This window comes from Sphingomonas sp. Leaf257 (assembly GCF_001422185.1).
Classification (GTDB): Bacteria; Pseudomonadota; Alphaproteobacteria; order Sphingomonadales; family Sphingomonadaceae; genus Sphingomonas; species Sphingomonas yabuuchiae.
Genome location: NZ_LMMH01000001.1, coordinates 504809 through 615230, shown reverse-complemented (window position 1 = coordinate 615230; position 110422 = coordinate 504809). Strand labels below are relative to the sequence as shown.

At 67.2% G+C, this 110422-nt stretch carries 115 protein-coding genes, 2 tRNA genes and 5 pseudogenes (1 of these 122 only partly in view); 79 read left to right on the top strand and 43 right to left on the bottom strand.

What is annotated here, in order from left to right:
- The 14 genes and pseudogenes from ASF14_RS21800 to ASF14_RS02990 all read left to right on the top strand — a co-directional run.
- Positions 1 to 366, top strand: a pseudogene (locus tag ASF14_RS21800) (methyl-accepting chemotaxis protein); the annotation flags it as partial.
- A gap of 129 nt (positions 367 to 495) precedes the next feature.
- Complete coding sequence (locus ASF14_RS20605) at positions 496 to 2403, top strand: methyl-accepting chemotaxis protein (protein ID WP_156361002.1); 1908 nt, start codon at positions 496 to 498, stop codon at positions 2401 to 2403.
- Entirely contained in the window at positions 2400 to 2885 is a 486-nt protein-coding gene (locus ASF14_RS03040; protein WP_056431210.1) for a chemotaxis protein CheW, read from the top strand. Before ASF14_RS20605 ends, ASF14_RS03040 begins: the two co-directional genes overlap by 4 nt.
- A 37-nt stretch (positions 2886 to 2922) precedes the next feature.
- Positions 2923 to 4900 (top strand): annotated as a pseudogene (locus ASF14_RS03035) (methyl-accepting chemotaxis protein).
- A gap of 170 nt (positions 4901 to 5070) precedes the next feature.
- A pseudogene (locus ASF14_RS22520) lies at positions 5071 to 6303 on the top strand (methyl-accepting chemotaxis protein); the annotation flags it as partial.
- 1 nt (position 6304) lies between these two features.
- Positions 6305 to 6661, top strand: a pseudogene (locus tag ASF14_RS22100) (methyl-accepting chemotaxis protein); the annotation flags it as partial.
- A 1-nt stretch (position 6662) separates the two neighbouring features.
- Positions 6663 to 7086 (top strand): annotated as a pseudogene (locus tag ASF14_RS03025) (methyl-accepting chemotaxis protein); the annotation flags it as partial.
- Positions 7083 to 7571: a chemotaxis protein CheW gene (locus ASF14_RS03020; RefSeq protein ID WP_056431199.1), complete on the top strand. Its 489-nt coding sequence runs from the start codon at positions 7083 to 7085 to the stop codon at positions 7569 to 7571. The pseudogene ASF14_RS03025 and the gene ASF14_RS03020, both read left to right, overlap by 4 nt.
- A gap of 70 nt (positions 7572 to 7641) precedes the next feature.
- Positions 7642 to 8496, top strand: coding sequence for a CheR family methyltransferase (locus tag ASF14_RS03015; protein ID WP_056431197.1), 855 nt, complete (start codon positions 7642 to 7644; stop codon positions 8494 to 8496).
- Positions 8497 to 8501: 5 nt separating this feature from the next.
- Positions 8502 to 9575, top strand: coding sequence for a protein-glutamate methylesterase/protein-glutamine glutaminase (locus ASF14_RS03010; RefSeq protein WP_056431193.1), 1074 nt, complete (start codon positions 8502 to 8504; stop codon positions 9573 to 9575).
- Between the two features lie 13 nt (positions 9576 to 9588).
- Positions 9589 to 11337 (top strand): hypothetical protein, encoded by a 1749-nt coding sequence (locus ASF14_RS03005; RefSeq protein WP_156361001.1) that lies wholly within the window; start codon positions 9589 to 9591, stop codon positions 11335 to 11337.
- A gap of 134 nt (positions 11338 to 11471) precedes the next feature.
- Positions 11472 to 13196: a ubiquinone-dependent pyruvate dehydrogenase gene (gene poxB / locus ASF14_RS03000; protein ID WP_056431189.1), complete on the top strand. Its 1725-nt coding sequence runs from the start codon at positions 11472 to 11474 to the stop codon at positions 13194 to 13196.
- Positions 13193 to 13711, top strand: a complete 519-nt coding sequence (locus ASF14_RS02995; RefSeq protein ID WP_056431185.1) for an FUSC family protein — start codon at positions 13193 to 13195, stop codon at positions 13709 to 13711. Before poxB ends, ASF14_RS02995 begins: the two co-directional genes overlap by 4 nt.
- Before the next feature lie 118 nt (positions 13712 to 13829).
- Complete coding sequence (locus tag ASF14_RS02990) at positions 13830 to 15809, top strand: glycoside hydrolase family 127 protein (protein WP_056431445.1); 1980 nt, start codon at positions 13830 to 13832, stop codon at positions 15807 to 15809.
- Positions 15810 to 16186: 377 nt separating this feature from the next.
- Here the strand turns inward: ASF14_RS02990 and ASF14_RS02985 are convergent.
- Positions 16187 to 16262: transfer RNA gene (locus ASF14_RS02985), tRNA-Val, on the bottom strand.
- A gap of 188 nt (positions 16263 to 16450) precedes the next feature.
- On the opposite strand from ASF14_RS02985, the gene ASF14_RS02980 reads away from it, so the two are divergent.
- From ASF14_RS02980 to gp17, 8 genes are all read left to right on the top strand, one after another.
- Positions 16451 to 16930, top strand: coding sequence for a hypothetical protein (locus ASF14_RS02980; protein ID WP_056431182.1), 480 nt, complete (start codon positions 16451 to 16453; stop codon positions 16928 to 16930).
- On the top strand, positions 16930 to 18240 hold the full coding sequence (locus tag ASF14_RS02975; protein WP_056431177.1) for a DNA-packaging protein: 1311 nt from the start codon (positions 16930 to 16932) through the stop codon (positions 18238 to 18240). The genes ASF14_RS02980 and ASF14_RS02975 overlap by 1 nt, the downstream gene beginning before the upstream one ends.
- A gap of 180 nt (positions 18241 to 18420) precedes the next feature.
- Positions 18421 to 19524 carry a phage portal protein gene (locus tag ASF14_RS02970; RefSeq protein WP_056431174.1) on the top strand — a complete coding sequence of 368 codons (1104 nt, stop codon included), beginning with the start codon at positions 18421 to 18423 and terminating at the stop codon, positions 19522 to 19524.
- Positions 19521 to 19826, top strand: coding sequence for a DUF6127 family protein (locus ASF14_RS02965; RefSeq protein ID WP_056431169.1), 306 nt, complete (start codon positions 19521 to 19523; stop codon positions 19824 to 19826). Before ASF14_RS02970 ends, ASF14_RS02965 begins: the two co-directional genes overlap by 4 nt.
- On the top strand, positions 19823 to 20203 hold the full coding sequence (locus ASF14_RS02960) for an HK97 family phage prohead protease (protein WP_056431167.1): 381 nt from the start codon (positions 19823 to 19825) through the stop codon (positions 20201 to 20203). The genes ASF14_RS02965 and ASF14_RS02960 overlap by 4 nt, the downstream gene beginning before the upstream one ends.
- A 1-nt stretch (position 20204) precedes the next feature.
- Positions 20205 to 21203 (top strand): phage major capsid protein, encoded by a 999-nt coding sequence (locus ASF14_RS02955; RefSeq protein ID WP_056431164.1) that lies wholly within the window; start codon positions 20205 to 20207, stop codon positions 21201 to 21203.
- Positions 21204 to 21398: 195 nt separating this feature from the next.
- Positions 21399 to 21896 carry a hypothetical protein gene (locus ASF14_RS02950; RefSeq protein ID WP_236696903.1) on the top strand — a complete coding sequence of 166 codons (498 nt, stop codon included), beginning with the start codon at positions 21399 to 21401 and terminating at the stop codon, positions 21894 to 21896.
- A complete protein-coding gene (gene gp17 / locus ASF14_RS02945; RefSeq protein ID WP_056431162.1) occupies positions 21893 to 22258 on the top strand; it encodes a tail completion protein gp17 in 366 nt (121 codons plus the stop codon). Before ASF14_RS02950 ends, gp17 begins: the two co-directional genes overlap by 4 nt.
- Before the next feature lie 200 nt (positions 22259 to 22458).
- Here gp17 and ASF14_RS02940 read toward each other — a convergent pair whose 3' ends face one another.
- The 26 genes from ASF14_RS02940 to ASF14_RS02825 all read right to left on the bottom strand — a co-directional run bounded on the left by ASF14_RS02940 (position 22459) and on the right by ASF14_RS02825 (position 39635).
- Positions 22459 to 24048, bottom strand: coding sequence for an SGNH/GDSL hydrolase family protein (locus ASF14_RS02940; RefSeq protein ID WP_056431159.1), 1590 nt, complete (start codon positions 24046 to 24048; stop codon positions 22459 to 22461).
- Positions 24048 to 24512, bottom strand: coding sequence for a hypothetical protein (locus ASF14_RS02935; RefSeq protein ID WP_156361000.1), 465 nt, complete (start codon positions 24510 to 24512; stop codon positions 24048 to 24050). Before ASF14_RS02935 ends, ASF14_RS02940 begins: the two co-directional genes overlap by 1 nt.
- Before the next feature lie 186 nt (positions 24513 to 24698).
- Positions 24699 to 26495, bottom strand: coding sequence for a phage head morphogenesis protein (locus ASF14_RS02930; protein ID WP_082442031.1), 1797 nt, complete (start codon positions 26493 to 26495; stop codon positions 24699 to 24701).
- Positions 26488 to 27228, bottom strand: coding sequence for a DNA-methyltransferase (locus tag ASF14_RS02925; RefSeq protein ID WP_201780519.1), 741 nt, complete (start codon positions 27226 to 27228; stop codon positions 26488 to 26490). Before ASF14_RS02925 ends, ASF14_RS02930 begins: the two co-directional genes overlap by 8 nt.
- Positions 27225 to 27404, bottom strand: a complete 180-nt coding sequence (locus ASF14_RS02920) for a hypothetical protein (RefSeq protein WP_056431153.1) — start codon at positions 27402 to 27404, stop codon at positions 27225 to 27227. The genes ASF14_RS02925 and ASF14_RS02920 overlap by 4 nt, the downstream gene beginning before the upstream one ends.
- Entirely contained in the window at positions 27401 to 27856 is a 456-nt protein-coding gene (locus ASF14_RS02915; RefSeq protein WP_056431149.1) for a hypothetical protein, read from the bottom strand. The genes ASF14_RS02920 and ASF14_RS02915 overlap by 4 nt, the downstream gene beginning before the upstream one ends.
- A complete protein-coding gene (locus ASF14_RS02910; RefSeq protein WP_156360999.1) occupies positions 27853 to 28266 on the bottom strand; it encodes a hypothetical protein in 414 nt (137 codons plus the stop codon). Before ASF14_RS02910 ends, ASF14_RS02915 begins: the two co-directional genes overlap by 4 nt.
- Positions 28203 to 28376 (bottom strand): conjugal transfer protein TraR, encoded by a 174-nt coding sequence (locus ASF14_RS21225; RefSeq protein WP_156360998.1) that lies wholly within the window; start codon positions 28374 to 28376, stop codon positions 28203 to 28205. The genes ASF14_RS02910 and ASF14_RS21225 overlap by 64 nt, the downstream gene beginning before the upstream one ends.
- Positions 28376 to 29941, bottom strand: coding sequence for a DUF935 domain-containing protein (locus ASF14_RS02905; RefSeq protein WP_056431143.1), 1566 nt, complete (start codon positions 29939 to 29941; stop codon positions 28376 to 28378). The genes ASF14_RS21225 and ASF14_RS02905 overlap by 1 nt, the downstream gene beginning before the upstream one ends.
- Complete coding sequence (locus ASF14_RS02900; protein ID WP_056431141.1) at positions 29941 to 31536, bottom strand: terminase large subunit domain-containing protein; 1596 nt, start codon at positions 31534 to 31536, stop codon at positions 29941 to 29943. The genes ASF14_RS02905 and ASF14_RS02900 overlap by 1 nt, the downstream gene beginning before the upstream one ends.
- Positions 31533 to 32102 carry a phage protein Gp27 family protein gene (locus tag ASF14_RS02895; protein ID WP_056431140.1) on the bottom strand — a complete coding sequence of 190 codons (570 nt, stop codon included), beginning with the start codon at positions 32100 to 32102 and terminating at the stop codon, positions 31533 to 31535. The genes ASF14_RS02900 and ASF14_RS02895 overlap by 4 nt, the downstream gene beginning before the upstream one ends.
- Positions 32102 to 32407: a hypothetical protein gene (locus tag ASF14_RS02890; protein ID WP_236696902.1), complete on the bottom strand. Its 306-nt coding sequence runs from the start codon at positions 32405 to 32407 to the stop codon at positions 32102 to 32104. The genes ASF14_RS02895 and ASF14_RS02890 overlap by 1 nt, the downstream gene beginning before the upstream one ends.
- Positions 32404 to 32763: a hypothetical protein gene (locus ASF14_RS02885; RefSeq protein ID WP_168371496.1), complete on the bottom strand. Its 360-nt coding sequence runs from the start codon at positions 32761 to 32763 to the stop codon at positions 32404 to 32406. The genes ASF14_RS02890 and ASF14_RS02885 overlap by 4 nt, the downstream gene beginning before the upstream one ends.
- A 57-nt stretch (positions 32764 to 32820) precedes the next feature.
- On the bottom strand, positions 32821 to 33330 hold the full coding sequence (locus tag ASF14_RS02880; RefSeq protein ID WP_056431133.1) for a hypothetical protein: 510 nt from the start codon (positions 33328 to 33330) through the stop codon (positions 32821 to 32823).
- Entirely contained in the window at positions 33323 to 33949 is a 627-nt protein-coding gene (locus ASF14_RS02875) for a regulatory protein GemA (protein ID WP_056431130.1), read from the bottom strand. Before ASF14_RS02875 ends, ASF14_RS02880 begins: the two co-directional genes overlap by 8 nt.
- Positions 33946 to 34380: a hypothetical protein gene (locus tag ASF14_RS02870; RefSeq protein ID WP_056431127.1), complete on the bottom strand. Its 435-nt coding sequence runs from the start codon at positions 34378 to 34380 to the stop codon at positions 33946 to 33948. Before ASF14_RS02870 ends, ASF14_RS02875 begins: the two co-directional genes overlap by 4 nt.
- Complete coding sequence (locus tag ASF14_RS02865; RefSeq protein WP_056431124.1) at positions 34373 to 34681, bottom strand: helix-turn-helix domain-containing protein; 309 nt, start codon at positions 34679 to 34681, stop codon at positions 34373 to 34375. Before ASF14_RS02865 ends, ASF14_RS02870 begins: the two co-directional genes overlap by 8 nt.
- Positions 34678 to 34950, bottom strand: a complete 273-nt coding sequence (locus tag ASF14_RS02860) for a hypothetical protein (protein ID WP_156360997.1) — start codon at positions 34948 to 34950, stop codon at positions 34678 to 34680. Before ASF14_RS02860 ends, ASF14_RS02865 begins: the two co-directional genes overlap by 4 nt.
- Complete coding sequence (locus ASF14_RS21220; protein WP_156360996.1) at positions 34943 to 35143, bottom strand: hypothetical protein; 201 nt, start codon at positions 35141 to 35143, stop codon at positions 34943 to 34945. The genes ASF14_RS02860 and ASF14_RS21220 overlap by 8 nt, the downstream gene beginning before the upstream one ends.
- Positions 35136 to 35354, bottom strand: a complete 219-nt coding sequence (locus ASF14_RS02855; protein WP_056431117.1) for a hypothetical protein — start codon at positions 35352 to 35354, stop codon at positions 35136 to 35138. Before ASF14_RS02855 ends, ASF14_RS21220 begins: the two co-directional genes overlap by 8 nt.
- Positions 35351 to 35638 carry a hypothetical protein gene (locus tag ASF14_RS02850; protein ID WP_056431114.1) on the bottom strand — a complete coding sequence of 96 codons (288 nt, stop codon included), beginning with the start codon at positions 35636 to 35638 and terminating at the stop codon, positions 35351 to 35353. The genes ASF14_RS02855 and ASF14_RS02850 overlap by 4 nt, the downstream gene beginning before the upstream one ends.
- Positions 35639 to 36019, bottom strand: coding sequence for a hypothetical protein (locus tag ASF14_RS02845; RefSeq protein ID WP_056431111.1), 381 nt, complete (start codon positions 36017 to 36019; stop codon positions 35639 to 35641). It lies immediately after the preceding gene.
- 2 nt (positions 36020 to 36021) lie between these two features.
- Entirely contained in the window at positions 36022 to 36654 is a 633-nt protein-coding gene (locus ASF14_RS02840; RefSeq protein WP_056431108.1) for a hypothetical protein, read from the bottom strand.
- Positions 36651 to 37319: an AAA family ATPase gene (locus tag ASF14_RS02835; RefSeq protein WP_443025744.1), complete on the bottom strand. Its 669-nt coding sequence runs from the start codon at positions 37317 to 37319 to the stop codon at positions 36651 to 36653. Before ASF14_RS02835 ends, ASF14_RS02840 begins: the two co-directional genes overlap by 4 nt.
- A 56-nt stretch (positions 37320 to 37375) precedes the next feature.
- A complete protein-coding gene (locus ASF14_RS02830; protein WP_056431103.1) occupies positions 37376 to 39187 on the bottom strand; it encodes a DDE-type integrase/transposase/recombinase in 1812 nt (603 codons plus the stop codon).
- Positions 39188 to 39392: 205 nt separating this feature from the next.
- Complete coding sequence (locus ASF14_RS02825; protein WP_056431101.1) at positions 39393 to 39635, bottom strand: hypothetical protein; 243 nt, start codon at positions 39633 to 39635, stop codon at positions 39393 to 39395.
- A gap of 96 nt (positions 39636 to 39731) precedes the next feature.
- Here ASF14_RS02825 and ASF14_RS02820 point away from each other — a divergent pair, with 96 nt between their 5' ends.
- From ASF14_RS02820 to ASF14_RS02800, 6 genes are all read left to right on the top strand, one after another.
- Positions 39732 to 40376: a LexA family transcriptional regulator gene (locus ASF14_RS02820; protein WP_056431095.1), complete on the top strand. Its 645-nt coding sequence runs from the start codon at positions 39732 to 39734 to the stop codon at positions 40374 to 40376.
- A 54-nt stretch (positions 40377 to 40430) separates the two neighbouring features.
- On the top strand, positions 40431 to 41747 hold the full coding sequence (locus tag ASF14_RS21215) for a DUF6161 domain-containing protein (RefSeq protein WP_156360995.1): 1317 nt from the start codon (positions 40431 to 40433) through the stop codon (positions 41745 to 41747).
- Positions 41744 to 42259, top strand: a complete 516-nt coding sequence (locus tag ASF14_RS21210; protein ID WP_156360994.1) for a hypothetical protein — start codon at positions 41744 to 41746, stop codon at positions 42257 to 42259. The genes ASF14_RS21215 and ASF14_RS21210 overlap by 4 nt, the downstream gene beginning before the upstream one ends.
- On the top strand, positions 42247 to 42618 hold the full coding sequence (locus ASF14_RS02810; protein WP_056431089.1) for a thermonuclease family protein: 372 nt from the start codon (positions 42247 to 42249) through the stop codon (positions 42616 to 42618). The genes ASF14_RS21210 and ASF14_RS02810 overlap by 13 nt, the downstream gene beginning before the upstream one ends.
- A gap of 290 nt (positions 42619 to 42908) precedes the next feature.
- Complete coding sequence (locus tag ASF14_RS02805; protein WP_056431083.1) at positions 42909 to 43115, top strand: YozE family protein; 207 nt, start codon at positions 42909 to 42911, stop codon at positions 43113 to 43115.
- On the top strand, positions 43112 to 43396 hold the full coding sequence (locus tag ASF14_RS02800) for a hypothetical protein (RefSeq protein ID WP_156360993.1): 285 nt from the start codon (positions 43112 to 43114) through the stop codon (positions 43394 to 43396). Before ASF14_RS02805 ends, ASF14_RS02800 begins: the two co-directional genes overlap by 4 nt.
- 52 nt (positions 43397 to 43448) lie before the next feature.
- On the opposite strand, the gene ASF14_RS02795 is transcribed toward ASF14_RS02800, so the two are convergent.
- Positions 43449 to 44915: an SGNH/GDSL hydrolase family protein gene (locus ASF14_RS02795; RefSeq protein WP_168371495.1), complete on the bottom strand. Its 1467-nt coding sequence runs from the start codon at positions 44913 to 44915 to the stop codon at positions 43449 to 43451.
- 262 nt (positions 44916 to 45177) lie between these two features.
- On the opposite strand from ASF14_RS02795, the gene ASF14_RS02790 reads away from it, so the two are divergent.
- The 7 genes from ASF14_RS02790 to ASF14_RS02760 all read left to right on the top strand — a co-directional run bounded on the left by ASF14_RS02790 (position 45178) and on the right by ASF14_RS02760 (position 49660).
- Positions 45178 to 46116 carry a hypothetical protein gene (locus ASF14_RS02790; RefSeq protein ID WP_056431072.1) on the top strand — a complete coding sequence of 313 codons (939 nt, stop codon included), beginning with the start codon at positions 45178 to 45180 and terminating at the stop codon, positions 46114 to 46116.
- 45 nt (positions 46117 to 46161) lie between these two features.
- Positions 46162 to 46542, top strand: a complete 381-nt coding sequence (locus ASF14_RS02785) for a hypothetical protein (RefSeq protein WP_056431070.1) — start codon at positions 46162 to 46164, stop codon at positions 46540 to 46542.
- 46 nt (positions 46543 to 46588) lie between these two features.
- Positions 46589 to 47521: a hypothetical protein gene (locus tag ASF14_RS02780; protein WP_056431066.1), complete on the top strand. Its 933-nt coding sequence runs from the start codon at positions 46589 to 46591 to the stop codon at positions 47519 to 47521.
- 66 nt (positions 47522 to 47587) lie between these two features.
- Positions 47588 to 48037: a hypothetical protein gene (locus ASF14_RS02775; protein ID WP_056431060.1), complete on the top strand. Its 450-nt coding sequence runs from the start codon at positions 47588 to 47590 to the stop codon at positions 48035 to 48037.
- Positions 48034 to 48762, top strand: coding sequence for a DUF1320 domain-containing protein (locus tag ASF14_RS02770; protein ID WP_056431058.1), 729 nt, complete (start codon positions 48034 to 48036; stop codon positions 48760 to 48762). Before ASF14_RS02775 ends, ASF14_RS02770 begins: the two co-directional genes overlap by 4 nt.
- Positions 48762 to 49250 (top strand): phage virion morphogenesis protein, encoded by a 489-nt coding sequence (locus ASF14_RS02765; RefSeq protein ID WP_056431057.1) that lies wholly within the window; start codon positions 48762 to 48764, stop codon positions 49248 to 49250. Before ASF14_RS02770 ends, ASF14_RS02765 begins: the two co-directional genes overlap by 1 nt.
- The gene (locus tag ASF14_RS02760) at positions 49250 to 49660 is read left to right on the top strand and encodes a phage tail terminator protein (RefSeq protein WP_056431053.1); all 411 of its coding nucleotides are present in this window, start codon (positions 49250 to 49252) and stop codon (positions 49658 to 49660) included. The genes ASF14_RS02765 and ASF14_RS02760 overlap by 1 nt, the downstream gene beginning before the upstream one ends.
- Before the next feature lie 16 nt (positions 49661 to 49676).
- Here the strand turns inward: ASF14_RS02760 and ASF14_RS20600 are convergent, their stop codons facing one another.
- Positions 49677 to 51074, bottom strand: coding sequence for an AlbA family DNA-binding domain-containing protein (locus tag ASF14_RS20600; RefSeq protein ID WP_082442028.1), 1398 nt, complete (start codon positions 51072 to 51074; stop codon positions 49677 to 49679).
- A gap of 170 nt (positions 51075 to 51244) precedes the next feature.
- On the opposite strand from ASF14_RS20600, the gene ASF14_RS02750 reads away from it, so the two are divergent.
- From ASF14_RS02750 to ASF14_RS02635, 25 genes are all read left to right on the top strand, one after another.
- On the top strand, positions 51245 to 51442 hold the full coding sequence (locus ASF14_RS02750; protein ID WP_056431047.1) for a hypothetical protein: 198 nt from the start codon (positions 51245 to 51247) through the stop codon (positions 51440 to 51442).
- Positions 51443 to 51445: 3 nt separating this feature from the next.
- Entirely contained in the window at positions 51446 to 52384 is a 939-nt protein-coding gene (locus ASF14_RS02745; protein WP_056431044.1) for a phage tail tube protein, read from the top strand.
- A 1-nt stretch (position 52385) separates the two neighbouring features.
- Positions 52386 to 52838 (top strand): hypothetical protein, encoded by a 453-nt coding sequence (locus tag ASF14_RS02740; protein WP_056431042.1) that lies wholly within the window; start codon positions 52386 to 52388, stop codon positions 52836 to 52838.
- Positions 52839 to 52969: 131 nt separating this feature from the next.
- A complete protein-coding gene (locus tag ASF14_RS02735) occupies positions 52970 to 53176 on the top strand; it encodes a DUF1799 domain-containing protein (protein WP_056431039.1) in 207 nt (68 codons plus the stop codon).
- A gap of 1 nt (position 53177) precedes the next feature.
- A complete protein-coding gene (locus tag ASF14_RS02730) occupies positions 53178 to 57281 on the top strand; it encodes a hypothetical protein (RefSeq protein ID WP_056431037.1) in 4104 nt (1367 codons plus the stop codon).
- Positions 57278 to 59935: a phage tail tip fiber protein gene (locus ASF14_RS02725; RefSeq protein WP_056431034.1), complete on the top strand. Its 2658-nt coding sequence runs from the start codon at positions 57278 to 57280 to the stop codon at positions 59933 to 59935. Before ASF14_RS02730 ends, ASF14_RS02725 begins: the two co-directional genes overlap by 4 nt.
- A complete protein-coding gene (locus tag ASF14_RS21205) occupies positions 59932 to 60087 on the top strand; it encodes a hypothetical protein (RefSeq protein WP_156360992.1) in 156 nt (51 codons plus the stop codon). Before ASF14_RS02725 ends, ASF14_RS21205 begins: the two co-directional genes overlap by 4 nt.
- Entirely contained in the window at positions 60087 to 60899 is an 813-nt protein-coding gene (locus tag ASF14_RS02720; protein WP_056431032.1) for a hypothetical protein, read from the top strand. The genes ASF14_RS21205 and ASF14_RS02720 overlap by 1 nt, the downstream gene beginning before the upstream one ends.
- Positions 60896 to 63493, top strand: coding sequence for a hypothetical protein (locus ASF14_RS02715; protein WP_056431028.1), 2598 nt, complete (start codon positions 60896 to 60898; stop codon positions 63491 to 63493). The genes ASF14_RS02720 and ASF14_RS02715 overlap by 4 nt, the downstream gene beginning before the upstream one ends.
- A 13-nt stretch (positions 63494 to 63506) precedes the next feature.
- On the top strand, positions 63507 to 63866 hold the full coding sequence (locus ASF14_RS02710) for a hypothetical protein (protein WP_056431025.1): 360 nt from the start codon (positions 63507 to 63509) through the stop codon (positions 63864 to 63866).
- Positions 63866 to 64594, top strand: coding sequence for a hypothetical protein (locus tag ASF14_RS02705; protein ID WP_236696900.1), 729 nt, complete (start codon positions 63866 to 63868; stop codon positions 64592 to 64594). Before ASF14_RS02710 ends, ASF14_RS02705 begins: the two co-directional genes overlap by 1 nt.
- A gap of 49 nt (positions 64595 to 64643) precedes the next feature.
- Positions 64644 to 65225 (top strand): glycoside hydrolase family 108 protein, encoded by a 582-nt coding sequence (locus ASF14_RS02700; RefSeq protein WP_056431022.1) that lies wholly within the window; start codon positions 64644 to 64646, stop codon positions 65223 to 65225.
- The gene (locus ASF14_RS02695) at positions 65222 to 65641 is read left to right on the top strand and encodes a hypothetical protein (protein WP_056431019.1); all 420 of its coding nucleotides are present in this window, start codon (positions 65222 to 65224) and stop codon (positions 65639 to 65641) included. The genes ASF14_RS02700 and ASF14_RS02695 overlap by 4 nt, the downstream gene beginning before the upstream one ends.
- Positions 65638 to 66000: a hypothetical protein gene (locus ASF14_RS02690; protein ID WP_156360991.1), complete on the top strand. Its 363-nt coding sequence runs from the start codon at positions 65638 to 65640 to the stop codon at positions 65998 to 66000. Before ASF14_RS02695 ends, ASF14_RS02690 begins: the two co-directional genes overlap by 4 nt.
- A 2-nt stretch (positions 66001 to 66002) precedes the next feature.
- Complete coding sequence (locus tag ASF14_RS02685; protein WP_156360990.1) at positions 66003 to 66191, top strand: hypothetical protein; 189 nt, start codon at positions 66003 to 66005, stop codon at positions 66189 to 66191.
- Between the two features lie 96 nt (positions 66192 to 66287).
- Entirely contained in the window at positions 66288 to 66695 is a 408-nt protein-coding gene (locus ASF14_RS02680) for a phage major tail protein, TP901-1 family (protein WP_056431010.1), read from the top strand.
- The gene (locus tag ASF14_RS02675; protein WP_056431007.1) at positions 66692 to 67000 is read left to right on the top strand and encodes a gene transfer agent family protein; all 309 of its coding nucleotides are present in this window, start codon (positions 66692 to 66694) and stop codon (positions 66998 to 67000) included. The genes ASF14_RS02680 and ASF14_RS02675 overlap by 4 nt, the downstream gene beginning before the upstream one ends.
- On the top strand, positions 66997 to 67194 hold the full coding sequence (locus tag ASF14_RS02670; RefSeq protein WP_056431004.1) for a phage tail assembly chaperone: 198 nt from the start codon (positions 66997 to 66999) through the stop codon (positions 67192 to 67194). Before ASF14_RS02675 ends, ASF14_RS02670 begins: the two co-directional genes overlap by 4 nt.
- A complete protein-coding gene (locus ASF14_RS02665) occupies positions 67187 to 67723 on the top strand; it encodes a hypothetical protein (protein ID WP_056431001.1) in 537 nt (178 codons plus the stop codon). The genes ASF14_RS02670 and ASF14_RS02665 overlap by 8 nt, the downstream gene beginning before the upstream one ends.
- Positions 67724 to 67882: 159 nt before the next feature.
- A complete protein-coding gene (locus ASF14_RS02660) occupies positions 67883 to 70156 on the top strand; it encodes a DUF2460 domain-containing protein (RefSeq protein WP_056430998.1) in 2274 nt (757 codons plus the stop codon).
- The gene (locus tag ASF14_RS02655; RefSeq protein ID WP_056430995.1) at positions 70153 to 70959 is read left to right on the top strand and encodes a DUF2163 domain-containing protein; all 807 of its coding nucleotides are present in this window, start codon (positions 70153 to 70155) and stop codon (positions 70957 to 70959) included. The genes ASF14_RS02660 and ASF14_RS02655 overlap by 4 nt, the downstream gene beginning before the upstream one ends.
- The gene (locus tag ASF14_RS02650) at positions 70956 to 71324 is read left to right on the top strand and encodes a hypothetical protein (RefSeq protein ID WP_056430992.1); all 369 of its coding nucleotides are present in this window, start codon (positions 70956 to 70958) and stop codon (positions 71322 to 71324) included. The genes ASF14_RS02655 and ASF14_RS02650 overlap by 4 nt, the downstream gene beginning before the upstream one ends.
- Entirely contained in the window at positions 71324 to 73447 is a 2124-nt protein-coding gene (locus ASF14_RS02645; protein ID WP_056430989.1) for a phage tail protein, read from the top strand. The genes ASF14_RS02650 and ASF14_RS02645 overlap by 1 nt, the downstream gene beginning before the upstream one ends.
- Positions 73444 to 73953, top strand: a complete 510-nt coding sequence (locus ASF14_RS02640) for a DUF2793 domain-containing protein (RefSeq protein ID WP_236696899.1) — start codon at positions 73444 to 73446, stop codon at positions 73951 to 73953. The genes ASF14_RS02645 and ASF14_RS02640 overlap by 4 nt, the downstream gene beginning before the upstream one ends.
- A gap of 116 nt (positions 73954 to 74069) precedes the next feature.
- Entirely contained in the window at positions 74070 to 75197 is a 1128-nt protein-coding gene (locus tag ASF14_RS02635) for an OmpA family protein (protein WP_056431426.1), read from the top strand.
- Between the two features lie 268 nt (positions 75198 to 75465).
- Here ASF14_RS02635 and pncB read toward each other — a convergent pair whose 3' ends face one another.
- Positions 75466 to 76770, bottom strand: a complete 1305-nt coding sequence (gene pncB / locus ASF14_RS02630; protein ID WP_056430985.1) for a nicotinate phosphoribosyltransferase — start codon at positions 76768 to 76770, stop codon at positions 75466 to 75468.
- Positions 76771 to 76912: 142 nt separating this feature from the next.
- Here pncB and ASF14_RS02625 point away from each other — a divergent pair, with 142 nt between their 5' ends.
- The 3 genes from ASF14_RS02625 to ASF14_RS02615 all read left to right on the top strand — a co-directional run bounded on the left by ASF14_RS02625 (position 76913) and on the right by ASF14_RS02615 (position 81447).
- Positions 76913 to 79012, top strand: coding sequence for a DUF3857 domain-containing protein (locus ASF14_RS02625; protein WP_236696898.1), 2100 nt, complete (start codon positions 76913 to 76915; stop codon positions 79010 to 79012).
- Positions 79013 to 79210: 198 nt separating this feature from the next.
- Positions 79211 to 80794 (top strand): Na+/H+ antiporter, encoded by a 1584-nt coding sequence (locus ASF14_RS02620; protein ID WP_056430982.1) that lies wholly within the window; start codon positions 79211 to 79213, stop codon positions 80792 to 80794.
- Positions 80795 to 80856: 62 nt separating this feature from the next.
- Positions 80857 to 81447, top strand: coding sequence for an NADPH-dependent FMN reductase (locus tag ASF14_RS02615; RefSeq protein ID WP_056430979.1), 591 nt, complete (start codon positions 80857 to 80859; stop codon positions 81445 to 81447).
- 46 nt (positions 81448 to 81493) lie between these two features.
- On the opposite strand, the gene ASF14_RS02610 is transcribed toward ASF14_RS02615, so the two are convergent.
- Together ASF14_RS02610 and ASF14_RS02605 are read right to left on the bottom strand one after the other, a co-directional pair.
- A complete protein-coding gene (locus ASF14_RS02610) occupies positions 81494 to 82204 on the bottom strand; it encodes a VIT1/CCC1 transporter family protein (RefSeq protein WP_056430976.1) in 711 nt (236 codons plus the stop codon).
- A 101-nt stretch (positions 82205 to 82305) separates the two neighbouring features.
- Positions 82306 to 82395 (bottom strand) — tRNA-Ser (locus tag ASF14_RS02605).
- Between the two features lie 165 nt (positions 82396 to 82560).
- Here ASF14_RS02605 and ASF14_RS02600 point away from each other — a divergent pair.
- Positions 82561 to 83325 carry a DUF1134 domain-containing protein gene (locus ASF14_RS02600; RefSeq protein WP_056430973.1) on the top strand — a complete coding sequence of 255 codons (765 nt, stop codon included), beginning with the start codon at positions 82561 to 82563 and terminating at the stop codon, positions 83323 to 83325.
- Positions 83326 to 83453: 128 nt separating this feature from the next.
- Here ASF14_RS02600 and ASF14_RS02595 read toward each other — a convergent pair whose 3' ends face one another.
- Positions 83454 to 83855: a hypothetical protein gene (locus ASF14_RS02595; protein WP_056430970.1), complete on the bottom strand. Its 402-nt coding sequence runs from the start codon at positions 83853 to 83855 to the stop codon at positions 83454 to 83456.
- Entirely contained in the window at positions 83852 to 85171 is a 1320-nt protein-coding gene (locus ASF14_RS02590; RefSeq protein WP_056430968.1) for a dihydroorotase, read from the bottom strand. The genes ASF14_RS02595 and ASF14_RS02590 overlap by 4 nt, the downstream gene beginning before the upstream one ends.
- A 47-nt stretch (positions 85172 to 85218) precedes the next feature.
- On the opposite strand from ASF14_RS02590, the gene ygfZ reads away from it, so the two are divergent.
- Positions 85219 to 85980: a CAF17-like 4Fe-4S cluster assembly/insertion protein YgfZ gene (gene ygfZ, locus ASF14_RS02585; protein ID WP_056430965.1), complete on the top strand. Its 762-nt coding sequence runs from the start codon at positions 85219 to 85221 to the stop codon at positions 85978 to 85980.
- A 13-nt stretch (positions 85981 to 85993) separates the two neighbouring features.
- Here ygfZ and ASF14_RS02580 read toward each other — a convergent pair whose 3' ends face one another.
- Positions 85994 to 86515, bottom strand: a complete 522-nt coding sequence (locus ASF14_RS02580; RefSeq protein WP_056430962.1) for a PilZ domain-containing protein — start codon at positions 86513 to 86515, stop codon at positions 85994 to 85996.
- 216 nt (positions 86516 to 86731) lie between these two features.
- Here ASF14_RS02580 and ASF14_RS02575 point away from each other — a divergent pair, with 216 nt between their 5' ends.
- The 3 genes from ASF14_RS02575 to ASF14_RS02565 all read left to right on the top strand — a co-directional run bounded on the left by ASF14_RS02575 (position 86732) and on the right by ASF14_RS02565 (position 91000).
- On the top strand, positions 86732 to 87238 hold the full coding sequence (locus tag ASF14_RS02575) for a hypothetical protein (RefSeq protein ID WP_168371493.1): 507 nt from the start codon (positions 86732 to 86734) through the stop codon (positions 87236 to 87238).
- A gap of 103 nt (positions 87239 to 87341) precedes the next feature.
- A complete protein-coding gene (locus ASF14_RS02570; protein WP_056430955.1) occupies positions 87342 to 88436 on the top strand; it encodes a Gfo/Idh/MocA family protein in 1095 nt (364 codons plus the stop codon).
- 125 nt (positions 88437 to 88561) lie between these two features.
- Positions 88562 to 91000, top strand: a complete 2439-nt coding sequence (locus ASF14_RS02565) for a PAS domain-containing protein (protein WP_056430952.1) — start codon at positions 88562 to 88564, stop codon at positions 90998 to 91000.
- Between the two features lie 6 nt (positions 91001 to 91006).
- On the opposite strand, the gene ASF14_RS02560 is transcribed toward ASF14_RS02565, so the two are convergent.
- Entirely contained in the window at positions 91007 to 91426 is a 420-nt protein-coding gene (locus ASF14_RS02560; RefSeq protein WP_056430949.1) for a DUF4383 domain-containing protein, read from the bottom strand.
- 142 nt (positions 91427 to 91568) lie between these two features.
- On the opposite strand from ASF14_RS02560, the gene ASF14_RS02555 reads away from it, so the two are divergent.
- Positions 91569 to 92423, top strand: a complete 855-nt coding sequence (locus tag ASF14_RS02555) for an MBL fold metallo-hydrolase (protein WP_056430946.1) — start codon at positions 91569 to 91571, stop codon at positions 92421 to 92423.
- 114 nt (positions 92424 to 92537) lie between these two features.
- Positions 92538 to 94301, top strand: a complete 1764-nt coding sequence (locus ASF14_RS02550) for an aspartyl protease family protein (RefSeq protein WP_236696897.1) — start codon at positions 92538 to 92540, stop codon at positions 94299 to 94301.
- Positions 94302 to 94433: 132 nt separating this feature from the next.
- Here the strand turns inward: ASF14_RS02550 and ASF14_RS02545 are convergent, their stop codons facing one another.
- Positions 94434 to 96575: a TonB-dependent receptor gene (locus ASF14_RS02545; protein WP_156360989.1), complete on the bottom strand. Its 2142-nt coding sequence runs from the start codon at positions 96573 to 96575 to the stop codon at positions 94434 to 94436.
- 156 nt (positions 96576 to 96731) lie between these two features.
- Between ASF14_RS02545 and ASF14_RS02540 the strand changes: the two genes are divergently transcribed.
- Positions 96732 to 96911: a hypothetical protein gene (locus ASF14_RS02540; protein WP_042490606.1), complete on the top strand. Its 180-nt coding sequence runs from the start codon at positions 96732 to 96734 to the stop codon at positions 96909 to 96911.
- A gap of 45 nt (positions 96912 to 96956) precedes the next feature.
- On the opposite strand, the gene ASF14_RS02535 is transcribed toward ASF14_RS02540, so the two are convergent.
- Together ASF14_RS02535 and ASF14_RS02530 are read right to left on the bottom strand one after the other, a co-directional pair.
- Positions 96957 to 97508 carry a phosphoribosyltransferase gene (locus ASF14_RS02535; protein WP_056430940.1) on the bottom strand — a complete coding sequence of 184 codons (552 nt, stop codon included), beginning with the start codon at positions 97506 to 97508 and terminating at the stop codon, positions 96957 to 96959.
- Positions 97509 to 97609: 101 nt separating this feature from the next.
- Positions 97610 to 97960, bottom strand: a complete 351-nt coding sequence (locus ASF14_RS02530; protein WP_056430937.1) for a VOC family protein — start codon at positions 97958 to 97960, stop codon at positions 97610 to 97612.
- A 266-nt stretch (positions 97961 to 98226) separates the two neighbouring features.
- On the opposite strand from ASF14_RS02530, the gene ASF14_RS02525 reads away from it, so the two are divergent.
- Genes ASF14_RS02525 through ASF14_RS02515 form a run of 3 tightly spaced genes read left to right on the top strand, consistent with a single transcriptional unit; the run spans position 98227 to position 101863 of the window.
- Positions 98227 to 99513: an MFS transporter gene (locus ASF14_RS02525; RefSeq protein WP_056430934.1), complete on the top strand. Its 1287-nt coding sequence runs from the start codon at positions 98227 to 98229 to the stop codon at positions 99511 to 99513.
- Entirely contained in the window at positions 99510 to 100616 is a 1107-nt protein-coding gene (locus tag ASF14_RS02520; RefSeq protein ID WP_082442027.1) for a metallophosphoesterase family protein, read from the top strand. The genes ASF14_RS02525 and ASF14_RS02520 overlap by 4 nt, the downstream gene beginning before the upstream one ends.
- Positions 100613 to 101863 (top strand): arsenic transporter, encoded by a 1251-nt coding sequence (locus ASF14_RS02515; RefSeq protein WP_201780529.1) that lies wholly within the window; start codon positions 100613 to 100615, stop codon positions 101861 to 101863. Before ASF14_RS02520 ends, ASF14_RS02515 begins: the two co-directional genes overlap by 4 nt.
- Before the next feature lie 89 nt (positions 101864 to 101952).
- Here the strand turns inward: ASF14_RS02515 and ASF14_RS02510 are convergent, their stop codons facing one another.
- From ASF14_RS02510 to ASF14_RS02500, 3 genes are all read right to left on the bottom strand, one after another.
- Positions 101953 to 103176: a threonine synthase gene (locus tag ASF14_RS02510; RefSeq protein ID WP_056430931.1), complete on the bottom strand. Its 1224-nt coding sequence runs from the start codon at positions 103174 to 103176 to the stop codon at positions 101953 to 101955.
- Between the two features lie 40 nt (positions 103177 to 103216).
- A complete protein-coding gene (locus tag ASF14_RS02505) occupies positions 103217 to 103996 on the bottom strand; it encodes an SDR family oxidoreductase (RefSeq protein ID WP_056430928.1) in 780 nt (259 codons plus the stop codon).
- A gap of 295 nt (positions 103997 to 104291) precedes the next feature.
- On the bottom strand, positions 104292 to 104939 hold the full coding sequence (locus tag ASF14_RS02500) for a DUF2238 domain-containing protein (RefSeq protein WP_236696896.1): 648 nt from the start codon (positions 104937 to 104939) through the stop codon (positions 104292 to 104294).
- A 33-nt stretch (positions 104940 to 104972) separates the two neighbouring features.
- Between ASF14_RS02500 and ASF14_RS02495 the strand changes: the two genes are divergently transcribed.
- The 4 genes from ASF14_RS02495 to ASF14_RS02480 all read left to right on the top strand — a co-directional run bounded on the left by ASF14_RS02495 (position 104973) and on the right by ASF14_RS02480 (position 108299).
- Positions 104973 to 105749 (top strand): dienelactone hydrolase family protein, encoded by a 777-nt coding sequence (locus ASF14_RS02495; RefSeq protein ID WP_236696895.1) that lies wholly within the window; start codon positions 104973 to 104975, stop codon positions 105747 to 105749.
- Positions 105750 to 105895: 146 nt separating this feature from the next.
- The gene (locus tag ASF14_RS02490; RefSeq protein ID WP_236696894.1) at positions 105896 to 106435 is read left to right on the top strand and encodes a TadE/TadG family type IV pilus assembly protein; all 540 of its coding nucleotides are present in this window, start codon (positions 105896 to 105898) and stop codon (positions 106433 to 106435) included.
- Positions 106432 to 106983 (top strand): TadE/TadG family type IV pilus assembly protein, encoded by a 552-nt coding sequence (locus ASF14_RS02485; protein WP_056430918.1) that lies wholly within the window; start codon positions 106432 to 106434, stop codon positions 106981 to 106983. Before ASF14_RS02490 ends, ASF14_RS02485 begins: the two co-directional genes overlap by 4 nt.
- The gene (locus ASF14_RS02480) at positions 106980 to 108299 is read left to right on the top strand and encodes a TadE/TadG family type IV pilus assembly protein (RefSeq protein WP_056430916.1); all 1320 of its coding nucleotides are present in this window, start codon (positions 106980 to 106982) and stop codon (positions 108297 to 108299) included. The genes ASF14_RS02485 and ASF14_RS02480 overlap by 4 nt, the downstream gene beginning before the upstream one ends.
- A gap of 43 nt (positions 108300 to 108342) precedes the next feature.
- Here ASF14_RS02480 and ASF14_RS02475 read toward each other — a convergent pair whose 3' ends face one another.
- The gene (locus ASF14_RS02475; RefSeq protein WP_056430913.1) at positions 108343 to 110127 is read right to left on the bottom strand and encodes an ABC-F family ATP-binding cassette domain-containing protein; all 1785 of its coding nucleotides are present in this window, start codon (positions 110125 to 110127) and stop codon (positions 108343 to 108345) included.
- A gap of 113 nt (positions 110128 to 110240) precedes the next feature.
- Between ASF14_RS02475 and ASF14_RS02470 the strand changes: the two genes are divergently transcribed.
- A protein-coding gene (locus tag ASF14_RS02470; RefSeq protein ID WP_156360988.1) for a PepSY domain-containing protein crosses the window boundary here: on the top strand, positions 110241 to 110422 show its 5' portion. The gene runs 136 nt beyond the window's last position; the window shows 182 of its 318 coding nt (coding positions 1-182); its start codon is at positions 110241 to 110243; the stop codon falls past the right edge of the window.

The window sequence follows — 110422 nt, the reverse complement described above, 5'->3', positions numbered from 1 at the left end:
TGCCGCGAACAGGATATCGGTGCGGTCCAGATCAACGAAGCGATCCAGCAGCTCGACAAGGTGACGCAGCAGAACGCCTCGGCGTCCGAGCAGATTTCGTCCACCTCCGAAGAACTCGCCAGCCAGGCCGAGGAGCTTCAGGAAAGCATCGCCTATTTCCGGGTCGAAGCCGGTGGCAATCGCAGCCGCGGCAAGGCGGCGGTCCGCAAGCCGCTCGCCCGTCCGGCGGCCAAGTCCGCCAAGTCGGGCAATGCGCCCCGCGCGGGCTCGGTCGCCGATCAGCAGGCCCGGGTGCGCGGCTTCGCGCTGGACCTGACCAATGGCGGCCCGGATGGCGAGGATGCCGAATTCGGGCGTGCCGCCTGAGCCAAGACGATCGGGGGCGGGCGCTGCTCCGCCCCCTGACAGCCGGGATATTCGCGAACATCCCGCCGCTTCGTAGGCCCCAGGCAGGCGAACCGTACGACGCGCTGGTCAACCCTTTAGGACAAGAACATGCTGGGTTCCTTCAATCACCTGTCGATGTCGAAAAAGCTCACCCTCTGCCTTGGCGCGATCATCGCGATCATGGTGGGGGTTGACGGCGTTATCCTGTCCAATGCCGGACAGGTGAAGGCGACGACCGAAATCAACGAACATACCTATCAGGTCATCGCCACCGCCGACGGCATCGTCTCCAGCATGGTCAATCAGGAAACCGGCTATCGCGGTTATCTCGTATCGGGGAACGAACAGTTCCTGGCGCCCTATCACAAGGGATGGACCGATTTCGCCCATGCGTGGGGCGACGTCCGAGACCTGACCAGCGACAATCCGGTGCAGCAAGGACGACTGGACGAGATCAAGCGGCTCGCCGAAAGCTGGCATAATGACGTGGCCGAAAAGGCCATTCGCCTGATGGCGCATCCCGAAACCCGCGAGGCCGGGCGCGCGCTGGAAAGCAGTGGTGCGGGCAAGCAGGCGATGGACCAGCTGCGCCAGCGGGTGGGCGAGCTGATCGCGACCGAAAAGGGTCTGCTGGCGCAGCGGCAGGCGGCGCAGCATCAGTCTTTCTCGTCCATCACGCTCGCCATCTGGATCGGCATGGCGGCCAGCGTGCTGGCCGCGATCGGCATCGGGGTGCTGATGACCCGCACGATCGCGCGGCCCATGTCGCGGCTGACCCAGGCGCTGGCGCGTCTGGCCGAACCGCTGGCGACCGAGCGCCGCGACGAGATCGGGCGGATGCAGGGCAGTGTCGGCGCGGTCGAAGGCGCGTTCGACCAGATTTCGACCGTGCTGACCGCCGTGTCGAAGGGCGATACCGGCGTCGGCATGAACCAGCGCTTCGGCGGCCTGACCGATCAGCTGTCCGCCAATCTGGACGCGCTGCGCACCAGCTTCGAGGGCATGGCGAAGATCGCCGAGGAGATTGCGGGCGGCAATCTGAACGTCCAGCCCCAGGCATTGTCGGACAAGAACAAGCTGGGCCAGGCGCTGGTGTCGATGGTCGATCGCCTGCGCGGCGTCGTCGGCGATGCGACCCAGGCGGCGCATAATGTGGCCAGCGGCAGCCACGAACTGTCCTCCTCGTCGGAACAGGTGAGCCAGGGCGCCACCGAACAGGCGGCAGCGGCCGAGGAAGCCTCCGCCGCGATGGAGGAGATGGCGGCAAACATCAAACAGAATGCCGACAATGCGACGCAGACCGAGAAGATCGCGCGCCAGTCCTCGCAGGACGCGGAGAATAGCGGCGTGGCGGTGCAGAAGGCGGTGATCGCGATGCGGACCATCGCCGAAAAGATCGGCATCGTGCAGGAAATCGCGCGCCAGACCGACCTGTTGGCCCTGAACGCCGCCGTCGAGGCGGCGCGGGCCGGGGAACATGGTCGCGGCTTTGCGGTGGTGGCCGCCGAGGTGCGCAAGCTGGCCGAGCGCAGCCAGACGGCGGCGGCGGAGATCAGCGGCATGTCGTCGGACACGGTCGATGCCGCGACCCAGGCGGGCGAGATGCTGACCAAGCTGGTCCCCGACATCCGCCGCACCGCCGAACTGGTCGCCGAGATCAGCGCCGCCTGCCGCGAGCAGGACATCGGCGCGGTCCAGATCAACGAGGCGATTCAACAGCTCGACAAGGTGACGCAGCAGAACGCCACCGCCTCCGAGCAGATTTCGTCCACCTCCGAAGAACTGGCCAGCCAGGCGACGGAGCTTCAGGAGAGCATCGCCTATTTCCAGATCGATGGCGTGGGACGTGCCGTCATCCGGCATACGGCCAGCCGTCCGGCCCAGGCCAGATCGAAGCAGGCTGCGCGCCGCACCGGTTCGATCGCCGACCAGCAGGCCCGCGCGCATGGCTTCGCGCTCGACCTGAGCAATGGCGGCCCGGACGGCGAAGACGCCGCGTTCGGACGCGCGGCATGAGCGGCGCGGCCGATATCCAGGTCGTGGTCTTCGGACTGGGCGATGAAGAATTCGCGCTGCCCGTCACCACGGTCCGTGAAATCCTCGACCACCGCACCGCATACCGGGTGCCGCACGCCCCCGACTGGCTCCTGGGGCTGACCGATGTGCGTGGCGATTCCGTGCCGATGGTCGACCTGCGGGTTCGTTTGGGGATGCCCCCGGTCGAACCGACGCTGACCACACGGATTCTGGTCGTCGATGTGGCGGGCGCGCAGGGCCAGCCGCTGGCGCTGGGCATGGTCGTCGACCGGGTGCTCGATGTTTCGACCTTCGCGGCCGAATCGGTCGAGGGCGCGCCCGATCTGGGCGGTCGCTGGCGATCCGAGCAGATCGAGGCAATCCTGCGGCGGGGGGCGGGCTTCGTCGCGCTGCTCGACCCGGTGCGCCTGTTCGGCGCGGCCGACCTCGACGTCACCCGTGCGGCTGCGATTGCCGCCTGATTCAGGCTCTCAGCATAGAATAGGAGAGAAGACTATCATGCGTTTCCATGCTTCGTTGAAAGACACCTCGCATGTTGACGTCGCCACGACGGAGATCGGCCGGCTCCAGCGGGCCTTTGCCCAGGGGCGGGTTGGCGAGCGGGCCGACCTGTCGGGTGCGACCGGCAAGGCGCGCGAGATGCTCGTCGCGGTCAACGAACTGCTCGAAACCGCCGCCATCCCTGCCACCGCCTTCAACCGGCGGCTGGCGCATGTCGCCGCCGAGCATGAGCGCGGTGACATCGACGTGGTGCTGCCGGTCGAGGAGTTTTCCGGCGACCTGGCCGTTGCGGCGCGGACCGTCAACGAACTGGTCGCCAGCCATATCGCGGTCAAGAAACAGGCGATGGCCTGTGTGGCCGCGCTGGCGCAGGGCGATTTCGAGGCGCCGCTGGCGCGACTGCCGGGCAAGAAGGCCTTCATCAACGACACGATCGAGCAGCTTCGCGGCAATCTGAAGGGCCTGATCGCCCAGATGAACACCATGTCGGCCGAACATGATCGCGGCGACATCGACGTGTTCGTGCCGGTCGACAAGTTCCAGGGCGATTTCGGCGTCATGGCCCGCCGCCTGAACGAGATGGTCGCCAACCACATCGCCGCCAAGAAGATGGCGATGGCCTGCATCAAGCAGTTCGGCGAGGGCGATTTCAATGCGCCGATGCAGCAGCTGCCCGGCAAGAAGGCGTTCATCAACGACACGATCGAATTGCTGCGCGCCAATTTCCAGGCGATCATCGGCGAGATCCAGCGCCTGATCGCGGCCTCGACGGCGGGCAAGCTGAGCGAGCGTGGCGACGCGACCCGCTTCCCCGGCGACTTTGCCGGGCTGGTGAGCGGGATCAACGGGATGCTCGACGCGATCCTGCTGCCGATCGGCGAGGGCAATCGCGTGCTGAACCTGGTCAGCACCGGCTCGCTGCTCGAACGCGTGGAGATCGAGTGCGAGGGCGATCATCGCCGGATGAAGGATGCGATCAACAATCTGGTCGACAACCTCACCCAGTTCGCGAGCAATGTCGCGGGGGCGGCCGATCAGGTCGCCAGCGGCAGCCAGCAACTGTCGTCCTCGTCCGAACAGGTGTCGGAAGGCGCGACCGAACAGGCCGCCGCCGCCGAGGAAGCCTCTGCCTCGATGGAGCAGATGGCCGCCAACATCAAACAGAATGCCGACAATGCGACGCAGACCGAGGGAAGCCTCTGCCTCGATGGAGCAGATGGCCGCCAACATCAAACAGAATGCCGACAATGCGACGCAGACCGAGAAGATCGCGCGCCAGTCGTCGCAGGATGCCGAACAGAGCGGTGCCGCCGTGCAGAAAGCCGTGACCGCGATGCGCACCATCGCGGAGAAGATCGGCATCGTGCAGGAAATCGCGCGCCAGACCGACCTGCTGGCGCTGAACGCCGCCGTCGAGGCGGCGCGCGCGGGCGAGCATGGTCGCGGCTTCGCGGTCGTGGCGGCCGAAGTCCGCAAGCTGGCCGAGCGCAGCCAGACGGCGGCGGCGGAGATCAGCGGCATGTCGTCGGACACCGTGTCGGCCGCCACCCAGGCGGGCGAGATGCTGACCAAGCTGGTGCCCGACATCCGCCGCACCGCCGAACTGGTCGCCGAGATCAGCGCGGCATGTCGCGAACAGGATATCGGCGCGGTCCAGATCAACGAGGCGATCCAGCAGCTCGACAAGGTGACGCAGCAGAACGCCTCGGCCTCCGAGCAGATTTCCTCGACCTCGGGGGAACTCGCCAGCCAAGCCGAGGAGCTTCAGCACAGCATCGCCTTTTTCCAGGTCGCCGAAAACGCACGACCGGCGGTGCGCAAGCCTGTCATCCGCCAGTCGGTCGCCAGGACGCGCAAGGCTGCGGTGCAGGCGGGTTCGATCGGGCATCAGCAGGCGCGGGTGCGCGGCTTCGCCCTCGACCTGAACGAGGGTGGGCCGGACGGGGAAGATGCCGAGTTCGGCCACGCGGCATGACCCGTGCGTGGTGCTTGCGAAGTGCCGGGGGGCCTTCGCCAGCGCCACGGTCATGACGCCGATATCATCGTCCTGAACCAATAATTCATCAATTTCTGCCTATGATCCGCTCAGTTTCGGCGGGTGGTTTCATAGCATCCGAAGTGTCGGGTTTCATAGCGGGGTGGCATATGCGAGTTACGATCAAGGCCAAGCTGGCAGGTACATTTGCGATTGTCTTGTTACTTCTGGCGGTTGTCGTCGGAGTCGGGGTTTCGAAGGTCAACGCGTTGAATGTGATGATCGCGCAAATCATCGACGGACCGGCCCAGCGTATCAAGCTGTCGTTGACCGCCGATGGCGATATCGGTCGCGCCATCCGCGCCGAAAAGAACATGATGCTGACGGAAGATGTTGCGCAAAAGCGCAACTTCGACGGCGGCTTCGCCCAATATGACGCCAAGGTTCTGGAAAGCCTGAACAGTGGCCTGAAGATCGCCACCGAACAGGGGCGGCCGGTCTGGACCAAAGCGCTGGAGGAATGGCGCGCGTACAAGACGATCAGCGACCGTGCGCGCTCGCTGGCGATGCAGAACCACAATGCCGAGGCATCGACCGTTTCGATGACCGAGGGTCGCGTCGTGGCCGTGCGCCTCACCGACACGCTGACCAAGCTGGCGGAGATCACGCAGGGGCAGATGGTCAAGGCCAAGGCCGACTCCGCCATCCTCTATGAGTCGGCACGAACCACGCTGATGGCGACGGCGATCGTCGCGTTCCTGATCGCGATCGGCGGCGCCCTGTGGGTCGCGTTGCTGGTGTCCAAGGGGCTGCGCAAGATCGGCGAAGCCGTGTCCGCCGTCGCCGATGGCGACCTGAGCAACGAGGTGGACGTTGCCAGCAATGACGAGATCAAGGACCTGGTCGACACCGTCAACCGGATGACCGTCCGCCTGCGCGAAACGATCGGCCAGACCACCCAGGCGGCTCACAATGTCGCGGCGGGCAGCCAGCAGCTGTCGTCCTCGTCGGAACAGGTGAGCCAGGGCGCGACCGAACAGGCCGCCGCYGCCGAGGAAGCCTCTGCCTCGATGGAGCAGATGGCCGCCAACATCAAACAGAATGCCGACAATGCGACGCAGACCGAGGGAAGCCTCTGCCTCGATGGAGCAGATGGCCGCCAACATCAAACAGAATGCCGACAATGCGACGCAGACCGAGAAGATCGCGCGCCAGTCGTCGCAGGACGCCGAACAGAGCGGTGCCGCCGTGCAGAAGGCCGTGGTCGCCATGCGCACCATCGCCGAAAAGATCGGCATCGTGCAGGAAATCGCGCGCCAGACCGACCTGCTGGCGCTGAATGCGGCGGTCGAGGCGGCCCGTGCGGGCGAACATGGGCGCGGCTTTGCGGTGGTGGCCGCCGANGGAAATCGCGCGCCAGACCGACCTGCTGGCGCTGAATGCGGCGGTCGAGGCGGCCCGTGCGGGCGAACATGGGCGCGGCTTTGCGGTGGTGGCCGCCGAGGTCCGCAAGCTGGCCGAGCGCAGCCAGTCGGCGGCGGCGGAGATCAGCGGCATGTCGTCGGATACCGTCGGTGCCGCGACCCAGGCGGGCGAGATGCTCATCAAGCTGGTGCCCGACATCCGCCGTACCGCCGAGCTGGTCGCCGAGATCAGTGCGGCCTGCCGCGAACAGGATATCGGTGCGGTCCAGATCAACGAAGCGATCCAGCAGCTCGACAAGGTGACGCAGCAGAACGCCTCGGCGTCCGAGCAGATTTCNCAAGGCGATGCTGGAAGACATCGCCATCCTGCGCCGTACCGCCGAGCTGGTCGCCGAGATCAGTGCGGCCTGCCGCGAACAGGATATCGGTGCGGTCCAGATCAACGAAGCGATCCAGCAGCTCGACAAGGTGACGCAGCAGAACGCCTCGGCGTCCGAGCAGATTTCSTCSACCTCCGAAGAACTCGCCAGCCAGGCCGAGGAGCTTCAGGAAAGCATCGCCTATTTCCGGGTCGACGGACAGGGTGCGCAGATCCGCTCGGTGCGCCGCGTCGCGCCGCGCCCCACCAAGGCCAAGCCCAAGGCCGCTCCGGCACGCAGCGGCTCGGTCGCCGATCAGCAGGCCCGGGTGCGCGGTTTCGCGCTGGACCTGACCAATGGCGGCCCCGACGGCGAAGACGCCGCGTTCGGACGCGCGGCATGAGCGGGGCATCCGACATCCAGGTCGTGGTCTTCGGGCTGGGCGACGAAGAATTCGCACTGCCGGTGACGACGGTCCGCGAAATCCTGGACCACCGTAACGCCTATCGGGTGCCCCATGCACCCGACTGGTTCCTGGGCCTGACCGATGTGCGCGGCGACTCCGTGCCGATGGTCGACCTGCGGGTTCGCCTGGGCATGCCCCCGGTCGATCCGACGCTGACCACTCGCGTTCTGGTGGTCGACGTGGCGGGGGGCGAGGGCAAGCCGCTGGCGCTGGGGATGGTCGTCGACCGGGTACTCGACGTCGCGACCTTCCCGGCCGAATCGGTCGAGAGCGCGCCAGACCTGGGCGGTCGCTGGCGATCCGAGCAGATCAAGGCGATCCTGCGGCGAGGTGCGGGCTTCGTCGCACTGCTCGACCCGGCGCGCCTGTTCGGCGCGGACGGTGCCGAGGCCGCCCTGGCCGATCTCGGCATGGCGGCGTGATCCCATTGCTTTTCGGCCGCCCGGCGCGGCGGCCGACCCCTTCCTCTCGCTTCCGACAGGAGCCGTTCCTTTGAGCAGTCTGGCCCGCGCGGCATCGGCATCGCCCGACGCGCTACAGCGTCGCGATTTCGATCGCATCTCCGCCTATGTCTACAAGGAGTGCGGGATTCGCCTGCCGCCCGCCAAGATGACGATGATCGAGGGGCGCCTGCGCCGCCGCGTGCGCGCGACGGGGCTGAGCAGCCTGGGCGATTATTGCGCCTGGGTGTTCCAGGCCGATCATCTGGAGGGCGAGCGCGAGCATCTGCTGAACGCGGTCACGACCAACAAGACCGACTTCTTCCGCGAACCCAAGCATTTCGACTATCTGATGGGCACGGTCATGCCGCGCCTGCGCGACGAGGGGCAGCGCCGGGTCCGCGTGTGGAGCTCGGCCTGCTCGACCGGTGCGGAGCCCTATACGCTGGCGATGCTGCTCGACGCCTTTGCCGCCGACAGGGGCGGCCCCGACTTCGGTATCCTGGCGACCGATCTGGACAGCGAGGTGCTGCGCACCGCGCGTCGGGGCATCTATGCGGCCGCGATGCTCGATCCGGTGCCGGCGAGCTTGCGCAAACGCTATGTCATGAGCGCCAGCGATCCCAAGCGCGACGAGATGCGCATCGTGCCCGCGCTGCGTTCGTCGATCGGCTTTGCCCAGATGAACCTGATGGACGAGCGCTATCCGGTGGGTGATCCGATGGACATCATCTTCTGTCGCAACGTCCTGATCTATTTCGACAAGCCGACCCAGGAAAAGGTCGTGCGCCGTCTGGCCGAATGCCTGCGCCCCGGCGGCTGGATGTTCCTGGGCCATTCCGAGTCGATCACGGGTTTCGACCTTCCCCTGAAGACGGTGTCCAACACCGTGTTCCAACGGATCTGACGGCCATGAGCAAAGTCCGCGTGCTGGTGATCGACGACAGCGCCAGCGTCCGTCAGGCGATGACCGCGATCCTGTCCGCCGATCCCGATATCCAGGTGATCGCCGCCGCCGCCGATCCCTTCGCCGCCGCGCGCTATATCCATGAGGAGGTGCCCGACGTCATCACGCTGGACGTCGAGATGCCGCGCATGGACGGCATCACCTTCCTGCGCAAGCTGATGGCGCAGCGCCCGCTGCCGGTGGTGATGTGCTCCTCGCTGGTCGAGGAAGGTTCGGAAACGCTGCTTCAGGCGCTGGAGGCAGGGGCGGTCGACGTCATCCTGAAGCCGCGCGTGGGGGTCGCCGATCACCTGAACGAAGCGCATATGATGATCCGCGAGACGGTGAAGGGCGCGGCCAAGGCGCGGCTCGGCGCACGGCGCTCCCAGGTCAAGCTGAACCCGGCGCAGAAACTGACGGCCGATGCCGTCCTGCCGCCGCCGACCGGCCGCGCGATGAGCCGCACGACCGAGATGGTGGTGTGCATCGGCGCCTCGACCGGCGGCACGGAGGCGCTGCGCGAGGTGCTGGAGGCGCTGCCCGCCAATTCGCCGGGCATCGTCATCGTCCAGCATATGCCGGAGAGCTTCACCCGCGCCTTTGCCAAGCGGCTCGACGGGCTGTGCCAGGTCGACGTCAAGGAGGCCGAGGACGGCGACACGGTGATGCGCGGCCGCGTGCTGATCGCCCCAGGCGGCCTGCGCCACACCATGCTGGAGCGGCAGGGCGCGCGCTATGTCGTGTCGGTGCGCGAGGGGCCGCTGGTCTCGCGCCATCGCCCCTCGGTCGATGTGCTGTTCCGTTCGGCGGCGCGCAACGCGGGCTCCAACGCGGTCGGCATCATCCTAACCGGCATGGGCGACGACGGCGCGCGCGGCCTGCTGGAGATGAAGCAGGCGGGCGCCCGCACCTTTGCGCAGGACGAGGCGACCTCGGTCGTGTTCGGCATGCCCAAGGAAGCGATCGCGCGCGGCGCCCATGACAAGATCATCCCGCTGGGCAGTGTCGCACGCGAACTGCTCCACGCCACGGCACGCTAAGAAGGAACGACACATGTTTGTGGCACGGATCGATACCGACAATGCGGCTCCGCTGGCCGGCGACCTGCCGACCTCGCCCGCCATTTCCTTCGCGACACTGGCGGAGCAGGTGCAGGACCGGATGGGCGGCCTGGAGGATGCCTTTCGCGAAACCGGCGAGACGCTGGCCACCGCGATCGGCACGATCGACGGCATGGCGGACGGGCTGACGACCATTCGCCAGGCCCTGTCGCACGACACCGCCGGAGTGGCGGTCTCCCGGCTGCGCGACGTCGCCTATCGCCTGATCACCCTGCCGATCATCCAGAAGCGGCGCGCGATCGAGGTCGAGACGCTGACCGGCCGCACCCGCGAGCTTCGCGGCCTGTTGAACGAGGTCAGCACCATCCTGAAGCTGCTCGGCATCTATGGGATGAACATCAAGATCGCCTCGTCGGGCGAGGCGGCGTTCTTCAACTTCGTCGTCGGCATGGACGAGAAGCTGACCACCGGCCGCCAGGAACTGCGCCAGATCGAGCGCCAGCTTGACCAGTTCGGCCGGGTGGTGGGCGACGTGCAGCAGGCCGACCGCCTGCTCGCCACCGAATGCGACCGCGCCGGGGCCGCCGTGCCCGCCGAACTGACCGCCAATGCCAATGCGCTGCAGGATCATATCGAATCGGTGATGCGCATGACCGACGAGGTCGGCGGCATCGTGCGCACCGTACAGGGCGAGGTCGCGCGCATCCTGGGCGCGATCCAGATCGGCGACAGCGTGCGCCAGCGCGCCGAACATGCCATCGCCATGCTGCGCCGGGTCGCGATGGACGATGCGCAGGGCGGCATGCCGGAAGGGGCCAAGGCGCATATGGCCCGGCTGATCTCCGCTCAGCTGAACGCGATGGCGGACGAGTTCGGGCGGGAGATCGCCTCGATCGTCACCTCGCTGGAACGGCTGGCGCCGCTGGCGGATCACTTGCGCGAGCTGCTGGGGTCGCAGGGCGGCGCGGACGGACAGCTGCTGTTCCGGCTGGAACATGGCATCTCCTCGCTGGGCAATGTCACCGACCAGCTGTGCGACGCCGATGGCCATCTGGCCGAGCTGACCGGCTTTGTCAGCCGCACGCTGGCCGACCTGACCGACGGACTGAGCCGCATCCGCCACATCGCCGTGAATGTGCAGGATATCTCGACCAACACCCAGCTGCTGTGCCGTCGCCACGGCACGCTGGGCCGCGCGGTGGCCGTGATCGCCAAGGAAGTCGCCCCCTGCGCCAGCCGCCTCGACCAGTTGAGCGTGGCGGTCGGTTCGCTGATCGGCGTGCTCAGCGGGATCGATCTGGTCCAGCAGGACAACACGCACAGCGAGAATGGCGACACGCGCGGCGCGCTTCAGGAAGCGCTGGCGGTCGTGCGGCGCGCCTGCGAAAGCTCGGCAGGGGCCATGGTCAAGGGTGGCGGGGATGCCGAGCGGATCGTCGCCTCGCTCCAGGCGAGCGCCGGGGATCTGGGCGAGCAGCATGATTTCGTGGGGACGCTGTGCACCGTCGCTCTGGAGCTGACCCGCTACGCCGATCGGGTCGCGCCCGAAACCCCGAACGGCACCGAAATGACGGCGGCGGACGAGGCCGTGCTGGCGGACATGCTGCCCTGGGCGGCAAGCCTCTATACGATGGCGTCCGAACGTCTGATCCATGCGGCCTATCTGCTGCCCGGCATGGAGCCGGTCGCGACGGTGACGGCGGCGGTGACGTTCGACGATGATGATGACGGGCTGTTCTGATCCCGATTGCACGGCGCTTTAGCCGCCTTGCACGAAGTTCATCCCCGGGGTGCGAAGCCATTCGCACCCCGGATCGTTTCGCTCTTGCAGCATGACGGGCACCGGCCCCGTCCACAGCAAGGGAAAGACGAACCATGGCCGAGACGATCGCCGATCTTTTGAACCGCACGCTGGTCGAGGCGGGCGTCGAGCGGATATGGGGCGTGACGGGCGACAGCCTGAACGCGTTCAACGACTCGCTCCGCAAGTCGGGCAAGATCCAATGGATGCATGTCCGCAACGAGGAAGCGGGCGCTTTTGCGGCGGGGGCGGAAGCGGCGGCGACCGACAGGCTGGCGGTCTGTGCGGGCAGCTGCGGGCCGGGCAATCTCCATCTGATCAACGGGCTGTTCGACTGCCACCGCAACCATGTGCCGGTGCTGGCGATCGCGGCGCATATCCCGTCGAGCGAGATCGGCCTGAACTATTTCCAGGAAACGCATCCCACCGAGCTGTTCCGCGAATGCAGCCATTTCTGCGAGATGGTGCAGGACCCGCGCCAGATGCCCGAACTGCTCCACCGCGCGATCCGCACCGCCATCGGCAAGAGGGGCGTGGCGGTGCTGGTCATCCCCGGCGATGTCGCGCTGAAGCCCGCGCCCGAGACGCGCAGCGTCGCCTTTCCGCCGCTGGCCACGCCGCGCCTCGTGCCGCCGCAGGCGGAACTGGGCAAGATCGCCGACCTGCTCAACGGGTCGAAGGCGGTGACGCTGCTGTGCGGCGCGGGCACGGCGGGGGCCCATGCCGAGGTCGTGGCGCTGGCCGAAGCGCTGAAGGCCCCGATCGTCCATGCATACCGGGGCAAGGAATGGATCGAATACGACAATCCCTATGATGTCGGCATGACCGGGCTGATCGGCTTTTCGTCGGGCTATCACGCGATGATGGAGTGCGACACGCTGCTGATGCTGGGCACCGACTTCCCCTATCGCAACTTCTATCCCGAAAAGGCGAAGGTGGTGCAGGTCGATCGCGACCCGGGCGCATTGGGGCGGCGGGTGCCGCTGGACCTGGGCGTGGTGGGCGACGTCGCCGAGGTGGCGCGCGGCTTGATCCCGCTGATCGCGGGCGAGCGCGACGGGCGTTTCCTGGACAAGGCACGCGCGCATTACCGCGACGCGCGCAAGGGGCTGGACGACCTCGCCACCCCGCGAGACGGCGACAAGCCGCTGCATCCGCAATTCGTCGCGCGCACCATCGACCGGCTCGCCGATGAGGATGCCGTCTTTACCGCCGATGTCGGCACGCCCGCCGTCTGGGCGGCGCGCTATCTGACGATGAACGGTCGGCGTCGGATCATCGGCTCGTTCAACCATGGCTCGATGGCCAATGCCCTGCCGCAGGCGTTGGGCGTGCAGGGGGCCTATCCGGGGCGGCAGGTCGTGTCGATGTCCGGGGACGGCGGCCTGACCATGTTGATGGGCGACATGCTGACCGCCGTGCAGATGAAGCTGCCGGTCAAGATCGTCGTCTTCAACAATTCGACGCTCGGCTTCGTCGCGCTGGAGCAGAAGGCGGCGGGCTATGTCGACGACAATGTGTCGCTCCAGAACCCGGACTTCGGCGCGATCGCGCGCGAGATGGGCTATTTCGGGGTGCGCGTCACCCGTTCTGACGCGCTGGAGGGCGCGTTGCGCGAGGCGTTCGCGCATGACGGCTCGGCACTGGTCGATGTCGTGACCGAAACGCAGGAACTGATCATGCCGCCCAAGATCCAGGCCGAGCAGATCAAGGGGTTCAGCCTCTATGCCGCGCGCGCGGTCCTGAGCGGGCGTGGCGACGAGGTGCTGGAACTGGCGCGGGCCAATCTCTTCCGGTGACTCCGCCGCCGCTCCTGCGCGACTGGGTGACGGCGCATGTCTCGCGCGAGGAGACGGTGCGCACCATCGCCTTCGTCGCGCGCTGTACCGGCGCGGCGGTGCTGGCGCTCAGCATCGCCGACCGGCTGCATCTCGACCATCCGGTCTGGGCGAGCGTCTCCGCGCTCGTCGTCTCGCAGGACCGGCTGGGCGACACGCATCGCTCGCTCACCTGGCGGATCGTCGCGACGCTGATCGGGGTGGCGGTGGCGCTGCTCGTCGCCTTTGCCATGCCCGATGCCGGGGCGGTCGCGATGCTGGCGGTGGCGGTCGGCGTCACCGCCGCCATTGCGCGGATTCGCACCGAATTGCGGGTGTGCATGTGGACCTCGGTCATCGTCCTGCTGACCGTGCCGCCGGGGGGCACGATCCTGACCGCCGCGTTGGCGCGGGCGCAGGAAGTCATGCTGGGTGTCGCGATCGGGGCGATCCTGCACTGGGGCTTCGAGCGATTGCTGTTCCGCCGAACCGGCTGAACCAGGCCTAACCTGTCGGACAAATAAACCAGATCGATCAGCCTCCAATATCGCCTTTTGCGTGCACATACGAAAACATTTGCGGATTCGCGTGGCGCAACGCACACTGGCGAAAAATATGATTAGTCGGAGAAGATCGGTGCCTACATGCTGTCCCGCCCCGTCGCGGCGTCAAGTCCTTGCCACGGCCAGCACGGCTGCGTTGGCGACAGGATGGGGGGCGGTGATGCCCGCTTCGGCGTGGGCGCAGAATGGCCTCAAGCCGATGGCATCCATGGCGGCCCCCATGCCTGCTAACTCGGTGCAGTCCTTCGACATGGCCGACGTCACGCTGGCGGACAGTCCCTTCCTCCATGCGCAGAAGATGACCGAGGCGTATCTGATGCGCCTGCAGCCCGACCGATTGCTCGCGAATTTCCGCACCAATGCCGGATTGAAGCCCAAGGCGCCGGTCTATGGCGGCTGGGAGTCGGAGGCGCAGTGGGCCGACATCAACTGCCATGGCCACACGCTGGGCCATTATCTCTCGGCCTGTGCGCTGGCGTACCGTGCGACCAAGGACAAGCGCTACCGGCAGCGCATCGACTATATCGCGAACGAACTGGCCGCGTGCCAGCAGGCGGCGGGCACCGGCCTGGTCTGTGCCTTTCCGAAGGGGCTTGCGCTGGTCGCGGCGCATCTGCGTGGCGAGCCGATCACCGGTGTGCCCTGGTACACGCTGCACAAGGTCTATGCGGGCCTGCGCGATGCGGTGCAGCTGGCGGGGAGCGAGGCGGCGCGGCCGGTGCTGATCCGGCTGGCCGATTGGGGTGTCGTCGCCACCAAGCCGCTGTCGGATGCCCAGTTCGAGACGATGCTGGAGACCGAATATGGCGGCATGAACGAGGTGTATGCCGATCTGTATTTCATGACCGGCAACGAGGACTATCGCCGCCTCGCCGAACGCTTCTCGCAAAAGGCGGTGATGAAGCCGCTGGGTCAGGGCCGCGACTATCTCGACGGGATGCACGCCAACACCCAGATCCCGAAGATCATCGGTTTCCAGCGCGTCTATGAGGCGAATGGCGATGATGCCTATCACAACGCCGCCGCCTTTTTCTGGCGGACGGTCGCACATACCCGCGCCTTTGCCACCGGCGGGCATGGCGATGGCGAGCATTTCTTCGCCATGGCGGACTTCGACAAGCATGTCTTCTCGGCCAAGGGATCGGAGACATGCTGCCAGCACAATATGCTGAAGCTGACCCGCGCGCTGTTCCTGCGCGACCCGCAGGCGGAATATGCCGATTATTACGAGCGGACGCTCTACAATGGCATCCTCGCCTCGCAGGACCCGGACTCGGGCATGGCGACCTATTTCCAGGGTGCGCGGCCGGGCTACATGAAGCTGTACCACACCCCCGAGGACAGCTTCTGGTGCTGCACCGGTACGGGCATGGAAAATCATGTGAAGTATCGCGACTCGATCTACTTCCATGACGACCGTGCGCTATACGTGAACCTGTTCATCCCCTCGACCGTGACCTGGGCCGACAAGGGGGCGTCGCTGACCCAGGCGACGAACTTCCCCGAGGCGGGCAATACCCAGTTCCGCTGGAAACTGCGCCAGCCGACCGAACTGACCCTGAAGCTGCGCCACCCGAAATGGAGCCGCACCGCGACCCTGCTGGTCAACGGCGCGGAAGCGCAGCGCTCCGACAAGCCGGGAAGCTATGCGGAACTGACCCGGACCTGGAAGACCGGCGACACGGTCGAATGGCGTATGGTCATGGAACCCGCCGTCGAGAGCGCCCCCGCCGCGCCGGAGATCGTCGCCTTCACCTATGGCCCGCTGGTGCTGGCCGGTGCGCTGGGCCGCGAGGGGCTGGCGCCGGGGGCTGACATCATCGTCAGCGAGCGGAAGTACGGCGAGTATAACGACACGCCGTTCCAGGCCCCGACGCTATCGGGTGAGCCCGATGCCCTGGCGAAGACGATCAGCGCGACCGGCAAGCCGCTGGAGTTCACCATCCCGGCGGCGGACGGCCAGAAGGTGCGGCTGGTCCCGTACCATCGCATCGCGCATGAACGGTATGCGACGTACTGGAAGCTGGCCTGATTGCGGACTAGGACCACCCCGGCGAAGGCCGGAGTGCAGTTCTCCTTTTGCCAAGGTTGATTCCGGAAGATTTGTTCGCGCGGAGGCGCGGAGGACGCAGAGAGGGTGTCCGATTGGCCGCGGCACGGCTCCATCAACATGTGATGGAGAGAGGCATGGAGCAGGATGACAACACGCTGAGCCAATATGAGCCCCTCCCCTTCAGGGGAGAGGCCATTTCAGGTCATCAGGGTCGAGAGCGGCCACGGACGAGACACCTCCGCGTTCTCCGCGCCTCCGCGCGAACAAAATCTCTCGGCGCATCGGCACGCCACCGCACGCATGGCATCTGAACCCCAGTCTTCGCTAGGGTGGGGCTATCGAGTGATGTCGGAAAATGGTGGGCGATGACGGGCTCGAACCGCCGACATTCTCGGTGTAAACGAGACGCTCTACCAACTGAGCTAATCGCCCCCTCTCGGGAAGCCCTGCCTAATGCCGATGCGCTTGGCGTCTGGCAAGCCGCTTTTGTGCGTCAAACCCATCTGGTTCGTTTGTTGGATACAAACCCGACTGCCATCGGTACATAACAGGAACATCGAGGGGCGGATGCGATCGGGGGAGCGGTCGGGTTCGCACTCGGTGTTTCGGGGGGAGTGGGGATGGCCGGAACGGGGGAGGGCGCGCGGTGGACGCTGGCGCGGCGACGGCAATTCCTGGCGGCGCTGGCGGTCAGCGCCGATGCGGGGGCGGCGGCACGCGCGGTGGGAGAGACGCTGCGGGCTGCACGCACCTTGCGGGCGCGCGACCGGGCCTTTGGCGAGGCCTGGGACGAAGCGATCGGCGCAGCGCATGCGCTGGTCGAGGAAGGGCTGCTGCGCCGGATGCTGACCCTGTTGGCGGCCGAGGACGGGGAGGAGGGCGGAGAGGCCGGTGCGGGGACCACCGGTCTCTCCATCATCCCGCCGCTCAGCGCCACCGAGGTGCAATTCTATCTGAAGCTGCTCGCCCGCCGCGATGCGCTGGCCAAGGCCGGTGACGGCGCGAGCGAAGCGGCACGGGCCGACGCGGCGGAAACCGATGCGGCGCTGGAACGCGCGCTCGATGGGCTGGCGCGGCGGCGGTTGAAGGGGATGGCGTGATGGCGGGACAGGATGCGGCGACGCGGCTCGCCACGCTGGCGATGCTGGAGCCGGGTGCGCGCGAACAGGCGCTGGCCGCGCTGAGCCCTGCGCAGAAGCGCGAACTGGTCGAGCGATGGGAATTATGGGCGCATGACGGACAGGTGGCGCCGCCGGGCGACTGGCGGGTGTGGCTGATCCGCGCCGGGCGTGGTTTCGGCAAGACGCGTGCGGGGGCGGAGTGGGTGAGTGCGCTCGCCCGCGAGCAACCGGGCGCGCGGATCGCGCTGATGGGCGCGACCTTGCGCGATGTCGAGCGCGTGATGGTGCGCGGCGAAAGCGGACTGCTGGCGGTGGCGCGCAAGGGCGAGACGCCGAAGTGGATCGGCAGTCTGGGGCAGGTGCATTTCGCATCCGGCGCGATCGGCTTCGCCTATTCGGCCGCCGCGCCCGAGGCGCTGCGCGGGCCGCAGCATCATGCCGCCTGGTGCGACGAATTGGGCAAGTGGAAGGGGGAGGCCGGATGGGACAATCTGATGATGACGCTCCGGCTGGGCGAGCGGCCGCGCGTGCTGGTCACGACCACGCCGCGCGCGACGCCCTTGATGCGCAAGGTCATGGCGCTGCCCGATTGCGTCGAGACGATCGGGCGGACCAGCGACAATGCGCATCTGCCCGACAGTTTTCAGGACGCGATGCTGGCGCAATATGGCGACACGCGGCTGGGGCGACAGGAGCTGGACGGCGAGATGGTCGACGACCGCGAGGGGGCCTTGTGGACCCGCATGCTCCTCGACCGGCAGCGGGCCAAGACGGTGCCCGCGCTCGATCGGGTCGTGGTCGGCGTCGATCCGCCCGCGACCAGCAGCGGCGATGCCTGCGGGATCGTGGCGGTCGGGCTGGGGCGCGACGGCCATGGCTATGTGCTGGAGGATGCCAGCGAGGCCGGGCTTTCGCCGGAGGGCTGGGCCGCGCGGGTGGCGGGCTGTGCCAGGCGCAACCGCGCGGACCGGGTGGTGGCCGAGCGCAACCAGGGCGGCGACATGGTGGAAAGCGTGCTGCGGCTCGCCGATCCGACCCTGCCGGTGCATCTGGTCTATGCCTCGATCGGAAAGGCGGCGCGGGCGGAGCCGGTGTCGTTCCTCTATGCGCAAGGTAGGGTGTGGCATTTGCGAGGCTTCCCGGCGCTGGAGGACGAGCTGTGCGGGCTGGGGGTGGCGGGGGCCTATGACGGGCCGGGCCGCTCGCCGGACCGGGCGGATGCGCTGGTCTGGGCACTGACCGAGCTGATGCTGTCGGGGCGGGGGGCGCCGGGGATACGGAATTTATGAGGGCATCCTTTCCTCCCCTGGAAGGGGAGGTGGCAGGCCGCAGGCCTGACGGAGGGGTGTCACTGCTCGTGGAGGCGGTGTTCCCTCGCAACCGGTGACACCCCTCCACCAGCTTCGCTGGTCCCCCTCCCCTTGCAGGGGAGGAATTTGGGATCGGCACCGGATTTGGGAGATTCGACGATGAGGATGTTCGGTCGCAAGGCCGGGCGGGGGGCCGCGCGTCCTTTGCTCGGGCTGGGTTTGGCGCGGTCGGGGGTGCCGTTGACCGGTGCCGCGCCGTCCTATGAAACGCAGGTGCGCGAGGGGTATCTGCGCAATCCGGTGGCGCAGCGGGCGGTGCGGATGGTCGCGGGCGGACTGGCCGATGCGCCGCTGACCGCTTCGCATCCCGAACTGGTTGCCTTGGTCGCGGCGCGCAGCGAGGGGCAGGCGTTGCTGGAGACGGTGGCGACGCACATGCTACTGCACGGCAATGCCTATGTGCAGATTCTGCGCGATGCCGAGGGCGAGGTGGCCGAACTGTTCGCGCTGCGCCCCGAGCGGGTCGCGATGGAGCTGGACGCCAGCGGCTGGCCCGCCGCCTATCTCTACCGCGCGGGCGGTCGCGTGACGACCTTGCCGGTCGATCCGGTGAGGCCGTCGGTGGTGCATCTGAAAAGCTGCCACCCGCTCGACGATCATTACGGGCTGGGCTGTCTGGGCGCGGCGGCGGGGGCGATCGCGATCCACAATGCGGCCGCCGTGTGGAACCGCGCGCTGCTCGACAATGCGGCGCGGCCGTCAGGGGCTTTGGTCTATGATCCGGGCGACGGTTCGACGTTGACGCCCGACCAGTTCGAGCGGTTGCGCGCCGAGATGGAGGGCTTTGCAGGCAGCGGCAATGCCGGGCGTCCGCTGCTGCTGGAGGGCGGGCTGAAGTGGCAGGCGATGAGCCTGACCCCGGCCGAGCTGGACTTCATCGCGGCCAAGTCGTCGGCGGCGCGCGAGATCGCGCTGGCCTTCGGGGTGCCGCCGATGCTGCTCGGCCTGCCCGGCGACAACACCTATGCCAATTATCGCGAGGCGAACCGTGCCTTGTGGCGACAGGCGATCCTGCCGCTGGCGGGCGGAATCCTGAGCGGCCTGTCGCAGGGACTGGCGGGCTGGTTCGAGGGCGCGAGCCTGTCGGTCGACATCAACCGCGTCACCGCGCTGGCCGAGGAACGCCAGATGCTTTGGGCCATGGCGGCAAGCGCCGACTTCCTCGATCCGGCGGAGAAGCGCCAGATGGTCGGCCTGTCATGAGCGGGGACGTTTTGGCGCGACTGCTGGCGCAGGCGGCGGATAGCGGTGCGGACCTGGTGACGCTGCGCGCGGTGGCCGAGGAAGCTGGCGAGCTGGGCGCGACGCGGGCGCTCACCCGGCTGGGCCTCGCCGATGCCGACGCCGCAGAGGATGTCGCCGAACTGCGCGAACTGCTGACCGCCTGGCGCGAAGCCAAGTCGTCGGTGTGGAAGAGCGCGGTCGGCTGGCTGACCCGACTGCTCGGCGCGCTGCTGCTGGCGGGGATCGCGATGCGGCTGGGCATGGAGGACTGGCTGAAATGAGCCTTTCCTTCACCGGCTATGCCGCGATCTGGGACCGGATGGACCGGGCGGGCGATGTCATCCGGCGCGGGGCGTTCGCGGGGGCGGGCGACGTGCCGCTGCTCTGGCAGCATCGGGGCGAGGCGATGGGGCGCATCACCGCGCTCACCGAGGACGATAGCGGCCTAGCGGTCGAGGGCGTGGTCGACGACCCGGCACTTGCGGCGCTGGTCCGTTCGGGCGCGGTGGCGGGCCTGTCGGTCGGGTACCGGCCGCGTGTCGTCCACCAGGGCGCGGCCCGCGCGATCCTGTCGGCCGAGCTCATCGAGATCAGCCTGGTGACGGTGCCGATGCAGCCGCTCGCCCGCGTAACTCACATTTTGACCAAGGGGGACTGATATGGACGTGATCGAACGACCCGTGCTGGACGGCGCGGCGGCCAAGACGAACGGCGCGTTCGACGGCTATGTGCGCAGCGGCGCCACCGTCGAGCTGAAGGCCTTTACCGGCACCACCGGCGACAGCGGCGGTTTCGCTGTGCCGCGTGAAATCGACGCGGCGATCGGATCGGTGCTGCGCAACGTCTCGCCGATCCGCAGTATCGCCAATGTCGTGACGGTCGGCTCGGCGGGCTATCGCAAGCTGGTGACCACCGGCGGCACGCCTTCGGGCTGGGCGAGCGAGACGGCGGCGCGGCCCGAAACGGCGACGCCCAGCTTCGTCGAACTCGCGCCGCCGATGGGCGAGCTCTACGCCAATCCCTCGGCCAGCCAGGCGATGCTCGACGATGCGGCCTTCGATGTCGAAGGCTGGCTGGCCAGCGAGATCGCGACCGAGTTCGGCCGCGCGGAGGGGCAGGCCTTCGTCAACGGTTCGGGCGTCAACCGGCCCAAGGGTTTCCTGACCAACCCGATCTCCACCGCCAAGGACGGGGTACGCCCCTTCGGCACGCTGCAATATATCCCGAGCGGCGCGTCGGGCGCGTTCATGGCTGGCGGGGAGGATCGGCTGATCGAGCTGGTCCAGCTGCTGCGTGCACCATACCGACAGGGGGCCTGTTTCGTGATGAATGCGGCCACTTCGGCCCGCATCCGCAAGCTGAAGACGACGGACGGCCAGTTCCTCTGGGCGCCCGGTCTGGTGGCGGGGCAGCCCGCCACGCTGCTCGGCTATCCGGTCGTGGAGGCGGAGGATATGCCCGATGTCGCACAGGATGCCTGTGCCATCGCCTTCGGCAATTTCCAGGCGGGCTATCTGATCACCGAACGCGCCGAGACCGCGATCCTGCGCGATCCGTACAGCAACAAGCCGTTCGTCACCTTCTACGCCACGCGGCGAGTCGGCGGCTGCGTCAGTGACTCGGAGGCGATCAAGCTGATGAAGTTCGCGACGGCCTAAGTTCCTGAAAAATCGGGGCAGCCGACAAAGGGCTGCCCCGTAGTTCAGGGAGGATGCCGAACCGGCCGGGGGGCGCGGGGTCGGCATGGCCGGTGCCCAAGGGGGAGGCGGGCAGCGGCTGTCGGACTCTCTGCGCGCCAACTGTGACGCCCGTGTGTCGAGCTTGTCGCAACTTGTATCGGTGAAGGAGAATTCATGATGAGCGGGACGAAGGAGGCCATGCCCCTTGCGACCGTGACGGCGGCGGCGGGCGCGGTGCGCGCATTGCTTCGGCTGGAAGAGGGCAATGAAGCGGCGCTGGTCGAGCGCGTGGCGGGCGTTGCGCTGGGACTGGCCGAATCCTTTTGCGGGCAGATGCTGATTCAGCGGTTGGTCGAGGAACCGATGCCGGGATCGGTAGCGTGGCAGGCGTTGGCGGCGACGCCGGTCGTGACGATCCTGTCCGGCGGGGAAAACGCGATCGACCGGGACGGGCGCGGCTGGGTTCGCATGCAGGAGGCCGCGACGGTGCGCTATCGTGCAGGCCTGGCCGAGGCTTGGGACAGCCTGCCGCCCGAGATCGCACATGGCGTGGCGATCATGGGGGCGCATCTGTTCGACAATCGCGATGCCGCCGCCGTGCCGCCTGCCGCCGTTGCCGCACTCTGGCGGCCCTATCGGCGGATGCGGCTCGACGGGCCGAGGCGGGCATGACCGCGCGTGAGGCACTGCGGGCCGGATTGATGACCGCGCTCCGCCCCGCGCTCGCGCCGCTGGGGGTGGCCCTGTTCGATGTGGTGCCGGTGCGGGCGAGCGTGCCGCAAGCCGTGCTGGGCGAGCCGAGCGACAGTGATTGGGGCGCGGCGGGAATCGAGGGGCGCGAGCTGCGCGTCGCGCTGACCCTGACCGATGAGGGCGAACAGCCCCGACGGCTGCGCGCCTGCGTCCAGGCGGCTGAGGCGATCGGACTGGCAGAGATTCTAGCGGACGGGTGGCGGGTGGCGGGGCTGAGCGTGACCGCGACCCGCATGGCGAAGACGGGCGCGCGCTGGACCGCGAGCGTCGAATGGCTGTAGGGGGTCATGAACTGTCACATCGTGGGGCGGTGGGATTGGCCGGGCCATTCTGGGCTATGCTGGGATGGGAATGGCTGAAAATCGGGCTTTTCGGAGGCTGACCGTCTAAGTGTCACGGGTGTGACAGTTCGAGGCTCTGAAACGGGTTTTAAACGCCAGTTCAGTCCTTGCGCAGGTCGCGATGTGACAGTTCCTGTCCATTAGTTACCCAGGCTCACCTTCTGACTCTGCGGGATAGTGGCGACCGCCACCGCGACCATAGCTGACATCAGGTGGACCCCCTCGGGTGAGGTCTGCGGCCGCATGGCCGTCCCGGCGGGGATGACCACAGTGCTGGCGCTGGTCGTCACGGTGTAAGGCCCCGTTCCCGTCACGGCCAATACTTGCAATGCCGCACCGCCTCCTACCAGAATATCGGCAAGGCGGGGCGCGGTCGCCGTCTGGAAAGAGGTGTAGGCGGTGCTACCGTCCGTGCCCGCCTGCGCAGCGAGTGTGTAAGTCTCCGGGATGGCGGGCCAGGTGCCGGGATAGGCCGCATCAAACCACGCCGCCCGAGTGTCGATATAGCCGGATGTCCGGCCACCGGCACCCGCTTGCTTGAATGCCTCCAGCTGCGATTTATTCCCGTTCCCCCAGCCATTCGTGATCGTGGCCCACTCATTGTATGTGGCCCAGGTCTGGCCTTGGCGGCTCGTGAAAAGGTCTGTCGAGGTGGTCCGGGGAAAAGTCCCGGCGGGTACGACTTTGATGCCAGGATAACGCGTTTTGAAGCGGTCCACCAATATGCCCCAGTTGTTCTGCATGGTCGCAGCCGAAGCGTTGGTGTCGTTCTGGCCAAGCTGGTCGATCGCCACGCTGAAGGGCAGAGCCGATCCGGCGTTAAATCCAGCCGCTTGGTCGACCACCTGCCATCTCAGCAGTGCGTTCGTCGTCAGTTCGCGGACCGACCCGGCACCGGGGCAGCCCATCATCATGAACGGCACGCGCCGATAGGTCTGGTCGTCCACATCCAGCCATCGCCTTAGCCACCCCAAATTGCCCCGCGCGTCGGCCTCGGCAGCAAATTCCTGTCGGGCTTCACCGATCGAGTCCACCATACAGATGGCCACCGGGCGGCCGTCCCAGCCACGCGCAACGGTCAAGTCAGGTCCATAGTATGCGGGCATCGACTGGCCGAAGCCGGTATCCAGCGAGGCCGTCGAGGCGGTCGCGGGCGCGGCGAGCATCGGCGTCAGGCTGGCGGCATCGGTTGCGCCCCACACGCGTTCGCCGCGCGCCGTCTGCACGCGATAGACCGGAATTTGCTTTTCCCCGGCCGCCGTGTGGTAAAGCGTGTAGACCGCGACGCTGGCCTCGGGCGGGACGCTGACAGTCGGCTCGTCGGTCCATGCGCCGACATTGCCGCTGGCGATCGAGACGCCCGCCTGCCCGCCGAAGGTCAGAGGGATCGCCGCCGCACCGTTCACACTGATCCAGACGCCGTCGATCAGCATCGCGTTGCCCGGCAGCACGGTTTCCTGCGGGCTGTTGCTGCCTTCGGTGCAGGCGAAGCCGGAGAAATGAAATCGGGGATTTGTGACGACATGGGTCGGCGACGCCAGCACAATCCGCGTCATCACGTATGGCGTGGCAGAAGCTGCCGTCACCAATGCCCCGGACGGAAAGCGCGACCGGGTCGACCAGAACATGAAGCGGCTGGCATCGACGACGGGCGTCGGCACCCAGGATGGCGGCACGAAGCCCGGCACCTGCCCGCCGCCCAGGCCTTCGCGGAGGATCCACCGCGACATTATGCGGGCACCCGCGACAGGCTGGCGAAACACCCCGTCGTCCCGGACAGGCTAACGCGCACCTCGGCACCCGAGCCAAAGGCGAAGCCCGACCCGGAGGTCGTATCGGCAGTGGTTCTGGTCGTCATCGCCAGCCAGGTGGTGCCGTCCGGCCCCTTCACCTCCAGCTTGACCGAGCCATAGGCCGAGCAGGTCTGGGAAAAGACATAGTCGCCGCCATACAGCTTCACCGACGCGGCGGCGGTGTTGCGATCGGCAAGCTGGAACGCCTCACGCACGCCGCCGACCGGCAGCGGCGTTGCAGGCGTAACGGGCGTCGCCTTCTCGCCGATCGCGCCGAAGGCGATGGCGGTCTGCGGTGTCAGCGCGCCGGGCGCAGCGATGGGCTTGGTCGTCTGGGCGAGAATGGCGCTGGGCGCGACCAGCATGGCGGCGACAAGGACGCCGACGCGACGGGGTGACATGAAAACGGCTCCTTTGCGAAATGCCGGGGTCGAGCATGGCGCGCAGGAGACGGCTTGTCGGGGGGCGCTGGCGCGCCTAAATAGAGACAGCGTCGCGCGTTACACGGTGAAACTGACGGCCGTAGGACCGGAGCAATCCGGGATCGCTTGCGAGGGAATGTCAGACCTCGCCGCGCGACGCACCCCCTACCATATCGGCAGTTCGAGAATGGCGGCCAGCTCCTCCGCCTGCAAAACGCGCAGGGCGATAATCTGGAGCAGGCTGACCTGCGGACGCAGGCGCAGAATGACCGTCCGCTCCCCGACGGTGCGCACCAGCAGCGCGTCGTCGCCATCGCGGAGGACACGGTCCGGCGTTGCGGTGAAAAGAGTCAGGTCCTCGATATTGCCAAGGATCGCGGGCAGGTGATCGCGGGTAACGCGGGCGATGCCCTGCGGAGCGCCCAGGAAGCGCCGCAGATCGTCGGCCAGGGCAAGGGCTGGCGCTTCCCCCATGCGTTCCACGACCGCTGCGAAGCGGTCGGACCGGACAAAAGCTTCGAGCGCGGCTTGTGTCGCGGGCAGATCCGCCTTCGCGGCTTCGACCAAGGCCTGGATCGCAGATCGGCCATCCTTGCGCGTGGCATCCGGTCCCAGCCGGCCAAGAGCTGTCGTCGCGGCAAGTTGCGGTCCGCTGGTCGTCGGCTGGGCCTCGACGATGACGGCCCCGCCAACCCGCAAGCCCTTGTTGATCTCGCGGGCGAGATGCCGCTCTTCGCCGATACGGAAGCTTTGCAGATACATTTCATCGCGCGAGGAGGTGACCTTCACGACCGCGCGCAAATAGCGATCCTCTTGCAGCTTCCACAGGACGATATGCTGATCGCGGTCGCGCATGATGTGATCCGGGGTCGCACCGACAGCAGGTAATTTGCGATAATCGAGGGTCGTCAGGTCGGGATGCCCCTCGCTGCGGTCCGTCTTGCCGAGCTGCTTGGCGTAGCTGTCGCTGGACAGCACGACGACATGATTTTTCGCCCCCAGCGCGGTGCGCGCCTCGTCGCCCAGGACCATGATTGGAAAGACGCCGTTCGGCTCGGCCAGCGTCTCCAGGAAGGCGTCCGACTTCACCAGATCGGTCAGCACCGTGCGCGCCGCCTTGGGATCGATCGGGGCCATCGCCTCCAGCGAGCGGGTCGCCTTTTCGGCTACCGCCTGCATCCCGAAGACGCCGGGATTGTACGCAAAGCCGGGCCCGATGCCGACCGGCACCGCCTCGGGCTTGTCGGCACCTTTGCGCCAGAAAGTACGCAGCCGCCCGCCGACCTGTCCGTCCGCCGTCATCCACCCGATGCGGACCAACTCGTCGTCGGTCGTGACGCGGTAGCCCAGCCGATCCAGATCGGCCTGTGACAGCTGGCGCACCGAACAGCGGCACCCCCAGTCATTGGGCGGATAGAAGATCGCCCAGGCCGGATGATCGACGGGCAGGATGATGCGAAAGGGAAAGGCCGGGTCGTTGCCGCCCCAGCGCCGATGCAGCGGGCGCGTCCGGTCGTCGCCGATCGACACGTACATCAGGTACGGCCGGACATCCTTCATCTCCTGGATGCGCTTCCACCGCCCGGCCGCGCGGCTGATGCGCAGATTGGTGTCGTAGATGGTGCGCAGTCGTCGGCCGCCGATGAAGACGGGATCGGCGGTGCCGGTCAGCGCCTCATTCTCGACCATGCCCCACCACCCGGCCTTCTTCAGCTCGGGGACAAGGCCCGCCTTCCATTGCTCCAGCGTGCCGCCTTCGCGCATCACCGTGTCGAGCGACTGGCGGATGGTGGTTAGCAGGTCGAGGTTCGCGACCTTCGCGACGGTGAAGGCGCGGGCATGGTCGGCCTGCCACATCTCCGTCCAGTGGACGGTCGGGCGGAGCTTATCCCGCGCCTCGAATGCCGCCACCGTGTCGGTGGCGGGCATGTTGATGGTGGCGCGGAGCGTCGGGTCAGGCATTGGCCGCCCGTTTCACGGCATAGAACTGGGCGATGCGATTGCAGGCGATCTCGAAGTATTCCGGGTTAACCTCGCATCCGATGAACTTCCGCCCCGTTTGCAGCGCGGCCAGTCCGGTCGAGCCGGAGCCCATGAACGGGTCGGCGATCACCTCGCCACAAATCTCCAGCATGTCGGCGAGCAGGGCGACCGGCTTGCCCGCGACGTGATGCTTGCGCTCCGAATTGACGGCGCGGCGAAATACGCCGGGCGCGCAGGTGCCCGCATCGGCCATCGGCCCGTTACTTCCCCAAACCAGATATTCAGCTTGGTTGCGGTAGCGCCCGCGCTGGGGACGTGCGCCCTCCGTCTTGTCCCACACGGCCAAACCGCGCCAGACCCAGCCGCCCGCCTGGATCGCGTCGGCCGTCGTCGGAAGCTGCCGCCAGTCGGTGAATGCTCCAAGGATCGCGCCAGGGCGGGCGATTTCCCGCGCGAGGCCTGTCCAGATCGCCGACCAATAGGCGTAGCCGCGCTGGTCGCGGTTATCGCCGCTGAACTCCGGGTAGAGGTGGCGGGACTCATGCCCCTGATATTTGATCGTCGTCCGGCTGGTACGATCGCCACGGAACAGGCCGCCCGAACTGTACGGCGGATCGGTCAAAACGCCGTCCACTGCCGGGAGCTGGGGCAGAACGGACAGGCAATCGCCCAGATAAAGGGTGGCATCGCCGATGGTTTCGACACGGATCAAGAAAGCACCTCGTAAAATTCGATGTCGTGGGGCTGGCGGGTCAGCGACCAGCGGCATCCGGTGCGGCCATCGGCGGGCCAGCCGCCGGGCACGCCGAAGCGATCACCGTTGCGCAGCGTGCCGGTGACACGCTTGCCGATGGCGTCATTCGGGATGCGGCCGGGGTTGCTCTTCACAACAGCCCCTCGGCCTGGGCTTCGCGATACTCGTCGCGAGCATCGGCGAGGCGGTCCTGGAACCAGTGCCAGGCGTAGTCGGGGCCGACATCGTCGGTCGCCAGCGAGTAGAAGCGTAGCGCCAGCGCATCCGACCGCTTGAGTGTCCCCGGCTTCCAATTCCGATCTAGAAAGGCCTTCGCCTTGTCGAGCTGGACCTTCATCTGGTCGAGCTGGTCGTCCCAACGCTGGCGCACGGCGGCGCGAAGGTCCCAGCCGGTCAGCCAGTACCGAACCATGGCGCGCGGGCATTCGGGCGGCGGCCGGTCGCGGCTGGGCGCGACCCAGCCCAGGGGGCGGCGTTCCTCGGACGGATAGGTGTCGTCTAAATCCCTCATGCCGCGCCGGACCCAGGCGGCGGCGATCTCGTCCTGGTCGGGCTTGCGGGCGCGCGGGGGCGGACGACGCTTCACGGCTGCACCGTGTCGAGCATGTCGCGCCCGGCCTGGGACAGGCGCAGGAACGGCATGGACTCGCTGTTCAGCGACCATGTCTTCAGCCCCAGTTGCTCGATCAGCGCAGGCCGGTCGCGCGCGCGTTGCAACAGCGGCGCAATGCTGCGCCAGCGCACCCCGGTGCGCAGTACGTCGGGGACATGGCGGGGCGAGGTCGGATGCACCGCCAGCATGGCGCGCCGCTGGGCCGGGGACAGCGCGGACCAGCGGGCGCGGCGCTTGGCGTCGCACGCCTCGCACGGGCAACGATCCTTGGGCGGAATATGCGGGAGCGTGTCCCGGTCCCAGCGCGGCGCGGCCATGGTCAGCGCCGATCCCGGCACGGCGCGCAGCGGCCCCCGACCAGCCGGGGCGAGTCCCAGCCGCATTCCCGACATTCGCCCGCCACGCCGACCGGCACCGGCCGACGTGCGGCATCGATCAGGCGCGACAGCTCGCGATCGGCGACCATGACGGACAGGTCCATTTCGTCGGACATCAGCGCGCCTCCGCGTCCGTCATCGCCTGCACCTGGGCGGCGAAGGTCGCGCGGGCCAGCCGTTCGGCCAGGCGTTCAGCCGCGTCATCGGCGGCGGCGGCCTCCAGCGTGGCGATGGCGTCCTCGACCGATCCGGCCGAGCGCAGTCGGTTGACCAGCGGCGCGATCATCGCGGCGGCCGACGCGGTCCATCCCTCGTCCACCATCGCCGCGTCCACCGCATCGTCGATGTCGTCGCGATTCGGGTTGGCGGCAGGTTCGGCCAGCCCAATCGCGGTATCGGCGGGGGCATCCTCGACCGGCACGTCGTCATTGGCGGGCGGCGGCGCAGGCTGGGTCGCCTGGGCATCGGCGGACGGCGGCGTGGTGGCGCGGACATAGCCGTCGCCATATCGGTCCTTGAAGCTTTCCTCGGTCCGCACCCAGCCCAGATCGGCCAGCGCCTTGTCCGTCTCGGCCGCCGTCTTGAGGTCGTCTTCCTTCTCGACGATGCGCACGACCATCGGGCTGTCGACATCCGCCCCGAAATTCAGGTCGGTCCACCACCGCGCCGGGCCAGCGTTGAAGGTGTCGGCGAGCAGATCGGCGTCGGCCTTCACCACCTCCAGCTTTACATCGGCATGGACCTGTCCCTGCGCCTTGGACGACCCGTTGTCGGTGGTCATCGTCTGGGAAAGGATGATCTTGGCGATGCAGCCGTCCATGTATCGGCACACGGCGGCGAAGTCCGCGCCCGACTGGGCGAGCGTCAGCAGCTCGACATCCATCCCCGCCGGGATGGCGAAGCCGCTGTCATTGGCGATCGCCTGGATCGCCATCAGCAGCTTGTCGATGTCCTTCTGGGATGACCCGCGCGGGTAAATGCCCTTGGCGGTCGGCACCGAGAATTTGTCGAGGAAGATATTCCAGAAGCGGACGCCGTTCCGCTTGAACTGGACGGGCCAGTACAGCCATTCGGCCAGCCCCTCGCCGTAGACCTGATCGTCGTCGGTGCCGCCTGCGCGCACGACCCAGAATTTGCGGGGCGGCAGGATCTCGCCCTGCGGCGCGGCACGGGTCAGCAGGCGCAGCCGGTCCTCCCGGTCGAACCGGAAGCGGCGGGCGTGCCGGACATGGATGGCCCGGCATTTCGTGCCCGGCACCCAGTCCAAGAGCCCGTCGAGCGAACCCCAGTTCAGCTCGCCGACCGAAATGCCGTAAAAGCTGGCCCACAGCATCTTTTCGGTGACGAGGTCCCAGCCGATCCGCTCCAGCGTCTCGGTCAGCGCCTCGGCCGCCTGGACCGAGCGGGGATCGTCCTCGTCGCCGGGCAGCACGTCCCATTCGCGGCTGACCACCGCGCGGATACGCTGTTCCATGCAGGACTTGACCTGATCGTCCTTGCGGATGCGCTCGTACACGCCCCAGTCGACGACACCCCACAGCTTGCGGTCGAGCGGCTGTTGCAGTTCCTGGACGAACGGCCGCGTGATGTCGCGGCCGTCGCCGGTCGAGGCGATTTCGGTCGCCAGCCCGGCCGGAAGGGCAACGGTCTTGCCGCCGCCCCGCTTGTTCTTTTTCGCCATCACCAATCCCCCGCGCGGCCGAAGTCATCGCGCCGCCGGACCGTGCCGAAGCCGGTTTCCGTGTTCTCGAAATCGCCGCCCATCGACCGGGGCTGGCCAGCGGCATGGGTGTCGACCGGCTGGACATCCTCGTCCGCCGCGCCGACCAGATTCATGACCGCGATCGCATAGTCGCCGTGGCGCTTGCCCTTTGCGCCGTCCTCCTTGCTGGCGACGCGGTCAACGATCTTGGGGACGCCGCGCACCAGCTTCACCTGCCGCAGGTCGTCCTTGATGCCGTCGTCGCGCGGGATCAGGATCGTCCGATCCTCGAACCGCGCCTTCATGCGGGGCATCCGGGCGAGGTAGACGGCCTCGGTCGCCATCACGGCCTCGACCCGGTCGGCCCCGTATTTTTCCTGCATGTCTTCGGCGAGCTGTTGCCCGTTGCCGCGCGCATCCATCTTGCCCGCCGCCCACAACGGCAGCGTGTCGCAGAGCCAGCACAGGATCGCGAACTGCGCCCAGAACGGCACGTTGCGCATCTCCAGCCCCAGCCGGTTGTGCAGGACGCAGGCCGCGTCTTCCTGCCCGGCCGCGATCGTCGACAGGTCGTTGGTGCGCGCGAAATCCTGCCCCCAGAAGCTGGGGCGGTGCGGATCGAAGCGGGCGACATGCGGGGCCAGCTCGCGCTCGATCCATTCGGCCAGCCAGGCCTCGCGCCAGGCGCGAACCTCGGCCCGCAAATTGTCGCCGATCGGCGTGCCTGCCGTGTCGGGCGCGACCAGCAAGCCGCCCGCCGTGTCCCACGCCTTGCCCAGGGTCAGGCGCACGACGTGATGCTCGGTCGACATGCAGGCGTCGATCGTCGCGGCGGGCAAGTAGATGCCGGAGCCCTTCGCGGGGATCACGTCCAGTTCCTCGTCCGCGCCGTCCTGGTAGGTCTTGCGCAGATCGGCCTCCCAGGCGGCCTGGGCTGCCGGGGTCCAGGTCTTGCCGGTCCGCTGGCAGATGCGCTTGAACAGTCCCTCGTCGAGTGCGCGGGTGAGCGTCACGCGCTGGACGATCCCGGCGCGCTTGCCCGCGTTGATTTGCTCGATCAGCTCGGCAAAGGGGTTGTCCGCGCCGTCATGCGTGGAGATGACGACCACCCGGCCGCCCCACATCAACAGCGCCAGCGCCGCCTTCAGCACGCCCCAGAAGTCATCGTGGAAGGCCGCTTCGTCGATGATGACGATGCCCTGCATACCGCGCAGGCTGCGCGGCTTGGACGACAGGGCGACGATGGACTTGCCGGACGGGAAGTCGACCCGAAGCGACAGGATGCCGCGCTCCGATCCGTCGTCGAACAGGAACTCGTCGGGCTGGGTCGCGGCCTGGTTGAACGCCTTCGCGAAATCGGCGCAATAGCCGATGAATTCGCGCGTCATGTCCTTGTTGTACGCCAGGTAATAGACGTTCTGGGGCCGCTCGGCCGGGGACGCGGTCAGCACAGCGTCGGCGGCGAAGCCATAGGTCAGACCGGTACGCCGCGACTTTTCCGACACGAACAGCGGATGTGCGCGGCTCAGCTCGATCGCCTCGACCTGATAGGGCAGCAGGACAGAGGTCGTCACGCCGCGAACCCGAGAATGCTGGTCCGGATCGCGGCCAGCGTCGCCTCGCTGGCGCCCGCCGCCCGGCCCGCCTCGGTCGCGTCGGCCGCCGCGCGTTCGCGGGTGCGGCGCGCCTCTTCCTCGCGAATTTTTGCCTCGCGCTCGATGTCGATCTTGGACGAGCTGGTCACGTCCTTGACCGCCTTGGCCAGCCGCGACAGCCCCAGCGTGTCGATGCCGCCGCCTTCCTCGTCGTCACCGCCCGCATCGTCGGCGGCGCTGGCGATCGGGATGATGGCGCGCGTCATGACGCTGGTCATGAGCTGGTTCATCATGCGGACCTGATTGTCGCCGGACGATCCGAACTCATTGCCGAACGCCGCCGCGATGCTCTGCACCCGCCGCTGTTGCGTCGCCAGCTCGGCAAAGCCCTTGGCATAGCGGCCCACGGCCGAGCGCGACCGCTCGGTCCCCAGGTCGCGCAGCAGGCCGCAAATGTCGTCGATCGTCTCGCCGCGCCCGATCGCGTCATGGACGGCGTCCAGGACCTGGGGCGGCAGGCTTTTCAGGGACGAACGCCCGGCCATCAGCGCGCCGTCCCGACTTTGCGGCGGGCCGCGTGGCGGTGGACGCCGTCGTAAAAGAAATGGCCGTTCGCCACGTCCTCGCCATCGGGCAGGATTTGCGCGAGCAGGAACGGCTCGACCTCTTCGACCGAAATCAGACCGGTGGCGGCCAGCCAGCGCAATTGATCGACGACCGTCCGGCGCGCGACCGGGTGGCCACGCTGTTTCAGCAAGAGGGTCAGCGTGTCATCGGATTGCTCGCCACCGATCTCGGCCATGAAGTCCAGGATGGCGCGGCGGACGACCGCGTTCAGGGCGTCGCTCACCGCCTGACCCCTTCGGTCAGGAGCGCGCGCAGATACTCGTTTTGCGTTCCGAGCTGATCGCCGACACCCTCGACGCCGCGCTCGACCTTACCCAGACGCTCGGATACCTGTGAAAGCTTGTCGTTCAGCGTGTTGCGCGTGGGCGGCGCTTCGCATTCCTTTTCCAGGAGGGTAATGCGGGTCTGGTGGCCCGCCAGTTCCTTGTCCTGGACTGCGTTCTGCCGCGCGACCTCGGCCGCCAGCGCAGCCAGCTCGGTCTTGAGCGCGAATTGATTGCGCAGCCAGAAAAGGCCGGTCGCAATCAGCAAAGGCGTCAGAGTCGACGCGATGGGCCAGATGACCCGAACATATTCCATCCACATTGCGTGTCGGGTCCCCGTTGAATTGGGACCGGCGTGACACGCGCGCTGGATTTAGTCGGGATGCACTGGCGCAGGCGGCTCCGGCGAAGCGTCCGGAAACATTTCCAATTGTCGGGTGTCGACCCGGCGCTGCGGCACGAAGACGGGAGCGTCATCGGCTTCATTCGTCTGATTTGCAAGATGCGCGACATAGCGGCGATTGCTGCCGATCATCCGCGCCGCGTCGTTCTTGTTCAGCTTGCCCGCACGCACGGCGGCGATGACCGGCGCGCGGCGTGCCCGCGCCAGGGCCTCGCGCCCGGTCGGGATTTCCAGCTTTTCGCGGCCATAGACACGCGCCAGCGTCGCCACCGTCTCGGACGGCAGCACGTCGATAAAGGGCGACCGCTCCGGCGCGATCGGCACGTACACGTCCTGCCCGCCGAAGCGGTCGACCAGCATCAGGACGTGCTTCGGGCGGATATGCGCGGCCATTTCCAGCATGAAGGGCGACCAGCCCCGGCCCGGCTTCACATCGTCCGGGATGGGCAGGTCGGCGAGGCGCGGCAGGTCGTCAGCCATGATCGGTCCCCTCGCGCAGCATCCGGCCCAGATGCCGGATCGCCTCGTCGGTCTGGCGGTCGGTCCAGCGCCGGGGCGGCAGGCCCAGCGCCTGGATCAGGAAGGCGTCGGCGGTTCGGCCGGTGACGCGGTTGCCGACCAGCAGCTTTGCCCAGATCGCGTCGACCACGGCGCGGCGATCGGCCTGGGCGCAGGGCGGCACGCTCCATTCCACGCCCTCGCGCGCGGCCCAGGCCTTCAGCGCCTCGATCACGGCAACCGCCGATTTGTGGTCGAGGAAACGCACGGCATCCATGCCCGTCTGGCGCTTCACCCAGCTATTCAGCGCGGCTTCCTCCGGCCGGTCGACCGCGCGCAGCCAGTAGAGCGACCACCAGAGCGCCCAAATCTTGCCGACATGCGCGCGGGTCGATCCGACCGGCCGATTGCGGGTGGCGGGGCCGCTGCCCCGGATCGCGACCAGCACTTTGTCCATGTCGGCCAGGGTCATGCCGGTCAGCGACGGCTTGCCGGTGACGCGGAGCTGCACCGCGCGGCGGTCTTCCTCGTCCAGGCCAGCGTCGCGGGCGGCGGCGAAGATCGCCCGGCGGCGGGCGTTCAGCGGATGGGCGGCGGTCATCCGTGCACCTGCGCGGCCTGGGGCGTCGCCAGATCGAGCGCGGTCCCGCACCCGCCGCACTGGGCAGAGCGCCGCCCGACCAGCCAGGACGCGCCGAAGCAGGTCGGGCAGATGGTGCCGGGGCCGCGATAGAGCATCACCCCGGCCCGCGCCGACCGGACCACGTCCTCCGACAGGACGATCGGCAGGACCAGCAGGGCGGCGCGGTCGCGGTGTCGGGTGGTGCCGCCCCAGAACGCCTCGCCGGTCGCGATGCAATAGGCATCGGGCCAGCGGCTGGTCGCAAATCGTGGGTCGACAGGCGAGCAATGGCAAGGCGACGATGCCTGGACCATCGCCCGGTACTCGGTCTTGAAGCCCAGTATCCCGTCGAACAGGAAAGGCCCGGGTGGGCAGTCGGCCAGCGTGACGCGGCCCAGCGGGTCAGTCATCGGTCTTGCCTCCAAAGGCGCGCAGCCGGTCGGTCAGCGCACGGAAATCGGTGTGCAGCGCGCGCCGGGCCTCGGCCCTGCGCAGGGCGGTGTGGATGGCGGGATGCCCGCGCTGCATCACGCGGCCGATCGCGGGCAGCGAGGCGTCGGTGGCCTCGCGCATCGCCAGGATGGTCGCCTGCCGGGCGATGACCAGCGGCTTTTCCCGACACTGGCGCAGCAGCGCCTCGACCGGGAAGCCGGTGGCGATCGCGGCGGCGGCGAGGATTTCGCCAAGCTGGCGGTCCAGGGCGGCGGTCATTGCACCGTGCCCCAGGCTGCGCCATCGCCACCGGCCGCCATCGCATCCGCGACCATGCCGAGCAGCCGGTCCAGGCCCGCGACCGACAGCGAGGCGACCAGCATCGTCCCGTCGCTGTGCCGGAGCGACAGCGACACGATCGCATCGTCGCCGACCCCGTCATAGCCGACCGCGATCGCGCCGACCTGACCGGCATGGGGCGCGGCGCGCTCCTGGGCGATGGCGGCGGTGAAGCCGCGCATCGCCACCATGCGCAAGGGGCTATCCATGGGGTTTGATCCCGGCGGCGGCGCGCCGCCCGATGGCCTCGAACACCATCTGCATCGCGACGCGGATGTCCTCGATATCGTCGAGGGTCAGCGCGCTGATCGGCAGGTTGCGGAATGCGTGCGAGGCGAAGACCTCCACGTCATTCGTCGTGACGGCCGGGGACTTCGTGCTTTTGAGTATCGTGTCAGCCACGGGCGGCACTCCCCGCCTTGAGGGCAGGCTCGGCGCGCAGCTCGTGGAGCTGGCGCAACAGATCGGACAGGGCATAGCCGTCCTTGGCCGACAGGTGGACGACGACGGTCGTCGCCTTCGCCTTGCCGGTCAGGGTACGGAAGCTGTCCACCCGGACATGCTCGCGGTCCCAATGAACAGACCGAAAATAATCCTCATCGAAGCGGGTCATGATGCCTGCCCCTCCACCATGCGGGCGACTTCGCCGGTCAGGCGGTGGCGCTGGTGTGCGGCCAGCCGCCCCAGGTCGATCGCCTGTTTCTCGATCCCGTCGAACAGGTCGCGCAGGACCAGCCCGGCGACGGTCTGGGACGTGTCGGCCTGTCGGGCATCGTCGGCCATCGCCGTCAGGTTGCGGCGCATGATTTCCAGGTCGGCACGGCCGAGCTGGCGGTTCGCGGCGATCGCGGCGGACACGTCCGACACGAGGTTTTGCAGATCGGTTGCAAGGGACATTCAATCCTCCTGTTCGTGGGGGCGGTCGGTGTTGTTCGGGCAGGTCGGGCACGATCCGGCGAACTGGGCGTGCAGCCAGTTGACGGACTTCGTGCGGCGGCGATTTCGGATGCAGGTCTTCAGCGGCATCTGGCCGTAAAGCGGACAGACGACCTCTTCCTCGGTCAGCGTGGCGCGGACCAGTTGCTCGGCCTCGGGGTAGGACCCGGCATAGCTCCGGTTGATGAGACGGCTGACATAGCCGCCCGATTTGTCGAGCTGGCTGGCGACCGCGCGCTGGTTGGTTCGGTCGCAGGCATCCGCCAGCACCAAGACCCAGGCAGGTGCATCGGCGCCCCAGGCGGACAATGCCTTGTCGCGGTTGGAGTGGTTAACAAACATGGTTAACCTACCCCCCCGTCCGCATTAACTTCCTGGTCTTTTCTCCGAAGCGAGACGGCACCGGGCGAAATGTCGATGCGGCGACCATTGTTGTTGTCGACCAGGACCAGCTTGCCCTCGGGGCGGCTGGTCATCGGGCATTTCGGTCCCGTGTTGCGGGCCAGGCGATAGACGCTGACACGGCCGGTCTGGCGGAACCCGCGCTCGACCATCTGCACGTATCGGGCGCGCTGAAGCTGATCGATATAGGTCGCCACGGCGCGCTCCGTTGCATTGGCCGTCATGCGCAGGGTCGGCGCGTCGAACGTCTTCAAGACGCGCATCGCCGCCCAAATGCGCTGCCGGGCGCTACGCTCGCGAATGTTCGTCTTGGCCGTGTCGCTACGACCATCGGGCGGCAGATGGTCGGCCCCGTCGACGATACGGAAGCGCAGCGGCTTGCCGGGCTGGCGCACGACCGCGCCGCGATCCTGCCACCGCTTCAACGCGGTATGGACCGTGTCATAGGTGCCGGGACATTCCGCCAGAAGGTCCGCGATGCTCCGGGGCGCGGTGGCGGAGCGGAGCGCCGCCCAGAGAGGACGCGAGACCGTCGCCCTGACGCGGGGCGAGCCCTTGGTGGTCAGCGCCATCATGCCGCCCTCCGGATCGGAATGTCGCCGGTCGAGAATGGACGCGGTCCCCAGGTCGCACGGTCGATGGCCGTCAGGCCGTTCGACATGGCCTGCGACTGCACCTCCTGAAGATTGGTCACGATGCGGCGCGTGATGCCCTTGGTCGCGCGGACGATCGCGTCGACCAGATCGTCCGCGACCGTGACGCGCGGGCAGTAATAGTCGCGCAGCAGGCAGGCATCGGCGAGGCTGGACGGCTGGGCGGGCGTGGCGACGAGGATGCGATTGTCGAACCGCTCCCAGTCCTTCAGCTTGGCGGGAAGCGCTTCCTCGCCGATCAGCATCACCGGCACGCCGCCATGATCGTGAATGTCGCGAATGATCTCGACGTTCTTGCGGTGAACGACATAGTCCGTCTCGTCGACGATCACCGGCTGGGGCGCGACCTGGAGCTGTTCGATCACCTGGTCCAGCAGCTCGTCGGCGGTGCGGCCCATGCGCGTGATGCCCAGGTCCATGGCGATCGCGCGCAGCATGGACTTTTGCGTCCAGGTCGAACGGGCGACCACATAGGCCGCGTTGAACCGCGCCGCGATCGTCGCGGCGGCGACCGATTTGCCGTAGCCGGAGGGGCCGTACAGCAGGCCGATGCGCGGGCTCCCCTGGGGTGCTTCCTGACAGCGCATCATGGTGGCCAGGCCCAGGCGCATGTTGGTGAGCTGCGCAGGCTCGTGGATATGGGTCAAAGCGAACTCTCCTTGAGCGAAGGGGTGACGGCGGGCGGGCTGCGCCGCGCCGTGAAATCGGCGGTCAGCAATTTGTGAGCGCGATATTCGTGGGACTGGGTGAAGACGTGGGCGCGGGACAGCGCGTCCGGCTCGACCGGCCGACCGGCGGCATGGTCCGCCAGGGTGCGGTCCGCCTCGGCCATGCGATCCTCGAACGTCCGGGGTGCGCTGACGACCGTGCGGGGGTAGCGCGCCTCCGCCGCCTCGATCGCGCTGGCGCTGGGCAGCACGTCGGGCGCGTCGGCAATGCTGGCGATGGCGGGCGTCTGATGCTCCACCGTGCGGACCGGCAGCGTGACCAGCTTGCCCGCTTCCTCCGCATCGCGGCGCAGGACGGCGTTGCGGGCATCCTCGAACGAGAAGCGGCGCTGCTTCTCGCGCAGCTCGGCCCGGTGCGTCTTCATCAGCGCGGCTTGCTGGCGGCGTGCCTCGACCGCGAAGTCGCGGTCCGATAGGCCGGAGCGCTCGGCATTGACCGCTGTCCCGATGTAGCGCTGGTCCTCGTCGAAGACGTAGAGCGCCCCCAGATCGTCCTCGTCGCGGCGCAGGATAACCGTGCAGCCGACATGCGCCGCCAACGGCGGGGTCCAGTAGCGTCCCTTTTTCCAGGTAATGCCGCGCTTCGTGACCTGGGCCGGGCCGATCAGCGCCGACAGCAGAAGCTTGAGCGTGCCTTCGTCCGGGGCACCGCGCGCGGGGCGCGGGGAATTGGTCCAGCGCGACATGGGCGATGCGCCCAGGCTGGAATGGTCGCGGACATGGTACACACCATCGAGCCAGTTGGTGACGATCGCCTGAAGCTCGTCGGCCGATAGCTCGGGCACGATGACCGGGCGCTTCGTCTCCTTGCGAGCAACGGCGCGCAGCCGCGACGCTTCGGCGACATTATGGCCGATATAGCCGCCCAGCAGCTCGGCCCGCTCGCGGGTGAAGGTGCCAAACATCCGCTCGACGAACGGCTTTTTATCACCGCTGGCGGGCGGCACCGGATCATGGACGATGCCCAGCAGCGCGCAGGCGGTGCGCACCGTGGCGTTGATATAGCCCGATCCCTGGTCGGTGCGCAGCACCTCGGGCATCACGCCCCAGGCGGTCATGGCGGCAACCAGCGTCCGGCGGACTGACTGGGCGGACTCGCTGTCGACGACGAGGTAAAAGGTCTGGCGCGACCAGACATCGACGATGCCCAGGATCGACTTGCGCCCCTCCTTGGTCATCACGTCGGCCTTGGTGGTGTCGATCTCCCAAATCTGATGGGAGTAGGACACGCCCGCATCGGCGCGGCCTAGCGCGACACGGTATTTGGACTTGTACAGGTCCGGGTCGCGGAAGCTGGCGAGCAGCGCCGGTTTGGATGCCTCCAGCCGGGCGATGAAGCGGCGGACGGTGCGGATCGACGGCAGCGGTGCGAAGCGGCTGTGCATCAGCTCCAGGATCGCGGTCGCCGACAGGTCGCGCTCGGCCAGCCAGGCCTCGACGGCATCGGCCGCGTCGGGATTGCGGGTGAAGAAATCGGAGCCCTTCGGCCGACCGCGCTGCCCGCCGACCGGCTGGGCCGCGGTGCGATCCGCATAATCCCGGCGCGCCGCCTCGGGCAAGTCGGCGACGGCGAACAGCCGCCCGCCGCCTTGTCCTTGGCGCGTGATCCAGCGCCACTCGCCCCGGCTCGCACGATTGGCGACGGCCGTGCGGTTGGTCGGCAGGCCCTCCAGCTCCAGCGAAGCGATCTCCAATGCCGACAGATAATCACGGCCGAGCAGCGTCATGCGCGGGTCTCCGGCTGGGACACGCGGCGCGGCTTGCGAAAGCGGTCTTCTGTCCGGTAGTTATCGACAGATTGGGGGTGGTCGTGCGTCTCGTCGCACGCGAAGCGGATGGGCCGAATGACCACAGGAATTGCACAGGGTTGTGCGGCTGCCGAACTGGTCGACGCAGCAGCATGGGCCAAGCCAGTAATCGACAGCACGGGGGTCATTGTGCGGCACCGCAATCGGTGGTCGCCGACGCATTCCCCGACTTTTCGGTTGCCGAGCGGACAGGAGGATTGATCGTGGCCAGAATCGCCCGCTCGATGCGCGCACTCGAGCTACCGCGCAGAACGTCGCTAACCGACTTTTCGGGGAAGTTGTGGGCGCGCTCGAAGGCGGCCAGACTGCCGAATTTTCGGCAGATTTCTGCCTTTATCCCGTGTTTGTCCGTCAATGTGAGCGCCACATGAATTCCCCGAAAGTTCGTTCCGAAGATTCGGGTAATCCGAGAACTCGGGGGCGTCAACCGCTTCCAACCGAAAATTCGGTTGGGCAGCGCATTTTGTCGGCCCTGGGGGATCGTTCACGCAAATGGCTGGCCCAGGAATCGGGCCTCCCCGAGAGTACGGTCGGCGACGCCATCCTGCGCGGACCGGCCCGCACCGAAGTCGCGATCAAGCTCGCCGATGCGCTGGGGGTCAGCCTGGATGCCATGCTGGGCCGAGTCGTCGAGGAGGACGCCGCGCCGGTCGCTGGCAAGCGTGAGGCGTCGGCCGTGGATTCAGCCGCGATTGTCTCGGTCCCGGTGCATGACGTGCAGGTCGCGGCCGGGGCGGGCAGGCTCGCCGATCGCCTGCCGCCGCCAATCTATTACTGGTCGTTCTCGCGCGACTGGATGGAGGCGAACCTGCGGGGCGTCGGCCAGCTCGTCATGGTGGAGGTGTCAGGCTCCAGCCAGGAACCGGAGCTGTCGGAAGGCGACCTAGTTGCGGTCGACCTGGACCAGTCGCGGCTGCGCGAAGGGCTGTTCGTCGTGCGCCTGGATGACCTGCTGGTCATCAAGCACATCCAGGTCGACGGCCGGACCGTTCGCCTGATGAGCCGGAACCCGATGTACGATCCGGTCGAAATCGACCTGCACGAACCGGGGATCGAGGAGCGGTTCGAGGTGGTCGGGCGCGCGGTGTGGGCCAGCAAGATGTTGTAATCTATTTTTTGCTGTTGATTGAACATCGTTATGAACCGGCGGGGGCGGGCGGCAATGGTTGAGGTTATTTCGCGAGACGAGTTTGGCGGCCCAGTACATCTCGATCACATTTCTCAGGCCGTACTTTGGTGTCAGCGCGAACGGGAGGATTGGGAGGCGGCATTCACGCTTCTTGATGAAAATGGCGTTGGCGTTCACAAAGAGTCGATTCCTTGTGTCGATAGTGTAACGCAGTCCTGGTTGCAGTTAGAAAAGATTTTTTCGAAAAGCGTCGATGATAATAGGATAATTGACTTAACCAACGCTGACTGGGGAAACGAGCAGACTATAGTCATGGTTAGGTCTACCGCTGGACAGGCGTTCAGATGGATATACCACAATATTAATATATCTGCACTTGAAGCCGCATTTGCAATTGCTGGAATTGGGAGCTCCAAGATCGACTGGACGAATACATCGTGTACGGCCGGTGCATTTCATTACTCCAGAATCGCCCTTGGATCGCACGGATCTGTTATCCAGGAACAAATTCGCACATCTAACGAAAATTGGTCAGATGTTAATCAAAAATACAACAAGCTCTCCCTTCTGATTGGCAAAAGTTTGTCGGATGTCGAACGGAACTTTAATATAACTATTCAAAAGATAGAAGAATATTCGTCTGATATTAATAGTTCGCGAATTGTAGTTTTGGATGAGTTTTCCGATATAAGAAAGGACCTTCACTCACTAGCTGATGATTTGGTTTTGAAATCAAACTCATACCATGAGAATGTCCGGGAAACAAAAGTAACGGCTCTTGAGGAGATGGAGAAATCTAGAAAGGCTTTTCGTGATGAGGTTATATTGCAGCCTGCGGCGCAACTTTGGCATGATAGAGCTATAAAGCACGAAAGGTCGGCAAACAAATTTGGGTTGGCTGCAATCGGAACGGGTGTTGCTGGTATTGCCGGAACACCCTTAATAGCATTTTCGATCAACAAGCTGGCTCGATACTTTGTTACTATCCCAAGCGATGTAAATATAACAGCAGATCAGAAATTAGAATTTGCTAATACGATTTTGCATACTCAGCTTATTGTTGCGGCGTCGGTGACGTTACTTTGGGTGACAATGTCTCTTTGGGTGACCAGAGTTCTGGTTCGAAATTACGTTCAGCAACGTCGATTGGCTGTGGATGCGGCAGGAAGAGAGGCGATGACTCAAACCTATATAGGCTTGATGCTGGAAGGCGGCGTCAAGGACAATGAGCGCCCTATAGTCCTAAGTAATCTTTTTCTTCCAGTTTCTGACGGTACAACTGATGATGGCCCGCCGGTTATCTCTATGCCATCTCTTTTGGCTACGATGGCTGCCGGTAAGCAAGCATGAAACCGGCTGTTTTCATTGTTATTTTAACCTCTTTTCCGCTCAACTCAAACGCATCACAGAGTGATTATTCGGCCGTAACTAAGGGGCCGGATTTCATGGCTTGTGAATTACACATTAAACGACATGTGCCGGAGGGGGGCATTTATAAACTCCTTAGTGTAGCGAGAGAGGATAGCGGTCCGCTGTCGCCTGCTGCCTTTAAGGAACAGGCCGGGGTATCTGCGTCGGTGCATGGCTTGGGCGAGGCTGAGGCGTTGCGCAACCTCGCCGACGAACTGGCGGCTAAGGCCGGTCGCCTGTCCCTTCGGCGCATGGTGTTGACCTATCGGCTCGGCAACGAAGCACAGCCACGGAAACAGGTCTGCGCGTTTCGGCTGGAGGGGGGCAAGTTGCAGAGCGCCGAAACGCTGAATGCCAACGCCACGTCCCGGACGGGCGAAGCGATCGACTTCCTCGCCGATCGCGGCAAATGGGCGCGCCAGTCCAAGCCGAAGCATTCATGCTGCCTCTGATCGCCGCCATCGCGGCTCAGGCGCTGACCTGCACGCCGATCGCCGTTGATGGCGACACCCTGCGCTGCGGCCGAGAGCGGATACGCCTGCTGGCCATCGATGCGCCCGAGATGCCGGGCCATTGTCGGCCAGGGCGGCGATGCGTGCGGGGTGACCCGGTCGCGTCGAAGGCGTCTCTTGCATCGGCGTTGCAGCCGCCGTTTCGGATCGTGCGCGTCGGCCTCGACCGTTACGGCCGAACGCTTGCGACCGTGGCTGGGCGGCGGGGCGACCTGTCTTGCTGGCAGCTGCGGGCGGGGCAGGCACGATATCGGGCGGATTGGGATAATCGGCGTCTGGTCGGCAAGCGATGTCGATAAGGGCCGAGCGCGTCATCATCGCGATCGAGATCGCGGCCTTGGCGCTCATTGTAGGCGTCCGAGTCGTGCTGCCCGTGCTTTCCTGGGTCCGCGAGCTTCTGGCGTAGCAGGACGCCAGAGCGCTTTGGTTGAGAATTTGCGGCCCATCCCCGGCTAAATAGCCCCGACCCCATCCAGTGACCGTGTGCGCGGCGTACACGGCCTGTTCCATTCCGGTCGCTCGATGCCGTCTGGACAAACCAACATCGATTGATCCATGTTCACGTTCTGTTCTTATGGGAGTCAGAACATTGAAGCAGGATTTTGGGGCGTGGCTGGTCGCGCAGTCTGAACGCGACGACTGGGTGGGGCTTTTCGCGTTTTACGTGCGCCGGGACGGGGCATTCCCACGGACCGCCGATCCCGAAGGCGTGCGGACTTACCTGACCGCCACCGGCGCGGGTGCCGATGCGATCGACATGCTGGATACCGCCGTGCGGGAATGGGGCTGCGCGTGATGCTTCGGACTGTCTTGAGGGAGGCGGTCCCCGATCCTCTGGCCTTCCCGACCGACACGCATCCGCGCTGGCGGCTGCGCGTCTTCGATACATGCTGGCCGTGGCGCGCAACCAAAAGCGAGGCGCTGCGCGATGCGGTCCTCAGCCGGAATGCCCGGCGCTGTCCGGACGACAATACGACCTATCTCGATGCGGCGGCTGCGATCCAGCGCGACCCGCCCTTTGCCAGCGACCGTTTGCGAATGCGGATGATTCGGGCGGAGCGTCTGGCGGCGGAGTGAAATGGTCCGGCCGTCGTCCGTGGCGCGACCTGATCGCGCCACGGACCGTCGATCAGCGGAGCTTTGCCTTGCCTGATTGCGGGATCGCCCCGACGATCGCGGTCACCGCGACCGCATAGGGGTGGACGCCTTCCGGGCTCGGCTGGCTGGACAGGACCGGCCAAGTGCCGGGCGCGGTGTCGTCATACCAGAAGGGGCGGGTGTCGATGTAGCCTGCGATGCGGCCCTCAGCGCCGGATTCCTTGTACGCCTCCAATTGCCATTTGAAGCCGGTGCCCCAGCGGCCGCCCGCCGTGCCCCATTCGTTGCCGGTGACCAGCGTCTGGTTGGCGCGGGACATCCACAGGTCCGTGCTGGAGGTACGCGGCAGGACGCCGGTCGCCACCACGCGGATACCGGGATAACGCGCGGCGAACCGGTCGAGGAAACCGGTATAGTTGGCCCGCATGGTCGCAAATTTGCTGTTCAGGTCGTTCTGGCCCAGCTGGTTGACCAGCACCGTGAACGGCAGGGCGCGACCGGTGTTGAACGCCGCCGCCTGGTCGATGACCTGCCAGCGCAGTGTCGCGCCCGCCGCCAGTTCATATTGCGACCGCGCGCCGGGCATTCCGATCAGGAAATGGGGCGTCCGGCCATAGGTGCCATCGGCCGTGTCCAGCCATTTGCGAAGCCAGCCCAGATTGCCCCGCGTATCGGCCTCGACCGCATATTCCTGTCGCGACTCGCCGATGGAATCGACCGCGCCCAGCACGACCGGATTGCCGTCCCATCCCTTGCCCAGGCAAACGTCCGGGCCGTAATATTGCGGCATCGCCTGACCCGAGCCGGTGTCGAGCGAAGCGGTGCTGAAATCGCCGGGGCTATCCAGATGCGCCGTGACCGAAGCGAGATCGGTGCCGCCCCAGACCCGTTCGCCCCGGTTCGACTGGATGCGATAGACCGGAATCTGCTTTTCACCGGCGGCGGTGTGGTACGCGGTGGTCATGCCGACATCGCTGTTGGCGGGAATGCCGCCTGCGAAGTCAATCTCGTCGGTCCAGACGCCGGTCGTCCCGCTGTCCACATTGGCGGTCATGGCGTCGGCAAAGGTCGCGCGAACCCGAGTGCGCCCGATCGACAGCCAGAAGCCGTCGATCCGCGTCGCATTGCCCGGCAGGATCGACTCCTGCGGCGCCATGCCGCCTTCCGTGGAGGCGAAGCCCGAAAAGTGGCAACGCACGCCCCACAGCCGATATTGCGGCGACCCCGCCACGATCCGCGTCATGACGAACGGCGTGTCGGCCGCAGCGGTGACGAGCGGGCCGCTGGGCATCCGCAGACGGGTAAAAGCGAACATGTAACGGTCGGGGCTTCCCGCGCTGGGCGTCGGGGTGGCCGTCGGCGTTGGGGTCGGAGTGGCGGTGGCTCCCGGCACCGGAAAAGGAAAGCCATCGGGGGAATCGACGCTGCCGTTCATCATGACCGAACAGCTTCCGATCATCATCGAAAGCGCGACTGGAAGTGTCGTGCGAGTGCTCATGGATTGTCCCCGTTTTCCCCGAAGCCACGCACCTGCATTTGCGACGGTCGTCTTGCAATCCCGAGGCTTGGCGCGGAATCTCGAATAAGGACACAAGCAGCGGGGCCCTGTAAAAAAGCTCACCGAGAATGCCGGATCGCTTGACTTGCGGGCGATCAACTTGACCTGATCATGTGGCCCCGCGTATCTGCGTGGAGTTGGACTTTTCGGGCCTGCGCCAGCGCAGGCCGACTGGATGGCCGCCTCCGCCTAATCCGGCGGCATGGCACCGCCCCCCATCAAAATCCTGCGCCCCGGCACCTTCACCGATATTCACGGGACGAAGGTGACTTTCACGCAGTCGGACCTGGACCAGGTCATCGCGTCCTATGACCGGGAAAGCGATCCCGCGCCGATCGTCGTCGGCCATCCCAAGATCGACGCGCCCGCCTTTGGCTGGATCGGCTCGCTGGCGATGGAAAATGGCGTGCTGGTCGCGCACCCGTCCGAAGTCGCGCCCGCCTTCGCCGAAGCGGTCGAGGCCGGGCATTACCGCAAGATTTCCCCCCAGCTCTATCCGCCGTCGAGCCCCAACAACCCGAAGCCGGGGAGCTGGTATCTCCAGCATGTCGGCTTCCTGGGCGGCGCGGCTCCGGCGATCAAGGGTCTGGGGACGGTAGCCTTTTCCGATGCCGCGATCGGCGTCGTGACGCTTTCCATCGAAGAGGACTCCATGAGCACCGAAGACACCAGCACCCCGGACGCGGTCGCGTTCGCGGAGCGCGAAGCCGCGCTGGCCGAGCGCGAAAATGCCCTGAAGGCGCGCGAGGCGGACCAGGCCAAGCGCGACCAGGACGCGCGCCATGCCGAGCATGTCGCCTTTGCCGAAGGGCTGATCGCCGATGTGAAGCTCGCCCCGGCGGGCAAGGACAAGGTGGTCGGCCTGCTCGACCTGCTCGACGCCAGCCAGCCGGTGGCCTTCGGCGAGGGCGACGCGAACAGCATGACCGCCGCCGCCGCCTTCAAGTCGCTGTTCGACGGCGCGCAGCCGGTCGTCGCCCTGGGCGAGGCCGCGCCCGCCGACAAGAAGCCCGGCGACGCGCCGAAGCCCGCCGACATCGCCCGCCGCGCCCAGGCCTATGCCGAGGCCCAGCGGAAGGCGGGCAAGCCGATCACGACGCAGGCGGCCGTGCGCCACGTCACTGCCAATCCCGACGCCTGACCGGCGCGGGCTTCCCCAGACACGACACGACAGGAGCTTTAGACCATGGCTGGCCGGACGGACGGACTGACCAAGAATTTCCGCGCGGGGGCAGCGCTTGCCCCCTATCTGATCCTAAAATTCGGGGCGGACGACCAGACGTTGGTCCCGGCGACCGGCCCGACCGACGAACTGATCGCGACCAATGTCGAACTGCCCGCCGTCCAGGGCGAGCGCTTCGACGCGGCGATCGGCGGCCTGCCCGAGGTTCGCTATGGCGGCCCGATTGGTCGCGGCAAGCCGATCACCTCCGATGCCCAGGGCCGCGCCGTCGAGGCCACCCCCGCCGCCGGGGTGCGCGTGCGCATCATCGGTTTTTCGATGGCGACCGGTGTCCTGGGCGATGTCCTCGCCTACCGCCCCGCGCCCGGCTTCATGACCGGCTGACGCTGCCCCTTCATCCCCGTTTCAACGCTCTTTCAGGACGCTTTCCATGGCCCAGTCGCCTTATCCTATCGATCCGCACCTGACCGCGATCGCCATCGCCTACAAGAATGCCGGATACATCGCCGACATCGTCATGCCCCGTATCGAGGTCGGCAAGCAGGCCTTCAGCTTCATGCAGTACGGCATGGACACCTTTTTCAACACGCCGGAAACGCTGATCGGCCGTCGCGGCCAGGCGAACCAGGTCACGATGGACGGCGTCGAGATCGCCGACGCCACCGAGGATCACGGCCTGGAGTCGCCAGTCCCCAAAGCCGATGTCGACAATGCCGACGAGCGGTACGACCCGCTGGGCAATGCGGCGGCGTTGGTGGCCGAGCTGATCGAAATCCGGCGCGAAATCCGTGCGGCCGGGACGATCTTCAATCCGGCGACCTACGACCCGGCGTTGCGCACGACGCTCGCGACGACCGATGTGCTGGACAATCCGAACACCGACACCGTGACCCTCATCACGGACGCGTTGGACAAGCCGCTGATGCGTCCCAATCAGATGGTGTTCGGCCAGCGCGGCTGGACCAAGTTCCGCCGCAACGCGGGCGTCATCAAGGCCATTCGCGGCACCAACGGCGGCGGCCTCGTCACCAAGCAGGAGGTGGCCGAGCTGTTCGAGGTCAGCGAGGTCGTGGTCGGCCAGGCGTTCGGCAACCAGACGCGAAAAGGTCAGGCCCCGATCGTGTCGCGCCTCTGGGGCAACCACTTGGCGCTGACCTACAAGGCCCCCGTCCTGTCGCGTGAGACGCCGACATTCGCGGGCACCTTCACCTGGGGCGAGCGGCAGGCGTCGCAACGCGAGCTGAAGCCGGGCGAAATGGGCCTTCGCGGCGGCACCGCCGTGCTGGTCGGCGAGAGCGTCAAGGAACGCGTGATCGCGGCCCAGGCGGGATATTTCTTCGAGAACGCCTTCTCGCCGAATTGATCCCGATCCGTTGCGGGCGGCGATCCAGCCGCCCGCCAATCCTCCCCAGACTGGAAAGCACCTGCCATGAGTTACCCCTACAAGGTCGAGCGGACCGTCATTTTCGGCGGCAAGGAATATCTGCCCGGCGCGCCGATCCGCTTCGACATCAACGACCAGGTTGAGGACGAGGCGCGGCGCGACTTGCTGGCCCGCGAAGCGATCGTGGACGACGAGGATTTTGCCGACAATTTCCTCCTGCGCGAACAGCTTGCGGCGGCGCAGGCGGACGCCATGACACAGTCGTCGTCGGTGCCGTTGTTCCTGACCGGCTCGACGCCCGCCCCGGAAGGCGCGGACACCTCCGGCCAGGCGGAAACCCAGAACACCCCGCCGCCGCCGGAAATCCCCGTGCTGACCGGCAAGAAAAAGCCCGAGCTGATCGCGATCGCAGCGAATGAGGGTGTCGAACTGACCGGCGACGCGACGGTACAGGAGATCATCGCCGCCATCGAGGCGAAGCGTGCGGGCGCATGATCGCCACCATCATCAAGCAGCCGGGCGAGACACTTCGCCCGGCTGTCGCCTTTTCCGGGTCCGCTTCGATCGCCGCCATCCGAGGCGTGACCGTCACCGCGCGGGGCCTCGTGCCGGGTGCCGCCGCGCTCGTCGCCAGCGCCGCACTGGCGGGCGGCGTGGTCACGCTGGCGCTGTCGGGCGGCAGCGACGGCGAGCGGTACGCGGTCACGGTCCGGGCCGAGGATGCGCAGGGCCAGACGCTGGAAAGCGAGGTCGAAATCGTCCTGATCGAGTCGGTCTGGGCGACGCCGGACGGCGGCGCGGGCTGGCTGTCGATCGCGGCGCTGGTCAAGCGCTTCAGCCTGGACGAGGTCGTCCGGATGACCGACACGGACGGCTCCGGCCGGATCGATCGCGACCTGCTGATCGGCGCGCTGGTCGATGCCCAGGCGATCGTCGAGGCACATATCGCCAGCCGCTACGCCCTGCCGCTCGCCACCGTGCCGCGCATCGTGGAAATGGCGGTCGGCGACCTCGCCCGCGCCCGGCTGTATCCGCGCGGCGCGCCCGAGGGTATCGCCGACCAGGCCAAGGCGGCGATGGCGCTGCTGGTCCGTATTCAGAAGGGCGACGCGACGCTGGGCCTGCCCGCCGCAGAAACCCCGGCCGAGGCGGCCAGCGATGCCCCCGTCGTCATCGCGCCCGGCCAGCGCGCCTATCCTGACTGGCTGAAGGGCTATTGATGGTCGACATCGCGATCACCATCCAGGAGGACGTGACCGCTGCCATGAATCGGCTGGCGGCCGATGGCACGGACATGACCCCGGCCATGAAGGACATCGCCGGGCACCTCGCCGACACGACGCGCGAGCGGTTCGAGACGGAAACGGACCCGACCGGCAAGAAGTGGATCCCGTCCCGGCGTGTGATTGAGCATGGCGGCAAGACGCTGACCCTGACCGGCGACCTGGGCAATTCGATCACCGAGGATTGGGGGCCGGACTTCGCCGCCGCCGGGCCGGAGCGATCGGGGGGCGCTGGCGTCTATGCCCTGATTCACCAGACCGGCGGCGAAATCCGCCCGCGCGAGAAAAAGGCGCTGTCCTTCGGCGGCCGGATCGTCGCCAAGGTCATCATCCCGGCGCGTCCGTATGTGGGCTTCACCGACGTGAACGCCGACTACGCGATCGGCGCTTTGGCCCGCCATCTGGGCTTTGGGACTGCCGCCTGATGCTGACCCTGTCCCCCATCGTCGCGGTGTTGCGGACCGGCTTCAAATCGGTCGACGGCGTGCTGGAGGCACCTGCCCAGTCCGACCTGCCCCGCGCGCTGCCTGCGCTGTTCGTCGTCCCCGCCGCCGACACCGCCGCGCCCAACACCCTGTCCGGCGCGCGCGACCAGCGGGTGACGTTCGACTTCTCCGTCCTCGTCACCGTCGCCGCCCGGATCGGCCAAGGTCAGGTGTCCGACGAGCTGAAGGCGAGCGAGGACCGCGTGATCGAGCTGGTCGTCGGCTGGACGCATCCGGATGCGTCCAGCCCGGTCGATTATGTCGGCGGCCGATTGGCGAATGTCAGCGCGGGCAGCGTGACGTGGGAGGTCCGGCTGCGCTGCGCGTATCGTTTGCGGATGAGGGGCTAGTCGGTCCCTGAACAGACTAGCCATCCAGGCGCGCATTTCGCGCTGTTTGGGCACCGATTGCGCTGGGCCCAAGCGCAAGCAATTCACTTAAGAAATTCCGGTATTCACCTTCGTCCTCGGCTTCGAACATCGGAATGCCGTAGGCGTTTGCTATGGGCCAAAACATGTCCAAGCCTTGGAGCGCAAATTTCGCTGAAGGCATTTCAACTTCATCAAACTGGGCGACGCTTTTGAAAGAATCTGGGCGCGAATCTGGACGCGAAACGACCCTGCCGTCCATCATCATCGGTATGCCGTGCTTTTCATATTCCTGTAAGACTGTGGGGGAATTCAAAAAGGGAATTGTGCGCCAAACGTTAAGTAGAACTGCCTTGCAGAAATATCCATTATTCCATCCGGCTCTATTTAAAATCTTGGATTGAAGTTCAGAAACGGCCATAAAAATATTCAGGACGAAATTTAGGTCGACGACTTTTGGGTTTTCATATCCTTGCTGATCGAATAGTTTGCAAAGTTGGTCTGCATGACGATAGTGGATAAGGCTTTCTCGGAGATCGTCAATATTCCGTGGTTTATGAAGTGGCATTGGAATGATGAGTTCGCTGACAAGATCGCGCCGCAAGCGATAGGTTAGCCCAAAACTGTTGGGATTATTATGACGAATCTGACGACCGACAAAGCCATTGGCTGACGTGTATACAGTATCGAATGGGATAGCATAAGCATCTGATTGCTCTGCTTTCAGAAAAGTGCGAACCTCGGAAAGCGAGGCATCGAGCCATGCGTCCCGATCACCCCATGGATCGGCAATCATTAACAAGCGAATGTAGGGGCGTTTCGTCTCACCTTCTGAAAATTCAGGGTCGCGGGCTACCCATTCTTCAAACTCCTTGTTGATTGCGTCCGATCGGCGCCAAAGTTGATCGAGGACGAAACGGTCATTCTCCGGCTTAGGCTCCGATCCGTCGGCAACTCTCCGGTATATCTGACCGCTTTTGTGGACGTAGGGCGAATTGGGCCCCTTAGGCACATAGATGCAAATCACCGCGTGATCCGGTGCAAGCCCTATTTCCAGATTTGGCCCCCAAATTGCTCGCGCCTCATAGTGCGGCGACGGATTGACCGAATTGGCGATTGCTTGGCGGAGCCGTCGTAGTGCTGGATCGACATCCATTTTTGGTATTCCAGGGAATGCCCCGGCCACGGCATCTTCCTTCGATTTTTCCGTGACGCCGTAAAAAAGCCAACCGCCATGCGTGTTTGCAAAAGCTGAAACGGATTTAGCCATGGCGTCGGCCTTGGACGCTTCACGCTTGTATTCAACGTACCAGCCCTCCGACACGGACTGGAGAGACTGCAAATCCGCGACCCCTATTTCCTCGAATGGCTTTTTGAAGGGGTTGTAGCGCGGCATCTGAAAGCTCCTGGAAGCAAGGTCGATCAAGCAAACATAGCGGGTGAATTAATTCAATTCTAAACTCATCGCGCGAGTTTGTTTGAACCGACTGCGCCAGCGCCCCCCGCGCGCGCGCGCGAAATCCGGTCTGACTGTCGGCACAATCCCGGCAAAAGGACCGCTGACCGATGGCCGCTGGCCCCAAGACAACCCAGGCTGATCCAACCCAGCCCCGCCCGGTCGATGCGACCGGGCGCACGCTCGACCAGTGGGACCTCCCCGTGTCGGGTCCTGCGCGCCTGAAGGCGCTGGGCGGCAAGCCCGACCCCGCGCTGGCCGAGGCCGCGCCCGACGCGCCCCCCGTTGCCACCACCGACAAGGACTGACCCATGGTCGACGCCGTCAAAGTCCTCTTTTTCAAGAAAGAGGCGACCTACGCCACCGACGCCGCGCCCACGGGTGCCGTCAATGCCGCGCTGACCCGCAACTTCACCGCCAAGCCCGTGGTCGTCGACCGCATCCAGCGCAATCTGGATCGTCCGGTTCGCGGCAGCTCCAAGGACGCGCCGTCCAACGAGCGCCAGACCTATGGTTACGAGCTGGAGCTGGCGGGTTCAGGCGCCGCCGGGACCGCCCCCGCCTGGATGGAGCATCTGGAGGCGTGCGGCATGGCCGCGCCCGTGCTGACCGCCAATACCAGCGCGGTGCAGCGCTTCGCCGCGATCGGCGCGCTTCTGTCGTCCGCCACCGCCTATCACTGGCACGGCACCCAGAAGCGGGTCGGCCTGGGCGGCCGGGGGACCTTCTCCTGGGATTTCACCGCCGGGCAGTATCCGTTCATCAAGATCGACATGACCGCGCTGCTCCCGGCGGCCGGGGCGATCACCGATGCCGCGCCGGGTGCCGTCGCCTTCGACCAGTGGAAGGACCCGGTGGAGGTCAACACCGCCAACACCGATTTCCTTCTGGGCGGCTTTGCGGCCAACCTGCGCAGCTTCACCGGCGAGGCCAATGCCGAGATCACGCCACGCAACCTGGTCGGCGCGAACTACATCAATCGCGGCAATCACGGCCTGACCTGCCGCGTGCTGGCCGAATGCCCGACGATCGGCGCGAAGGACTATTTCACCACGCTTCGCAAGGGCGATGAAATCCCGGTGCAGCTCGATCACGGCACCACGCCCGGCAATATCCTCCAGTTCAAGTCGGACCATCTGCAAATCACCGACATCGAGCTGTCCGACGAAAACAACGTCCTCATGATTTCGATCACGGGGAAGCTGAACGTCGGCACCACGCCCGACGACCTCATCATCACGGCCAAGTGACATGACCCAGCCCATTTACCGCATCGTCGCCCAGCCGCGCGCCTGGACCCCCGTCACCTTTCCCGTCGTCATGGACGATGGCAGCGTCCAAACCTTCATGATCGAGATGCGCTTCCGCCTTCTCAAGGTGGATGCGGCAACCGCGTTCATCGGCGAAGTCGTCCGCGTCCAGGCGTTGGAGGATCAGGAGGGGGCCGACCGTGCGCAGCTTTACACCGAGCTGGTCGCTCAGATTGCGACCGACTGGCGCGGCGTCCACGCCGAAAACGAGGAGCCGTTGCGCTTCGACGTGCCGGAGACGTGGCTGACCGACCTGGACGCAGGGGGCAAGCGCAAGCCGCTGGTCGCGCCGAACCTGCGCAGCCTCATGAACGAGGGTGGCATGTTCATCCACATCTTCGACGCCTTCCGCGCCTGCCTCGCCGGTCAGCCCAAGGCCCGCGCGGGAAACTGAAGGCCGTCGCGACTGGCTGGGCCAAGGGTCGCGGCGGCACCAAACCGGCCGAGGACACCGCGACCGACAGCGCCGCCGCCGCGATCGCCGCGATCGAGGCGCGCCGCGCGGCCGGACGGCGCGACGACACGGTGGAGATCGGCCCCGACGAGGTGGACGTGGTCACGCTGTTCATGGCGCTGACCAGCCAGTGGCGATTCCACGCGATGGGCGGGCGGCTCGGCCTGGATTACGCCGCCGTCCGCCCGACCGCCGACATGCTGGCGATCGCCATGACGGCCGACCTCTTCCTCGACCTGCAAATGATGGAGCGCGCGGCCCTGATCGCGCTGGCATGATATGAGTCGCGACCTGATCGTTTCCGTCCGGCTGAAGGCCGATGGCTCCGGCCTGGTCGGCGCGGCCAAGGACAGCGCCGCCGCCATCGCCGGGATCGGCACCGCCGCCGAGGGGGCGGCAACGCAGGCCCGCGCGCTGGTCACGGCGATCGGCGAGGCCTCGCGCGCGGCGGGCGTCACCACCACCGCACGCGAGGCCGCGACTGCGCTGGAGGGCACCGGCCGCGCCGCGATCACGGCGAGCGGATCGACGAAACAGGCGAGCGCCGCGCTGGGCCAGTTGACCGACCAGTCGCGCGGCGCGGCGTCCGGCGCGGACGAGCTGGTCGCCGCCGCCGGTCGTGTCGCCCGCGCCCACACTGCCACCACCGCCAAGGCGGCCGAGGCGGCGCGTGCGGCATCCGATCTGGCGAAGGCCGAGCGCGATGCCGCACGTGAGGCGGTGACGGCGGCCGAGACGAAGCTGGCCCAGGCGAAGGGCCGCGTCGAGCTGACGCCCGATAATCCGACCATCACCCTGTCGCCCGGAGGCGGCAGCGCGCATGCGGCGGGCGATGCCCAGGCGATCGCGACGGCGACGGCCGACCTCGCCCAGGCACGCCAGCGCGCCCAGGTCGCCGAAGAGGCCTATTCCCAGTCCCTGCGCGACAGCACGGCGGCATCCGCGACAGCGACCGCCGCCGTGTCCGCGCTGACCACCCAGTCCCAGGCCAGCGCCGGCGACACCGGCCAACTCGCCCAGGCGCTGGAGCGCAGCGGCGACGCGGCGGGCTCGACGGCACAGGCCGCGCAGGCGCTGGCCGAGGCGTCGGCCACCGCGTCGGACGCCTCGCGCCAGCAGGCGACCGCCACCGATCAGGCGACCGGGTCGGCCGAGGACTCGACCCGCGCCACCACCGCCCAGAGCCAGGCGCGCGGTGCGGCAGCGCGCGAGGCGGCCGAGCTGGCGGCGGCCGAGGCCCGGCTGGCGGCGGCCACGACCGAGACGGAGCGCGAGGAAGCCGCCGCCGCGATCGCCGCCATCAAGCTCGCCCAGGCGCAGCGGGAAGCCGCCCGCCGCACCGCCGAGGCGGAGGCGGAGGCCCGGCGCAACAGCTTCGCCGTGCGCTCCATGGGCCAGCAATTCGGCGACTTCGGGTTGCAGGCGATCACGACCGGCGACGTGGTGCGCGCCTTCACCCAGCAGATGGGGCAGATGGGCTATGCGATGTCGGAAATGTCCGGCACGGCGGGCAAGGTCGGCGCGTTCCTGACCGGCCCCTGGGGCATCGCCCTGACGGTCGGCGCGGCGGTGATCCTCCCGTTCATCGAAAACCTGTTCAAGGCCGAGGAAGCGGCCGAGGCGGCGAAGGTCGGCGCGGACGGTCTGGCCGAGGCGCAGGGCGTGCTGGGCGGCATGTTCGACCTGACCAGCGGCAAGCTGAAGAAACAGAATGAATTGCTGATCCTCAACGCGCGGCTGACCGCCCTGAACCTGCGCGGCACGGCGGCGAAGGAGCGCGACAGCGCCCGCGAGACGTTCGGGAATGTCGACAGCATCAGCGCGGCCGGGCGTTTTCGCGGTGCGCTGGAAGGGCGCGGACCGGCGGGCTATCTGGCAGGCGCGATCACCGGGTCGGATCAGGCGCGGCAGAATGCCCGCAACCTGCGCGGCGTCGTCACCGACCTGGAGGCCGGGCGGACATCGGCCGCCGACGTCCTGCGCGTGACCGACAAGTTCGACTTCACCGGCCTGAAGATTACCCGAGAGCAATTCCAGCAGGCGATCATCGACCGCGCCGCGTCGGGCGCAAAGGAGAAGATCGCCGACCTGATCGACCAGTCGCTGGACGACGGCAAGCTGGCCGAAGGGCTCCGGCGCGACGCGAGGGGCAAGAAGCCCCCGAAGCCGAAGAGCAACGACGCGCGCGACGAGTTCGGCCGCGACGCCGCCGCGCGCATCGCCGGGATCACCCATGCGTTCGACCGGACGCCGCCCGCCGTGCGCCAGGCCAATGCCGCCCTGCGCCAGCTCGACGACATCATGGACGATCTGGCGCGCAAGAAGCCGCCGGGGTTCAAGGACCTGATCGCTCAGGCGCAGGAGGCGAAGGGCGTCGTGCGCGACGGCCTGAACCGCCCGATCCAGGATTTCGTCGAAAGCCAGCGCGACGCTTACGCCGTCGGGCAAGAAATGCTGTACGGCCACCGCGATCAGGCCGAGGCGCTGCGCACGATCCAACAGCTGGAGCGCCAGCGCGGTCCCCTGACCGAGGAACAGAAAGACGCGATCCTCGCCGCCACCCAGGCGCTGTCGGCACAGGAGCGGCTGCTCGACCGGATGGTCCAGCGCCAGCGGATCTACCTCGCCGGTATCGCCGATATCCGCGGCCTTCTGACCGCGACCATTTCCGGCGACAGCGGCCTCGACAAGCTGCCCGAGCGGATCATGCAAAGCTTCTCGCGCGTGTCGGCCGAGAAGATCGTCGACAGCCTGTTTGGCGACCTGTTCCAGCAGCTGGAAGACAGTGTCACCGGGACCAGCATTGTCGAGGATGCGTCGACCCGCATGGCGGACGCGCTCGACATCGTGTCCACCCGCACCGGGCAGGCCAGCACCGCGCTGGACACGCTTGCCCGCGCTGCCAGCGGTGCCGCCACTGCGGTGCAAAAGGCTCCGGGCGGGACCGCGCCCGCCGCGCCGCCTCCGGCCGGTGCGGAGGGGATCGACGGACCCGAGGTGAAAGTCACCGCCCCGCGCCGGACCATTCGCAGTCCCGAAGAGCTATTTTCCAAGGCGATCGGCGGCATCTCGACCAAAACCATCGGCCTGTTCACCAATCCCGAGACGGCGTCGAAGATCGGTCAGAACCTGGGCAAATTCGCGGGCAAGGGGCTGGCGGGTGCGTTCGAGGGGCAGGCCGCGTCGTCGATCGCCAATCTGGTCGGCATCAAGACCAGCGCGACCGGCAGCATGATCGGCGGCGCGCTGGGCGGCCTGACCGGCATTCCGGGGGCGGGCGCGATCGCCGGGCTGGCGGGCGGCATCATCGGCAAGCTGTTCGAGGGGGTGAAGTCCGGCCGGGCCACGATCAGCTCGGTCGACGGCAAGGCCGCGTTGGGCGGCGACGAGAAGATCAGCGAGGCGCTGTCGGGCACCGCCAAGAACGTCCAGTCCGGCATCCAGAAGATTGCCGACGCCCTGGGCGCGGAGGTCGGCAGCTTCAACGTCTCGATCGGCAAGCGCGAGGATTACTACCGCGTCGACGGCGGCGGCAGCAGCCGTGTGTCGGAAAAGCATCCCGGCATCCCGCTGCTCTACAATGGCAAGGACGAGGCCGAGGCGATCGAGATCGCCATCCGCAACGCGATCGCGGACGGTGCGGTCAAGGACGTGTCGCCCGCCGTTGCAAAGGCGTTGCAACGCTCCGGATCGCTGGACAAGGCGGTCGCCGAGGCGGTGAAGGTCCAGCAGCTCGAACGGTCGCTGGGCGGGCTGACCGGCCAGCTCCGGGCCGTGTTCGAGACGTTCGACCGCACCGCCGCCGAGCGCGTCCGGCTGGCCAAGGCGTACGGCCTGGACCTGCTCCAGGTCGAGAAGCTGAACGCGACCGAGCGCGCCAAGCTTCTGGAAGACACGCTGAAATCGCGGGTCGGCAGCCTGAAGGATTTGCTGGCCAGCATGTCCGGCGGCGACCTGTTCGAGGGCTCGGCCGTCGACCGGCGCCAGAGCCTGTTGAAGGACATCGCCACCGCACGCGCCGATGCCGAACAGGGCAAGGACGGCGCGGCCGACCGCGTGGCCGAGCTGTACCGGCAATTGCTGGCGACGACGAAGGACGCGTTCGGCACGGGCGGCGAGGAATATGCCGCCGACCGCAAGGCGGCGGGCGACACGGCACGCGCGCTGATCGACATCGAGACCAAGCGCGTCGACAGCGCGGCGGGCGTCCAGGCGGCACAGACCAGCGCGATCGAGACGGGCAACGCGCTGTCGGCGCAGATGCTGAAGGCGGCCGAGGCGCAGACCGCCTTGCTCCAGGAGCTGGTCGATCAGGGCAGGCAGGATGCGGGCCTGACGGTGGTGCCCGACCGGACGCTGGTCGAGCGGGATTATGTCCGATGAAGACGGTCATCGTCGAGGCACGCCCCAGCGATGCGACCGGCCAGCCGGTGGACATCCGCCTCGCTGGCGGCGGGCGCACCCATTACCTGTTCAAGGGCCAGTCCGACTGGCGCGCGGGCGTCATCAGCGTGCCGCGCATCGAATCGGCGCTGGGCTTCGGCAAGGACGGCTTCACCGGGGGCGCGGTGGCGCAGGCCAGCGCGATCGGCTTTTCCCCCGCCATGGCCGCGACCCGTGCGCCGATCGCCGGGCTGGTCTGGAACGACGCGCCCATCACCGTGTCCGTCGCCGACGACGAGGCCGCCGACCCCGGCTTCAAGGTACGTCTGGCGGGCACGGTCGCGGGCTATTCGGTCAGCGCCGGGCGGTTCGTGTTCACCCTGTCCGACATGGCGGGCCGCCTGGGCGAACCGCTGGTCAAGGACAGCTTCGCCGGGACCGGCGGCATTGAGGGCGATGCGGCGGCGAAGGGGCGGGTGAAGCGCCGGAGCTGGGGCCGGTGCTGGAATGTCGAGGGGCGCGTCCTGCTCGCCGCCTGGAATATCTACGAGTTCGGCGACCCGGCGCGTGCGCTTTCGGCGTTCGACGCGGTCAAGGACAAGGGCCGCCCGGTCGCGATCGTCACCGTCGCCTGGGCCGGGTCGGTCGCCGCGACGCTCGACGCGTTGAAGGCTGCATCGGTGCCCGAGGGCGGGTGCGCCGCCGCCCCCTCCATCGCGTGCGTGAAGTTCTGGACCCAGCCGTCCACCCTGACCGCCGACCTGCGCGGTGAGCTGGGCACCGGCTATGTCGAGCATGTGCCCGGCATCGCCGCCGCCATTTCCGCCGCCGCCGAGGGGCCGGTCGTGGACGGACTGGCGGCGATCGCCGCGCTTCGCCCCGATCCGGCCGGGCTGCACGCCGACGATGCCAGCGAGACGCCTGCCCAGATGCTGGACCGCCTGTGCCTGCGCGCCTCGCTGTCCTGGGGCGTGACCGCCGACAAGCGCATCGCGCTTCGCCCCATCGCCTTTGCCGACCCGGTCGAGACGGTGGTGTTCGAGGATGTCGAGCGGCGTGCGGCCTATGCGCCGATCGCCAATGTGAAGGTCGGCTGGCAGAAGAATCACCGCGTCCACACCGATGCCGAGATCAGCGCCGCCGTGCTGGCGGGCGACGTGGCGTTCGGTGACGGCTCGACGCTCGACAAGTTGGCGACGACGCTCACGGATGGGGTGCAGAAGGCTGTCGATAAGGCCGACGCGGTCACGGCCAATCTGGTCGGCCGCAGGCTGACCGGGCTTCTACAGTCGGCGATCGACGGACAGGCCGCGCTCAACATCGATTACGGCTCGGCTGCGATCAGCGCGGCGAGCGCCCTCGCGAGCCAGAACCTCGTCGCGATCCAGACCTTGGGTACCCGGATCGAAAAAGATGGCAGCAAGGTCGCCGAGAGCTTCCAGCAGCTGACCAGCCGCCTCGACGAAAACGAAAAGAAGGTCGCCGGGATCAATGTGAAGGGCGAGGTCGAAGCGGGGATGACCCAGCTGCGCCGCACCATCGCCAACGCGAATTTCGCCTCCTTCGAGGCCGTCGACAAGCGGATCGCCAATTTCGGCGAAGCCGTGTCGGCGTGGCAGGTCAAGGAGGAAAAGGCGCGGGTCGATGCCAACAGCGCCGTCATCAAGAGCGTCGACGACATAGGCGCGCGCGTGACGCAAGAGGGTCTGGATCGGCAAGCTTCGATCAAGGACCTGCGCGAAGTCCTTATCGATAAGGACGGCAATCTGATCGCCCAGCGCATCCAGAACCTGGGCACGCGCGTGACCGTCATTCTCAATGGAGAAACGGTCACGCTGGAGTCAGCGATCCAGACCGTCGATAAATCGTACAGGACGGCCACCGGCACCGTCGCGGAGAGCGTGAAGACGCTCACTGCTCGCCTGGACAATGTCGGTGACGCGACGCTCGAGCAGTCCATGAAAGCGGTGGCCGACAAGATCAAAGGCCTGTCGGCCGAATATACGCTGAAGGTCCAGACCACCCAAGGCGGCAAGAAATACGTCGCGGGCATGGGGATCGCGATCGACAATGGCGTGTCAGCGATCGCGTTTTCCACCGACGCCTTCACCATCGCCCTGCCTGACGAAACCGAGAAGCAGCTTTTTCACGCGGACAAGGATGGCGTCTACATGCCGGACGTCCGGGTCGACCGCTTCAAGGTAAAGTCGATCGATACGCCAGCGCTGGCCGATTATGCGATCCGGCGCAGCTACAGCGCCGAGCTGGCGGGCAATGTCGCATTGCCGAACAGCGATGGCGGGCGATCGCGCTATCTGACGCTCGGGGTGACCAAGCAGCTCGCCGACAGCAGCATTCGGATCGAGTGCAACATGGCACCGCGCCCCGGCCGCGATTACGCGGGCTACTTCGTGTTCGGGCGGACCACCGATGGTGCGGACACCGTCATAGACACCAAATGGTATTGGGTCACGGCCTGCGTCATCAACGGTTTCCGGTCGGTCCGGCTGCCGTTTAACTATGGCCGCGCCTTTGCCGGTCTTCCCGCTGGCTCGCACAGCTTCTGGATCGATTTCGTCGCCTATGGCGGCGGCAATGACCAAGGCTTCATGGAGGCCGGGTCCAACTTCTACGTCGAAGAGATAAAGGTATGATGGTCCTGATCGTGATCCTGGGGCCGGACGGCGCGCGCCTGCGCAAGGTCCTTTGTCCCCGCGAAGATATCGCCGCCCAGCTCGCGCCCGGCGAGACGTATGAAGTCGTCGACCCGCTGGTCGACGGCTTCGGCATCGTGGAGCCGGAGTGATGGCCAGTCCCTTCGAACAGGCGGGCACGATCGCCGTCACGCGCGGGTCGCGCACGGTGACGGGCACCGGATCGTCATGGCTTGCGGGCTATGACGGCCTGGTGCTCAACATCGCGGGTGGGGTGTATCCGGTCGCATCGGTCGACGGCCCGACCAGCCTGACGCTGGTCGAGCCCTATCCGGGCGCGAGCGCGACCGGGCTGACCTATTTCCTGCTGCCGATCATGAATGAGAATTACGCCCTTTCCCGGAAGGTGCTGTCTCTCATCGCCTCGACCGAGGCGCTGGCCGGATCGGCGGTCATCAGCCCCCCGCCGGGCGACCGTGGTCCCCAGGGCGTCGGCGTGGCGAACGCCTATGTCGATCAGGCGACCGGCCATCTGATGATTCGCAAGACCGATGGCGTGCTGGTCGACGCGGGCCAGGTCGTCGGGGCGGTCGGCGCGCCCTTCACCCTGACCATCGGATGCTATGCGGATGACGAGATCGTTCGCGTCAACGAGGAGGCGGGATGGATGATCGCGCCTGCCGCGATGATGCTGTCGGCCGCCAGCCTGTCGGTGCGCAAGCCGGATCAATCCCCGGCCGGGACGCTCGGCATCCAGGCCGACCTGCGGATCAGTGGGGCGTCGATCCTCTCGTCACCCCTGCGCGTCCTGCCTGGGCAGCGATCCAGCCGGGCGGCGGGCACCACCCAGCCCACGATCACCCGTGCGCCGGTCGCCCTGGACAGCCTCATCACGCTGGCGGTCCAGGCCGAGGGCAAGGATGCCGAGGGCTTGCGCCTGGTCCTTCAGGGGACTTGGGCATGAGCAAGCTGAAGGTCGATTTTGCAGGCGGTCGCTTCTCTGTCGGCAAGCGCAGCTTCGCGCGCGCGGCCGACGTGGCCGGGCTGACGATTATCGGCGCGGGCGGGATCGCGCTGGCGTCGGACGGGCGGCTGCGCCTGTCACCCGCCGGACAGCCGCGCATCGTGTCGGGTGGCGGGCTGAAGCTGGAGCCTGCCGCTACCAACCTCCTGTCGATGCGCAATGCCGCGCCGACCTCGATCGACGGCTATGCCCGGCTTTCCAGTCGCCCCGCCGGTGCGGACATCATGGTCGCCGACGACAGCGCGGCGCTGGCCGCGTCGGGCATTTTCGACGAGTTGCTGGCGGCGGGCGTGATGTCGGGCAAGGTCATTCGCTGCATCAATCCCAGCGACACGGATTTCGCGGTCCCCTTCGCCAACGCGGCCGGGGGGCAGCGGCTGGGCATTTCGGCTTATGTCCGGTGCGTCAAAGGCTCCGGCTATTTGACCGTCACGGGGGGCGGCGGGTCGACGCCGGATTTCACCGGCCCCGAATGGCGGCGGGTCGGCCGCATCCACACCGCGACCGCGACCGGAGGCCAGGCGCGCCTGATGGTGCGGGCGGGGTCCGAGGTGCTGATCATCCTGCCGCAGGTCGAGCTGGACCGCATCACAAGTCCGATCGTCACGCTGGGCCAGCCGGTCACGCGCGGGGCCGAGACGCTGGCCGATGTCGCGTCGCGCTATTCCCGGCCGCACACGATCCTGATCGAGCTGGAGCTGGATCGCGCGGACGGCGTCGATCGGCGCGTCCTGACCCTTGTGTCGCCGACCGGCGGCGAGATCGCGGTCAGCCGCACGATCGACAATGCGCTGTCCGTCACCTCGACCGCCAGCCCATGGCGACCGCGTATCGCGCGCGTCCTGGGGCCGGGGCGCTTGCGGGTGGCGCTGCGCGTGTCGCCCAGGGGCTGGACGCTGGCAGCGGCGGGGATGCTGCGCCACGATTGCTGGCGAGAGCCGCCCGCCGGGCTGTCGCGGCTGATCGTCGGCGCCGACGCGGCCGGGGGCACGCCGCTGAACGGCACGGTCCGGTCCGTTGAGGTGCGCGGCGAGTTGTCGGACGGGGCGCTGGAGCATTGGACCGCGACGGGTACGATGGTGGTCGACGCGGCGCGCTATGTCTCGCCGACCGGCGACGACACGGCGGACGGCAAGACCCCGGCGACGGCGTGGAAATCACTGGCGGTCGCGGCGATGCTCGGTGTGCTGGCGGCGGGCAGCGATGTGCGGCTGGCGCGGGGCGGTGCCTGGGCCGAGACGCTTCTGCCCATCTATGGCTGTACCTACACGGCCTTCGGTGCCGGAGCCCCACCCCGCGTGGGCGGCGGGCTGAATGGCGTCGACGAGAACGGCGCGACTCTCTGGCGGCTGGACGGGCTTTGCATCACCGGCGCGACCCAGCGCGGGATCAATGCCTATGGTGGCTCGGGCATCATCATCGACAATTGCGAAGTGACGGGGAACGGGTCGCGGTCCGACCGTAACGCGATCGCCGTTGCTTTGCGCGGAAACACCCGCAAGGCGATGGCCGTCCTGCAATCGGCACCGGCCAATGTCCAGGTGACAGGGGTCGGGGCCACGGAAGCGGCGCTGACCGGCGTCTTTCGTGTGGAATGCACCACGGGCGGCAGCGGTGCCGCAACCCAATGGCGCGTGCTTCGCCCGGACGGAACGGTCGGCGGCACTGCCAGCGGCGAAATCGCCTATTCCTCGACAACGGTCGGCATTCTGTTCACGATCACCGGGACCGCCGCGATCGGCGATGTGGTCGAGCTGCGCGCGCTTCCGTTTCAGGAAATCCCTCTGCCCGGCAACGCATTGTCGGAGGACGTGGCGGTTCGGCGTTGCCACATCCATGACAATCTCGGTCTGACAGCGGGCGATGGCGTGTATGTCGAGGGTGTCGGGGGCATCGCGATCGTCGAAAGTAATCTGATCCCGCCGCCCGAAGGGGTTCAGGCGGACTGTATTCAGATTGGCCGGAACAATGAATTTTACGTCGCCAACCCATGCCATGCGATCGTCCGCCACAACCGCGTCGCCGCCTACACTGGCGGTGGCAAGGGCGCGATCGTGGTGCTGTCGCAGACCGCCCTGGTCGAATGCAACAACGTAAAGGGCCACAACTTCTGCATTGGCATCAATACGCTTGGGCGCGCCATCGTCCGGTGGAATTACTGTTCCGACGCGGACCTCTACGGTTATTCCTGGGCGATCGGGCCGGGCGGCGATTTCGACTGTGCCGACCTCGAAATCTACGGGAACGTCATCGTCCGCTGCAATCGTGCGATCGCGGTGTCAGGCACTGGCCCGACCACCTTCACGCTGGCCGGTCGTATTCAGCGCCTGCAATATCGCACCCGTTTTGTCGCCAACGACAATGATATCCGCGACTGCCCGGTCGGCCTCTTCGTCGATCGCCCGACCGGCGGTCGGGTACAATCTAATCGCGTCACGAATGTCGTAAAGCTGTTCGACATCCGCACCGCAGCGCTGCCACCCGGCGAAACTGAGCTGCGCACGGATCAGGCATTCGTAAGCCAGGCGGCATGACCGGAGAAATGCAATGACCCAAGTCGCGGCGGGATATGCCGCCCAGCTCAAGGCCCCCCAGCGCGAGCTGCCGGTGGCGACCGCCTCCGCCGCCCGCTTTCCCAAGGGGCGGACGATCACGTCGGCCTCGCCCTTCGCGACCGAGGCGGGGGCGCAGGCCGAGGGGGCGCGGCTGGCCGCGTTCTACGGCTATCCGCTCGTCGAGGACGTGGCGATCGTGGCGGGTGCGCGGGCGGACCTGCAAGGCCGTTGCATCGTCGCCGACTGCACCCGGCTGGACTATCGCCCCGGCGACCTCGTCTTCGTAATCGGAGCGCAGGAGCTGGACAACGGCACGACCTCGTTGACCATCCTGAAGCGCGTGGGGGCCTGATGCTGTCGATTGTGAACCCCATCGCCTTCACCGTCGACGAGGCGCGGTCGTCGGCGGGAACCGGCCGCGCCAATCTGGCGACGCCCAGCCCACGCGAAGCCTTTGCCGCCGCCGCCGCCCAGGCCATCATCGTCCTGGACCTGGGCACGGCGCAGGCGATCGACCGCGTTGTCCTGGGCTTCACCACCGCCAGCGCGGCCGATGGCTTTGCCGTCGTGCCCGGCCTCGACGGGGCGGCGGTGCCGGGCGTCTTCGCGCATAGCCATCGCCGCCCGCCCGTCCTGCGTCACGGGCTTTGCGTGCTGCCCGCGCCGGTCGTCACCCGTTACGTCCAGCTCCGCGTCACCGCCGCCGCGCCGATCAGCGCCGGGGTGGCTGTTGTGGGACAGACGATGCGTTCGGCGTATGAATATGGCTCGGGCCGCCCGCTGGTCGATACCGGCCGGTCGGAGCGGCTTTGGTCGGGCGGCTTCGGCGGGGAGAAAGGGGCGGTCGCGGGCGGCTATGCCTGGACGATGGTCGACCTGTCCGACACGCTGCGCGATCGGTTGTATGCGATGCAGCTCGACCTGGGCACGACCGGCGATTTCCTCGTCGTCGAGGACGAGGCGGCGACGGACGGCCTGAACGAGCGTATCCACTGGGGCAGGCTACCGAAGTTGGAGACGTTCGAGCGGCAGGGCGACGGCACGTCCAAGCTGCCCATGGCGATCGCCGACTGGGCCTGATGCGCCAGCGCCCCCCAACGGGGCACTGGCGTTCCGACTATCGGGGGGCATGGCTGACCTGTCCCCCTTCGAAGACGCCGCCGCCCACACGCTGGGCATCGAGGGCGGCTTCAGCGACCATCCGTCCGACCGGGGCGGCGCGACCCAATGGGGCATTACCGAGGCCGTGGCCCGCGCCGATGGCTATACCGGCGCGATGGCGGCCCTACCCAAGTCGCGGGCGCTGTCCATCTATCGCCGCCTGTACTGGGATCGCATCGGCCTGGACTGGATCGCCGCCGTCGACCGCGACATCGCGGCCGAGCTTTTCGATACCGGCGTCAATATGGGCGTATCGGTCGCCGTCGTCTTCCTCCAGCGCGTGCTGAATGCCTTGAATCGGCAGGGGCGTGACTATCCCGACCTGAAGGTGGACGGCAGTGCCGGACCCGCCACCGCGTCGGCCCTGCGCGCGCTGATCGCCCGGCGCGGGCTGGTCGGCCGCAACGCCGTGCTGACCTATCTGAATGCCCTTCAGGGCGCGCGTTACGTCGAGCTGGCCGAGGCGCGCGCCGCCAATGAGGACTTCATGCTCGGCTGGGCGCTGCGCGTCGCTTTCCCCTTTTCCATGACCATCAGGAAGGCCGCATGACCCCGACGCTTCGTGACCAAGGCTCGCCCTCGCCGATCGAGGCGGGGACGCATGACCCGGCGGGCCTGCCGCCGCCGATCGCCTTCGACCCCGCCATGGCCGAAGGGCTTCGCCTGGGCGACGACCTGGGCGGGTTGGACACGCTGGACCTGGGGCCGGGCGCGCCGCCCTGGATGACCGCGCTGGCCCGGTCGATCCGGCCGCTTTGCGTCGGCGCGCTGATGGCGATCCCGACGCTGGGCGCGGCATCGGTCGGCCTGGTCGCGGTCGTCTCGCCGACTGCCGCGAAGGCGATGGTGGCCGCCTCCACCGGCTTTCTGGCGGGCATCCCGACCGACATCGTCGTCCTGATCGGGACGCTGGCGTCCGGCTATGGGCTGGCCAAGTCGGTCGAGCGGCTGCGGGGTGCGCGGTGAAGCGCGCCTGGGATGTCGTCCTGCTCGCGGTGCCGGGGTGCATGACGATCGCGGCGCTGGTCATCGTCGCATTGCTGCCCGGCTGCGCCACGATGGGGGCGGACCGCCGGGCCGACGAACAGGCGGCGCTGTCGATCGAGCTGGCCTATCAGGCGACGGCGATCGCGGCGCTGACGGCGATGCACAGCGATGCGCTCAATCCCGCGCAAAAGCGATGCGTCGCGGCGCTGGACGATCAGGCGTTCCGGCAGGTGAAGGCGGCGCGGGACGCCTATGACCACCATGACGGCCTCTTCCTGTCCCAGGTCGTGAATGCGCGAGGGGCGATCACGACGCTACTCATTCGGCGGGGATGCTGACGATGGACGTGGCGACGATCGTCAAGGCGATCGAGATCGTGGGCGCTTTAACGCCCGCTGCAATGCGGTTGTACGAGGGTTTCAGCGTGCTTGTCAGCGACGCCGATCAGGCCGAGCTGGAGGCGTTTTACCTCGCCGCGCGGGACCAGTCCGATCGGCTGCATGATCAGGTCCAGGCAGCGGCGCGATGAATTAATGGCCGTTTCGCCGAATTAATGGCCAAAATTTTTGACCGGCTACAATGGCGCGCCCGGCTGTGGCGCACGGGACAATAGGGGGGACAGGACATGGCAATCGAAAAGGGAAGCGCCTTTCTGCTCAAGATTGGCGACGGTGCGGAGCCGCCTGCCTTCGCGACGATGGCGGGGCTGCGCACCACACAGTTGTCGATCAATGGCGAGACGGTGGTGGTGACGAGCAAGGATTCGGGCGGCTGGCGCGAATTGCTGTCGGGCGCTGGCGTGCGGCATGTCAGCGTGGCGGGCGCGGGCGTGTTCACCGGATCGGCGGCGGAGTCGCGGATGCGCGGCCATGCCCTGGCAGGCACGATCGAAACCTATCGGCTGAGCTTCGAGAGCGGCGGGTCGATGACCGGGCGGTTCCTGGTCACGCGCCTCGACTATAGCGGCGATTTCGGTGGCGAGCGGACCTACACGCTGGCGCTGGAAAGCTCCGGCCCGGTGGTGTCGGCATGAGCGCGAATCCGATGCGCGGCGAGGCGAGCGTTCGGGTCGGCGGCAGCGAGCTGGTCGTACGGCCGAGCTTTCAGGCGCTGGTCGCGGCGGAGGGCGAGCTGGGGCCGTTGTTCGAGCTGGTCGAGCGGGCGGGCGAGGGCAAACTTTCGCTGGGCGAGGCGGCGGCGCTGATCTGGCATTGCCTGCGCGAGGTGCCCGAGGGGCTGAGCCGCGAACAGCTGGGCGAGGCGCTGGTCGATCTGGGTCTGGCTGCGCTGGCACCCATACTGCGGCAATTGCTGCGTCAGATACTGGGCGGCCGATGACCTTCGCCGAGGTGGCGGCGCGGCTGGCGGGGATGGCGGGCGCGGTGCTTGGCTGGTCGCCCGACCGCTTCTGGCGCGCCACCCCGGCCGAGCTTCAGGGAATCGTGGCGGCGATGACGGGCGGGGCGGAGGGTGGCGATCCGCCCTCGCCCGCCACCCTCGCCCGCTTGCGGGAGATGTATCCGGATGGATGAGCAGGATTTCGCACCCCGCATCGATATGCGGGGCTTCATGGCGGACATGGGGTCGATGCGGGCCGAATTGTCGCGCGGACTGGCCGATGCGGCGGAGATCGGCGCGCGCTCGGTCGAGGGGGCGCTGTTGCGCGCCGCACGGACCGGCAAGTTCGGTTTCGAGGAACTGAAGGCGACGGCGCTGTCGGTGCTCGACCAGATCGCGCGCATGGCGCTGAAACAGGGGGTGGGGGCACTCAGCGACGGCGGGTTGCTCGGCCTGTTGGGCAGCCTGGCCTCGGGCCTGCCGGGGCGGGCGACCGGCGGGCCGGTATCGCCCGACCACCCCTATCTGGTCGGTGAGCGCGGGCCGGAGGTGTTCGTGCCGACGAGCAGCGGGCGGGTTGAGACGCTGCGCCCCGGTGGTTCCCCGCGCGACGTGCGGGTGGCGATCACGATCAACGCCGGGGCGGGCGAGGCAGCGGACGTGCTGCAACGCTCCAGCCGACAGGTGGCGCGGGCGGTGCGCGCGGCGCTGGCGGAGGATTGAGCATCTTTCCTCCCCTGCAAGGGGAGGTGGCAGGGCGCAGCCCTGACGGAGGGGTGTCGCGGTGAGAGAGACGGTGGAGACTCACCACCGGGGACACCCCTCCACCATGCTTCGCATGGTCCCCTCCCCTTGCAGGGGAGGAATTGAAGGAACGAAATCATGCAATGGTGCCTGCATAGCGAACGCCGCGACCAGCGGAGCGACACGCTGTCGCGCTTCGATCCGCGTTACTGGACGGTCGATTTTCCGCGTCCAATGATGGCAGCGGTCGTCGCGACCGCACCGGACGCGCTGCGGATCGACGCGATATTCTATCGTGCCGACGATCTGGCGGGGCTGATCTGGGAATCGGCCGACCGGCACGACCATCCGCTGCTGCGCTACGACACGGTGCGCGATTATCGCGACTGCCGGTTGCGGTTCCACTGGCGCTCGGGCGGGATCAAGCCGCTGGATGCGCGGCATGGGCCGACGTTGACGATCGAGGGGCGCGACGAGAGCGGCAAGGTCCGTGCCTGGTATGTCCGGCTGTGGAATTACGCGACCGGCACGCCGGAGGATGCGGAAGTCGTGATCGATTTCGCGACCCTCGCGGGGGGGGTCCGATTTCCGGAAGATCGCGATCCCGTCTGGGCGGGGGATGTCGACCGCATGTTCGTCTCGCTGGTCGCCCCCGATTATGATGCGGGCGCGACCCTGCTGGCGCAGCCGCGCGAGGGCTGGGTCGAGTTGACCGGTATCGCCTGTGACGGACCGGGCGCGGTGATCGGGGTCGGCGCAGGCGTCATGCCCGAACAGGGGTTCCGCATCGCCAGCGGTTATGACGACAGCTATCACCTGACGCCGCAGCGTTTGCTGCGCAACATGCTGCACCTCGGCTATCGCGGCGGGATCGTCCATTATGTCGGCATGAGCCATTATTTCCGGTTGGAACGCAGCGGGGACGGTCTTTACGCCAGCCTGATCGGCGGCGTGCTCAACATGGCCTGTGCGGCCTGGCATCGAGCGTTTGCGGGAGAGGCGAAGGCGCTGGGATACGACCTGATCTGGTCCCTATCCTACGAACTATTCGACGCGCATTGCTGGGGCGACTGGAAACAGCGCTCTGCCGATGGCGCGCCCGCGCTGACCGGATGGGAGCCGCCGTCCACGCTGCTCAGCCCGGCGCATTCCGGCGCGATGGCCTATCTTCAGGCTGTCGCACGGGCGTTCCTGGCGATCGGCCAAGCGGCCGGGCTCGCCCCGCAATTCCAGGTCGGCGAACCCTGGTGGTGGGTGCGTCCCGCGGACGGTGCGCCATGCCTGTACGACGCGGCGGCGGTGGCGGCCTTCGCGCCGGTGCCGATGGCAAGCATCGCGGGTGCGAAGAGCCAGGCGCAACGTGACACGCTGGACCGCGCGGGGGCGTGTCTTGCGGCCTCGACGGCGGCGTTGTGCGCGGCGGCAAAGGCGGCGGCGCCGGGCTGCGTCACGCATCTGCTCACCTATCTGCCGACCGTGCTCGACCCGCTCGCGCCCGAGGCTAGCCGCGCCAACATGCCGATCGGCTGGGCGAGCCCGGCCTTCGATGTGCTGCAGCTGGAGGATTATGACTGGGTGACGGCGGGAGACACCGCCTCGACCCGCAAGGGCGTCGCGCTGGCCGAGGTACGGCTCGGCTATCCGCCGGCGCGCCAGCATTACCTGGCGGGCTTCGTGCTGCGCGCCGACCAGCGTGCGCAGTGGGGCTGGATCACCGAGGCGGCGCAGACGGCGCGCGAGCGGGGCGTTGCCGCAACCTATCTGTGGGCGATGCCGCAGGTGATGCGCGACGGATTTGTGTGCTGGGAAGGGGAGGAGGACGAGGTGCAGGCTTTCGACGATGTGCTGTTCCCGCTGGCGCTGGGGCGCGAGGCGGAGGTGACGCCGGGCTTCTCCACCGCGATCCTGACCAGCGCGGGCGGCCGCGAGGCACGCAATGCGGCCTGGGCGGAGGCGCGGACGACCTATGATGTCGGCCCCGGCATCCGCTCGGCCGAGGACATTGCCGCGCTGCTCGGCTTTTTCCGGGCGCGGATGGGACCGGCGCGGGGCTTCCGCCTCCGCGATCCCTTCGACAGCGGCGGCACCGACGAAGCGATCGGCATCGGCGACGGCACCACCCGCCGCTTCGCGCTGGTCCGTCACTATGGCGGCCAGTCGCGCCGTATCACCCGGCCGGTGGCGGGCAGTGTCTCTGTGAAGGTCGCAGGCCTCAGCGTCACCGGCTTCGGACTGGAGTCGGGCGGCTGGCTGCTGTTCGACACCGCCCCTGCCAAGGGCGCGGCGATCACCGCCAGCTTCCTCTTCGACGTGCCCGTCCGCTTTGCCGAGGATCGGTTGAGCGCGACGCTGGCCGGGTTCCGCGCAGGCGCGGCGGCGTCGGTCCCGCTGGTCGAGGTGCGGGAGGCATGAGCGCCGATACGCTGACGACATGGGTGCTGTGCTGGCGGATCGAGCGGCGCGATGGGGTGACGATCGGGCTGACGGGCCATGACCATGACCTGTGGATCGAGGGGCTGCGCTATCGCGCTGCGCCCGGCCTGACGCCCAGTGCGATCCTGCGCGGCGATGGCCTCGACCCCGATCTGATGGAAGCAACCGGCGCGCTGACGAGTACGGCGATCGGCGAGCGCGATCTGCTGAGCGGCCGCTGGGACGGGGCGAGCGTGGCGGCGATCGCTGTCGACTGGACCGGCGAGGCAGCGCCCGTGCCGCTGGGACAGGGAACGATCGGCGCGGTCCAACTGGGCGAGGGCGGCTTCACCGCCGAATTGCGCGGGGTGGCGGCATCGCTCGACCGGCCGGTGGCGGAGGAAACATCGCCCGATTGCCGCGCCTCGCTGGGCGACCGGCGGTGCCGCGTGGCGATGGCGGGGCGGCGGCGGTTCGTGCGGGTTGCGGCCTGGGACGGCGAAGTCGCGCTGACCCTCGACGCCGCCGAGCCGGTCGCCAACGCCTATGGCCAGGGGCGGCTGATCTGGTTAGGCGGCGACAATGCCGGACTGGAGGCCAGGGTGGCGCGGTCCGAGGGGAACCGGCTGTGGCTGTCTGCCGCACCTGCCTTCGCGGTCGCACCGAGTGTTCTGATCGAACTGGTCGAGGGGTGCGACAAGCGGCTCGAAAGCTGCCTGTCGCGCTTCGGCAATGTCCCAAATTTTCGCGGCGAGCCGTTTCTGCCCGGCATCGACCTGCTCACCCGCTATCCCGGCGCATGAACGGCGTGGAAGCGGCGGCGCGGGCGCTGGTCGGCGTGCGGTTCCGGCTGCACGGGCGCGACGCGGTGCACGGGCTGGATTGTGTCGGGCTGGTCGCGCTGGCGACGGGGCGGAATGCGCCGACCGGTTATGGCTGGCGCAGCGGCGAGGAGGGGCGGGTGGCGGCGCTGCTCGATGCCGTGTTCGAGCGGGGCGGGGATGAGCCGGGCGCGGTGCTGCTGATGCAGGCCGGGCCGGGGCAACTGCATCTGGCGATCCGGGTGAGCGACGGGATCGTCCATGCCGATGCGGGGCTTCGCCGTGTCGCCTGGCGGCCGGGTGTGCCGCCCTGGCCGGTGCTGGGATATTGGAAGGGGGAGGGGTAATGGCGACCTTGGTCTTGGGCACGGTGGGACGTGCGCTGCTGGGGCCGGTGGGCGGCGCGATCAGCGCGCTGATCGGCAATCGGGTCGATCATGCGGTGCTGGGCCCGCCACGCAGGCAAGGCCCGCGTCTGGCCGAACTGTCGGTGCAGACATCGACCTATGGCACGCAAATGCCCGCCGTCTTCGGCACGATGCGCGTCGCTGGGCCGGTGATCTGGGCGACCGATCTGGTCGAGGCGCGGGGCGTGACCGGCAGCGGCAAGGGGCGGCCGGGTACGGAAAGCTACAGCTACTCCGCCAATTTCGCGGTCGCCTTGTCGGGGCGGGCGATCCGGCGGGTCGGGCGGATCTGGGCCGATGGCCGGTTGCTGCGCGGAAGCGCGGGGGACTTCAAGGTCGCGACTGGTTTTCGCGTCTATCCGGGCACCGAGGACCAGCCGGTCGACCCGCTGATCGCCTCGATCGAGGGGGCGCGGGCGTCGGCCTTTCGCGGTGTCGCCTATGCGGTGTTCGAGGGGCTGGCCCTGGCCGAGTTCGGCAATCGTATCCCGCAACTGACCTTCGAGGTGGAGGCCGATTCCGGTTCCGTTTCCTGTGACGGGATCGCACAGGCGCTGTCGCCCGTGGTGCGGCCCGGCGATGCGGGGATGAGTGTGGCGGGCTTCGCGGCGGGCGGCGGCAGCGTGCGCGTGGTGCTGGAGATGCTGGCCGACATGAGCGGCGGGCAATGGATCGCCGAGGGCGCGGGCGTACGGCTGGCCGTGCCGGGTGCCGGGGCCGGGACGGTCATCCGCGACGATGGCATGGGCGCGAAGGGACCGGGGCGTCGCGGCGTGCGCGAGATCGCGGGGGAGGATGTGGTCCCCGCCAGCGTCACGGTCGCCCATTACGACCCGGCCCGCGATTATCAGATCGGCGTGCAGCGCGCCCGTCGCCCCGGTGGCGTGCGGGACGAGCGAGTCGAACTGGCCGCCGCGCTCGACGCCCCGACCGCGCGTACGCTGGCGCAGGACCGGCTGGCGCGCCATGACGGGGAGCGGGTGCGGCGTATCGTGACGCTGGGTCCCGAAGCGCTGACCGTCATGCCGGGCGGCATCGTGCGGATCGATGGCGAGGCGGGGCGCTGGCGCGTGATCGAGGCGGCGTGGGAGGCGATGGCAGTCCGGCTGACCTGCGTGCCGCTGGGGCAGGGCGGGCCGATCCTGCCTGCCTCGCCTGGCCGGATCGCACGGGCGGCGGATCGAGTGATCGGCGCGACCCGGCTGATCGCGTTCGAGGCGCCACCGCTGACCGACGAACTGCTCTCGGCGCCGCGCCTGTCGGTGGTGGCGGCGGGCGGCCCCGGCTGGCGACAGGCGGAGCTGGCCTATAGCCTCGACGATGGCGCAAGCTGGACGGCGCTCGGCCCGACCGCGCTGCCCGGTATCATCGGCGTGGTCAGCGCGGTGACGCCCGGTGGCGGCAGCGCCCTGGTCGATCGTCGGGGAAGGTTCGACGTGCAACTGGCCGAGGATCTGGCGGATGCCGATGATGCCGCGCTGGATGCGGGCGCCAACCTCGCCTGGATCGACGGCGAACTGATCCAGTTCGCCCAGGCACGGCCGCTGGGTGACAAGCGCTGGCGATTGAGCGGCTTGCGGCGCGGGCTTCGTGGAACCGAGACGATGATCGGGCAAGCGGCGCCCGGCGCATCCTTCGTCTTGATCGCGCCCGGTTCGGTGCGGACATTGGACGTGCCGGTCGAGATGCTGGGCCGCAGCGTGCGTCTCCTGGCACACGGCCTGGGCGACCCGGCCGAGGGCGTCCAGGCATCGGCGGCAGTCACTGGCCTATCGGTCCTGCCGCCTCCGCCGGTCGGCTGGCGGTGTCGGCGCGGTGCGGACGGGCGCGCCACCATCTGTTGGACGCGGCGGAGCCGGATCGGCTGGCGCTGGCTGGACCGCGTGGATGCGCCGCTGGGCGAGGAGACGGAGCGCTATCGCATCACCATCGGCGACCGGGTCGAGGAACTGACCGCACCTATGTGGAACGGCACGGTGGCGGACGGAACGCGGGTGGCGATCCGGCAGATCGGGACCTGGGGTGCATCCGCGCCGCTGGTCGGAATCGTGGGGGAGGGATGATGACGACGAACGACACGCCGCGCTGGATGTTGCCCATGCTGGCGGCGGGACAGGCGCAGAAGGAGCTGACCCACAATGAGGCGCTGAGCCTGCTCGATCTGGTCGTGCAGCCTTGCGTCGAGGCGGTCGGCGTGAATGCGCCGCCCGCCGCTCCATCGCCCGGCCAGGCCTGGATCGTCGGCGACCGGCCGGACGATATCTGGACGGGCCGTGCCGGAATGATGGCAGGCTGGACCGATGGCGGCTGGCGATTCCTGGTTCCGCGGGTAGGATTGTCGGTATGGAGCCGGGCCGATGACTGCCGCTGCGAATGGGACGGAAATCAGTGGCGGCTGGGCCGTGTCGCGGCCCGGTCGCTGGTGATCGAGGGAAAAAAAGTTGTTGGCGCGCAACGACCTGGCATCGTGCCGCCATCTGGCGGGCAAGTCATTGATTCCGAAGCACGTTTGGCGCTGAATGCGATTATCGCGACGCTTCGCGACCATGGTCTGGTGGCGTCCGGCTGACTGGAAATCTGTGCTTTTAATGCCACAGTCGGGGGCTTTTGTTCGCTTGCGTGGAAACCAACGCTCCGATAGTGGGTTTGCGCTGTCCGTAGTGACAACCAAGAAAGGGGACTATGATGCGGAAGCTTGCCATTGTTCTGGCACTCGCCTCCACCGCTCTGGCTTCGCCTGCCCTCGCCCGCGACAAGTCGTGGTACGTCGGCATCGAAGGCGGCGGGATGATCGTCGAAGACATCGATTATGATGTCACCGGCACGCGCACCGGCGTTGCGACCGTCGACCATGACTATGGTTACGACGTTGACGGCGTGATGGGTTACGACTTCGGTGGTTTCCGTCTGGAAACCGAAGTCGGCTATCGTCGCGCAACGGTTGACGGCTTCAGCTCGACCACGCTGACCAACACCGGCATCGGTGCTGGCACCGTTCCGGCTGGCAGCTACAGCTATGCCGGTGGTTCGACCTCGGCGCTCAGCTTCATGCTGAACGGCTTGCTCGACTTCGGTGCTGACGACGGCATCCAGGGCTTCGTCGGTGGCGGTGTCGGTGTGGCTCGCGTCAAGGCGAACTACGCTCTCAACAACCGCGCTGACTTCCTGAACGACTCGGACACCGTGTTCGCGTGGCAGGCTCTGGCGGGCATCCGTGCACCGCTGACCGACCACATCGACGCGACGCTGAAGTATCGCTTCTTCAACGCCGAGAACGTCAAGCTGGTCGACGTCGCCAACAACACGCATGACGGCCGTTTCCGGTCGCACTCGCTGCTGGGTGGCGTGGCGTACAACTTCGGTGAGCCGGCTGCTCCGCCGCCTCCGCCGCCGCCCCCGCCGCCCCCGCCGCCTCCTCCCCCGCCGCCCCCGCCGCCGACCCCCGAGGCCGTGCCGTGCTCGCCGGGTCCGTTCATCGTGTTCTTCGAGTGGAACAAGTCGGACATCACCCCGGAAGCGGCGTCGATCCTCGACAACGCGATCACCCAGTACCAGAGCTGCGGCAATGCCCGCGTGATGGTTGCAGGCTTCACCGACACGTCGGGTACGCCGAAGTACAACATGGGTCTGTCGCAGCGTCGTGCCGACGCGGTGAAGGCGTACATGACCTCGCACTCGATCCCCGATGGCTCGATCGCCACGGAAGCCTTCGGCGAACAGCGCGACAAGCTGCGCGTTCAGACCGCCGACGGCGTCCGCGAGGTCCAGAACCGTCGCGTCGAGATCACCTACGGTCCGGGCGCTGGCCAGTAAGCCACGCTCAACCAAGGTTGATTGCGAAAAGAGGGAGGTCGGCGAAAGCCGGCCTCCTTTTTTCTTGTCCGGAATGCGAGGGGAGGGGGTAGCCACGCTTGCTAGGCGGAGGCTCGGTCGACCCCTTACTCAGGCTGCGCTAGCCAGCTACTCCAGCAGTCTCCGCCGACCCCCCTCTATAGTGAGAGGGGAGAGGCGGCGTTACGAATGCTGATCAATCCCGGCGTGACAATCCGGCGAACCGCCCCTGCCAGCAACGGCTATCCCGTCACACCCGGACCGCCTTGGCGCGGCGCCCATCCTCGCCGAAGATGCGCAGATAGCGTTCGATTTCGGCCGGATCGCCGGTCGCCTTGGCGGGATTGTCGGACAGCTTGACCGCCGGATGCCCATCCGCGCTGATGACCTTGGCCACCAGCGAAATCGGCTCCAGCCCCGCCGCGCCCGCCGGATCGCAGTCGCGGAAGTCGTTGGTCAGGTTGGTGCCCCAGCCGAAGCTCATCCGCACCCGGCCATGGAAATGGCGATAGGTCGCCTCGATACTGTCGACATCCATGCCGTCCGAAAAGATCAGCAGCTTGCGGCGCGGGTCGCGGCCATGCGCCTGCCACCAGGCGATGATCTGCTCGCCCCCCTCGATCGGCGGCATGGAGTCGGGGCGAAAGCCCGTCCAGTCGGCCAGCCAGTCGGGCGCGTTGCGCAAAAAGGCGGTGGTCCCGAACGCATCGGGCAGCGCGATCAGCAGGTTGCCGTCATACAGCGCCTGCCACTCCTCCAGCACCCGGTACGGCGCTGCCGCCACCCCCGCATCGTCGGGGGCGAGGGCGGCCATGACCATCGGCAGCTCATGCGCGTTGGTGCCGATCGCCTCCAGGTCATTGTCCATCGCCAGCAGCACGTTGGACGAGCCGATGAACCGATCCCCCAGCCCTTCCTTCAGCGCCTCGACGCACCAGCGCTGCCACAGGAAACCGTGCCGCCGCCGCGTACCGAAATCGGAGAGAACCAGATCGGGCAGATCGCGCAGCCGCTCGACCTTGTCCCACAGCTTGGCCTTGGCGCGGGCATAGAGGATGTCGAGTTCGAACCGCCCCTTACCCTTCAGCGCGGCGCGCGAGCGCAGTTCGTTGACGATGGCGAGCGCAGGAATTTCCCACATCGTCGTCTCGGCCCAGGGGCCGTCGAAATGCAGCTCGAACTGCCCGTCGACGGTGCGCAGCTCGTAATCGGGCAGCTGGAAGCGGGCGAGCCAGTCGAGGAACTCGGGCGAGAACATGCGTTGCTTGCCGTAGAAGCTGTTGCCCGCCAGCCAGATCAGCTCCTTCTTGCCGAACCGGAGCGAGCGCGCATGGTCGAGCTGTTCGCGCAGTTCGGCTTCGTCGATCACTTCGGCCAGCCGGACATGCTTGCTGCGGTTGATGAGCGAGAAGGTCGCCGTCACCTCCGGATGGAGCCGCCGGATCATCTGCAGCATCAGCAGCTTGTAGAAATCGGTATCCAGCAGGCTGCGCACGACCGGGTCGAGCCGCCAGCCGTGATTATAGACGCGGGTGGCGATGTCGGTGACGGGCATGGACGCTCCCCAGATCTTCGGCCAAACTCAGCCGTGGGACCCGGGCGATGCACCATCGCCCGGACAGGGGCAAGCATGGCGCGGCTTGCGCCCGCCGCTCTTTTGGCCACTATGGCGGCCATCCGGGGAGGATGGGGGGACTATGAAGTTGCGTGGCGTAAGGGCGATCGCCCCGGCATGGGCGCTGGTGTCGGTCTTGGCGGCGGGGGGTGCCGGGGCCCAGAGTGCGGCGAAGCAGGCGGCGAAACAGGCGGGGCGGCCCGTAGCGGCCGAGCGCGGCCCGCAAACGGGGCCGGTCCCCGCCTGGGTCACGCGGTCCGAACCGCTGGCGGTACCCGACGATGTCGGGGGCCCGGTCTTCATGCGCCGACAGGATGTCGTGGCGCACATCACCGACCAGGGGCAGGCCCAATATATGGGCTATCGCATCAAGATCCTGCAATCCAACGCCCTGCAGATCGGCAATATCGCCATCGCCTGGGACCCGGCGGCGGGGCCGCCGATCGTCCATGGCATCCATGTCATCCGCGACGGCCAGACGATCGACGCGATGAAGGCCGCTGCGTTCGAGGTGCTGCGGCGCGAGGGCAAGCTGGAAGAGGCGATGCTCGACGGCACGCTGACCGCCGTGCTGCGCGTGCCCGACCTGCGCGTCGGCGACGAACTGGAGGTCGAATGGACGACCTTTGCCAAGGACCCGACCATGGGCGGCAAGGCATCGGGCCTGCTGGTGCTGGCCGCCAGCCCGGCGCCCGGTCGCTATCATCTGGGGCTGAACTGGGATGCCGGGCACAAGCCGCAGCTGAAGATCAGCCCGGACATGACCGCCGCGCTGAAGACGCAGGACCAGGGCGTCGACTTCCACTTCGACAATCCCGCGACGCTGACCCCGCCCAAGGATGCGCCGCCGCGTTACCAGTGGCAGCGCATCGTTGAGTATAGCGATTTCGCCGACTGGCCCTCGGTGTCCCGCCACTTCGCCCCGCTCTATACCAAGGCGGCGACCCTCGCGCCCAATTCGCCGCTGCGCCAGGAAGCGGCGCGGATCGCCGCGGCTGCGCCCAAGCCGCTCGACCGGGCGGCCGCCGCGCTGAAACTGGTCCAGCAGGATGTCCGCTACATCTATGTCGGGCTGAACGGCGGCAACCTGACCCCCGCCTCGGCCGACGATACGTGGCAGCGGCGCTATGGCGACTGCAAGGGCAAGACCGCGCTGCTGCTTGCCCTGCTCCGCGAACTGGGGATCGAGGCAGAGGCGGTGCTGGTCAATTCCAACGCCGCCGATGACGGGTTCGACCAGCGTCTGTCGGGCCCGCAGCTATTCGACCATGTGCTGGTCCGTGCGCATATCGACGGCGCAACCTATTGGCTGGACGGCACGATGCCCGCCGTCGTGCCGCCCGCCGAGCGGCCGGTCTTTCCGGTGCAATGGGTCTTGCCGCTGACCACGCGCGGCGAGGCGCTGGAAAAGCTGAACCGGCCGCTGGCCGACGTGCCGGATGAGACGACGCTGTACGACATCGACACGCGGGCCGGGTTCGACAAGCCCGCCAGGATCACCTCCACCACGATCACCCGCGGCGTCGCCGGGCTTCAGCAGCAGGTGCAGTTCTCGGCGGTGACGCCGGGGCAGATGCTCGACGCCTTTCGCCAGCAACTGACCGGCGATTTCTGGCAGGCGATCGAAAGCGTGCAGTGGCGATACGACCAGAAGGCGCAGGCGAGCATCCTGACGATCGCAGGCACCGGCACGGTCGACTGGGAAAAGGATGATTACGGTGGCCGCTCCCTCGCGCTGCTCGGCGGCGGCTTCAGCCCGCCCGATCGCCGCGTGCGCAGCGCCGATCAGCCGCAGGGCGTGCCCTTCTACTCCAAGCCCGAATATAGCTGCCATGTCACCACCGTCCGCCTGCCCACAGGCACCGACGCGAAGCAATGGTCGTCCAAGCCCAGCTTCGACACGATGATGTTCGGCCGCCATTACCGCCGCGCCTGGGAGATGCGCGACGGCACCATCCGCATGGTACGGGGCTCGCGCGTCGAACAGCCCGAGATCGATGCGGCCATGGCGGCGCGCGACAATGGCCGGATCGACGCCTTCGACAACAGCATGGCCTGGATCTTCTATGCGCCGAAGGGGACGAAGCCCGGCGTCGGCCAGGGCGAAACCGTGCCCGCCAGCTACGACCATGACTGGGTCGCCGATCCCGCGCCGTGCATGCCGACCGCCAAGGGGGGGTGAAACGATCCTGCCCTGCAAGGATCCCCCTGCGAATGTCGGGCCATCGCTCCAGAGCATGCACCACCCCGGCCTTCGCCGGGATGGTGGGGGGAGTTTCGTCGGGGGAATCCTGCAAGGGTAAGGAACCGGCCAAGCTTGTTGATTTTGCGCCCTTTCTGCGCTTTCCCTTGATCGTCGCAGCGGGGGGAGAGTAGGGCGGTGCATCCGGCGGAAGGTTTCGAGCTCATCATCGCCATGTTCCTGGCGGTGGTCGGGCTGCATTATCTGGCGCATCGGCTGTCGCTGCCGCCCGCCGCCGCGCTGATCGTCGGGGGCGGGGCGATCGCCTTCATGCCCGGCCTGCCGGGGATCACCATCGATCCCGAGTTGGTGCTGGTCCTCTTCCTGCCGCCGCTGTTGATGGACGGCGCGTGGTTCACCGCGATCGCGCCGTTTCGACGGCACATGGTCGGGATATTGTCGCTGGCGGTCGGCGCGGTGTTCTTCACCACCGCCATCGTCGCGCTCGTGACCAAGCTGCTGCTGCCCGCGCTGCCCTGGGCCGCCTGTGTCGCGCTGGGTGCGATCCTGTCGCCGCCCGATGCGGTGTCGGCACGCGCGGTGTTGCAGCGCGTGCGCCTGCCGCGACGGCTGTCGACCCTGCTGGAGGGCGAGAGCCTGCTCAACGATGCTGCCGGGCTGGTGCTGTTCCGCTTCGCCGTCGCCGCCGTCCTGACCGGCGGATTCAGCCTGGGCGCGGCGGTGGGCAGCTTCTTCCTGCTGGTGCTGGGCGGGATCGCGGTCGGTGCGGCGGTCGGCGCGGCCTGGGTCCTGCTGCTCCGGCGGCTCGGCGACGATACGCTGATGATCGCGCTGACGCTGCTGGTTTGCTGGAGCGCCTATATCGCGGGCGAGCTGCTCCATGTCTCGGGCGTGATCGCGGTGGTCACGGCGGGGCTGACCTGCGGCTGGTACCAGCATGTCGTGTTCAGCGCGAGCGTGCGCATCCGGGCGCTCGCCTTTTGGCAGGTGCTGGTGTTCCTGCTCGAAGCGGCGGTGTTCACCCTGATCGGCCTGTCACTGCGCGGCCTGTCGGAGCGGGTCGGCGATCCGGCGGTGGTGATCGACACCATGGGCTTGCCGGTGCTAGTCATCGTGGCGGCGGTGATCGTCGCGCGGTTCGTGTGGATATTCGGGGTCGATGCGGTCGTGGCGGGCCTGCGCCGCGTCGGTTGGCGGATCGCCCGGCCGCTGGGAGGGCGCGCCGCGCTGGTGATGAGCTGGGCGGGCATGCGCGGCGTGGTGACGCTGGCGGTCGCGCTGTCGCTGCCCGAACAGATGCCCGCGCGTGACCTGATGCTGGTGACGGCCTTCGTCGTCATCCTCGTCACCGTACTTGCGCAGGGCACGTCGCTGGGCTGGGTGATCCGGTGGGCCGCACCGCGCGAGGACCCCGCCTCGCACCCCCCGCTCAACCTCCATGCGGCGGAGGCGGCGATGTTCCGCGCCCAGCTGGTCGCCGTCGAGCGTGAGGCGCATGACGATGACGGGCAACTGATCCACCCGCAACTGCTGCGCCGTTACCAGGCGCGTGCGACGGCCGGGCAGAATTTCGAGGGCAGCGCCGAGGAACTCACCGCCGCGATCACGAGCCATTTCGACGTCATCATCGCCGCCGTCACGGCGGGCCGCGCTGAACTGGTCCGCCTGCACCGCGCGGGTGAGATCGACGACGAGACGCTGCACGATCTGGAGCATGACCTGGACCTGGAGGAACTGGCCGCCACCGCCGCCAAGGGGTGAGGCCGGATCGCCACCACGCCCCCTCGCGTTGTGCAGGAGGGCAGACCTTGGGGAGACATCTGATGGCCGACCATATCCTGATCTTCTACGGTTCCTACCGATCCGATCGGCAGGGTATCCGGCTGGCCGATTATCTGGTCCGGTCCTTCCGCGAACGCGGTGCCGAACCGGAGTTGATCGACGCCAAGGCGGTCGGGCTGCCCATGCTGGACCGGATGTACAAGGAATATCCGGCCGGTGAAGCGCCCGAGGCGATGGAGACGCTTGCCGCCAAGATCCGTGCCGCCGATGCCTTCGTCTTCGTGACCGGCGAGTATAATTGGGGGCAGCAGCCGGGGCTGAAGAACCTGACCGATCACTTCCTGGAGGAATGGTATTGGCGTCCCGCCGCCATCGCCAGCTATTCGGCCGGACGGCTGGCGGGCGCGCATGCCAGCGTCGCCTGGCATGGCACGCTGAGCGAAATGGGGATGGTCGTGGTGTCCAGCACGCTGACCGTCGGCGGCATCGGCCAGACGCTGGATGCCGGGGGGCAGCCGACCGGCGATGGCGGGGCCGCGCTGTCGCGCAGCTTTCCGCGCTTTGCCGACGATCTCGCCTGGTGGACCCAGGCGGCGCGGGAACAGCGGGCGAAGGTCGCCCCGCCTTACTGAACGTCCGCTTCTCTGGAAGGAGAGAGGCCTTATTTCTACACTATCGTCAGATCACCGTGCCGGTCAGCGTCCCGATCAGCGCGGTCACCCCCATCGCCAGCGCGCCCAGGAGGACCACGCGCGCCATGCCGCGCCCGACCGGCGCGCCGCCCGCTTTCGCGCCGAGCGCGCCCAGCACCGCCAGCAGGACCAGCGCCGTCGCGGGTGTCAGATAGAGGACCCAGGCTCGGGGTGACAGCGCGGCGGCCAGTACGGGCAGGATCGCGCCCCCGCTGAACGCCCCCGCCGAAAACAGTGCCGCCTGGAGCGGGTTCGAGCCGCCGTCATCGGCCAGCCCCAGTTCGTCACGGCGATGCGCGCCCAGCGCGTCATGCGCCATCATCTGCTCGGCCACCTGCCGCGCCAGCCCCGCCTCGACCCCGCGCTGTTCGTAGATCGCGGCCAGTTCGCGCGTTTCGGCCAGCGGCGCACGGACCAGCTCCGCCGCCTCGCGCGCCAGATCGGCCTGCTCGGTATCGGCCTGCGAACTGACCGAGACATATTCGCCCGCCGCCATCGACAGTGCGCCGCCGACCAGAGCAGCGATCCCGGCCACCAGCACGGCGGCCGCCGTCGCACCGGGCGCGGCCGCGACGCCGACGATCAGGCTGGAGACCGAGATGATGCCGTCATTGGCCCCCAGCACGGCGGCGCGAAGCCAGCCCGTGCGATGAACCAGATGCTGTTCGCCCATGGCGTGAATGGTGGTCTGGCTCATGGGATGTCCTCAGGCATGCCGGACGCACAGGATCCGGCGCGCGCCTGTGGCGGGGGCCCGTCCGGGCGGTCGATGGAATGTCGGGAAGCGGCGGCGCAATATGGCGGAGACGGAGGGATTCGAACCCTCGGTACGGTTTCCCGTACGACGCTTTAGCAAAGCGTTGGTTTCAGCCACTCACCCACGTCTCCGGCTGCGGCGAGGTGCGGCTATAGCGGGGCCGGTGGAGGCAATCAACCGGGTCTGGGCGGGATTTTATCAGGAAAATCGACTAATCCCCATTTCGTCATTCATTGCGCCGCAAGCTGCGGGCTGGTTAACGTGGCCTATCGGTTCGCCGGGGGAGTTGAGAATTCATGCGTATCGTCTGTCTGGGCCTGTCATGGCGTCTGTCCCTGCTGGCTGGCCTGGCCATGGTCGCCACCGCGCCGGTTGCGGCGCAGGTCCGCACGATCGACCCCAATCAGGGCATCGACAGCGACCTCGGCACCCAGCCTTCGCGCCCCGCACCCCAGCAGAGCGCACCGCCGCAGGACTATGATCCGCCGGTCCAGTCGACCCCGCCCGCCCAGCAACCGCCGGTCACGACCACGCCCGGCACCCCCGATTCGCGCGCGGCCCAGACGACGCAGGCCGCCGATACGTTCGAGCGCGACGACCTGCTGGCGGCGGGTGAGGGTGTGTTCGGACAGGGCGCCGAGGGGCTGGCGGGCATCATCGAGCGTATCCTGCGCGAACAGGGTCGGCCCAACGCCTATATCGCCGGGCGCGAGGCGTCGGGCGCGTTCGTCGTCGGCCTGCGCTATGGCTCGGGCGTGATGACTCACAAGGTCGAGGGGCAGATGCCGGTCTATTGGACCGGGCCGTCGCTGGGCTTCGATATTGGCGGCGATGCGAACAAGGTGTTCGTGCTGGTCTATAACCTCTACGACACCGAGGAGCTGTTCCACCGCTTCCCGGCGGCCGAGGGGCGGCTGTATTTCGTCGGCGGGTTCGCGGCGACCTATTTGCGGCGCGGCAATGTCGTGCTGATCCCGGTGCGGCTGGGCGTCGGTTGGCGCGCGGGCGTCAATGTCGGCTATATGAACTTCACGCACAAGGCGCGGTGGCTGCCGTTCTGATCGGGTCTTGAGGGCCGGGGGAGTCCCTTGGCCTTCGACTTCGCTCAGGCTGAACGGTGGTGGGGTAGTGTGGCCAGGCTTTTACAATGGCCGTTCAGGCTGAGCGAAGTCGAAGCCCACGCTCGACCCTATCCCCGCATCAGCAACCGATAAGGCTCGCTGACGGCCATCACCGGCACGTCCCAGGGATGCGCGGCGAGCAGGGCGTCCGCCAGCGCCTCCACATCCGCCTCCGCATCATGGATCGCGGTCAGGATCACGGTCGGCGACCAGCTCGCCGCACCGACCTTGCCCAGGGTCGGCACCGCGCCCGCGCCCGGCCGGAACCCCTCATAGCCGAGCGCCAGCTCGACCACTTCGCGATATCGCCCGAAATCGCCGAGCGGGGCTGTGCGCAGGATCGCCAGCAGCGCGGCGGCGGTGGGATCGTCCTCCACCGCCGCCGGATGGCCCGCCATCAGCGCCGCGAGCGTGGCGGGTGCGACCGGGCAATAGACCCGGATGTCCCGCACCCACCGGCTCTCGCTCATCCGAAGTCGACCGCCTCGAAGCGGATCGGCTGGCCGGTCGGCGCCTCGGCGAGCTGGTCTTCCCACATCGCCACCTGGCCGCGCACGATGGTGCCGATCGGCTTGCCGGTCAGTTCCATGCCGGTGAAGGGCGACCAGCCGCACTTGGACTGGAGCCACCGATCCTCGATGGTCCAGCGCTTCTTCAGGTCGACGATGGTGAAGTCGGCGTCGTAGCCCGCCGCGATCCGCCCCTTGCCGACGATGCCGAAGATGCGCTGCGCGCCCGCGCTGGTCAGTTCGATCACGCGCTGAAGCGACAGGCGGCCGTTCGCGGCATGGTCGAGCAGCAGCGGCAGCAAAGTCTGCACGCCCGGCATCCCGCTCGGGCTGCCCGGATAGGGCTTGGCCTTTTCCTCCAGCGTGTGCGGCGCATGGTCCGAGCCGATGACGTCGGGCACGCCCTGGTTCAGCCAGTGCCACAGCCCGTCGCGATGCGCGCCCGAACGGATCGGCGGGTTCATCTGCGCCAGCGTGCCGAGACGCGGATAGGCTTCCTCGCCCGCCAGCGTCAGATGCTGCGGCGTGACTTCGCAGGTCGCAATGTCCTTGTGCTGGGCGATATATTCCAGCTCGGCGGGCGTGGTGACGTGCAGGATGTGGATGCGGCGATTCGCCTCGCGCGCCAGGCGCAGGATGCGACGGGTGGCGAGCAGCGCGCTCTCGTCGTCGCGCCAGACCGGGTGCGAGGACGGATCGCCCTCGATCCGCTCATCGGCGCGGGCGTTCATCCGGTCTTCGTCCTCGGCATGGATCGCGACGCGGCGATGGCCCGAGGCGAGCACTTCGGCCAGCCGCGCATCCTCCGACACCAGCAGGTCGCCGGTCGAGGCGCCCATGAAGATCTTGACGCCCGCCGTGCCTGGCATCCGCTCCAGCTCGGCCAGGTCGCGGGCATTGTGGTTGGTCGCACCCACGTAAAAGGCGTGGTCGCAGAACATCGTCTTGGCGCGGGTCAGCTTGTCGGTGATCGCCTCGGCCGAATCGGTGTTCGGCTTGGTGTTGGGCATTTCGAACACGGCGGTGACGCCGCCCATCACCGCCGCGCGGCTGCCGCTGGCCAGGTCTTCCTTGTGCATCAGGCCGGGTTCGCGGAAATGCACCTGGCTGTCGATCACGCCGGGCAGGATGTCGAGGCCGGTGCAGTCGATCACCCGACCCGCATCGCCTTTTGCCCCGATCGCGACGATCCGGCCATCGCGCACGCCGACATCGGCGCGGACGGGGCCGCCGGGGGTGTGGACGGTGCCGCCGGAGAGAAGCAGGTCGAAGGTCATGGCAAACGGGCCTTTCGCATAGGGTCAGGCCCTCCTACCTTGCGGTCATGACCGATGCCACCCCAACAGCCATTCCCGCGACGACCTCCGCAACGACCCTTTCCGACCGTCGCCTGATCCGCATCGCGGGCGAGGATGTGCGCGGTTTCCTGCAGGGGCTGGTGACGCAGGATGTCGTGGGCCTGACGCCGGATGCCCCGCGCTGGGCCGCGTTGCTGACGCCGCAGGGCAAGGCGCTGTTCGACTTCCTCCTATGGGCCCAGGGCGAGGCGGTGCTGGTCGATGTGGAGGCGTCGCAGGCCGAGGCGCTGGCACGGCGGCTGGGCATGTACCGCCTGCGCCGCGCGATCACGATCGATCCGGTCGAGGGACTGGCCGTCCATTGGAGCCGCAGCGCCGAGGGACGCCCCCATGATCCGCGCCTGCCCGAACTAGGCCATCGCTGGCTGGCCCCGGCGGGGCAAGCGGCGAGCGGCTGGACCGCGCACCGGTTGTCGCTGGGCGTGACCGAGGGTGTCGGCGAGCTGGGCTCGGGCGAGACACTTTGGCTGGAGTGCAATGCGCGCGAGCTGAACGGCGTCAGCTTCACCAAGGGCTGTTATGTTGGGCAGGAGAATACTGCGCGGATGCACCACCGCTCGAAGGTCAATCGGCGGCTGGTCGTCGCTCCCCTGGGCGAGGCGGGCGAGCGGACCCGTGCGACCTATCCGGAACTGGGTCTGATGGTCGAGCATCGCCGCGTCGAGTCGCTGGGCGACGCGATCCGCCCCGACTGGCTGGCGGCGGCGTTGCAGGCCGATCAGGACTGACCGGCCCTTCGGATTATCGGGACAGGGCCTGGGTGATCTGCGCGGCCGGAGCGGCCAGCATATGGCCGACCTGAATCGCGATGGTCGCGGCGGCAACCAGCCCGAAAAGGCCGAGCGCACCGAATTGCATCGCCTGCGACAATGAGCGGCTGCGCTCCATGCGCCGGGCGGCGTCGATCTCCCCGGCCATGGTGTGGCGCAGGGTGGAGCGGTCCTCGCTGCGGCGCGTGCCGGTCGGCCGCGCTTCGAGGCGGGGCTCGTTGACCAGCGCATCGGCGCTGATGACATCCTGCGTACGGACGCCCGAGAATCGGTCGCGCCGCCAGACGACCCGGCCGATCACCACCTGACGGCCGCGCCGCAGGTCCAGATATTCGCCCGGCGCGAGGGGATCGTCACAGGCGATCATCATGCCCCGCGACGAAATATTGTGGATACATGCATCCCCCCAGCCGCGGACGGACTTGATCCGACAGGGAATCAGAACCTGTCGGCGCGCTTCGCGATTCTTATAGCCCGGTCCGGACCGCCCCATGGCAGTTTCCCTGCTCCAAATTCGACCAAGTCCTTGTCCATAGCGGGCAGAGGGAAAGAAAGGATGAATCGGTTTTCACTAATGTATGTGGCGCCGGGCGTGACGGCGTGGACAGCCGTCTCGGCCGTGGCATGTCCCGTGTCGGGAGGAATCGGAAAGGCATGACGCGCCCGCCCTTTTCGGTTAGCCTCGGGGTAGAGAAACCGAGGAGAGGTCATGCCGAAGATCGGTCTTGCGCTTGCCTTGTTGTGCGCGTCGTCAGCCGCCTTGGCCGCAACCCCCCGGCCCTATAGCTGGGGCAGGCCCGGCGCTTCGCGGGAGGCTTTCGACGGTGGCAGCCGCGCCTGTATGTTGAAAGCGGCCCGGCGCGACGTGGCCGGGGACACGGCGGCGAAACGCTATGTACGCGGCGCTGCCGTGTTGGATCGCGAAGCGAACGTCCCCCCGGTCGTCCCGACCGACGACATATTCGACATCAGTACGCGCCAGATGCTGTTGCGGCGCGCCTATGCGCCGGACCGGCAGGTCGATGCCCTGCAGTCGCAACTGCAATCCGAAGTCGACCAGTGCCTGGTCCGGTCGGGCTATGTCCGCTTCGCCCTGACCCGCGAACAGGCGCGCATATTGCGTCGCTACCGCCCCGGCTCGGAGCAGCGAAAGACCTATCTCTATACGCTGGGCAGCGACGCCCGGATCGTCGAGGCACAGAGAATGCGCGACTGATCCTCCCTCCCGGCGGGAGAGGATTACCATGACAGGCCTTCGTTCTTCATGATAACCCTCTGATCGAACAGGCGAACATGCCTGGTGAACACGGGAGAGCATCATGCGGGACGCCGATCGTCGGACCATCATCGTGGGGCTGGGGGCGGGGCTGGCCCTGGCGGCGGGGGGCGGGGCCTGCGCCGCGCCGCGCGGGCGCAAGGCGGGGTACGCCATTGTCGGGCTGGGCCGCTATGCCGAGCTGATCATGTCGAAATTCGCCGAATGCGAGCAGTCGCGGCTGGTCGCGCTGGTCAGCGGCACGCCGGAAAAGCTGGCGCGCTTCGGCGAGAAATATGGCGTGCCCGAGAGCCACCGTTATTCCTATGCCGATTTCGACCGCATCCGCGACAATCCGGATGTCGACATCGTCTATGTGATCCTGCCCAATTCCATGCACGCCGAATATACGGTGCGCGCGGCCAAGGCGGGCAAGCATGTCATGTGCGAAAAGCCGATGGCGATCTCGGTCGCCGAATGCCGCACGATGATCGCGGCGTGCCGGGCGGCGGGGCGCAAGCTGATGATCGGATATCGCTCGCGGTTCGAGCCGCACAATCGGCTGGCGATCGACATGGCACGGAAAGGTTTCGTCGGGCCAACGCGGATCATCACCGCCGACCATGGCTTCAACGCGCAGCCCAACCAGTGGCGGCTGGACCGCAAGCTGTCGGGCGGCGGCTCGCTGATGGACATCGGCATCTACAGCCTGAACGCCACCCGCTATCTGACCGGGGAGGAGCCCGTGGAGGTCAGCGCGATCGAATCCACCGACCGCAGCGATCCGCGTTTCCGCACCGTCGAGGACCGGATCAGCTTCCTGCTGCGCTTTCCATCCGGCATCGAGGCGACCTGCGTGTCGAGCTACAGCTCCAACCACAATATGTACCGCGTGTCGGGCACCGATGGCTGGATCGAGCTGGAGCCCGCCACCTCTTATGAGGGGCAGAAGATGTGGGTCCGCCGCAACGGCCGGACCGAGGAGCAGCGGGTGCCCGCAGGCAAGGGCCAGCATGCCGGACAGCTCGATCATTTCGCCGAGTGCATCGCCAACGGCACCGATCCGCTGGTGCCCGGCGAGGAGGGGCTGGCCGATATGCGGGTGATCGAGGCCATCTATCGCTCGGCGCGGGAGGGGCGGCGGATCACCCTGGCCTGACCGTTGCCACGGGGCGGTATGGCGGATTTTGCCCTGAAATCCGTCGCATGGCGCGGGAATTTGGTCTAGCGTCGGGACCAGCGCCCGGCTCCGTCGGTCGCGGCCCTGGAGGATTGCACCCACTCATGACGACCGCCCCCGGCTTTCGCGACAGCCTGTACAGCGGCGGGATATGCGGCGCGCTGATCGCCGAGCGTGACTGGTCGCAAACGGCGCTGGGGCCGATTCCGGGCTGGAGCGCGCCGCTGCGCACCGCCACGCTGATCCTGTTGCGCTCGCCCGTGCCGATGGTGATGCTGTGGGGTGAGGGCGGCGTCATGCTCTATAACGACGCCTATGCGGTCTTTGCGGGCAAGCGGCATCCCCAGTTGCTGGGATCGCCGGTGCGCGAGGGCTGGCCCGAGGTCGCCGACTTCAACGACAACGTCATGCGCGTCGGGCTGGCGGGGGGCACGCTGCGCTATCAGGATCAGGAACTGACCCTGTACCGCAACGACGTGCCCGAACAGGTATGGATGAACCTGGATTACTCGCCGGTCATCGACGAGGACGGGCGGCCCGGCGGCGTGCTGTGCGTGCTGGCCGAGACGACGGGCCATGTCACCGCCCGCGCCGCGCTGGTCGAGAGCGAGGCGCGGTTCCGGCTGATGGTCGACACCGTGCCGCAGATCATCTGGATCGCCGATGCCGAAGGGCGGATGGAGTTTCTGAACCGGCAATTCTCCGACTATACCGGTGCCGCCTTCCAGTCTCTGTCCCCTGCGGAGATTGCGGGGGCCTTCATCCATCCCGGTGACGGCCCGCATGTCGTCGCGGCGTTCCAGGCGGCCCGCGACAGCGAAGGCGTGCATCGGTCCGAGCACCGCATCCGCTCGGCCGCAGGGGAATATCGCTGGTTCCTGGACCTCGCTCACCCCTATCGCGACCCGCGCACCGGCGAGATCGTCCGCTGGTTCGGATCGTCGGTCGACATCCATGACCGCAAGGTGGCCGAGGACCGGCTGCGCGAGCTGAACGCCACGCTGGAGCAGCGGGTGGCCGAGCGGACCGCCGAGCGCAACATGCTGGCTAAGCTGGTCGAACATACCGACATCATGGTCATGGCGATCGACCTGGATTTCAACATCCTGGCGCTGAACGCCGCCAATGCCGCCGAGTTCGAGCGGGTGTTCGGCGTGCGCCCGCACACCGGCGACAATATGCTGGCGCTGCTCGACGACCAACCGGTGCTCCGCGAGGAGGTGCGCGCGGCCTGGACGCGGGCCATGGACGGCGGGCGCCTGACCGTCGTTCAGGAGTTCGGCGATCCCGACCGTGACCGACCCTGTTACGAGATCAGCTTCCACCCCCTGTTCGACGAGGCGGGTGCGCAGGTCGGCCTGTATCAGTTCGTCACCGACGTGACCGAGCGCCTGCGCCGCGAGGCGCAACTGGTCGAGGCGCAGGAGGCGCTGCGTCAGGCGCAGAAGATGGAGGCGATGGGCCAGCTGACCGGCGGCGTCGCGCATGACTTCAACAATCTGCTGACCCCGATCGTCGGGACGCTCGACCTGTTGCAGCACAAACAGTTGGGCGGGGCGCGCGAACAGCGGCTGATCGCGGGCGCGGCGCAGTCCGCCGAGCGCGCCCGCACGCTCGTCCAGCGGCTGCTCGCCTTTGCACGGCGCCAGCCGCTTCAGCTGATCCCGGTCGACATGGCCCAGCTGGTGGCGGGCATGAGCGATCTGGTCGCCAGCACCACGGGGCCGCAGATCGCGGTCGAGGTCGATATCGCCCCCGGCCTGCCCCCCGCCGATGCCGATCCCAACCAGTTGGAAATGGCGCTGCTCAACCTGGCGGTGAATGCGCGCGACGCGATGCCGGACGGCGGCACGCTGCGCATCACGGCGTCACGGCGCGACGCGGGCACCGATGGCGCGCCGGGCGACTATATCTGCCTGTCGGTCGCCGATACGGGCAGCGGCATGGATGCCGCCACGCTGGCGCGCGCGGTCGAGCCGTTCTTCTCGACCAAGGGCGTGGGCAAGGGCACGGGGCTTGGCCTGTCGATGGTTCATGGCTTGGCCTCGCAGCTCGGCGGTGCGCTCGATATCCAGAGCGTGCCGGGGCAGGGGACGCGGGTCGCGCTGTTCCTGCCGGTCAGCGGGTCGGCGTCGCCCGTCGCCGCAGCGGGGCCGGCCTGTGCGGGGCCCGCGAAGCGCAGCGGCCGGGTGCTGCTGGTCGATGACGAGGAACTGGTGCGCCACAGCACCGCCGACATGCTGGGCGACCTGGGCTATGCGGTGATCGAGGCGGGCTCGGCCGAGGAAGCGGTCCGGCTGGTCGAGGCGGACACGGCGTTCGACCTGCTCGTTACCGACCATCTGATGCCCGGCATGTCGGGCACCGATCTCGCCCGGCTGGTCCAGGCACGGCGGCCGGGCGTCGCGATCCTGCTCGTCTCGGGCTATGCCGAGGCGGAGGGGGTCGAGCCCTCCATGCCGCGCCTGACCAAGCCGTTCCGCAAACAGGAACTGGCGCAGATGCTGGCGCAATTCACCAACGCGCCGGAGGCGGTGGCCTGACCGCCGTTACCGCAGCGTGCCGTTCACGACATGCTCGCGGTGGACGAAACCGAAATAGCCCGCGACCAGCGCCAGCAGCGCGTGCAGCCAGATGTCGTTGCCATAAAGCGGCACCAGCCCGAAGGTCGTCGCGGTCAGCGGGATCAGCCCCATCACCGTCAGCACGGCATAGATGATCGCCACCCCCTTGGCATAGCCGAAGGCGGCCGGGATATGGCGCGCCGCCAGCACACCCCACAGGCCGAAGGCGAGGTGGACCAGATTGTGCAGGATGTTCACCGGAAACAGCCCCAGCGCCAGCCGGGACGATGCGGTGACGCTGACCCCGGGATGGGCGTGCGTGGGCGACAGGCCGGGCACGAACCCCGCCGCGCCCGCGAGGAGGAAGACGATACCGAAGATCGCGGCAAAATGTCTGACCGACATGGAGGGTGCTCCTTTGGCGTTGCCTGTCCCAGCGTCTCCGGCGGGGGGCTTGTTCCCCGCTCCTGATCCAGATGAGTCGGTTTAACCGATTGTAAGAGAACGGAATAAGGAACCGTCCTTTGCGTCGCCCGGTTGAGGGGATATGCGGATTCACCATCTCAACTGTGGCACCGACTGCCCATTGGGCGGGGCGCTTTTCGACGGACGCAGCCGGGGCCCGATCGGCCAGCTCGTCTGCCATTGCCTGCTGATCGAGACCGAGGCGAACGGACTGGTGCTCGTCGATACCGGCTTCGGCCTGCGCGATGTGGCGCATCCCCATCGCCGTCCCGAACCGCGCATCCCGCTGGCGTGGCGCGCGATGCTCAACATCCGGCTGCGCGAGCAGGAAACGGCGATCCGCCAGATCGAGGCGCTGGGCTATACCGCGCACGACGTGCGGCATATCGTTCTGACCCATCTCGACTTCGATCATGCGGGCGGGCTGGAGGATTTTCCGCACGCGACCGTGCACGTCATGGCCCGCGAATATGACGATGCGACCGGCCCCCATCGCGGCATCGTCGCGCGCAACCGCTGGCGCTCGCCGCAATGGGACGGGGTGGATCGCTGGCGCCGCTATACGGCCAGCGGGGAATCCTGGTTCGGCTTCGACGCGGTGCGCGATCTGGCCGGGCTGCCGCCCGAGATTCTGATGGTGCCGCTGCCGGGCCATACATGGGGCCATGCCGGGGTCGCGATCCGCCAGCCGGGCGGGCGCTGGCTGCTTCATGCGGGCGACGCCTATTTCTACCGGGGCGAGATGCGCAGCGCCCGGCGGCATTGCACGCCCGGCCTGCGCGCATACCAGCGTCTGATGGAGGTCGACGCCACCGCACGCATGACCAATCAGGCCCGCTTGCGCGCATTGTCGATCGAACGGCGGGACAGCGTCACCATGGCCTGCGCGCATGACCCAGTGGAATGGGAACGCTGTCGCGACGGGCATCCGCTATAGCGGAATAGCTGGCGGGAAATGGCCCCGCATTTCGAGAATGTCAGGCGCGCGTCATCCTGTTCCGCGCCCTGCGCTGATATGCTCGGCCCCTATAGCTGGCATAGGGATGGTGGCATGGTGAAGGGGGCAGGGCGCAGGCGGATCATGGTCGCGGCGCTGTGGGTCGGGGCGGCGGCGAGCCCGGCCATGGCGGAGACGTGCAAGGTCGGCCAGATGGCGGCGATCCCGGTCACGATGCAGGGCCTGCGCCCGGTGGTCGAGACCCGGATCAACGGCAAGCCCGCCCCCTTCATCCTCGACAGCGGGGCCTTTTTCAGCAACATCTCGCCCCCCGTCGCACGCGAGCTGGGCCTGCCGGAACAGCCCTTGCCCTTCGGCTTCCGGGTGAACGGGATTGGCGGCAGTTCGGACGCCACCGTCGCCACGGTCAAGCACTTCACGCTGGCTGGGACCGACATCCCGAACATCCAGTTCATCGTCAGCGGCAGCGATGTCGGGCAGACCGGCCTGCTCGGGCAGAACGTCCTGGGCCTGGGCGACGTCGAATATGACCTGCCCGGCGGCATGGTCCGCCTGTTCAGGCCCAGTGGCTGCGCACACGCCTCCATGGCCTATTGGACCGGCGGCAAGCCCTATTTCGAGATCCCGATCGAGACCAAGGATCAGGCGCACAGCCACACCGTCGGCATGGTCGAGCTGGACGGCGCGAAGCTGAATGCGACCTTCGACACCGGCGCGGCGCAGACCGTCCTGAGCTTGCGTGCCGCCGCCCGGGCAGGCGTCCATCCCGGCGATCCGGGCGTCGAGGCGGCAGGATGGGAGCGCGGGCTGGGCCGCCATGTTGTCCAGGGTTGGACCGCGCGGTTCAAGCTGCTGAAGATCGGCAATGAGGAACTGCACAATGTGCGCCTCCACATCGCCGATCTGGGACCGCTGGAGACCGACATGCTGCTGGGTGCGGACTTCTTCGTGTCGCACCGGCTCTATGTCTCCAATCTCCAGCACCGCATCTATTTCACCTATAGCGGCGGGCGGCTGTTCGACACGGTGGCGCATGCCGATCCGGGTACGGCGGCGGTCGTTGCGCAAAATGCCAGCGAAATTGCGCCCCCGACCGATGCCGAGGGCTACAGCCGTCGCGGCGCGATGTTCGTGACCCAGCACGACCTGCCCCATGCGATCGACGCCTTTACGCAGGCGATCGCGATGGCGCCCAAGAACCCGCGCTTTCCCCGCCAGCGCGCGCTCGCCTATCTGGACCAGCATCGCCCGGTGCTGGCGATCGACGATCTGAACAGCACGCTGACGCTCGACCCGGCCGATACGCAGGCGCGGCTGATCCGCGCCGAACTGCGGCTGCGCGCGGGCAATCCGGCGGGGACGATCGCCGATCTCGACCTTCTGAACGGGCAGTTGCCGCGAGAGGACGCCGTACGGCTTCAGATGGCGCGGCTCTATTCGGGGGCGGACGCCTTCGACGCAGCGATCGCGCAATATGATCTGTGGATGGCCGCGCACCGTGACGACTCGCGTCGCGGCAGTGCGCAGAACGGCCGGTGCTGGTCGCGAATGCTGGCCGACAAGGATCTCGACAAGGCGCTGGGCGACTGCAACGCCGCCGTCCACGCGATCCCCGGCGATCCAAGTTTCCTCGACAGCGGGGCCTTCATCCATCTCCGCCAGAAGGACGACCGGGCCGCGCTTGCAGATTTCAACGCCGCGCTGGCGATCGATCCGAAGCGACCCTGGGCGCTGTACGGGCGCTCGATCGCCGAGACGCATCTGGGCATGACCACCGAAGCCGCACGCGACCGGACGCTGGCGACGGGGCTGGACAAGCGCATGCCCGAGCGCATCCGGAAATACGCGATCGGCTGAGTGCATTCCTCCCCTGCAAGGGGAGGGGGACCATGCGAAGCATGGTGGAGGGGTGTCCCGCTCTCGATAGGGTGACACCCCTCCGTCAGGCCTGCGGCCTGCCACCTCCCCCTACGGGGGAGGAAAATGGCATTAGAACGCCTTCGACACCCCGACAAAGAATCCGCGACGCGGGCCATATTGCGGCGCGCCCACACCCACGCCGGTCCCGTCGCGGATTTCATATTTGTGGTCGAGCAGGTTAATGACGTCGAACCGGATGTCCAGGTTCGGCCCCGCCAGATGCTGGCTCGCGGTCAGGTTGAACTGCGCATAGGGCGACAGCTTGGCGCCGTTGGGGATGGAATTGACGTCGTCGTCGCGGCGCAGGCCCGAACCATAGATAATGCTGCCGCCCAGCTTGGTCCCTTGCGCAAAGGCATAGGACAGGCCCGCCGATCCGGTGAACGTCTGGTCGTGGTCCAGATAGATGTAATGCCGCGCAATATAGTCGAGATCGTCCTGGCCGAAACTGAACTGGCTGGAGACGATGCTGCGCCCCTTGGCCTTGGCGGCGGCGAAATTGGCATAGGCGAGCAAGCCGCCGCGGGCATAGCTCATATTCGCCTCGATCCCGCCGATGCGTCCCTGCTTGTAGTTGAACGGGGTCAGGATGATCGGTGCGCCGAACTGCCCCTCGTCGATCAGGTTCTTCGAGATGCGGTAATAGGCGTCGATGCCATAGGTGAAGTAGCGGCTGGGCTTGGCCTGGAATCCGACATCGAAATAATCCTGCCGCTCGGCATAGGGTACGTCGTTGGCGGTAACGGCCGGATAGGCACTGGTGCCGACGAACTTGGCGATGCTGGTGTTGCCGACCAGCTCGAAGGGCGGCGGCACGAAATAGCGCGAATAGCCCGCATGCAGCGTGTAGATATCACCCGGCTGCCAGACCAGATTGACGCGCGGCGACAGCTGCCCCTCGCGCCGATAGCCGTTGTAGAGGTCGTAGCGTGCGCCATAGTTGAGCGTCAGCTTGGGCAGCAGTTTCCATTCGTCCTGAAGATAGGCGCTGAAGCTGGTCGCGGTCTTGCCGCTATTGTCGACGATCGCAATCGGCTCGCCCGCCTGGGCACCGCTGGCGTCGACAGGGAAGACATTGGTCGTGGTCGCGCTGGTCGAGCGATCGCGCGTCACCAGCAGGCCGCCGCGCAGCGTGTGCGCATCGCCGACATGATAGACCGCATCGACCTGTCCGCCGATCGCGAAGTCCTGCTTATACGCCTGCTGCGCCTGGCCGTTGTAGAGCAGTTCGCCCAAAATGTCGGGGCGATAGCGCAGCGAGGAATAGCGCGCGAAGAGCGAGGCCTGCACCGTCAGCGGCTCGGCATCGTGGAGGAAGGCGACCTGGCCGAAGCCGGTCTTTTCCAGCTGCGTCTCGTTCAGCTTCTCGCTGGGGAAGGCGGTCTGTCCGCCGACGCTCCACCCGGCGCTGGGCTGCTGGCCGACGGGGTTGGGAATCTGGAACCACTGGTTGGAATAGCCGCCGACAAAGGACACGCGGTTCTGATCGTCCAGGATATGGTCGACATAGGCGAAGCCCTGATACTGGTCGGTATCGTCATGCACCGGGTTGGAGCGGCCATCGACGCTTTCGATGCCAAGCCCGCTGTGCCGGTAATCGCCCGACACGAAGTAATTGGTGCTTCCCGAAGACCCGCCATAGGTTAGGCTCGGCTGGATGGTATTGTGGCTGCCGCCATAGAGCGATGCGGTGCCGCCATTGTCGAACAGCCCGCTCTTGGTGGTGATGTCGATGATCCCGGCGGTGCGCAGGCCATATTGTGCGGGCAGCGCGCCGGTCAGGATGTTGACCTTGTCGACCAGGCGCGGCGACAGGGTCTGGCCGAACACCGCCAGCCCTTCGGGCAGGATGGTGCCGTTAATGCGATATTGCAGGCCGTTATGGTCGTCGCGGACATGGAACTGGCCGAACCCGTCCTGCACGACGCCGGGTGCCTGGAGCAGGATCTGGTTGAACTGCTGGTTCTCGCCGCCGGGTAGCGCCTTGATCGTGGCGCTGGTGATTTCATAATTGGAGGCGCCCAGGCTGGGCTGGATATGCTCGCGCGCGGTGTCGAGCCGCTTGGCCGTGACGATAATGTCGGAGGGCTGATTCGCCGTGGCCGCCGGGGTGGCGTCCGCATCGGGCGTCGGCACGCCGCGGGTCTGCGCCAGCGCAGGGAAGGCAATCGCGGACGACGCGACACAGCAGAGGAGAGCACAAAAACGCATCGATAACCCCAAATGTTATAACGTCTCCCGAGCAAGCTATCTTGCTGCGCCGCAATGGGATGGCAAGGCAGGTCAGGGTTCATGACGCATTTGTAAGCGGGCCATCATGCAGGGTGCCGCCATGGTCAGGGGCCCGCGAGCGCGCTATAAGGGGGCATGGCCGAACGCTTCGAACGACACCGCCAGCCTTGGCGGCAGGACGAGATTCAGAAACTCCACACCCTTGCGAAGAAGGGCATGGCGCTGAAGGCCATCGCCAAGGCGCTGACCCGCAGCGAGGAGTCGGTCAAGGCGCGGGCGAAGGAAGACGGGCTGTCGATCGCCAAGCTCCACTGAGGTTTCGGGGCGCAGTCCGTCTGCGCCCGGCCCGCGCCTCGATCGTCAGCGCAGGATGATGGCTGCCCCGTGCTTGTGGGCGCGGATTTCCTCTTCGGTCAGGCCGTTGATCTCGTGCGGGAAGATCAGCCAGTCATTCGTCTCATGGACGAAGAAGTCCGGTGTCAGGTCGGTCACGTTGCGTGACGGCTTGTAATAGACGGTCGCGACCTTCACCTCGTCCGGGATATTGTTCCGGCAGCGTTGCTTCAATTCCTTCAGCAAGGCGCGGACCGAACGCCCGGAATCGAACACATCGTCGATCAGGAGCAGACGATCCTCCGGGTTCAGCACGTCGACCAGATGACCCAGCCCGTAAATGCGCACCTGCGGCTCCTGCTGGTCGATGCCGGTATAGGAGGCGGTGCGGATCGCGATATGGTCGCTCTGTATGCCACGATATTCGAGCAGTTCCTGAACCGCGATGCCGACCGGCGCACCGCCGCGCCAGATGCCGACGATATGGGTCGGGCGAAAGCCGGAGTCGAAGACCAGATTGGCCAGGCGGAAGGAATCCTCCAGCAGGCGGTCGGCGGACAGGTAGATCTTGGTGGTCACGGCAATCGTCCATCATCATTGCGGGGCCGGGCACATAGCCATCGGCATCCGGACAGGCCGCCTATGTGATGCGGTCGGGCCGACAGGGCAAGCGGACGGCGCTATTCGACGATCCGTCCGATCCGCACCAGAACCCCGGTGGGGTCGCTGACCGCGAACTCATAGGTACCCCAAGGTTTGGCGTGCGGCGTGCCCGGCTCGATGATGCAGTCGCGGACCCGCTCGGCGACCGCGTCGACATCCTCGACATAGAGATAGAGACCGAACGGATTGTCCTCCGTGCGCACCGGCCAGCCCGACATGTGGTTGAGGTGCAGATGCCAGCCGCGACTGTCCTCCAGGATGCAATAATGACCGAAATCGGCGGCGACCGAAAAGCCTAGCCGTTGGTAGAAGGCAGTGCTGGCATCGAGGTCGTCGGCGGGGACGATGGCGACGCAGTGGTGGTTCATGCTGATGCCTTCCTTGCGGCCGAAGGGATGTGCCGAATTCTAAAGTCATGGCCATCGCCGTTTCGACGATCGGGCGAAAAGTTCCGGCGTTTGCTCATGAAGTTATTGTCATGAATTCTTGCACCGTATTTGAGTTGGTAGCAGGTTTATCGTTATTCTACAGCGGGATAACTTTACCACCAATCGTTCGCCAAACATAAATCATACGATCGGCGGATATTTCAAACTATTGCTGGGTTAGGCCCCGCATCTCGCGGAGACCTATCATGGCCACAGCGGCATTACCCGATTCTCGAACGTCCCCATCGTCCGAAGGCGATCGCCGCCGCGCGACACGCTGGTTGCAGGCGCTCAATTTCTTCATGGCCGATATGCAGGCGGGCATCGGCCCGTTCCTGGGGGTCTTCCTGCAACAGCGCGGGTGGCAGATCGGGCCGATCGGCACCGTCATGACCCTGGGCGGCGTGGCGGGCATGGTGATGACGGTGCCTGCGGGCGCGTTCATCGACCATACCGACAAGAAGCGCTGGGTCGTCGTCATCACCGGCATCTGCACGGTTCTGGCCTCCTTCCTGATCCTCTGGTCGCAGACCGGCATCGTCGTCGGGGTCAGCCAGGTGGCGACCGCCATTGCGGGCGCGGCGATCGGCCCGGCGGTGACCGGCATGACGCTGGGCGTCGTCCGGCAAAAGGGCTTCAACGCGCAGAACGGCCGCAACCAGGCCTGGAACCATGCGGGCAACATGGTCGGCGCGGGGCTTTCCGGCTTTCTCGGCTGGAAGTTCGGCATGCCCGCCATCTTCTTTCTCGCGGCGGCCTTCGGCGTGCTGGCGATCATCTCGGTCCTGTCGATCCCCGAACGCGCCATCGACCACCGCGCCGCGCGCGGGCTTGAGGATGAGGACGGCGACGATCAGGAAGGCGGCCAGGCCGAGGGTTTCAAGGCGCTGCTCGCCAACAAGCCGATGCTGATCCTGGCGGCGGCGCTGGCCTGCTTCCATCTCGGCAACGGCGCGATGCTGCCGCTGTACGGCATGGCGGTGGTCGGCGCAGGGAAAGGCGATGCGGCGATGTTCACCGCGACCACCGTCATGGTGGCGCAGGCGGTGATGATCATCGCCAGCCTGGTTGCGATGAAGGTCGCCGCCGGGCGGGGTTACTGGCTGGTCCTGCTGATCTCCTTCGCCGCACTTCCCCTGCGTGGCTTTCTGGCGGGCACCTTTATCGAGCATTGGGGCGTGTGGCCGGTCCAGGCGCTCGACGGCATCGGTGCGGGGCTTCAGAGCGTCGCGGTGCCCGGCCTCGTCGCCTGCCTGCTCAGCGGCACCGGCCGGGTCAATGTCGGGCAGGGGGCGGTGATGACCATCCAGGGCGTCGGCGCCTCGCTGTCGCCCGCCATCGGCGGCTGGCTGGCGCAGGAACTGGGCTATCACATCGCCTTCTACATTCTCGGCGGTTTCGCGATGGCGAGCCTGGGGCTGTGGATCGGCTTTGCAGGGACTCTGCGCCCCGCCTGCTCCGGTGGTGCCAAGCCCGAGGAGGCACAGGCGTGAGCGGCATTTGCTTGGTCCATATCGGCGACCTGCATCTGGACGAAGCGGACGACTGGCAGGGCCTCGACCGGCTGAAGACCATCGTCGCGCAGGTGAATGCGCGGATGGGCGATGCGGATTTCGTCTTCGTGCCCGGCGACAACGCCAATCACGGCACGCCGGAGCAATATGCCCGGATGATCGACGCGCTCGCGCCGCTGTCGCTGCCCTGGCGGATCATCCCGGGCGACCATGATTTCGAGCCGGGCGACCTGTCCCACTACGAAGCGGCGATCCCCAAGGCCAACCGGCCTGAGACGGAGGTGATCGCCGGGCATCGCTGCCTGTTCCTGGACGTGGTGTCGGCGGGGGCCGGTGGTCCCGACTTCCGGCTGACCATGCACCACCGCAACAAGCTGGCCGAGGAGTTGGCGCGGGCCAGGGCGGAAGGACAGGTGTCATTGGTCTTCATGCACGCCTATCCCGGCGATCTGGCGGCGGACGGCGACATGATCGCGCGTCAGTTCATCGACGGCGAGGTCGCCTTCGTCGACACCGGCCATACGCATTATAACGAGCTGCTCAACGACGGCCGCGTGATCTATGGCGCGACCCGCTCGACCGCACAGATCGAGGAGGATGGCGGCGCACCGGGCTTCACCATCGTGTGTGTCAAGGACCGGGTGGTCAGCTGGCGCTTCCGGCGGCTGGATGCGGCCTGGCCGCATGTGCAGATCGTGTCGCCGGGCGATGTCCGGCTCATCACGCGGCCGACCGACCCGCATCAGGTGCCCCGGCCGGGCGCGGTCGAGATCGTCGCGCGGCTGTTCGGTGCGGATGCGACGCCGGTCGCGCGGGTCGGCGATAACGACACGCCGATGACGCGGGGCGAGGACGGCCTGTGGCGGGCGACCGTGACGCTGGCCGAGGGATTGAACGCGATCGAAGTCCGCTGTGGCGAAGGCTATGACCGGATCGACTGTCTGGTCCGCGACGCCCATGCCATCCCGAAGCGCCGCCTGCCCGTCGCACCGGGCGAGGATTGCCACGCGATCGGCGCCTGGCCTATCGCCGGGATCGATGGTGCCCGGCTCGGGCCGAACAAGAATGGGTGCGGATGGTGACGCTGGCATACGGAGCCACCTGGGCGATTGCGGGGCTGTCGACCGCGGGTGTGATCGCGCGGCCGATGCGCTGGCCCGAATGGATCTGGGCGGTGGCGGGCGCGGTGCTGCTGATCGTGCTCGGCCTGATGCCGCTGGGCGAGGCGGGGCAGGCGATCGCGAAGGGCACCGACGTCTATCTCTTCCTGATCGGCATGATGCTGCTCAGCGAGACGGCGCGCGAGCATGGCGCGTTCGACTGGATCGCCGCGACCGCCGTCAACATGGCGGGCCGGTCGCGCGCGAAGCTGTTCGCGCTGGTCTATGCGACGGGCGTGGTCGTCACGACCTTCATGTCCAACGACGCCACCGCCGTCGTGCTGACGCCCGCCGTGTTCGTCGCGGCGAAAAAGGCCAAGGCCGATCCGCTGCCTTTGCTGTTCGCCTGTGCGCTGATCGCCAATGCGGCCAGCTTCGTGCTGCCCATCTCCAACCCGGCGAACCTCGTCCTCTATGGTGGGCACATGCCGCCGCTGGGCGCATGGATGGCGGCGTTCGCGTTGCCCTCGCTGGCGTCGATCCTCGTGACCTTCGCGGTGCTGCGTTTTACCCAGCGGGCGCGGATCGCGGGGGACTGCGAGAGCGATGTGACTCGCGACCCGCTGTCGACGGGCGGCAAGCTGGCCATTGCGGGCATCGTGCTGACGGCGCTGCTCCTGTTGGTCGTGTCGGCGCTGGATGCCGAACTGGGCCTGCCGACCGCATTGGCGGGGATCGCGACGGCGGTGATCGTATCGCTGCTGGCGGGGCGCTCGCCGCTGACGCTGGCGAAGTCGGTGTCCTGGGGCGTGCTGCCGCTGGTCGCGGGGCTGTTCGTGCTGGTCGAGGCGCTGGACCGGACGGGCGTGATCGCCTGGGTGGCGCGGGGGCTTCGCGACATGCTGGCCGATCCGACGCGGGCGGCGGCGGTGTCGGGCACGACGCTGGCCTTTGTCAGCAACGCGATGAACAACCTGCCCGCTGGCCTCGTTGCCAGCAGCGCCATCGCGCAGGCGCATCCGCCGCAGATCGTCACCGACGCGTTGTTGATCGGTGTCGACCTCGGCCCGAACCTGTCGGTCACGGGGTCGCTCGCGACGATCCTGTGGCTCCAGGCGATCCGGCGCGAGGGGGAGGATGTGAGCTTCCTCGCCTTCCTGAAGGTCGGCGCGGTGGCGATGCCGCTGGCGTTGCTGGCGGCGTTGGGGATTCGGTTGTTGATCGGGTGAGGCTGGAACGTGCACTTCGACTTCGCTCAGTGCGAACGGGGTTCAGTACCAATTTCCGTTCAGCCTGAGCGAAGTCGAAGGCCAAGGGACTACAGCGCCCCCAGATCGATCGTCCCGTTCTTGTCCAGCCATTGCCCCGCCTCGGGCATCGGGTATTTCAACCCCGTGGCGCAGTTGAACAGCACGACCCGCTCATCCTCGTCGACCAGATTGTCGCGCACCGCCTGGTTGTACGCCGCCAGCGTCGCGCCGCCCTCGGGGCAGAGCAGCAGTCCGTCCTTCTTCGCGCAATCCTCCACCGCCTTCAGGATCGCCGGGTCGCCCACCGCCAGCGCCGCGCCACCGGATTCGCGAACCGCGCGCAGGATCAGGAAGTCGCCGACCGCCTTCGGCACGCGAATGCCTGCCGCCACCGTCGCGGCATCCTCCCAGCGTTCGGCATGTTCCTCGCCCGCCTCGAACGCGCGGACGATGGGGGCGCAGCCGCTCGCCTGCACCGCATACATGCGCGGACGTTTGCTGCCGATCCAGCCCAGCCGCTCCATCTCGTCGAACGCCTTCCACATGCCGATCAGGCCGGTGCCGCCGCCGGTCGGGTAGAAGATCGCATCGGGCAGCTCCCACCCCAATTGAGCGGCGAGTTCCAGCCCCATCGTCTTCTTGCCCTCGATCCGGTAAGGCTCCTTCAGCGTCGAGAAGTCGAACCAGCGCCCCTCGGCCGCACCGCGCCCGACGATCGCGCCGCACTCGTCGATCTGGCCGTTGACCCGCCAGACGCGCGCACCCTGGGCGGCGATCTCGCGGACATTCACTTCCGGCGTTTCCTCCGGGCAGAGGATGACGGTCTCGATCCCGCAGCGCGCGGCATAGGCGGCCAGCGCCGCGCCAGCATTGCCGTTGGTCGGCATTGCGATCCGGGTCACGCCCAGTTCGCGCGCCATCGCCACCGCCATGACCAGCCCGCGCGCCTTGAACGAGCCGGTCGGCAGCCGCCCCTCATCCTTCACCAGCACCGACGCGCCGCCCGAGCGGGGAATGGGGATCAGCGGCGTCTCGATCTCGCCCAGCGAGACGATGCTCCCGGTGCGGCGGACGGGGAGAAGTTCGCGCCAGCGCCACAAGTCCGTCTCACGCGCGGCGATGGTGTCGCGCGACACCGCCCGGCCCAGCGCCTCCAGATCGTAGCGGACCAACAGCGGGCGGCCTGCGCGCGACAGGCCGTGAAGCTGGTCCGCCTCATAGCGTTCGCCGGTCAGCGAGCATTCCAGATGGGTGACGAAGGTCGGGCGGTCTTCGGTGAGGTTGCGATTCATGGCCCCAGCCTATCGGCCGAAACCGCCCGACACCATAGGCTTAGCCCGGGCTCGCCGCCGACCCGGCCAGCAGCCCGCCATCGATGGTGAACTCCGATCCGGTGATATAGCTCGCCTCGTCCGAGGCCAGCATGACCGCGATCGCGGCCACCTCGTCCGGTTCGCCGAAGCGTTTGAGCGGCGTATCGGCGACGAGCGCGGCCATCTTCGCGGCGCGGTCGGGGCCGTCGCCCAGCATCGGCTCCCAGATCGGCGTCAGGATCGCGGCGGGGTGAATGGAATTGCAGCGGATTTTCCACCCCGCCTGCGCACAATAGAGCGCGACCGTCTTGCTGTGATTGCGGATCGCCGCCTTGGACGAGGCATAGGCCGCCGCGCCCGGTATTCCGACCAGGCCCGAGCGCGACGAGATGTTGATGATCGAGCCGGTGCCCGCCGCCTTCATCGCACCGATGGCATAGTGACAGCCCAGGAAGGTGCCGTCCAGATTGACCCGGTGCACCGCCCGCCAGTCCGCCAGCGACGCATGTTCGGGATCGTGCGGCACATAGCCATCCTCGAACCCGGTGATCCCGGCATTGTTGACGACGACATCGGCGGTGGAGACGATATGGGAGAGGCGCGCCCAGTCGGCTTCTTCCGAAACGTCGAGCGGCTCGAAGCGACAGCCGATGCTCTCTGCCGCTGCGACGCCGGTGTCGGCATCGCGATCGGTCAGGATGACGGTTGCGCCTTCCTCGTGAAAGCGGCGGGCGATGGCATGGCCAATCCCGCGCGCAGCGCCGGTGACGACGCACGTCTTATTCTGCAAGCGTGGCATGAATCTCTCGAAATGATGGGGCAGGGGGCGGTGCGTGCCGCCGTGCAAAGCTGTGCCGCGTCAGCGGTGCCGCTGGACCATGTCGAGAACTCCTGGTGTCGCCCCGGCTTTACCATAGAGCGGTGTGCGCTTCATCTTTTTTGTTCGCGGGGAGGCGCGGAGGCGCGGAGGAGTCTCGCCCAGCCGCAGGCTGCCTCCATTCACGACCAGTCGACTTCGTCTTCCGATCGAGAGGGTGTGCGAAAGCGCGGCAAATCCAGTCACCTCCGCGTCTCCGCGCCTCCGCGCGAACAAATCACCGCTCCACCATCCCCACCATCTGCCGATCATGCACCCGCGACAGCGTGACCACCGCCGCGACCGCGCCGATGAGGCACATCAGCATGTCCCATTGCGTGTCCCATGGATCGCCCTGCGTCCCCAGAAACTCGTCCGCGCCCTGGCCCAGCGCCATCGCCGCACCGAACTCGATCAGTTCATATGCCGCGCTCACCGCCAGGCAGCACGCGATCACGAGGAAGGTCAGCATCCCGCCGGGCACCAGCCCGCCCCGCCGGACCAGCCATTCCCGAAACACGATGGCGGGCACGAAGCCTTGGGCGAAATGGCCCAGCCGGTCATAGGGGTTGCGTGCCAGATGCAGCCAGTCCTGCACCCAGAACCCCGCCGGCACGCGCGCATAGCTATATGCCCCGCCGAGCATCAGGATCAGGCCGTGCACTCCGATCAGGACCAGCGCCAGCCCGGTCAGCGGGAAGCGCCGCCGCCATCCCCAGAGCAGAGGCAGCGCAACCAGCACCGGCGCGACCTCCATCCACCAAGTCGCCCGGTCGAACGGATGCAACCCCGAGGCGATCAGCCCCAATATCCAGACCGCGCTCAACTGCGCCAGCCGCATCCTGCTCCCCGACATGTCCCGACGATAGCGACGGCCGTGGTCCACGCAACCCGATTGCCCTGCCTCGAACGGGATGCGATGGGCAAGGCCATCAACCAGGACAGGCCCGCCATGATCATACGCAGCGACGAGACCCAGGATGTCGAGGTGCCCGGCAACGGCACGATGCGGATGCACCTGTTCCGCCCCGCCATCGACGGGCGCTTTCCCGGCATCCTGCTATTTTCCGAAATCTATCAGGTGACCGCGCCGATCCGGCGGCTGGCGGCGATGCTGGCGGGGCAGGGCTATGTCGTCGCGGTGCCCGAGGTCTATCATGAATATGAGCCCGTTGGCACGGTGCTGGCCTATGACAAGCCGGGCACGGATCGAGGCAACGACCTGAAGTTCACCAAGCCGGTCGCCGCCTATGACGCCGATGCGACCGCAGGCCTGACCGCGCTGGCCGCACATCCCGCGTGCAACGGGCATCTCGGCACGTTCGGCGTCTGCCTGGGCGGGCATCTGGCCTATCGCGCCGCGCTCGATCCACGCGTGGGTGCGGCGGCATGCTTCTATGCCACCGACATCCATTCGGGCACGCTGGGCGAGGGGCGCTGCGACGACAGCCTGGCGCGCATGGGCGAACTGAAGGCCGAGACGACGTTCGTCTGGGGGCGGCAGGACCCGCATGTCCCCTATGCCGGGCGCGAGACGATCCGCGCGCGGCTGGAAGAGGTCGGCGCCTCCTATGAATGGCATGAGGTCGCCGGGCAGCATGCCTTTCTCCGCGACGAGGGGCCGCGTTACGATCCCGCGCTGTTCCTCCAGGCGATGAGCTGGACATTGGCGCTCTACGCCCGCGCGCTACGCTAAGGCAGGAAGGGGCGGCTCGATCGGTTCCGTTACGCAGCCGGTTTGTTTGCCGAAGTTTAACCGGTTCTGACCAATATGGGCGGGAAGGATATCCGCCGCCCATGTCACCCCCTCTCCCCTCTCGCCATTCCGGCGACGTTCCGCCCGTGCTCCGGACCGATCGGCGGGGGGCGGTGATCGTCGAGTTCGCGCTGGTCGCCGCGCCGTTCATCGCGCTGCTGCTGGCGATCCTGCAGTCGAGCCTCGCCTATCTGGCGCAGGAGGCGCTGGAGAGTGCGGTCGAGGTCGCGGCGCGCGGTATCGTCACCGGCCAGATCCAGGCCGCCGATCTCGAGGGCCTTGGCGACGGCATGACCAAGGCACAGCTGGCCGAGCGGTTCCGCAGCAAGGGGTGCCAGTCGCTGCCCAGCTTCCTGTCCTGCTCGCGGCTGTTCGTCGATGTGCAAAGCGTCGCGGCGGGGGCTACCATCCCGACGGGCGGCACGGGATCGTTGAACTTCGATGCGGCGGCCCGGAAGTTCACCGACCTGTCCTATGACGTGGGATCGCAGGGCTCACTGGTCACGGTGCGTTTCATCTATCTCTGGCCGATGCCGATCGCACCTGCCGCCGATCTGTCGCCGCTGAGCAGCAAGCCGACCATCCTGATCGCGACATCGGTGTCGAAGACCGAGGCCTATCTGTGACGGCGCGCGTGTTTCGGGCCCTGCGCGGCGACGAGCGCGGCGTCGCGCTGGTTGAATTCGCGATCATCCTGCCGGTGATGCTGGTCCTGTATCTGGGCGGGGTGCAGTTGCAGGACGCGATGGCGTGCAAGCGCAAGGTGACGATCACCGCCCGCGCCGCCGTCGATCTGATCGCGCAGAACGCGACCGGCAAGATGACGAAGGCCGAAATCCAGTCGAATCTGGTCGCGGCCTCGCAGGTGATGCAGCCCTATGTCGCCGGGGATTCCCGGATTCGGGTGAGTGAGGTGTCGACCGATGCCACCGGAAATACCAAAGTGGTCTGGAGCCAGGGCTTGTCGATCGCGCCCTATGCGCCCGGCCAGGCGATCGACATTCCCGCCGCCATGAAGACGCCCAACGCCACCTTCCTGCTGGCGCAGGTCAACTATCCCTATCGTCCCCCCACCAGTTTCGGTCAGTTCGGCCCGATGACGCTCGGCGACACGCTGTGGATGGTCCCGCGCAACACCGACCAGATCGCCTGTTCGGATTGCTCACTCCCATGATCCTTTCGCTTTATCGCTTCGTGTGCGGCGTGCTGCGTCATCGTCGCGGTGCGGTGATGATGATGTTCGCCATGGCGCTGCCCGTCCTGATCTTCGCGATCGGCATGGGCATCGATTATGCGCGGGCGATGAAGGCGCAGACCAAGATGAATGCGGTGGCGGACTCCGCCGCGCTGTCGGCGGTCAGCAAGGTCGCGATGGGTATGAATGACGGCGATGCGGAGGCCTATGCCCGCAAGATTTTCGACGCCCAGGCGGGGGCTTTGATTGCGGCGGGCGACATCACGGTCGGCACAGTGACCATCACCGCCCCGACCGACAGCAACGGCCGCCGGAACGCCGCAGTCAGCTATAGCGGCGTGTCGAACAACGTCTTTGCAGGTATCCTGGGACTGGGAACGCTCGCGATCTCCGGCAAGTCGGAGACAACGAACGCCGTCGCGCCCAACATCAACTTCTACATGTTGCTCGACGTGTCCAGTTCGATGGCCCTGCCCACGACCAGTGCGGGTCTGGCCAAGGTGGCGGCCAGCAATTCGAAAAAATGCCAGTTCGCCTGTCACGCCGAAAATGACCTGAAGGGCCGGAACGCTTCGGGCAATACGGTCGATCTCTACGACGTTGCGCAATCCTATAACCTGACGCTGCGCATCGACGACGAAGGGACCGCCGTGTCGAAGCTGACGACAAATGCCACCAGCACGTCCAGCAAGACCGGAGCAAAGTATCGGATCGCCGTCGGGACATTCCGAGGACGCGGCGGCTTTCAGCTGATACGCACGCTTACGTCCAGCATGTCGAAGGTCGTTGCGGCGACACGAAATCTGGAACCGTTCAAATATGACCGGAACGGGTGCCCGACGTCTGCCTGCCGGTCGAACGAAGTGGGTTACAACGACACCGACACCGGCACCAGTGACGCGATGGTCCAGATGAACAAGGTCATGGGCACGCCCGGCACCGGCATCAACAACGACACGCCGCAGGCGGTGATGTTCCTGGTCACCGACGGCATGCGCGACGAATTGCGCAGCGGAGGTCTCCCGGAAATCGCGATCGACACCGTGCCCTGCGATACCATCAAGGCGCGAGGTATCCGGATCGCCGTCCTCTACACCGAATATCTACCGGAATCGCTGACCGGCGACCCGTGGTCGGAAACCTATATCAAGCCCAATCTCTACAAGATCGAACCGGCGTTGCAGGCGTGCGCGTCGCCCGGTCTCTACACCAAGGTTTCGACCGACCAGGATATTTCGGCGGCCATGGCCGCGCTATTCCAGAACGCCGTCGCGACCGCACGGATCACGCAATAAGCGAGGGGGCGGGGGTTACCCCGCGCCGATTACCCCGCCCCGATTACCCCGCCAGCGCCTCGACCTGCTCGGCCAGTTCCAGCCAGCGCATTTCGGCTTCGTCCTTTTCGTCGCGCGCCTTTTCGATCGCCTTCATCAGGCGGTCGAACTGGGCCGGGTCCTTGGCATAGAGATCGGGATCGGCAAGCTTCGCCTCGTCGCGCGCGATGCCCGCCTCCAGCTCCTCGATCCGCTTGGGCAGCAGTTCATAGTCGCGCTGGTCCTTGTAGCTCAGCTTGGTCTTTGCCTGCACCGGCGCGGCGGGCGAGGGGGCGGCCTTGGCCGGGGCCTTCTTCGCTTCCGGGGCGGCCTTGCGCTTGGCGACCCAGTCGGCATAGCCGCCCGCCACCACATCGACACTGCCCGACCCGTCGAGGCCGAGCGTCACCGTGACCGTGCGGTCCAGGAAGTCGCGATCGTGGCTGACGATCAGGACGGTGCCTTCATAATCGCCGATCACCTCCTGCAACAGGTCCAGCGTCTCCAGGTCGAGGTCGTTGGTCGGCTCGTCGAGGACCAGCAGGTTGGACTCGCGCGCGAACTCGCGGGCCAACAACAGGCGCGAGCGCTCGCCGCCCGACAGGGTGCCGATCTTCGCCTCGGCGAGCGAGGGGTCGAACAGGAATTCCTTGAGATAGCCGTGGATATGCTTGCGCGCGCCCCGCACGTCGATCCAGTCGCCGCCGTCCGCCAGCACCTCGCGCACGCGCTTTTCCGGGGCCATCAACTTGCGCTGCTGGTCGATGATCACGCCGTCCAGCGTCTTGGCCAGGAAGACGCTGCCCTCGTCGGGCTGAATCTCGCCGGTCAGCAGGCGGAGGAGCGTCGTCTTGCCCGCCCCGTTCGAGCCGACGATGCCGATCCGGTCGCCGCGCGTGACCTTCAGGCTCAGGTCCTTGATGATCGTGCGGTCGCCATAGCGCTTGGTGACATGCTCGGCCTTGATGACCTCCTTGGTCTTCACATCGTCCGACGCGATGCCGAGCTTGGCGGCGCCCTGCGGCCCGATCATCGCGGCACGGGTGGCGCGCATCTGGACCAGCTTTTCCAGGCGGCCCTGGTTGCGCTTGCGCCGCGCGGTCACGCCGCGGTGGAGCCAATGCTCCTCGATCTTGAGCTTGGCGTCGAGCTTTTCGGCGGCGCGCTGTTCCTCGGCATAGACCTGCTCGGTCCACGCGTCGAAGCCGCCAAAGCCGACCTCGTTGCGCCGCATCTGGCCGCGATCGAGCCACAGCGTCGATTTGGTCAGGCGGGTCAGGAAGGTGCGGTCGTGACTGATGACGATGAACGCGCCGGTGAAGCGCTTCAGCCAGTCCTCCAGCCATTCGATCGCGGCGAGGTCGAGATGGTTGGTCGGCTCGTCGAGCAGCAGCACGTCCGGGTTCATCGCCAGCGCCCGGACGATCGCCGCACGCCGCCGTTCGCCGCCGCTGGCGGTCGATGCCTCGCGCGTCAGGTCGATGCCGAGCTGTCCGGCGATGGCATCGGCCTCATAGGCTTCCGGCGCGTCGTCGCCCGACAGGACATAATCGCCCAGCGTTGCGCACCCGGCCAGATCGGGGTCCTGTTCCAGATAGACGACATGGGTGCCCGGCACGATCACGCGCCGCCCTTCGTCCGAATCGATGATCCCGGCCATCAGCTTCAGCAGGGTCGACTTGCCCGCCCCATTGCGCCCGATCAGCGCGAGCCGGTCGCGCGGACCGACATGGATGTCGAGATGCCGGAAGAGCCAGCCCGAACCTTGTACAAGGCCCAGGTCTTCGTAGGAAAGAACGGGTGCTGCCATGATGGCCTTGCAGTTAGGGGCGGATGCGGAACCCGGCAAGCACCCCAAGCGCTGTCGCGCGGCTGCATGATCCATTCAGAGGCTGTTCAACGGTTGACCGCTATGCCAATTTCATGTCGATGACCGTCCTTCTGGCTCTGCTCGCCGCACCGATGGGTTCGCCGCCGCTGATCGAGGCCCCGATGGGAATGGGCGCCGATCAACGTCGCGGCGACCAGATGCGCGCCTATCAGCAGCGCAAGGAAGGCAATCTGTCGCTGCGCGAGATCGAGGCGCGGGTGGTGCCGACCATGCG

Excerpts from the sequence above, each read along its gene's own strand:
- ASF14_RS02695 (WP_056431019.1), top strand. The coding sequence starts at position 65,222 with ATGACCCCGACGCTTCGTGACCAAGGCTCGCCCTCGCCGATCGAGGCG.
- ASF14_RS02895 (WP_056431140.1), bottom strand. The coding sequence starts at position 32,102 with ATGGCCGGGCGTTCGTCCCTGAAAAGCCTGCCGCCCCAGGTCCTGGAC.
- ASF14_RS02525 (WP_056430934.1), top strand. The coding sequence starts at position 98,227 with ATGGCCACAGCGGCATTACCCGATTCTCGAACGTCCCCATCGTCCGAA.
- ASF14_RS02655 (WP_056430995.1), top strand. The coding sequence starts at position 70,153 with ATGAGCGCCGATACGCTGACGACATGGGTGCTGTGCTGGCGGATCGAG.
- ASF14_RS02645 (WP_056430989.1), top strand. The coding sequence starts at position 71,324 with ATGGCGACCTTGGTCTTGGGCACGGTGGGACGTGCGCTGCTGGGGCCG.
- ASF14_RS21210 (WP_156360994.1), top strand. The coding sequence starts at position 41,744 with ATGAAACCGGCTGTTTTCATTGTTATTTTAACCTCTTTTCCGCTCAAC.
- ASF14_RS02860 (WP_156360997.1), bottom strand. The coding sequence starts at position 34,950 with ATGGATAGCCCCTTGCGCATGGTGGCGATGCGCGGCTTCACCGCCGCC.
- ASF14_RS02565 (WP_056430952.1), top strand. The coding sequence starts at position 88,562 with ATGACGACCGCCCCCGGCTTTCGCGACAGCCTGTACAGCGGCGGGATA.
- ASF14_RS21205 (WP_156360992.1), top strand. The coding sequence starts at position 59,932 with ATGATGGTCCTGATCGTGATCCTGGGGCCGGACGGCGCGCGCCTGCGC.
- ASF14_RS02510 (WP_056430931.1), bottom strand. The coding sequence starts at position 103,176 with ATGAATCGCAACCTCACCGAAGACCGCCCGACCTTCGTCACCCATCTG.
- ASF14_RS02685 (WP_156360990.1), top strand. The coding sequence starts at position 66,003 with ATGGACGTGGCGACGATCGTCAAGGCGATCGAGATCGTGGGCGCTTTA.
- ASF14_RS02845 (WP_056431111.1), bottom strand. The coding sequence starts at position 36,019 with ATGTTTGTTAACCACTCCAACCGCGACAAGGCATTGTCCGCCTGGGGC.
- ASF14_RS02965 (WP_056431169.1), top strand. The coding sequence starts at position 19,521 with ATGAGCGGGGACGTTTTGGCGCGACTGCTGGCGCAGGCGGCGGATAGC.
- ASF14_RS02665 (WP_056431001.1), top strand. The coding sequence starts at position 67,187 with ATGGATGAGCAGGATTTCGCACCCCGCATCGATATGCGGGGCTTCATG.
- ASF14_RS02950 (WP_236696903.1), top strand. The coding sequence starts at position 21,399 with ATGATGAGCGGGACGAAGGAGGCCATGCCCCTTGCGACCGTGACGGCG.
- ASF14_RS02990 (WP_056431445.1), top strand. The coding sequence starts at position 13,830 with ATGATTAGTCGGAGAAGATCGGTGCCTACATGCTGTCCCGCCCCGTCG.
- ASF14_RS02790 (WP_056431072.1), top strand. The coding sequence starts at position 45,178 with ATGGCACCGCCCCCCATCAAAATCCTGCGCCCCGGCACCTTCACCGAT.
- ASF14_RS02850 (WP_056431114.1), bottom strand. The coding sequence starts at position 35,638 with ATGTCCCTTGCAACCGATCTGCAAAACCTCGTGTCGGACGTGTCCGCC.
- ASF14_RS02580 (WP_056430962.1), bottom strand. The coding sequence starts at position 86,515 with ATGGGGCGGTCCGGACCGGGCTATAAGAATCGCGAAGCGCGCCGACAG.
- ASF14_RS03040 (WP_056431210.1), top strand. The coding sequence starts at position 2,400 with ATGAGCGGCGCGGCCGATATCCAGGTCGTGGTCTTCGGACTGGGCGAT.
- ygfZ (WP_056430965.1), top strand. The coding sequence starts at position 85,219 with ATGACCGATGCCACCCCAACAGCCATTCCCGCGACGACCTCCGCAACG.
- ASF14_RS02940 (WP_056431159.1), bottom strand. The coding sequence starts at position 24,048 with ATGTCGCGGTGGATCCTCCGCGAAGGCCTGGGCGGCGGGCAGGTGCCG.
- gp17 (WP_056431162.1), top strand. The coding sequence starts at position 21,893 with ATGACCGCGCGTGAGGCACTGCGGGCCGGATTGATGACCGCGCTCCGC.
- ASF14_RS03010 (WP_056431193.1), top strand. The coding sequence starts at position 8,502 with ATGAGCAAAGTCCGCGTGCTGGTGATCGACGACAGCGCCAGCGTCCGT.
- ASF14_RS02760 (WP_056431053.1), top strand. The coding sequence starts at position 49,250 with ATGCTGACCCTGTCCCCCATCGTCGCGGTGTTGCGGACCGGCTTCAAA.
- ASF14_RS02780 (WP_056431066.1), top strand. The coding sequence starts at position 46,589 with ATGGCCCAGTCGCCTTATCCTATCGATCCGCACCTGACCGCGATCGCC.
- ASF14_RS02505 (WP_056430928.1), bottom strand. The coding sequence starts at position 103,996 with ATGCCACGCTTGCAGAATAAGACGTGCGTCGTCACCGGCGCTGCGCGC.
- ASF14_RS03020 (WP_056431199.1), top strand. The coding sequence starts at position 7,083 with ATGAGCGGGGCATCCGACATCCAGGTCGTGGTCTTCGGGCTGGGCGAC.
- ASF14_RS02885 (WP_168371496.1), bottom strand. The coding sequence starts at position 32,763 with ATGGAATATGTTCGGGTCATCTGGCCCATCGCGTCGACTCTGACGCCT.
- ASF14_RS02930 (WP_082442031.1), bottom strand. The coding sequence starts at position 26,495 with ATGCCTGACCCGACGCTCCGCGCCACCATCAACATGCCCGCCACCGAC.
- ASF14_RS02680 (WP_056431010.1), top strand. The coding sequence starts at position 66,288 with ATGGCAATCGAAAAGGGAAGCGCCTTTCTGCTCAAGATTGGCGACGGT.
- ASF14_RS02785 (WP_056431070.1), top strand. The coding sequence starts at position 46,162 with ATGGCTGGCCGGACGGACGGACTGACCAAGAATTTCCGCGCGGGGGCA.
- ASF14_RS02700 (WP_056431022.1), top strand. The coding sequence starts at position 64,644 with ATGGCTGACCTGTCCCCCTTCGAAGACGCCGCCGCCCACACGCTGGGC.
- ASF14_RS02660 (WP_056430998.1), top strand. The coding sequence starts at position 67,883 with ATGCAATGGTGCCTGCATAGCGAACGCCGCGACCAGCGGAGCGACACG.
- ASF14_RS02650 (WP_056430992.1), top strand. The coding sequence starts at position 70,956 with ATGAACGGCGTGGAAGCGGCGGCGCGGGCGCTGGTCGGCGTGCGGTTC.
- ASF14_RS02835 (WP_443025744.1), bottom strand. The coding sequence starts at position 37,319 with ATGCGCTGTCAGGAAGCACCCCAGGGGAGCCCGCGCATCGGCCTGCTG.
- ASF14_RS02590 (WP_056430968.1), bottom strand. The coding sequence starts at position 85,171 with ATGACCTTCGACCTGCTTCTCTCCGGCGGCACCGTCCACACCCCCGGC.
- ASF14_RS03005 (WP_156361001.1), top strand. The coding sequence starts at position 9,589 with ATGTTTGTGGCACGGATCGATACCGACAATGCGGCTCCGCTGGCCGGC.
- ASF14_RS02555 (WP_056430946.1), top strand. The coding sequence starts at position 91,569 with ATGCGGATTCACCATCTCAACTGTGGCACCGACTGCCCATTGGGCGGG.
- ASF14_RS02905 (WP_056431143.1), bottom strand. The coding sequence starts at position 29,941 with ATGGCGAAAAAGAACAAGCGGGGCGGCGGCAAGACCGTTGCCCTTCCG.
- pncB (WP_056430985.1), bottom strand. The coding sequence starts at position 76,770 with ATGCCCGTCACCGACATCGCCACCCGCGTCTATAATCACGGCTGGCGG.
- ASF14_RS02570 (WP_056430955.1), top strand. The coding sequence starts at position 87,342 with ATGCGGGACGCCGATCGTCGGACCATCATCGTGGGGCTGGGGGCGGGG.
- ASF14_RS02870 (WP_056431127.1), bottom strand. The coding sequence starts at position 34,380 with ATGACTGACCCGCTGGGCCGCGTCACGCTGGCCGACTGCCCACCCGGG.
- ASF14_RS02715 (WP_056431028.1), top strand. The coding sequence starts at position 60,896 with ATGAGCAAGCTGAAGGTCGATTTTGCAGGCGGTCGCTTCTCTGTCGGC.
- ASF14_RS02705 (WP_236696900.1), top strand. The coding sequence starts at position 63,866 with ATGCTGTCGATTGTGAACCCCATCGCCTTCACCGTCGACGAGGCGCGG.
- ASF14_RS02770 (WP_056431058.1), top strand. The coding sequence starts at position 48,034 with ATGATCGCCACCATCATCAAGCAGCCGGGCGAGACACTTCGCCCGGCT.
- ASF14_RS02875 (WP_056431130.1), bottom strand. The coding sequence starts at position 33,949 with ATGACCGCCGCCCATCCGCTGAACGCCCGCCGCCGGGCGATCTTCGCC.
- ASF14_RS20605 (WP_156361002.1), top strand. The coding sequence starts at position 496 with ATGCTGGGTTCCTTCAATCACCTGTCGATGTCGAAAAAGCTCACCCTC.
- ASF14_RS02795 (WP_168371495.1), bottom strand. The coding sequence starts at position 44,915 with ATGAGCACTCGCACGACACTTCCAGTCGCGCTTTCGATGATGATCGGA.
- ASF14_RS02765 (WP_056431057.1), top strand. The coding sequence starts at position 48,762 with ATGGTCGACATCGCGATCACCATCCAGGAGGACGTGACCGCTGCCATG.
- ASF14_RS21215 (WP_156360995.1), top strand. The coding sequence starts at position 40,431 with ATGGTTGAGGTTATTTCGCGAGACGAGTTTGGCGGCCCAGTACATCTC.
- ASF14_RS02745 (WP_056431044.1), top strand. The coding sequence starts at position 51,446 with ATGGTCGACGCCGTCAAAGTCCTCTTTTTCAAGAAAGAGGCGACCTAC.
- ASF14_RS02475 (WP_056430913.1), bottom strand. The coding sequence starts at position 110,127 with ATGGCAGCACCCGTTCTTTCCTACGAAGACCTGGGCCTTGTACAAGGT.
- ASF14_RS02840 (WP_056431108.1), bottom strand. The coding sequence starts at position 36,654 with ATGATGGCGCTGACCACCAAGGGCTCGCCCCGCGTCAGGGCGACGGTC.
- ASF14_RS02980 (WP_056431182.1), top strand. The coding sequence starts at position 16,451 with ATGGCCGGAACGGGGGAGGGCGCGCGGTGGACGCTGGCGCGGCGACGG.
- ASF14_RS02595 (WP_056430970.1), bottom strand. The coding sequence starts at position 83,855 with ATGAGCGAGAGCCGGTGGGTGCGGGACATCCGGGTCTATTGCCCGGTC.
- ASF14_RS02670 (WP_056431004.1), top strand. The coding sequence starts at position 66,997 with ATGACCTTCGCCGAGGTGGCGGCGCGGCTGGCGGGGATGGCGGGCGCG.
- ASF14_RS02865 (WP_056431124.1), bottom strand. The coding sequence starts at position 34,681 with ATGACCGCCGCCCTGGACCGCCAGCTTGGCGAAATCCTCGCCGCCGCC.
- ASF14_RS02625 (WP_236696898.1), top strand. The coding sequence starts at position 76,913 with ATGAAGTTGCGTGGCGTAAGGGCGATCGCCCCGGCATGGGCGCTGGTG.
- ASF14_RS02810 (WP_056431089.1), top strand. The coding sequence starts at position 42,247 with ATGCTGCCTCTGATCGCCGCCATCGCGGCTCAGGCGCTGACCTGCACG.
- ASF14_RS02710 (WP_056431025.1), top strand. The coding sequence starts at position 63,507 with ATGACCCAAGTCGCGGCGGGATATGCCGCCCAGCTCAAGGCCCCCCAG.
- ASF14_RS02550 (WP_236696897.1), top strand. The coding sequence starts at position 92,538 with ATGGTGAAGGGGGCAGGGCGCAGGCGGATCATGGTCGCGGCGCTGTGG.
- ASF14_RS02600 (WP_056430973.1), top strand. The coding sequence starts at position 82,561 with ATGCGTATCGTCTGTCTGGGCCTGTCATGGCGTCTGTCCCTGCTGGCT.
- ASF14_RS02880 (WP_056431133.1), bottom strand. The coding sequence starts at position 33,330 with ATGGCTGACGACCTGCCGCGCCTCGCCGACCTGCCCATCCCGGACGAT.
- ASF14_RS02675 (WP_056431007.1), top strand. The coding sequence starts at position 66,692 with ATGAGCGCGAATCCGATGCGCGGCGAGGCGAGCGTTCGGGTCGGCGGC.
- ASF14_RS02610 (WP_056430976.1), bottom strand. The coding sequence starts at position 82,204 with ATGAGCCAGACCACCATTCACGCCATGGGCGAACAGCATCTGGTTCAT.
- ASF14_RS02740 (WP_056431042.1), top strand. The coding sequence starts at position 52,386 with ATGACCCAGCCCATTTACCGCATCGTCGCCCAGCCGCGCGCCTGGACC.
- ASF14_RS02750 (WP_056431047.1), top strand. The coding sequence starts at position 51,245 with ATGGCCGCTGGCCCCAAGACAACCCAGGCTGATCCAACCCAGCCCCGC.
- ASF14_RS02720 (WP_056431032.1), top strand. The coding sequence starts at position 60,087 with ATGGCCAGTCCCTTCGAACAGGCGGGCACGATCGCCGTCACGCGCGGG.
- ASF14_RS20600 (WP_082442028.1), bottom strand. The coding sequence starts at position 51,074 with ATGCCGCGCTACAACCCCTTCAAAAAGCCATTCGAGGAAATAGGGGTC.
- ASF14_RS02615 (WP_056430979.1), top strand. The coding sequence starts at position 80,857 with ATGGCCGACCATATCCTGATCTTCTACGGTTCCTACCGATCCGATCGG.
- ASF14_RS02725 (WP_056431034.1), top strand. The coding sequence starts at position 57,278 with ATGAAGACGGTCATCGTCGAGGCACGCCCCAGCGATGCGACCGGCCAG.
- ASF14_RS02540 (WP_042490606.1), top strand. The coding sequence starts at position 96,732 with ATGGCCGAACGCTTCGAACGACACCGCCAGCCTTGGCGGCAGGACGAG.
- ASF14_RS02640 (WP_236696899.1), top strand. The coding sequence starts at position 73,444 with ATGATGACGACGAACGACACGCCGCGCTGGATGTTGCCCATGCTGGCG.
- ASF14_RS02830 (WP_056431103.1), bottom strand. The coding sequence starts at position 39,187 with ATGACGCTGCTCGGCCGTGATTATCTGTCGGCATTGGAGATCGCTTCG.
- ASF14_RS02970 (WP_056431174.1), top strand. The coding sequence starts at position 18,421 with ATGAGGATGTTCGGTCGCAAGGCCGGGCGGGGGGCCGCGCGTCCTTTG.
- ASF14_RS02495 (WP_236696895.1), top strand. The coding sequence starts at position 104,973 with ATGGGCAAGGCCATCAACCAGGACAGGCCCGCCATGATCATACGCAGC.
- ASF14_RS02575 (WP_168371493.1), top strand. The coding sequence starts at position 86,732 with ATGCCGAAGATCGGTCTTGCGCTTGCCTTGTTGTGCGCGTCGTCAGCC.
- ASF14_RS02560 (WP_056430949.1), bottom strand. The coding sequence starts at position 91,426 with ATGTCGGTCAGACATTTTGCCGCGATCTTCGGTATCGTCTTCCTCCTC.
- ASF14_RS02480 (WP_056430916.1), top strand. The coding sequence starts at position 106,980 with ATGATCCTTTCGCTTTATCGCTTCGTGTGCGGCGTGCTGCGTCATCGT.
- ASF14_RS02545 (WP_156360989.1), bottom strand. The coding sequence starts at position 96,575 with ATGCGTTTTTGTGCTCTCCTCTGCTGTGTCGCGTCGTCCGCGATTGCC.
- ASF14_RS02935 (WP_156361000.1), bottom strand. The coding sequence starts at position 24,512 with ATGTCACCCCGTCGCGTCGGCGTCCTTGTCGCCGCCATGCTGGTCGCG.
- ASF14_RS02730 (WP_056431037.1), top strand. The coding sequence starts at position 53,178 with ATGAGTCGCGACCTGATCGTTTCCGTCCGGCTGAAGGCCGATGGCTCC.
- ASF14_RS02960 (WP_056431167.1), top strand. The coding sequence starts at position 19,823 with ATGAGCCTTTCCTTCACCGGCTATGCCGCGATCTGGGACCGGATGGAC.
- ASF14_RS21225 (WP_156360998.1), bottom strand. The coding sequence starts at position 28,376 with ATGTCCGACGAAATGGACCTGTCCGTCATGGTCGCCGATCGCGAGCTG.
- ASF14_RS02775 (WP_056431060.1), top strand. The coding sequence starts at position 47,588 with ATGAGTTACCCCTACAAGGTCGAGCGGACCGTCATTTTCGGCGGCAAG.
- ASF14_RS02530 (WP_056430937.1), bottom strand. The coding sequence starts at position 97,960 with ATGAACCACCACTGCGTCGCCATCGTCCCCGCCGACGACCTCGATGCC.
- ASF14_RS02975 (WP_056431177.1), top strand. The coding sequence starts at position 16,930 with ATGGCGGGACAGGATGCGGCGACGCGGCTCGCCACGCTGGCGATGCTG.
- poxB (WP_056431189.1), top strand. The coding sequence starts at position 11,472 with ATGGCCGAGACGATCGCCGATCTTTTGAACCGCACGCTGGTCGAGGCG.
- ASF14_RS02955 (WP_056431164.1), top strand. The coding sequence starts at position 20,205 with ATGGACGTGATCGAACGACCCGTGCTGGACGGCGCGGCGGCCAAGACG.
- ASF14_RS02910 (WP_156360999.1), bottom strand. The coding sequence starts at position 28,266 with ATGCGGCTGGGACTCGCCCCGGCTGGTCGGGGGCCGCTGCGCGCCGTG.
- ASF14_RS02635 (WP_056431426.1), top strand. The coding sequence starts at position 74,070 with ATGCGGAAGCTTGCCATTGTTCTGGCACTCGCCTCCACCGCTCTGGCT.
- ASF14_RS02855 (WP_056431117.1), bottom strand. The coding sequence starts at position 35,354 with ATGACCCGCTTCGATGAGGATTATTTTCGGTCTGTTCATTGGGACCGC.